The organism is Thermococcus aggregans (genome assembly GCF_024022995.1).
Classification (GTDB): Archaea; Methanobacteriota_B; Thermococci; order Thermococcales; family Thermococcaceae; genus Thermococcus_A; species Thermococcus_A aggregans.
In genome coordinates this window covers 1,293,657-1,405,930 of sequence record NZ_CP099582.1, presented here as the reverse complement: position 1 = coordinate 1,405,930, position 112,274 = coordinate 1,293,657, and the positions used below count along the sequence as shown (strand labels likewise).

At 43.2% G+C, this 112,274-nt stretch carries 124 protein-coding genes and 2 tRNA genes (2 of these 126 cut by a window edge); 76 read left to right on the top strand and 50 right to left on the bottom strand.

Annotated features, from left to right (window positions below):
* Positions 1–1,145 carry the 5' portion of a transglutaminase-like domain-containing protein gene (locus NF865_RS07680; RefSeq protein WP_253304162.1) on the bottom strand. It extends 466 nt beyond the left edge of the window, so 1,145 of the gene's 1,611 nt are visible here — the first part of the coding sequence; its start codon is at positions 1,143–1,145; its stop codon lies off the left edge, out of view.
* A 56-nt stretch (positions 1,146–1,201) separates the two neighbouring features.
* Between NF865_RS07680 and NF865_RS07675 the strand changes: the two genes are divergently transcribed.
* The 13 genes from NF865_RS07675 to NF865_RS07620 all read left to right on the top strand — a co-directional run bounded on the left by NF865_RS07675 (position 1,202) and on the right by NF865_RS07620 (position 12,255).
* Complete coding sequence (locus NF865_RS07675; RefSeq protein WP_253305620.1) at positions 1,202–1,978, top strand: (R)-S-adenosyl-L-methionine hydrolase; 777 nt, start codon at positions 1,202–1,204, stop codon at positions 1,976–1,978.
* 3 nt (positions 1,979–1,981) lie between these two features.
* Positions 1,982–2,542: a nicotinamide-nucleotide adenylyltransferase gene (locus tag NF865_RS07670; RefSeq protein WP_253304161.1), complete on the top strand. Its 561-nt coding sequence runs from the start codon at positions 1,982–1,984 to the stop codon at positions 2,540–2,542.
* Positions 2,543–2,551: 9 nt separating this feature from the next.
* Positions 2,552–3,301, top strand: a complete 750-nt coding sequence (locus NF865_RS07665; protein ID WP_253304160.1) for a nucleotidyltransferase domain-containing protein — start codon at positions 2,552–2,554, stop codon at positions 3,299–3,301.
* A gap of 222 nt (positions 3,302–3,523) precedes the next feature.
* A complete protein-coding gene (locus tag NF865_RS07660) occupies positions 3,524–4,774 on the top strand; it encodes a C1 family peptidase (protein WP_253304159.1) in 1,251 nt (416 codons plus the stop codon).
* Positions 4,775–4,778: 4 nt separating this feature from the next.
* Positions 4,779–5,270: a hypothetical protein gene (locus NF865_RS07655; protein ID WP_253304158.1), complete on the top strand. Its 492-nt coding sequence runs from the start codon at positions 4,779–4,781 to the stop codon at positions 5,268–5,270.
* Positions 5,271–5,286: 16 nt separating this feature from the next.
* Positions 5,287–5,616 carry a hypothetical protein gene (locus NF865_RS07650; protein ID WP_253304157.1) on the top strand — a complete coding sequence of 110 codons (330 nt, stop codon included), beginning with the start codon at positions 5,287–5,289 and terminating at the stop codon, positions 5,614–5,616.
* 86 nt (positions 5,617–5,702) lie between these two features.
* Positions 5,703–7,013, top strand: coding sequence for an RNA-guided endonuclease InsQ/TnpB family protein (locus NF865_RS07645; RefSeq protein ID WP_253304156.1), 1,311 nt, complete (start codon positions 5,703–5,705; stop codon positions 7,011–7,013).
* A gap of 36 nt (positions 7,014–7,049) precedes the next feature.
* On the top strand, positions 7,050–7,181 hold the full coding sequence (locus NF865_RS10410) for a hypothetical protein (RefSeq protein ID WP_301281854.1): 132 nt from the start codon (positions 7,050–7,052) through the stop codon (positions 7,179–7,181).
* 259 nt (positions 7,182–7,440) lie between these two features.
* Entirely contained in the window at positions 7,441–8,163 is a 723-nt protein-coding gene (locus NF865_RS07640) for a hypothetical protein (protein WP_253304155.1), read from the top strand.
* Between the two features lie 7 nt (positions 8,164–8,170).
* Positions 8,171–8,467 carry a hypothetical protein gene (locus NF865_RS07635; protein ID WP_253304154.1) on the top strand — a complete coding sequence of 99 codons (297 nt, stop codon included), beginning with the start codon at positions 8,171–8,173 and terminating at the stop codon, positions 8,465–8,467.
* Positions 8,455–8,646: a hypothetical protein gene (locus NF865_RS07630; protein WP_253304153.1), complete on the top strand. Its 192-nt coding sequence runs from the start codon at positions 8,455–8,457 to the stop codon at positions 8,644–8,646. Before NF865_RS07635 ends, NF865_RS07630 begins: the two co-directional genes overlap by 13 nt.
* 137 nt (positions 8,647–8,783) lie before the next feature.
* Positions 8,784–10,523 (top strand): ABC transporter ATP-binding protein, encoded by a 1,740-nt coding sequence (locus NF865_RS07625; protein WP_253304152.1) that lies wholly within the window; start codon positions 8,784–8,786, stop codon positions 10,521–10,523.
* On the top strand, positions 10,513–12,255 hold the full coding sequence (locus NF865_RS07620) for an ABC transporter ATP-binding protein (protein WP_253304151.1): 1,743 nt from the start codon (positions 10,513–10,515) through the stop codon (positions 12,253–12,255). Before NF865_RS07625 ends, NF865_RS07620 begins: the two co-directional genes overlap by 11 nt.
* Here NF865_RS07620 and NF865_RS07615 read toward each other — a convergent pair.
* A complete protein-coding gene (locus NF865_RS07615; RefSeq protein ID WP_253304150.1) occupies positions 12,237–13,421 on the bottom strand; it encodes an MFS transporter in 1,185 nt (394 codons plus the stop codon). The genes NF865_RS07620 and NF865_RS07615 overlap by 19 nt on opposite strands.
* Positions 13,422–13,739: 318 nt before the next feature.
* On the opposite strand from NF865_RS07615, the gene NF865_RS07610 reads away from it, so the two are divergent.
* The 3 genes from NF865_RS07610 (at position 13,740) to NF865_RS07600 (ending at position 15,200) form a co-directional block, all read left to right on the top strand.
* Positions 13,740–14,051 carry an ArsR/SmtB family transcription factor gene (locus NF865_RS07610; protein WP_253304149.1) on the top strand — a complete coding sequence of 104 codons (312 nt, stop codon included), beginning with the start codon at positions 13,740–13,742 and terminating at the stop codon, positions 14,049–14,051.
* Between the two features lie 41 nt (positions 14,052–14,092).
* The gene (locus NF865_RS07605) at positions 14,093–14,338 is read left to right on the top strand and encodes a hypothetical protein (protein WP_253304148.1); all 246 of its coding nucleotides are present in this window, start codon (positions 14,093–14,095) and stop codon (positions 14,336–14,338) included.
* A gap of 139 nt (positions 14,339–14,477) precedes the next feature.
* Positions 14,478–15,200 (top strand): GNAT family N-acetyltransferase, encoded by a 723-nt coding sequence (locus tag NF865_RS07600; protein ID WP_253304147.1) that lies wholly within the window; start codon positions 14,478–14,480, stop codon positions 15,198–15,200.
* On the opposite strand, the gene NF865_RS07595 is transcribed toward NF865_RS07600, so the two are convergent.
* From NF865_RS07595 to NF865_RS07575, 5 genes are all read right to left on the bottom strand, one after another.
* Positions 15,193–15,819 (bottom strand): GNAT family N-acetyltransferase, encoded by a 627-nt coding sequence (locus NF865_RS07595; RefSeq protein WP_253304146.1) that lies wholly within the window; start codon positions 15,817–15,819, stop codon positions 15,193–15,195. The two genes, NF865_RS07600 and NF865_RS07595, sit on opposite strands and share 8 nt — an antisense overlap.
* Positions 15,820–15,845: 26 nt before the next feature.
* Positions 15,846–17,030 (bottom strand): MFS transporter, encoded by a 1,185-nt coding sequence (locus NF865_RS07590; RefSeq protein ID WP_253304145.1) that lies wholly within the window; start codon positions 17,028–17,030, stop codon positions 15,846–15,848.
* Between the two features lie 84 nt (positions 17,031–17,114).
* Complete coding sequence (locus NF865_RS07585) at positions 17,115–17,936, bottom strand: GNAT family N-acetyltransferase (protein ID WP_253304144.1); 822 nt, start codon at positions 17,934–17,936, stop codon at positions 17,115–17,117.
* A 138-nt stretch (positions 17,937–18,074) separates the two neighbouring features.
* Positions 18,075–18,713, bottom strand: coding sequence for a hypothetical protein (locus NF865_RS07580; RefSeq protein WP_253304143.1), 639 nt, complete (start codon positions 18,711–18,713; stop codon positions 18,075–18,077).
* A 2-nt stretch (positions 18,714–18,715) separates the two neighbouring features.
* The gene (locus NF865_RS07575; protein ID WP_253304142.1) at positions 18,716–19,759 is read right to left on the bottom strand and encodes a hypothetical protein; all 1,044 of its coding nucleotides are present in this window, start codon (positions 19,757–19,759) and stop codon (positions 18,716–18,718) included.
* Positions 19,760–19,868: 109 nt separating this feature from the next.
* Between NF865_RS07575 and NF865_RS07570 the strand changes: the two genes are divergently transcribed.
* From NF865_RS07570 to NF865_RS07535, 8 genes are all read left to right on the top strand, one after another.
* Complete coding sequence (locus NF865_RS07570; protein ID WP_253304141.1) at positions 19,869–20,405, top strand: thioredoxin domain-containing protein; 537 nt, start codon at positions 19,869–19,871, stop codon at positions 20,403–20,405.
* Positions 20,406–20,426: 21 nt separating this feature from the next.
* On the top strand, positions 20,427–21,044 hold the full coding sequence (locus NF865_RS07565) for a class I SAM-dependent methyltransferase (protein WP_253304140.1): 618 nt from the start codon (positions 20,427–20,429) through the stop codon (positions 21,042–21,044).
* A gap of 5 nt (positions 21,045–21,049) precedes the next feature.
* Positions 21,050–21,430 carry a nucleoside 2-deoxyribosyltransferase gene (locus NF865_RS07560; RefSeq protein WP_253304139.1) on the top strand — a complete coding sequence of 127 codons (381 nt, stop codon included), beginning with the start codon at positions 21,050–21,052 and terminating at the stop codon, positions 21,428–21,430.
* Positions 21,431–21,523: 93 nt separating this feature from the next.
* Complete coding sequence (locus tag NF865_RS07555; RefSeq protein WP_253304138.1) at positions 21,524–22,216, top strand: carbon-nitrogen hydrolase family protein; 693 nt, start codon at positions 21,524–21,526, stop codon at positions 22,214–22,216.
* Positions 22,217–22,347: 131 nt separating this feature from the next.
* On the top strand, positions 22,348–22,677 hold the full coding sequence (metG, locus tag NF865_RS07550) for a methionine--tRNA ligase subunit beta (RefSeq protein WP_253305619.1): 330 nt from the start codon (positions 22,348–22,350) through the stop codon (positions 22,675–22,677).
* Entirely contained in the window at positions 22,678–23,511 is an 834-nt protein-coding gene (speB, locus tag NF865_RS07545; RefSeq protein WP_253304137.1) for an agmatinase, read from the top strand.
* A gap of 23 nt (positions 23,512–23,534) precedes the next feature.
* A complete protein-coding gene (gene thrC / locus NF865_RS07540) occupies positions 23,535–24,677 on the top strand; it encodes a threonine synthase (RefSeq protein WP_253304136.1) in 1,143 nt (380 codons plus the stop codon).
* Between the two features lie 5 nt (positions 24,678–24,682).
* Positions 24,683–25,468, top strand: a complete 786-nt coding sequence (locus NF865_RS07535) for a DODA-type extradiol aromatic ring-opening family dioxygenase (protein WP_253304135.1) — start codon at positions 24,683–24,685, stop codon at positions 25,466–25,468.
* A gap of 1 nt (position 25,469) precedes the next feature.
* Here NF865_RS07535 and NF865_RS07530 read toward each other — a convergent pair whose 3' ends face one another.
* The 4 genes from NF865_RS07530 to NF865_RS07515 form a co-directional block, all read right to left on the bottom strand.
* Positions 25,470–26,267: a hypothetical protein gene (locus NF865_RS07530; protein ID WP_253304134.1), complete on the bottom strand. Its 798-nt coding sequence runs from the start codon at positions 26,265–26,267 to the stop codon at positions 25,470–25,472.
* A complete protein-coding gene (locus tag NF865_RS07525; RefSeq protein ID WP_253304133.1) occupies positions 26,264–26,671 on the bottom strand; it encodes a hypothetical protein in 408 nt (135 codons plus the stop codon). The genes NF865_RS07530 and NF865_RS07525 overlap by 4 nt, the downstream gene beginning before the upstream one ends.
* 35 nt (positions 26,672–26,706) lie before the next feature.
* Positions 26,707–27,159, bottom strand: coding sequence for a hypothetical protein (locus NF865_RS07520; RefSeq protein WP_494546323.1), 453 nt, complete (start codon positions 27,157–27,159; stop codon positions 26,707–26,709).
* 107 nt (positions 27,160–27,266) lie between these two features.
* Complete coding sequence (locus tag NF865_RS07515) at positions 27,267–28,853, bottom strand: hypothetical protein (RefSeq protein WP_253304131.1); 1,587 nt, start codon at positions 28,851–28,853, stop codon at positions 27,267–27,269.
* 72 nt (positions 28,854–28,925) lie between these two features.
* Here NF865_RS07515 and NF865_RS07510 point away from each other — a divergent pair, with 72 nt between their 5' ends.
* Positions 28,926–29,384: a protein-tyrosine phosphatase family protein gene (locus NF865_RS07510; protein WP_253304130.1), complete on the top strand. Its 459-nt coding sequence runs from the start codon at positions 28,926–28,928 to the stop codon at positions 29,382–29,384.
* 5 nt (positions 29,385–29,389) lie between these two features.
* Here the strand turns inward: NF865_RS07510 and NF865_RS07505 are convergent, their stop codons facing one another.
* Positions 29,390–29,932: a nitroreductase family protein gene (locus NF865_RS07505; protein WP_253304129.1), complete on the bottom strand. Its 543-nt coding sequence runs from the start codon at positions 29,930–29,932 to the stop codon at positions 29,390–29,392.
* A gap of 43 nt (positions 29,933–29,975) precedes the next feature.
* Complete coding sequence (locus NF865_RS07500) at positions 29,976–30,722, bottom strand: MBL fold metallo-hydrolase (RefSeq protein WP_253305618.1); 747 nt, start codon at positions 30,720–30,722, stop codon at positions 29,976–29,978.
* Between the two features lie 84 nt (positions 30,723–30,806).
* Between NF865_RS07500 and NF865_RS07495 the strand changes: the two genes are divergently transcribed.
* The 3 genes from NF865_RS07495 (at position 30,807) to NF865_RS07485 (ending at position 32,771) form a co-directional block, all read left to right on the top strand.
* Positions 30,807–31,283 (top strand): DUF5615 family PIN-like protein, encoded by a 477-nt coding sequence (locus NF865_RS07495; RefSeq protein ID WP_253304128.1) that lies wholly within the window; start codon positions 30,807–30,809, stop codon positions 31,281–31,283.
* A gap of 73 nt (positions 31,284–31,356) precedes the next feature.
* Positions 31,357–32,049 (top strand): 6-hydroxymethylpterin diphosphokinase MptE-like protein, encoded by a 693-nt coding sequence (locus NF865_RS07490; protein WP_253304127.1) that lies wholly within the window; start codon positions 31,357–31,359, stop codon positions 32,047–32,049.
* A gap of 110 nt (positions 32,050–32,159) precedes the next feature.
* Positions 32,160–32,771 carry a hypothetical protein gene (locus NF865_RS07485; protein WP_253304126.1) on the top strand — a complete coding sequence of 204 codons (612 nt, stop codon included), beginning with the start codon at positions 32,160–32,162 and terminating at the stop codon, positions 32,769–32,771.
* 28 nt (positions 32,772–32,799) lie between these two features.
* Here the strand turns inward: NF865_RS07485 and NF865_RS07480 are convergent, their stop codons facing one another.
* Entirely contained in the window at positions 32,800–34,695 is a 1,896-nt protein-coding gene (locus NF865_RS07480) for a S9 family peptidase (protein WP_253304125.1), read from the bottom strand.
* A 65-nt stretch (positions 34,696–34,760) separates the two neighbouring features.
* Here NF865_RS07480 and NF865_RS07475 point away from each other — a divergent pair, with 65 nt between their 5' ends.
* Positions 34,761–35,072, top strand: a complete 312-nt coding sequence (locus NF865_RS07475) for a hypothetical protein (RefSeq protein WP_253304124.1) — start codon at positions 34,761–34,763, stop codon at positions 35,070–35,072.
* On the opposite strand, the gene NF865_RS07470 is transcribed toward NF865_RS07475, so the two are convergent.
* On the bottom strand, positions 35,055–35,702 hold the full coding sequence (locus tag NF865_RS07470; RefSeq protein ID WP_253304123.1) for a serine/threonine protein kinase: 648 nt from the start codon (positions 35,700–35,702) through the stop codon (positions 35,055–35,057). The two genes, NF865_RS07475 and NF865_RS07470, sit on opposite strands and share 18 nt — an antisense overlap.
* Positions 35,703–35,759: 57 nt before the next feature.
* Here NF865_RS07470 and NF865_RS07465 point away from each other — a divergent pair, with 57 nt between their 5' ends.
* Positions 35,760–36,665 carry an acetamidase/formamidase family protein gene (locus NF865_RS07465; RefSeq protein ID WP_253304122.1) on the top strand — a complete coding sequence of 302 codons (906 nt, stop codon included), beginning with the start codon at positions 35,760–35,762 and terminating at the stop codon, positions 36,663–36,665.
* 72 nt (positions 36,666–36,737) lie between these two features.
* Positions 36,738–36,965: an Lrp/AsnC family transcriptional regulator gene (locus NF865_RS07460; RefSeq protein WP_253304121.1), complete on the top strand. Its 228-nt coding sequence runs from the start codon at positions 36,738–36,740 to the stop codon at positions 36,963–36,965.
* Between the two features lie 48 nt (positions 36,966–37,013).
* Here the strand turns inward: NF865_RS07460 and NF865_RS07455 are convergent, their stop codons facing one another.
* The 3 genes from NF865_RS07455 to NF865_RS07445 form a co-directional block, all read right to left on the bottom strand.
* A complete protein-coding gene (locus tag NF865_RS07455) occupies positions 37,014–37,700 on the bottom strand; it encodes a TIGR00153 family protein (RefSeq protein ID WP_253304120.1) in 687 nt (228 codons plus the stop codon).
* Between the two features lie 6 nt (positions 37,701–37,706).
* Positions 37,707–38,933 carry an inorganic phosphate transporter gene (locus NF865_RS07450; protein ID WP_436317671.1) on the bottom strand — a complete coding sequence of 409 codons (1,227 nt, stop codon included), beginning with the start codon at positions 38,931–38,933 and terminating at the stop codon, positions 37,707–37,709.
* A gap of 111 nt (positions 38,934–39,044) precedes the next feature.
* On the bottom strand, positions 39,045–40,640 hold the full coding sequence (locus NF865_RS07445) for a metallophosphoesterase family protein (protein ID WP_253304119.1): 1,596 nt from the start codon (positions 40,638–40,640) through the stop codon (positions 39,045–39,047).
* A 361-nt stretch (positions 40,641–41,001) separates the two neighbouring features.
* Between NF865_RS07445 and NF865_RS07440 the strand changes: the two genes are divergently transcribed.
* The 3 genes from NF865_RS07440 to NF865_RS07430 all read left to right on the top strand — a co-directional run bounded on the left by NF865_RS07440 (position 41,002) and on the right by NF865_RS07430 (position 42,631).
* The gene (locus NF865_RS07440; RefSeq protein WP_253304118.1) at positions 41,002–42,042 is read left to right on the top strand and encodes an aromatic amino acid transport family protein; all 1,041 of its coding nucleotides are present in this window, start codon (positions 41,002–41,004) and stop codon (positions 42,040–42,042) included.
* A gap of 200 nt (positions 42,043–42,242) precedes the next feature.
* Complete coding sequence (locus NF865_RS07435) at positions 42,243–42,455, top strand: hypothetical protein (protein ID WP_253304117.1); 213 nt, start codon at positions 42,243–42,245, stop codon at positions 42,453–42,455.
* Positions 42,452–42,631: a hypothetical protein gene (locus tag NF865_RS07430; protein WP_253304116.1), complete on the top strand. Its 180-nt coding sequence runs from the start codon at positions 42,452–42,454 to the stop codon at positions 42,629–42,631. Before NF865_RS07435 ends, NF865_RS07430 begins: the two co-directional genes overlap by 4 nt.
* A gap of 26 nt (positions 42,632–42,657) precedes the next feature.
* Here NF865_RS07430 and NF865_RS07425 read toward each other — a convergent pair whose 3' ends face one another.
* The 3 genes from NF865_RS07425 to NF865_RS07415 form a co-directional block, all read right to left on the bottom strand.
* Positions 42,658–43,290 (bottom strand): DUF257 family protein, encoded by a 633-nt coding sequence (locus NF865_RS07425; protein ID WP_253305616.1) that lies wholly within the window; start codon positions 43,288–43,290, stop codon positions 42,658–42,660.
* 434 nt (positions 43,291–43,724) lie between these two features.
* Positions 43,725–44,465, bottom strand: a complete 741-nt coding sequence (locus NF865_RS07420) for an ATPase domain-containing protein (protein ID WP_253304115.1) — start codon at positions 44,463–44,465, stop codon at positions 43,725–43,727.
* A 202-nt stretch (positions 44,466–44,667) separates the two neighbouring features.
* Positions 44,668–45,321, bottom strand: a complete 654-nt coding sequence (locus NF865_RS07415; protein WP_253304114.1) for a DUF835 domain-containing protein — start codon at positions 45,319–45,321, stop codon at positions 44,668–44,670.
* A gap of 237 nt (positions 45,322–45,558) precedes the next feature.
* Between NF865_RS07415 and NF865_RS07410 the strand changes: the two genes are divergently transcribed.
* Together NF865_RS07410 and NF865_RS07405 are read left to right on the top strand one after the other, a co-directional pair.
* Positions 45,559–46,041 (top strand): hypothetical protein, encoded by a 483-nt coding sequence (locus NF865_RS07410; protein WP_253304113.1) that lies wholly within the window; start codon positions 45,559–45,561, stop codon positions 46,039–46,041.
* Positions 45,996–46,220 (top strand): hypothetical protein, encoded by a 225-nt coding sequence (locus tag NF865_RS07405; protein WP_253304112.1) that lies wholly within the window; start codon positions 45,996–45,998, stop codon positions 46,218–46,220. Before NF865_RS07410 ends, NF865_RS07405 begins: the two co-directional genes overlap by 46 nt.
* A gap of 184 nt (positions 46,221–46,404) precedes the next feature.
* Here the strand turns inward: NF865_RS07405 and NF865_RS07400 are convergent.
* Positions 46,405–46,482, bottom strand: a tRNA-Arg gene (locus NF865_RS07400).
* A gap of 124 nt (positions 46,483–46,606) precedes the next feature.
* Between NF865_RS07400 and NF865_RS07395 the strand changes: the two genes are divergently transcribed.
* Entirely contained in the window at positions 46,607–47,695 is a 1,089-nt protein-coding gene (locus NF865_RS07395; RefSeq protein WP_253304111.1) for a DUF835 domain-containing protein, read from the top strand.
* A 75-nt stretch (positions 47,696–47,770) separates the two neighbouring features.
* On the top strand, positions 47,771–48,676 hold the full coding sequence (locus NF865_RS07390) for an MBL fold metallo-hydrolase (protein ID WP_253304110.1): 906 nt from the start codon (positions 47,771–47,773) through the stop codon (positions 48,674–48,676).
* Here the strand turns inward: NF865_RS07390 and NF865_RS07385 are convergent.
* A complete protein-coding gene (locus NF865_RS07385; RefSeq protein WP_253304109.1) occupies positions 48,668–49,498 on the bottom strand; it encodes an SDR family NAD(P)-dependent oxidoreductase in 831 nt (276 codons plus the stop codon). The two genes, NF865_RS07390 and NF865_RS07385, sit on opposite strands and share 9 nt — an antisense overlap.
* A 142-nt stretch (positions 49,499–49,640) precedes the next feature.
* Between NF865_RS07385 and NF865_RS07380 the strand changes: the two genes are divergently transcribed.
* Positions 49,641–49,844: a hypothetical protein gene (locus NF865_RS07380; RefSeq protein ID WP_253304108.1), complete on the top strand. Its 204-nt coding sequence runs from the start codon at positions 49,641–49,643 to the stop codon at positions 49,842–49,844.
* Here NF865_RS07380 and NF865_RS07375 read toward each other — a convergent pair.
* Positions 49,833–50,270, bottom strand: a complete 438-nt coding sequence (locus NF865_RS07375; protein WP_253304107.1) for a flavodoxin domain-containing protein — start codon at positions 50,268–50,270, stop codon at positions 49,833–49,835. The genes NF865_RS07380 and NF865_RS07375 overlap by 12 nt on opposite strands.
* A gap of 88 nt (positions 50,271–50,358) precedes the next feature.
* On the opposite strand from NF865_RS07375, the gene NF865_RS07370 reads away from it, so the two are divergent.
* Positions 50,359–51,633, top strand: a complete 1,275-nt coding sequence (locus NF865_RS07370; RefSeq protein WP_253304106.1) for a tRNA (N(6)-L-threonylcarbamoyladenosine(37)-C(2))-methylthiotransferase — start codon at positions 50,359–50,361, stop codon at positions 51,631–51,633.
* A gap of 50 nt (positions 51,634–51,683) precedes the next feature.
* On the opposite strand, the gene pepQ is transcribed toward NF865_RS07370, so the two are convergent.
* Positions 51,684–52,727, bottom strand: coding sequence for a Xaa-Pro dipeptidase PepQ (gene pepQ, locus NF865_RS07365; RefSeq protein ID WP_253305615.1), 1,044 nt, complete (start codon positions 52,725–52,727; stop codon positions 51,684–51,686).
* Positions 52,728–52,831: 104 nt separating this feature from the next.
* On the opposite strand from pepQ, the gene NF865_RS07360 reads away from it, so the two are divergent.
* On the top strand, positions 52,832–53,239 hold the full coding sequence (locus NF865_RS07360; protein WP_253305614.1) for an RNA-binding domain-containing protein: 408 nt from the start codon (positions 52,832–52,834) through the stop codon (positions 53,237–53,239).
* Here the strand turns inward: NF865_RS07360 and hflX are convergent, their stop codons facing one another.
* The 3 genes from hflX to NF865_RS07345 all read right to left on the bottom strand — a co-directional run bounded on the left by hflX (position 53,240) and on the right by NF865_RS07345 (position 56,714).
* The gene (gene hflX, locus NF865_RS07355) at positions 53,240–54,514 is read right to left on the bottom strand and encodes a GTPase HflX (RefSeq protein ID WP_253304105.1); all 1,275 of its coding nucleotides are present in this window, start codon (positions 54,512–54,514) and stop codon (positions 53,240–53,242) included.
* Positions 54,515–54,686: 172 nt separating this feature from the next.
* Positions 54,687–55,766 (bottom strand): hypothetical protein, encoded by a 1,080-nt coding sequence (locus NF865_RS07350; protein WP_253304104.1) that lies wholly within the window; start codon positions 55,764–55,766, stop codon positions 54,687–54,689.
* 27 nt (positions 55,767–55,793) lie between these two features.
* Positions 55,794–56,714 (bottom strand): hypothetical protein, encoded by a 921-nt coding sequence (locus NF865_RS07345; protein WP_253304103.1) that lies wholly within the window; start codon positions 56,712–56,714, stop codon positions 55,794–55,796.
* Between the two features lie 810 nt (positions 56,715–57,524).
* Here NF865_RS07345 and NF865_RS07340 point away from each other — a divergent pair.
* The 11 genes from NF865_RS07340 (at position 57,525) to ptsP (ending at position 68,976) form a co-directional block, all read left to right on the top strand.
* On the top strand, positions 57,525–59,234 hold the full coding sequence (locus NF865_RS07340) for a PTS system mannose/fructose/sorbose family transporter subunit IID (RefSeq protein WP_253304102.1): 1,710 nt from the start codon (positions 57,525–57,527) through the stop codon (positions 59,232–59,234).
* Between the two features lie 97 nt (positions 59,235–59,331).
* Positions 59,332–59,733: a PTS sugar transporter subunit IIA gene (locus NF865_RS07335; RefSeq protein ID WP_253304101.1), complete on the top strand. Its 402-nt coding sequence runs from the start codon at positions 59,332–59,334 to the stop codon at positions 59,731–59,733.
* A gap of 10 nt (positions 59,734–59,743) precedes the next feature.
* Positions 59,744–60,016: an HPr family phosphocarrier protein gene (locus tag NF865_RS07330; protein WP_253304100.1), complete on the top strand. Its 273-nt coding sequence runs from the start codon at positions 59,744–59,746 to the stop codon at positions 60,014–60,016.
* An 11-nt stretch (positions 60,017–60,027) separates the two neighbouring features.
* Positions 60,028–60,528 (top strand): PTS sugar transporter subunit IIB, encoded by a 501-nt coding sequence (locus NF865_RS07325; protein WP_253304099.1) that lies wholly within the window; start codon positions 60,028–60,030, stop codon positions 60,526–60,528.
* Between the two features lie 131 nt (positions 60,529–60,659).
* A complete protein-coding gene (locus tag NF865_RS07320) occupies positions 60,660–62,264 on the top strand; it encodes an SIS domain-containing protein (RefSeq protein ID WP_253304098.1) in 1,605 nt (534 codons plus the stop codon).
* Between the two features lie 19 nt (positions 62,265–62,283).
* Positions 62,284–63,021, top strand: a complete 738-nt coding sequence (locus NF865_RS07315; RefSeq protein ID WP_253304097.1) for an SIS domain-containing protein — start codon at positions 62,284–62,286, stop codon at positions 63,019–63,021.
* Positions 63,022–63,032: 11 nt separating this feature from the next.
* The gene (gene nagA / locus NF865_RS07310; protein ID WP_253304096.1) at positions 63,033–64,202 is read left to right on the top strand and encodes an N-acetylglucosamine-6-phosphate deacetylase; all 1,170 of its coding nucleotides are present in this window, start codon (positions 63,033–63,035) and stop codon (positions 64,200–64,202) included.
* Between the two features lie 26 nt (positions 64,203–64,228).
* A complete protein-coding gene (locus NF865_RS07305; RefSeq protein WP_253304095.1) occupies positions 64,229–65,461 on the top strand; it encodes a neutral/alkaline non-lysosomal ceramidase N-terminal domain-containing protein in 1,233 nt (410 codons plus the stop codon).
* A 52-nt stretch (positions 65,462–65,513) separates the two neighbouring features.
* The gene (locus NF865_RS07300) at positions 65,514–66,785 is read left to right on the top strand and encodes a Cdc6/Cdc18 family protein (protein WP_253304094.1); all 1,272 of its coding nucleotides are present in this window, start codon (positions 65,514–65,516) and stop codon (positions 66,783–66,785) included.
* 5 nt (positions 66,786–66,790) lie between these two features.
* On the top strand, positions 66,791–67,267 hold the full coding sequence (locus NF865_RS07295; RefSeq protein ID WP_253304093.1) for a PTS sugar transporter subunit IIA: 477 nt from the start codon (positions 66,791–66,793) through the stop codon (positions 67,265–67,267).
* Positions 67,268–67,269: 2 nt separating this feature from the next.
* A complete protein-coding gene (gene ptsP, locus NF865_RS07290; protein WP_253304092.1) occupies positions 67,270–68,976 on the top strand; it encodes a phosphoenolpyruvate--protein phosphotransferase in 1,707 nt (568 codons plus the stop codon).
* A gap of 132 nt (positions 68,977–69,108) precedes the next feature.
* Here the strand turns inward: ptsP and NF865_RS07285 are convergent, their stop codons facing one another.
* The 4 genes from NF865_RS07285 to NF865_RS07270 form a co-directional block, all read right to left on the bottom strand.
* A complete protein-coding gene (locus NF865_RS07285; protein WP_436317670.1) occupies positions 69,109–69,450 on the bottom strand; it encodes a nascent polypeptide-associated complex protein in 342 nt (113 codons plus the stop codon).
* Between the two features lie 63 nt (positions 69,451–69,513).
* Entirely contained in the window at positions 69,514–70,545 is a 1,032-nt protein-coding gene (locus tag NF865_RS07280; RefSeq protein WP_253304091.1) for a tetratricopeptide repeat protein, read from the bottom strand.
* Positions 70,533–71,060 carry a methylated-DNA--protein-cysteine methyltransferase gene (gene otg / locus NF865_RS07275; RefSeq protein ID WP_253304090.1) on the bottom strand — a complete coding sequence of 176 codons (528 nt, stop codon included), beginning with the start codon at positions 71,058–71,060 and terminating at the stop codon, positions 70,533–70,535. The genes NF865_RS07280 and otg overlap by 13 nt, the downstream gene beginning before the upstream one ends.
* A complete protein-coding gene (locus NF865_RS07270; protein WP_253304089.1) occupies positions 71,047–71,787 on the bottom strand; it encodes an RNA methyltransferase in 741 nt (246 codons plus the stop codon). The genes otg and NF865_RS07270 overlap by 14 nt, the downstream gene beginning before the upstream one ends.
* A gap of 64 nt (positions 71,788–71,851) precedes the next feature.
* Between NF865_RS07270 and NF865_RS07265 the strand changes: the two genes are divergently transcribed.
* The 3 genes from NF865_RS07265 to NF865_RS07255 are packed head-to-tail and all read left to right on the top strand — an operon-like array spanning position 71,852 to position 74,352.
* Positions 71,852–72,751 (top strand): 2-dehydropantoate 2-reductase, encoded by a 900-nt coding sequence (locus NF865_RS07265; RefSeq protein WP_253304088.1) that lies wholly within the window; start codon positions 71,852–71,854, stop codon positions 72,749–72,751.
* A 33-nt stretch (positions 72,752–72,784) separates the two neighbouring features.
* Entirely contained in the window at positions 72,785–73,432 is a 648-nt protein-coding gene (locus NF865_RS07260; RefSeq protein WP_253304087.1) for a TIGR00153 family protein, read from the top strand.
* Between the two features lie 2 nt (positions 73,433–73,434).
* Positions 73,435–74,352 carry a D-2-hydroxyacid dehydrogenase gene (locus NF865_RS07255; RefSeq protein WP_253304086.1) on the top strand — a complete coding sequence of 306 codons (918 nt, stop codon included), beginning with the start codon at positions 73,435–73,437 and terminating at the stop codon, positions 74,350–74,352.
* 118 nt (positions 74,353–74,470) lie between these two features.
* On the opposite strand, the gene NF865_RS07250 is transcribed toward NF865_RS07255, so the two are convergent.
* Positions 74,471–75,472 carry a 2-hydroxyacid dehydrogenase gene (locus tag NF865_RS07250; RefSeq protein ID WP_253304085.1) on the bottom strand — a complete coding sequence of 334 codons (1,002 nt, stop codon included), beginning with the start codon at positions 75,470–75,472 and terminating at the stop codon, positions 74,471–74,473.
* Between the two features lie 107 nt (positions 75,473–75,579).
* Between NF865_RS07250 and proS the strand changes: the two genes are divergently transcribed.
* Entirely contained in the window at positions 75,580–77,046 is a 1,467-nt protein-coding gene (gene proS, locus NF865_RS07245) for a proline--tRNA ligase (RefSeq protein ID WP_253304084.1), read from the top strand.
* On the opposite strand, the gene pcp is transcribed toward proS, so the two are convergent.
* Positions 77,043–77,645, bottom strand: a complete 603-nt coding sequence (gene pcp, locus NF865_RS07240; protein ID WP_253304083.1) for a pyroglutamyl-peptidase I — start codon at positions 77,643–77,645, stop codon at positions 77,043–77,045. The genes proS and pcp overlap by 4 nt on opposite strands.
* 64 nt (positions 77,646–77,709) lie before the next feature.
* On the opposite strand from pcp, the gene NF865_RS07235 reads away from it, so the two are divergent.
* Complete coding sequence (locus NF865_RS07235) at positions 77,710–78,825, top strand: geranylgeranyl reductase family protein (protein WP_253305612.1); 1,116 nt, start codon at positions 77,710–77,712, stop codon at positions 78,823–78,825.
* Positions 78,826–78,838: 13 nt separating this feature from the next.
* Positions 78,839–79,180, top strand: a complete 342-nt coding sequence (locus tag NF865_RS07230; RefSeq protein ID WP_253304082.1) for an ASCH domain-containing protein — start codon at positions 78,839–78,841, stop codon at positions 79,178–79,180.
* Here NF865_RS07230 and NF865_RS07225 read toward each other — a convergent pair.
* Positions 79,172–80,674: a carboxypeptidase M32 gene (locus NF865_RS07225; protein WP_253304081.1), complete on the bottom strand. Its 1,503-nt coding sequence runs from the start codon at positions 80,672–80,674 to the stop codon at positions 79,172–79,174. The two genes, NF865_RS07230 and NF865_RS07225, sit on opposite strands and share 9 nt — an antisense overlap.
* Positions 80,675–80,806: 132 nt before the next feature.
* Here NF865_RS07225 and NF865_RS07220 point away from each other — a divergent pair, with 132 nt between their 5' ends.
* From NF865_RS07220 to NF865_RS07180, 9 genes are all read left to right on the top strand, one after another.
* On the top strand, positions 80,807–82,084 hold the full coding sequence (locus NF865_RS07220; RefSeq protein ID WP_253304080.1) for a bifunctional L-myo-inositol-1-phosphate cytidylyltransferase/CDP-L-myo-inositol myo-inositolphosphotransferase: 1,278 nt from the start codon (positions 80,807–80,809) through the stop codon (positions 82,082–82,084).
* A gap of 177 nt (positions 82,085–82,261) precedes the next feature.
* Positions 82,262–84,082, top strand: coding sequence for an aldehyde ferredoxin oxidoreductase family protein (locus NF865_RS07215; RefSeq protein WP_253304079.1), 1,821 nt, complete (start codon positions 82,262–82,264; stop codon positions 84,080–84,082).
* A gap of 33 nt (positions 84,083–84,115) precedes the next feature.
* Positions 84,116–84,364, top strand: a complete 249-nt coding sequence (locus NF865_RS07210; RefSeq protein ID WP_253304078.1) for a ubiquitin-like small modifier protein 1 — start codon at positions 84,116–84,118, stop codon at positions 84,362–84,364.
* Complete coding sequence (locus tag NF865_RS07205; RefSeq protein ID WP_253304077.1) at positions 84,365–85,483, top strand: tungsten cofactor oxidoreductase radical SAM maturase; 1,119 nt, start codon at positions 84,365–84,367, stop codon at positions 85,481–85,483. It abuts the gene before it with no gap.
* 155 nt (positions 85,484–85,638) lie between these two features.
* On the top strand, positions 85,639–87,186 hold the full coding sequence (locus NF865_RS07200) for an alanine/glycine:cation symporter family protein (RefSeq protein WP_253304076.1): 1,548 nt from the start codon (positions 85,639–85,641) through the stop codon (positions 87,184–87,186).
* Between the two features lie 39 nt (positions 87,187–87,225).
* Positions 87,226–88,602, top strand: a complete 1,377-nt coding sequence (locus NF865_RS07195) for an alanine/serine racemase family protein (protein WP_253304075.1) — start codon at positions 87,226–87,228, stop codon at positions 88,600–88,602.
* Between the two features lie 78 nt (positions 88,603–88,680).
* The gene (hypA, locus tag NF865_RS07190; protein ID WP_253304074.1) at positions 88,681–89,097 is read left to right on the top strand and encodes a hydrogenase nickel incorporation protein HypA; all 417 of its coding nucleotides are present in this window, start codon (positions 88,681–88,683) and stop codon (positions 89,095–89,097) included.
* A complete protein-coding gene (locus NF865_RS07185; RefSeq protein WP_253304073.1) occupies positions 89,094–89,819 on the top strand; it encodes an Mrp/NBP35 family ATP-binding protein in 726 nt (241 codons plus the stop codon). The genes hypA and NF865_RS07185 overlap by 4 nt, the downstream gene beginning before the upstream one ends.
* A 29-nt stretch (positions 89,820–89,848) precedes the next feature.
* Entirely contained in the window at positions 89,849–90,322 is a 474-nt protein-coding gene (locus tag NF865_RS07180; protein WP_253304072.1) for a hydrogenase 3 maturation endopeptidase HyCI, read from the top strand.
* Positions 90,323–90,476: 154 nt separating this feature from the next.
* Here the strand turns inward: NF865_RS07180 and NF865_RS07175 are convergent, their stop codons facing one another.
* From NF865_RS07175 to asnS, 6 genes are all read right to left on the bottom strand, one after another.
* The gene (locus NF865_RS07175; protein ID WP_253304071.1) at positions 90,477–91,736 is read right to left on the bottom strand and encodes a hypothetical protein; all 1,260 of its coding nucleotides are present in this window, start codon (positions 91,734–91,736) and stop codon (positions 90,477–90,479) included.
* A 151-nt stretch (positions 91,737–91,887) separates the two neighbouring features.
* On the bottom strand, positions 91,888–92,547 hold the full coding sequence (locus tag NF865_RS07170; protein WP_253304070.1) for a hypothetical protein: 660 nt from the start codon (positions 92,545–92,547) through the stop codon (positions 91,888–91,890).
* A gap of 184 nt (positions 92,548–92,731) precedes the next feature.
* Positions 92,732–93,085 (bottom strand): hypothetical protein, encoded by a 354-nt coding sequence (locus NF865_RS07165; RefSeq protein WP_253304069.1) that lies wholly within the window; start codon positions 93,083–93,085, stop codon positions 92,732–92,734.
* Positions 93,086–93,336: 251 nt separating this feature from the next.
* Complete coding sequence (locus NF865_RS07160) at positions 93,337–94,248, bottom strand: hypothetical protein (protein ID WP_253304068.1); 912 nt, start codon at positions 94,246–94,248, stop codon at positions 93,337–93,339.
* A gap of 176 nt (positions 94,249–94,424) precedes the next feature.
* Positions 94,425–94,501: transfer RNA gene (locus NF865_RS07155), tRNA-Arg, on the bottom strand.
* 72 nt (positions 94,502–94,573) lie between these two features.
* Positions 94,574–95,866: an asparagine--tRNA ligase gene (gene asnS / locus NF865_RS07150; protein WP_253304067.1), complete on the bottom strand. Its 1,293-nt coding sequence runs from the start codon at positions 95,864–95,866 to the stop codon at positions 94,574–94,576.
* A gap of 248 nt (positions 95,867–96,114) precedes the next feature.
* Here asnS and NF865_RS07145 point away from each other — a divergent pair, with 248 nt between their 5' ends.
* Positions 96,115–97,356: an amidohydrolase gene (locus NF865_RS07145; RefSeq protein ID WP_253304066.1), complete on the top strand. Its 1,242-nt coding sequence runs from the start codon at positions 96,115–96,117 to the stop codon at positions 97,354–97,356.
* Here NF865_RS07145 and trmY read toward each other — a convergent pair.
* Entirely contained in the window at positions 97,353–97,955 is a 603-nt protein-coding gene (trmY, locus tag NF865_RS07140) for a tRNA (pseudouridine(54)-N(1))-methyltransferase TrmY (protein ID WP_253304065.1), read from the bottom strand. The two genes, NF865_RS07145 and trmY, sit on opposite strands and share 4 nt — an antisense overlap.
* A gap of 43 nt (positions 97,956–97,998) precedes the next feature.
* A complete protein-coding gene (gene pdo, locus NF865_RS07135) occupies positions 97,999–98,673 on the bottom strand; it encodes a protein disulfide oxidoreductase (RefSeq protein ID WP_253304064.1) in 675 nt (224 codons plus the stop codon).
* Positions 98,674–98,823: 150 nt separating this feature from the next.
* Between pdo and surR the strand changes: the two genes are divergently transcribed.
* From surR to NF865_RS07120, 3 genes are read left to right on the top strand one after another with little or no spacing between them, the layout of a single operon-like run.
* The gene (gene surR / locus NF865_RS07130; protein ID WP_253304063.1) at positions 98,824–99,510 is read left to right on the top strand and encodes a sulfur metabolism transcriptional regulator SurR; all 687 of its coding nucleotides are present in this window, start codon (positions 98,824–98,826) and stop codon (positions 99,508–99,510) included.
* Between the two features lie 16 nt (positions 99,511–99,526).
* Complete coding sequence (locus NF865_RS07125) at positions 99,527–99,730, top strand: DUF362 domain-containing protein (RefSeq protein ID WP_253304062.1); 204 nt, start codon at positions 99,527–99,529, stop codon at positions 99,728–99,730.
* Positions 99,727–100,908 carry a geranylgeranyl reductase family protein gene (locus tag NF865_RS07120; protein WP_253304061.1) on the top strand — a complete coding sequence of 394 codons (1,182 nt, stop codon included), beginning with the start codon at positions 99,727–99,729 and terminating at the stop codon, positions 100,906–100,908. The genes NF865_RS07125 and NF865_RS07120 overlap by 4 nt, the downstream gene beginning before the upstream one ends.
* Before the next feature lie 25 nt (positions 100,909–100,933).
* Here the strand turns inward: NF865_RS07120 and topA are convergent, their stop codons facing one another.
* A complete protein-coding gene (gene topA / locus NF865_RS07115; protein ID WP_253304060.1) occupies positions 100,934–103,117 on the bottom strand; it encodes a DNA topoisomerase I in 2,184 nt (727 codons plus the stop codon).
* A 243-nt stretch (positions 103,118–103,360) separates the two neighbouring features.
* Complete coding sequence (locus NF865_RS07110) at positions 103,361–104,227, bottom strand: DMT family transporter (protein ID WP_253304059.1); 867 nt, start codon at positions 104,225–104,227, stop codon at positions 103,361–103,363.
* 461 nt (positions 104,228–104,688) lie between these two features.
* Between NF865_RS07110 and NF865_RS07105 the strand changes: the two genes are divergently transcribed.
* Positions 104,689–106,152, top strand: a complete 1,464-nt coding sequence (locus NF865_RS07105; RefSeq protein ID WP_253304058.1) for a DHH family phosphoesterase — start codon at positions 104,689–104,691, stop codon at positions 106,150–106,152.
* Here the strand turns inward: NF865_RS07105 and NF865_RS07100 are convergent.
* The 4 genes from NF865_RS07100 to NF865_RS07085 all read right to left on the bottom strand — a co-directional run bounded on the left by NF865_RS07100 (position 106,149) and on the right by NF865_RS07085 (position 108,247).
* Complete coding sequence (locus NF865_RS07100; RefSeq protein ID WP_253305611.1) at positions 106,149–106,358, bottom strand: PRC-barrel domain-containing protein; 210 nt, start codon at positions 106,356–106,358, stop codon at positions 106,149–106,151. The genes NF865_RS07105 and NF865_RS07100 overlap by 4 nt on opposite strands.
* A gap of 96 nt (positions 106,359–106,454) precedes the next feature.
* Positions 106,455–107,090, bottom strand: coding sequence for a DUF120 domain-containing protein (locus tag NF865_RS07095; RefSeq protein WP_253304057.1), 636 nt, complete (start codon positions 107,088–107,090; stop codon positions 106,455–106,457).
* Positions 107,077–107,637 (bottom strand): endonuclease V, encoded by a 561-nt coding sequence (locus NF865_RS07090; RefSeq protein WP_253304056.1) that lies wholly within the window; start codon positions 107,635–107,637, stop codon positions 107,077–107,079. Before NF865_RS07090 ends, NF865_RS07095 begins: the two co-directional genes overlap by 14 nt.
* Complete coding sequence (locus NF865_RS07085) at positions 107,627–108,247, bottom strand: translin family protein (RefSeq protein WP_253305610.1); 621 nt, start codon at positions 108,245–108,247, stop codon at positions 107,627–107,629. The genes NF865_RS07090 and NF865_RS07085 overlap by 11 nt, the downstream gene beginning before the upstream one ends.
* A gap of 341 nt (positions 108,248–108,588) precedes the next feature.
* Between NF865_RS07085 and NF865_RS07080 the strand changes: the two genes are divergently transcribed.
* Complete coding sequence (locus tag NF865_RS07080; RefSeq protein ID WP_253304055.1) at positions 108,589–109,806, top strand: methionine adenosyltransferase; 1,218 nt, start codon at positions 108,589–108,591, stop codon at positions 109,804–109,806.
* Between the two features lies 1 nt (position 109,807).
* Here NF865_RS07080 and NF865_RS10405 read toward each other — a convergent pair whose 3' ends face one another.
* On the bottom strand, positions 109,808–109,936 hold the full coding sequence (locus NF865_RS10405) for a hypothetical protein (protein ID WP_301281852.1): 129 nt from the start codon (positions 109,934–109,936) through the stop codon (positions 109,808–109,810).
* A gap of 135 nt (positions 109,937–110,071) precedes the next feature.
* Between NF865_RS10405 and NF865_RS07075 the strand changes: the two genes are divergently transcribed.
* The 3 genes from NF865_RS07075 to NF865_RS07065 all read left to right on the top strand — a co-directional run.
* Positions 110,072–110,626, top strand: a complete 555-nt coding sequence (locus NF865_RS07075) for an adenylate kinase family protein (RefSeq protein WP_253304054.1) — start codon at positions 110,072–110,074, stop codon at positions 110,624–110,626.
* Complete coding sequence (gene htpX, locus NF865_RS07070; RefSeq protein WP_253304053.1) at positions 110,617–111,495, top strand: zinc metalloprotease HtpX; 879 nt, start codon at positions 110,617–110,619, stop codon at positions 111,493–111,495. The genes NF865_RS07075 and htpX overlap by 10 nt, the downstream gene beginning before the upstream one ends.
* Positions 111,496–111,570: 75 nt before the next feature.
* On the top strand, positions 111,571–112,274 hold the 5' portion of the coding sequence (locus NF865_RS07065; RefSeq protein ID WP_253304052.1) for a hypothetical protein. It continues 301 nt past the right edge of the window; only the first 704 of its 1,005 coding nucleotides appear in the window; it begins with the start codon at positions 111,571–111,573; its stop codon lies beyond the right edge, outside the window.

Sequence of the window (112,274 nt, the reverse complement as noted above, 5' to 3'; positions counted from 1 at the left end):
GCAGAATAAAATTCAGAGATTACATTCTCTGTGCAGTCATTTCCATTATAAAGTGTCACGACCCTAGCTGGAATATTTAAAGACCTCAAAATTCCTGTAAAGAGGAGTGTACCCTCTTCATAGCTTATCTTGTTTTGAGGAAGTATATTGGTTGGATTTGTGGTAGTTGTAATGTCCCCAAAGGAGTACCTGCTTTTAATCATATTGTAAACCGCTTTTGCAGCTTCAACTTCGGAGGTGGCATTTTTCACAAGCGAGATTGATTCATTCCTTAATAGCTCCCTATCTATCCTCGATGTGGAGTTAAATTTCTCTTTCCAAAATCCATCAACAAGATATGGGAGAGCTATCCAGTAATATTCTTCTCCATATGCCAGTCTTAAAGTGCCATCATCATAATTCCACGGTCTCCAGATTACTTTAATGAACTTGTTTTTAAGCTCCCTCTTTTCGTTTCCATTCTCGCTGTAAACCACAGAAATCGTCAAGTAGCCTTCTTCTGGCTTGTAGGGGGCTTTAATAACATAAATCAGCGTGTACTCCCTCTTGGGGAGAACGTTTACTGGAACATCTGGTTCTTTGATAACTTCCATACCATCCAAGAGATTCAATGAGACTTCCCTAACTGTTACAGGAGCATTGCCCGTGTTTTTTAGCGTGATCTTTACTTCAAATTCGTTTCCTCCTTCCACTTCCTCCGGAGCAGCGACGCTTGTACTTAACACTCCAAAGGCAGGTATCTCGCTTTCGTTTTCTACAACATTCATTACTAGCTCTTTGTAAAATCCTCCCCATGTCCTTTGAAGTTCATCCACAACCTCTACGGATGCTTTGACCATATATCTCCCTGGTTTCGATGGGGCTTGGACTATCCATATAAGCTCAGCTACATCGCCGACTTTAAGGGGAGCATCTAAAGAAGGCCTTTGGAGTATTCTGAAGTCTGGGTTGTTGATATACAGGTTAACCCCTATTATTGCGACTTTTCCCGTGTTGTTAACTTTAACTACAACGTGAAAAACATCTCCTACTTTAACGGCGGTCTTATCAATGCTAATATCAACCTTCGCAGGTTCCTTAATTAAACATCCAGAAGATAATACCAAGAAAGCGAGTACAATTGGAATGAGCTTTAAATGCTTCATGCCTTTCCCCAAAGTTCTTTTAAAGGTAGACCTTAATAATTTTTAGGGTGAGTCCAGTGATAACTTTGACTACAGATTTCGGCATCAAGGGGCCTTATGTTGGAGAGATGAAAGGTGCTATTTTGTCAATAAATCCAGAAGCAAAGATTGTGGATGTGAGTCATTCAATAACGAGGCACAGCATTATCGAAGGCTCCTTTGTTATGGAGCAGGTCGTAAAATATTTTCCTCCAAATGCCATTCATATAGGTGTTGTTGACCCCGGAGTGGGGACTGAAAGGAGAGCTATCATAATTGAAGGTACTCAGTTCTTAGTGTTGCCCGATAACGGTTTGGCGACGCTTCCCCTTAAGTGGATAAAGCCGAAAGCCGCATATGAGATAGACCTCAAAAAAATGGAAACAATCATTGGGAGGAAGATCAGCTCGACGTTCCATGGAAGGGACGTCTTCGGCCCTGCTGGGGCATTGCTTAGCCTCGGGTATGAACCATCAAGGCTTGGAAAAGAAATTTACTTAGAAGAGATTATCAAGCTTGATTTGGAACCAAAGAAACTGGAAGATTCTTGGTTGCTGAAAGTTATCTATATCGACGACTTCGGGAATGTTATTTTAAACCTTGAAAACTACGAACGACCAAAATACGTTGAGATTTTGGGAAGAAAGATTCCATATGTGGATACTTATGGTCAGGTAAAACCGGGGGAGCTTTTATCTCTTCCCGGAAGCCACGATTATCTTGAAATAGCAGTTAATCAGGGTTCGGCTGCTGATATATTGGGGTTGAAAGTTGGAGATGAAGTGAAGATAAAATTGCTATATAAGGAGGGGTAAATAATGAGAGGCCTTTTCGTTGGCAGATTCCAGCCCGTTCACAATGGACACATAAAGGCGCTTGAATACGTTTTTGAGCAGGTGGATGAGGTTATAATAGGAATAGGAAGTGCTCAAGTTAGCCATACTTTGAAAAACCCATTTACAGCAAGTGAAAGGATGGAGATGCTCATAAGGGCTCTGGATGAAAAGGGCATTCCGAGAGGAAAATATTTTCTTGTTGCCCTACCAGATATTAACTTCAATTCAATCTGGGCTCCTTACGTTGAAGCCATGGTTCCAAAGTTTGATATAGTTTTCACGGGGAATTCACTGGTTGCACAGCTCTTCAAAGAGAGGGGATACAAGGTTGTAGTTCAACCGATGTTCAGGAAAGACATTCTTTCTGCCACGGAAATAAGAAGAAGGATGATTGAAGGAGAACCGTGGGAAGATTTAGTTCCGAAGAGCGTGGCAGAGTACATAAAGGAAATTAAGGGAGTGGAAAGGATAAGAATGCTGGCAACGAACTTGGAGAAAAATGAAAAGGAACTCCAAGCACCGTTGAGGATTCCAGAGTTCTGAGGTGGCGTTATGGGAGACTGGAAGCAGGCGCTTGAGAAGTTCCTCAGACCTTGGAAAGAGCAAGAGTTCGTCGAAGCTGCCCTGCTGACTGGAAGCTATGCCCTCGGCCTGCAAACTTCTCGCTCGGACGTGGACGTCTACATAATCCTCTCCGACGATGTTGGCTGGAGAGAAAGAGGGAACGTCATTGTGGACGGCGTTTTGATTGAATACTTTGCGAACCCAGTCCGGGCGGTTAGGGAGTACTTCGAGGGGGAGCTCGCCCAGAACAGCAGGAGCACGGCTAGGATAATTCTCACAGGAAAGACCCTCTTTGACAAAACGGGAATAATTGAGGTTCTTAGGGTAGAGGCTAAGGAGTACATGGGAAAGCCGTTTCCAAAGCCGGACGAAACGAGAATCGAGCTGGCCAAGTACTTCCTCTGGGACGTCCTCGATAGTTTGAAGGACGCCGAAAACAGAGGAAACCCAAGCTACGCTTACCTCTATCATCTGGCCCTAAAAATGGCTCTGGAATACTACGCCAGATTCTTGGGGGTTGAAATACCGCCGGCTAGCAAGGTTTACCGGCTCTTTACCGAGGGGGCCTTTAGAAAAGCATACCTCTTCCCGGACTTCCCGGATGAGAGGTTTGTCGAACTTTTCCTCGGGGCCATGCAAGAGGTCAGAACCGAAAACGTCGAGGCGTTAATAAACCACGTCCTTGATAAAATGGGTGGCTTCAGTATAGACGGCTGGAAGTTGAGGACGGAGTTTTGATTTCCTTGTCTTTCCACATGCCGAAAAGTGACCAGACAACGGCATTTCCTCCTGTGTTGATTTTCTTCACTTTCGAAGTATGCTACCAATTGATTCCAACACTTCTTATATACTATCGTAGTATTATTTCAACTGGTGATTCCTTTGAAGGGCTGGAAATATTGTCTGGTTGGGATGGTTTTCGTAACCTTAGTATTGAGTAGTTTCCCGGGGGCCCTAAGTTTGGTTCCCCCAAAGAACTTCGACGGTTCTGTGACGTCAGCTGAGGCCAGGTTTGTTGCCAAGCAGCACCTCCTTTGGGCGTCATCAAACATCCCTGGATTCGAGGACTGGGAGAATGCAAAGCTTTCCCAGCCCGTGGTGTACTACTTCCCCAACGGAACCAAAAGCGCTTATGAGTTCACCGTGCTTGTAAATGGAAAGCCCGAGGGGTTCATCCTCGTGGCGGCTCAGAAGTACATGACTCCAATTCTTGAGTTTGGGAAAGGTGAGGCCCCAAGTAAAAGGCTGGGAAGAATTGGAGCGGCAAGAATCAAAGGCTTCACAGCAAAACAGAACAGGTTGCTTTATTACGGCGGGCTGAGCTACAGCATAGAACTGGGAAACGGAAAAGCTGTGGATATTCACGGCAGACAGGTTCCCGTTCCAAAAACCGTTAAACTCTCATTCTCTCCAAAACGTGTGGTAAATGCCTGGAGAGCCCTTGAGACTTCCTCAGCGAGTGAACCTATGGTCGGAATTCTATCAGATGACATATACACCAAGATTATACCCAACGTTCCAATATGGACAGAAATGGACCCGTATTTTGGGGACCCAAAGAATTTGTCAATGAGTTATCCTAAGAACGTTGGACCGAAGGGAGACCCGTGGGATGCATGGGACGGGTGCACCCCAATTGCCGCCGCTCAAATTATAGCCTATTATGAGCATCCAGAAATCTATGAAAACGGTTATTACACACAGGAATACAAGGAGTACATGACGTCCCTGGTTGACATCCTTCACCACACTATGGGAACGTTTGATAAGGAGAATGATCCCGGACAGACCTATTGGTGTGGGAGCTGGGGACCTGACGCATGTGATGGCATTGAAGCCTTTGCAGACGAATATCAAAAACTGAAGAACGAAGGAATTGTTTCGTGGTCTCTCGTCCACAGTTACGATGCACAGCCTACTTGCACTTTGGGATTATGTTCTTGGTTTGGCTATATACATGCAAGCGATGTTATTAATGAAGTTGACAGCAACCACCCTATCTTACTCCAGCTTTATAACGGTGGAAGCTCAGTATACGGGCAGGGACCCTACGGGAACCATAGCGTTGTTGTAGTTGGGTATGTGGGAAATTCTAACACAGTGGATTACCTAGTCATTCACAGCGGCTGGGACATGAACGAGCATTATCTCGCGTGGGGCAACTGGGGCTCAGATACTCACCTTGTGAAGGTAATTCCCAAGAGGAGGTGACCCAATGAGCCGTAGGGAATTCATGTTCTATGTTCTTTCCATTATTTTTGCAACGGCCTGGGAGCTTATACTCGCTTACAATAGTCGGTTCATCGGTAGGTATTATGTTAAGAGATGTACAATCTTTTTTGAGAACTGGACAGGTGGGGCGGGAAGGCCCTGTGTTTCTTGGAGCAAATACTCTCCCTCGCCGGAGTTTGTTCTTCTCGTTTTACTCCCTGCACTTGTCCTGCTCATCCTATACCTCTGGTTTAGGAAGCCCGCCCTAAAGAAATCGGCTGTCTCAATAAGCTTGCCTATTCTGTCGGTGATTATTGGGTGTTTTAAAACTAAAGGGCCCGGTGTTTTACTGGTTCTGCTCGTTGTCTCTTTGGCGGTTAGTGGGGTAGCCGGAAAAGACAAGTGGGAAAAAGTGCTGCTCAGTATTGCGGGCTTTCTGCCCGGCCTCATAGTAAGTATGATGATAGCGGCCGAACTCACAGCCGTGTCGTGTTAATGGGTGGTGATGAAGGATGAAGCTCCGCTCTCTCCTTTATCTTTTCCTTTTTCCAACATGTGAGTTCCTGCTCATGATTTTACTCCCTTCGGAATACTACGTTGGGGCTTCCTGCTGGTCGAGAAGCCCTCCCGCGTGTAACTTCGTCTTTGATCCATCGCCAGTTTTCTTCTTGGCAGTAGCACTGCCCTTTGTGGTTGTCACCGCTGTTTCCCTCTGGAGAAACCTGAAGGCTGAAGCCGTAATTTTTTCATCGTCCTGTGTGACCGTGTTTGCCGGTGTCGCCCTTTTGAAAATTTCCCCACTCGCTATTTTACATTTTTCTTTTTCAAGCCTCGCCCTTTAGGGCGGGGATGCAATAAACCACCCAACCGGCCTCTAAACAGGAAAGCAAAACTATTTTAAAGCCTAAAATCCATACCATACCTTGAAATGAAGCGCTCAGTAACAGTAAAACTCCAGCCCTCAAAAGAACAAGCAAAAATCCTCCACCAGTTAGCCGATGCAGGAGCCAAAGCCTGGAACCGAGTAAACTACTTGAGGAGACGACAATACTTCCAAGAGCAAATCGTGGACTTTAACAAAACCGAGAAAACCGTTTATGAGGAGTTTAAACGGGAAATCGGTTCTGCCACGGTTCAGCAGATAGCGAGAAAAAACGCTGAAGCTTGGAGAAGCTTTTTCTCACTCCTGAGGAAGAAGAGGAATGGAGAACTCCCCTCTTGGCTCAAACCAAAACCTCCACTCTACCTCAAAGAAGACGGGAGGAGGAAACCCTTAATCGTCCTGAGAAATGACCAGTACAAGGTTGAAGGGAACAAACTAATCTTCAAAGGCCTTGGGAAGTTTAAACGCCTCGAAGTCCAGTTTAAGGGCAGAATTCACCTGAAGGGCAAGCAGGGGCGGTTAGAGATAACCTACGACCCCGTTAAGCGGAAATGGTATGCTCACGTTAGCCTTACTGTCGAGGAAAAACTTGAGGGTGAGGAATGGGTAAGCGTTCCAAGAACGCCAAAAGGAAGCCTCTCGGCGGGAATTGACTTAGGAGTGAACAACTTGATGGCAGTTTACGTTGAGAATGGAGAAAGCTTTCTGGTCAATGGAAGACCGCTTAAAAGCATTGACTTCTACTGGCGAAGAAAAATCGCCGAGTATCAGTCAAAACTCAACAAGAGTGGAGCTAAGACGAGTAGAAAGCTCAAAAGAATGCACGAGAAGGCTAAGCTTCAAGCCAAGCACTACATTAACACGGCAGTTAGACAAACCGTGAGAAGGCTTTATGAGTTAGGTGTTTCCAAAATTGTCGTTGGCTATCCAAAGGGAATAGCGAGGAACTCTGATAAGGGCAAGAAGCAAAACTTTATTCTCTCTCACGTCTGGCGATTTAATTATGTCATTAAACGTTTAACTGAGGTTGCCGAAGAGTATGGTATTCGAGTTTTGGTTGTGAATGAGGCTTTCACTTCTAAGGTTTGCCCCGTTTGCGGGAAGCCCCACGATGGGGCTCGGTTCGTTCGTGGTTTGTTTAAGTGTCCCGCAACGGGGCTTATCTTTAATGCAGACTTGGTTGGAGCGTTTAATATTTTAAAAAAGGTTATGAGAACCATAACCCCGAATCTGAGCGGGCTTTATGCTCAGAGGAGGGGTAACCGGGGGAAGACCCTCCTGGAGGGGCTAAAAAGCCCACCTTTATTGGGCTTTAATGAAGCCCCTCAAACTTCCCTGCCGTTGGCGAGGGGTTAAGCCGAACCCTCGCCCTTCAAGGCGGGGAGGGGGTCAGTGTCCTTCACTCCTGCACTCCTTCCAGGAGAAAAGGGGAAGAAACTGGGGAGACTGTCAGCTTTAGTCTCTTTTATGAGCCTCTTAGCGGTTTACCTTGCGATAAGGATGTCCATGGCCCGGGCGATATAAGATTTCATGCAACTTCGCTTCTATTTCATACTTCCCCAGTTTTCGTTCCTTAACAACTCTCTAAAAACGTTCCGCTCGCAAACGCTCCGGGATTTCTGTGCTTCCTTTGAAGGGCTTGCAAGAATTCTGGGCATTTAAACACCCACGCTTAACGAAAACCTTATTAAAGTTTCTACCACAAACCGTAGTGGGTTAACCGCATGGCCATAGCTTCCCCCCATTCCAACATCAGCACTATACACACCCTGGGGTGGCTCGTGTGAAGAAATACCTCATCATAGCGCTCCTCATTCTCCTCTCCGGGATAAGTGTGTTTCTCTACGTGCAGAATGCGAACGTGGGAGACACCACTCTCTGCTTTTCGAGGATAAGCGTAAACGTCAGCGATGTTAAGCCTCCAATAGTAGTGGGTCCAGGCTTTCCTCCCCAGGCGGGATTTAAGGGCATAACTCTCGATGAAGTTGTAGCCGGAAGCCCAAGGCACGTGCTCGTCGGCTTCTTTAACTTTCAGCCCTCGAACTGGACAGGCGAAAGGCCGCGGTGCTACTTTAAGGCGCTCGAGGGTTACTCTGAGAACTGGATGGATCTCATCATGCCTGGAGTGTCCTTCTCAAACGTAACTCTTTCAGGAAGGGTTTATCTCGCAGTTTATGTGTACCCACTGGAAGAAACGGCAATAATAGCCAAGGTGAATTACGGGGAAACGCCTGAGGGGTCAGAGATAGCCGAAGCATTTCGGCTCAAGTACAGCGAACCTCCGGGCGAGATTATAGATGCTTACGTTTCAGAGCTTAAGCGCTCGGGCTACACCACAGTTAGGGAGCTCTCAGGTAATCTTTTCGAGGGCTGGGTGTTCAGGAAGGGGAGCGACCACCTGCTAGTGCTGAAGCTCAGGGACGAGGGCAACCTCTACCTGCTCCTCGCCAGAGGGGAAGAGGCTGATATCAAAAAACTCGCGGATGCGATTTCCTCACGGGGGTGACGTGACCGTGAAAATCCCGTGGAATGCTCTTCACCTTTTTGCCCTTGCCTTTGCAACTGCCTGGGAGCTCGTGCTCCTCTACGGCCTTCCAGAGAGGTATTATATTGACAGTGGCATAACACACCTCGAAAACTGGAGTGGCAAAGGGAGGCCCTACGTTTGCTGGCACAATTACTCCCCTTCGCTGGAGTTCATCATTCTTGCCCTCGTTCCTGCATTCGTTCTGCTCGTCTTGTATTTAATATTCAAAAACCGGAGTTCAGGACGTCGGGCCTTTCGATTGGCATCCCCGTGCTCTTCGTAGTGCTTGCGTTCGCGGCAACCGAAGACCTCTGGCTCCCCTCCATGCTCATCGTCTCGGCCGTGGTCGGCGCGGTTCTGGGGGAAGATTGGCTGGGGAAGGCCCTGCTCGCGGTCGAGGGCTTCGTCCCTGGTACCATGCTCTTCAGTGTTATATATTCAGCGCTCCACGCCAAGTGCTGAGTGCTTGGAGGATGTCAGGTTGAACTCGCAAAGCTCAGCTCACTCCTTATTCCCTTATTTTATGCGGTTCAGTGGATCACTCAGACGGACATCTTAACCGACAAATATTTATAGTAGCGTGCCCAAGTTTTGCCGCTATGGCGGACTCAATGGGGCAGTTAAAGCGGTTGCTGAGTTATCTACGGGAACACAAACTCCACTTCATAGCAGGCCTAATCATAGTTCTCCTTATGTCATACACGAACGGGGTAATCCCCGTCCTAATAAGGGAGGCGATAGACGGGGGCATAGTAACCGGAAAATACCGCGTGGCAGTCCGCTACGCCCTCCTCGTCCTTCTGGTGGGGATTCTAAACGGGGCCTTCAGCTTCAGCGGTAGGTATCTGCTCGTCAAAGCGGCTCAGCACGCAGTTTACCACCTCAGAATGGACGCATTCAGGGCGATCCAGAGGCATAGAATGGAGTTCTTCGATAAGACTTACTCCGGTCAGCTCATAAGCAGGATAACAAACGACACCGAAAGGATAACGCGCTTTCTCTCCTTCCGCGTGAGGATGTTCGTCTATTCCGTCTTCCTCATCATCGTCTCGCTCTACTACATGGCCAGGATGAACGTTGCCCTCACGGGCGTGGCCCTCGTGACCATAGCGGTCGTTGTGGCCCTCAACACGACCTACGCGAGGAAGGTAAGGCCAATCTACGATAAAATAAGGCACCAGACGGGCGTTGTTGCGTCCGTCTCAACGGGCAGCATAGCCGGGGTAAAGACGATTAAAGCCCTCTCCGTGGAGGAGCACATCCAGGAGAAGTTCGAGAAAGAGAACGAAGAGCTCTACTCCCTCAACGTCGAGGCGACCAAAATCACGGCCCTATACGGCAACGCGCCCTTCCTCGTGATGGGAATCGCCATGAGCGCGATGCTCTACTACGGCGGGAGGGCGATAATGGCCGGGACGCTGACCGTTGGCGAGCTGACTGCCTTTCTCACCTACATGCTCACGATGACCTGGCCGCTTAGGGCGCTGGGCTTCACCATCGGCGACATCCAGAGGAGTTTAGCGGCCGCCTCTAGGCTCTTTGAGGTCATAGATTCTGCTCCTCCTGACGTTGACCCTCCCGATGCCGTGGAGCTTGAGAACCCGCGCGGAGAAATCGAGTTCTACAATGTTTATCTGACATACCACACCGGACAGACCGTGCTAAAGGGCCTGAACCTCAAAATAAGGCCCGGCGAGAAGGTTTTAATAACAGGGCCACCCGGCTCCGGAAAGAGCACCCTCCTCAAGCTGATAGCGCGCTTTTACGAGCCGGACAAAGGCCAGGTTCTGATCGACGGCGTTGACGTGAGGAAGATAAAAACTTCATGCCTCAGGAAAATCGTCGCCTACGTCCCGCAGGAGCCGTTCATCTTTAACCGGAGTTTGAGGGAGAACATAGCCCTGGCGAAGCCCGACGCGAGCATGGAAGAAATCGAGAGAGCTGCTAAGATAGCGAAAATCCACGACTTCATAGCATCCCTACCGGAGGGCTACGACACCGTTGTGGGGGAGAAAGGAGTGACCCTCTCCGGCGGGCAGAGACAGCGCATAGCCCTGGCGAGGGCCCTCCTCCTTGAGCCAAAGATACTGCTCCTCGACGACCCCGTATCAAACTTAGATGCGGAGACCGAAAAGAGGCTAATTGAAGACCTCAGAGGAATCCTTGAGGGCAAGACCGCGGTGATAGTATCCCAGAGGCTCTCGATGGCCAAACTGGCCGACAGGGTCATCGTTATGAAGGACGGTCAGATCGTGGAGGACGGCAAGCCTGAGGAGCTCGCAAAGAAGGGAGGACTCTTCAGCGAGATGCTCGGCAGGGGTGGTTGGAATGGAGAGTAGCACCAAGTCCTCGCTCTCGCTCCTCAGGAGATTCATTGGCGAGGCCCTCTCCCACAGGCGGACGCTCGCGGTGGTCCTCTTCAGCATAATCGGCTCCGCCCTGGCAACACTTGCCCCGCCCTATCTCCTCAGTGTGGCGATAGACCGCTACATCCTCCCCGGCAACTACGGGCGCTTCTGGGTCATTGCGCTCCTCTATCTGCTTGCCCTCGTTGCGGGGTGGTTCTTCGCGACGCTCCAGACATTCTACATCGAAGTATTCGGCCAGAAAGTCCTCCGTGACCTCCGGGCGAGGCTCCATGAGAAAGTCCTCCGTTCGAGCCTCGACTTCTTCAAGGACAAGTCCACGGGCGACCTCGTGTCGAGGATAGTGAACGACACCGGAATCGTCAACGACGTCCTTGTTTCCGGCCTCCTCGGGAGCCTTGGAAGCCTTCTCAGCCTCGTCGGCATAATAGCCGCTATGTTCCTACTGGACGTCAAGCTTACCTTCGTTACCCTCGCAAGCGTCCCGCTGATGGTGCTCGTTGCCTACTACTTCGGCGGGAAGATGAGGAGGGCCTACAGGGAGACGAGGCAGAAGATAGCAAAGATATCGAGCGTTGTTGAGGAGAGCGTTGCGGGGATCGAGACGATAAGGGCCTTCGGCAGGGAGAAGGCCGTTGAGGGAGAGTTCTCAAAGGTCTCGCGCGAGACGATAAAAGCCTACCTCCGCGTTGCCGTTTACATGGGCCTCTTCTGGCCCCTCATGAACATCACGAGCCTCCTCTCCGTGATAATCGTCATAGCCTACGGCGGCTATCTGGCGTATCAGGGGGCCGTGAGCGTTGGTGTCGTGGTTGCGTTCATCCAGTACGCCCAGCGCTTCCGCGGGCCGATAAACGATGTCATAGGCCTCTACGACAGCCTTCAGTCCGCATTAGCGGCCCTAGAGAGGATATATGAGGTTCTTGATGATGAAAACATCGAGGACTACGAGGGGGTTCACGTCGAGAGGCTCAACGGTGAGATTGAGTTCGAGGACGTATGGTTTGAGTACGAGCGGGGAAGGCCCGTCCTCAAGGGGATAAACCTTCAAATCCCACCGGCATCAAAGATAGCAATAGTCGGGAGGACAGGGGCCGGAAAGACCACTATAGCCAACCTGATAATGCGTTTCTACGACCCCACGGAGGGGAGAGTTCTCTATGACGGCATAGACGGCCGGAGAATAAGTAGGAAGAGCCTTAGGAGAAGGATTGGCTACGTCCCACAGGAGATCTACCTCTTCCCAGGCACGATAATGGAGAACATCCTCATGGCGAACCCTGATGCAAGCGAGGAGGACGTCATCAGGGTCTGCAAGGAGCTTGGCGTCCATGAGTTCATAATGCGCCTGCCCAGGGGCTACGAGACCTCTGCTGGTGAAGCTGGAAAGCTCCTTTCAGTAGGCGAGAGGCAGCTGATTTCCCTGGCGAGGGCTCTGCTCAAAGACCCTGACATCGTGATCCTCGACGAGGCCCTTTCGAGCGTTGACCCGAAGACGGAGAGGCAGGTTCAGGACGCTATGCTCAAGCTCATGGAGGGCAGGACGAGCATAATAATCGCCCACAGGCTCGGAATCACGCGCTTCGCCGACAAAATTGTCGTCGTCGAGGACGGCAGGATAATCGAGGAGGGCTCACCAGAGGAGCTACTCAAAAAGAAGGGCCACTTCTACAAGTTATACGCATCTCAGATGGGGGAGGCGTGAGGTTTCTCGCCTCTCTGTGCCAGCACCCAGAACATCACTCCCGCCATCAAAAATAGCACCAAACTAGCCGCGTATGGTAGCGTCGCGTGGACGCTCGCCAGAGCGCCAGCCACGAACGGCGTAATGAGGCCAATAAGTCTGTTATAGCTCGATATCGCCGCGTGGAACTCGCTGGCGCGCTCCTTTGGAACCAGCGAGAACTGCCATGAGCGGTAGAAGGGGAACCAGAAGGTGTCGCCAAAGGACTCAATAACATAAGCTACCAGTGCCAGCCAGAACGGAGGTGATAGTGTCATTATTAAGGCATAGAGAGCACTCAAGAACATTCCAACTCCTATCGCCTGGAAGCTCTTCCCCTTTGGAACCCTTTCGCTGGCATATGTGCCGATTATTGAGGCTATGCTGCTCGCGCAGGCTATTAATGTTACCTCGAAGATGGTATTTTTGAGCACAAAAACAACATAGTTTATGAGAACTATCTCGGGGGCGAGGGCCCAGGCTAGTGTGAGCAAAGCCTCAAAAGTGAGGAGGAGTTTGAATTCGCCGGCCTTGAAGGTGAAGTCCTTTGGTGTTATCCTCTCTTCTTTCCCTACAGATGGTAGAAACAGCCAGATATATGTCATAGTGGCTATTGAGAGCAACCCGAAGAAGATGAACGCTAAACGGTAGTGCTCCGGCTTTGGGAAGACATAGCCGAAGAGGTAACCAAGGATTGGGAACGTTACCAGTCGCGCTATCTCCGGCAGACGAAGGTGCCAGGCGAATATCTCCTTATACTTGTCTTCAGGATAAATTATCTGTTCATAAGCTCGATAAAGGGGGTAAAGCACTGTGGAGAGCTTCTCTACCGTCCTTCCCGCAAAGAGCATGATAGGTGCTATGGTTCCTTTAGCAAAGCCATAAAGGACATAGGCTATCCCATCAAGAGCGTCAATTACCATAAGCCCTTTCTTTATATCCCATTTGTTAAAGGCCCTTCCAAGGAGATAAGTTAACGGAATCGCGATGATATTGACGGCTGTGAAGAACGCCCCGACTTCAAGGACGGAGTAGCCAGAGTACATCATGTAGAGCGGAAGGAGAGTCCACACTATGAGCTGTGGAGCTATGATTGTATGGTAGAGCATGTAGGCTTTGGCATCTCTAGGGATTTCGCTCCACTTCATCAAAAGCACCTTTTTGGAATTTATAGTGGAATTTAAATACTTTTGGCAGGACTCTATGAGAATATTTGGCCTTCTTTCTGCCTTGAAGAATGAAGCTTGAAAAATAAAAAAGCTTCAAAGAATCCTGTTCCTAAAATCCACTGCATCCTTAACTGCCCATTCTTTCACTATTCTTGGATCATCTCGGCTCACTTTTTTCCAAAATTTCAAACACTTATACTCAAACATTGTCCTCACCAATCGGTAGTAGTGTGGTCAAAATAGAACTAATTAGTGCTCACTGATGAGCGAAAAATTTTTAAGTAATTAAATGATTACATGTTATTAAGTGATAACATGAATGCTGAAGAACTTGCCAAGATGCTAGATGGACTTGGACATCCGCTCAGACTTAAGATAGTTGCACTGCTTGCAAGAGAAAATAGGGCGATGTACCTTAATGAGATAGCAAACAGTCTTGGAATAAACAGGGCATTAGCTAAAGTTCACCTCAAAAAGCTTGAGGCAGCAGGAATCGTCAAGAGTAAAGTGGTGCTTGATGAGGAAAGGGGAAAAGCTCTGAGATTTTATGAGCTTGTACCATTTAATATTCATCTCTCGCCTGATGTCTTGAAGGAGGTGGTGGAATGAGAACCCGAGACGTTGTTATTTTGGCAAGCTGAATAACTGCAGTGGTTATCTCAACCGTCATAATCCTGAAAGGCGGGGCGACATACGCAAACATAGGGATAGCCCTGTTTCTGTTCTTTATGGCAAGTGGCATATCTTTTGCTGTGGGTTACTCATTACATGATACCGAGGAGCTAAAGCTGTCTAAAGAGCTCTCATCACTAACCTCGAAGCTTGAGGAAATTGAGAAAAAGGTTAACAGCATAGAGGAGAAGGTTGAAAAGGTGGAGAAGTTTTTGGAAGAGTAATTCTTGGCGAGTTTTTGCTTATTTTCAATTTATTGGTCTGGTTTCCAATTACTCGAAGCCTTATTTCTCAGAACAGGGGATTAGAATTCATTTCCTCTTGCTAACAAAGTATTTTTAGGGCTTTGACTTTATTTTTTTGATGATAAGGAGAACAAAAATTGAGGATAGGAATATTTTAGAAGAAATACATGCTGGAAAACCTCCATGGGAAAACTTTGAAGTTTACCTAAAAGCCATTAGAAACTCTGGTGGAGACATATTTCTTTACGAAGATAAGGGGGAGATTGAGCTTTTACCGTTTAATGGAAAAGCCCACATTCACATTCTTTGGGTGCGGGAAGAATGTAGAGGCAGAGGAATAGGTTCAGGGCTTTTGGCATTTGCCGAGAAGTGGGCAAAGGAACGAGGTCTAAGAGGGCTAAGTGTAATTCCAGAAGATGGAAATGCTATGAGGTTTTATGTGAAAAATGGATTTGAAGTTAGAAATTGGCAGGTGAAGGGCGTAAAAGATGTGGTAGATTGTGACGTGAGAATAGAGACATACTATGGGGATCCTCCAAAGTTTTCGAACCTTTCAGCCGTTTATACTTCCGGTCTTTTTCTTTGGAGTCTCCACAAAAAAGCCCCTCGATTTAGATTTGGGCACTTTGCGATACTTCTTGTTGATGAAGGATGCTGTGCAAATGTTGTTATCTATGGGAAGAGACTTAACAAAAAAATTGTGAAAATTGCGGAGTGTCTTGCTGGAAAAATCGGAAAAAGAATGTTCCTTCAGGTTTGGATGAAAGACTGGGAGATTTTAGAGGAAGAAGGTTTTAAGAAAATCGGTGAAGTTAAGTGGATGGAAAAGGTTTTCACTTAAGCCACTCCTTTAATGCCTTGTTCACGATTCTTAAAAATTCTTCTTTGGTTCCTCCCCTTTTGTAAAATCCATCCAACAGCTCTAAAAACTCTTTCTCCTTCTCAGTGAGCTTCTCATATTTCCAGCGGAAGATTCTGAACTTCTCTCCAAGAAACTCAATCGTGTGAAAGCCTTCGTCCCTTGGTGTGGGTTTCAAGTTCTTCACCAGCTCAATCGTGTTTATTACGTCGTAGCCAAGCTTCTTCCAGAAGGCTATTGCGTCCTTATCCTGCGGCAGGACGAAGAGGTAGAGGGTATCGTCGTGCTTTCTTACCTCTTCCTCAGCCCTCTCAACGAGCGCCCTTCCTATTCCCCTCCCTCTGAACTCCGGCCTTACGAAAAGCTCCTCTATCCAGAAGCAACCTTCCCTTGAGGAGACCCTTATAAAGCCGGTAGATTTGCCTTCTTCTACGGCAAGGAAGACCATATCGCCGCGCTTAAAGTAATTTTCTGCTTCCTTTTTGTATACCTCTTCCTCGTCTGGACTCCAGCCTTGCTTTCCCCTAAGCTCGCGGAAGAATTCTATGTAGAGGGTGATAAACTCGTTGAGATGTTCCTCAGTCAGGGGAAGAATCTGCATAAACCACACCTTTAAAGAAGAACAAACTAAATCTTAAATCCTTTGCGGTTATTTTTGGTGCCGTATATTAACGCGGAAAAAATCATCGCGCTCAAGACACTAAATCCAGACACTACAACAGCCAGCATTGAAACACCAATACCATGCTCAATCAACCATGCAAAAGTCAGCTGTGATAATGGAATTATAAGGGTAGCCAATGCATCAAAAATTCCTCTGTAAGTGCCGAGCTTTTCAAGCGGGATTACCCTCTGAAACAGACTGTCAAAGGAAATGTTTAGAACCTGTCTTCCAAAGTTCAAGATTAAAATTCCGGCAAAAAGTAGGACTAACGAAGGCAAGCCCAAAAGCAGAACCGCAAAGCTTTGAAGGATCATTCCTATGAAGAGGGGCTTTGAAATCCCGATTTTACACTTATGAGCAAAAAGAGTTATTCCAATTGCACCAGTTAAGCTCCCTAAAGTTCCAACTGAGTTCAGCAGACCGTAAATAACCTCTCCTCTGGTCAAATTTTTGAGGGCACCAAAGACAAAAATCCTTGCTGGGGCTATTGCAAAGTTGAAGAGCAAAACTAATGCAATTCCTGCAAAAACAATTCTGCGGGAAACTTCAAGGTGGGTAGATTTGCTTTCGTATTCAATCCTTTCTTCCCGTCTCACTGGAATGTTAATATATGGAATGAGAAGCAGGGCTCCAATTAAAAGAAAAACTGCATCCAAGAGCATAAGCCGGACTCCAAAGAGGTAAGCAAGATATCCTACGATGGGAAACACAAGAAGAGAAGTTACATCTCCAACGGTTTGTACTTTTGCATTGAGCTTTTGAAGCTCAGACTCCTCAAGGGTCATGGAAGCTATGAGCGTAAAGCCGAAGTATCTATGAAGAACATCAAGAGCTGAGATCAGTGAAATTAAAGCATAGAATGCCCAAATATTTGAAGCAAATTTTATTATTGTCAGGGCAAAGAAGGACTGAATGAACAATGCGATAAAAGCTAGCCTAACTTTTTTCTCAGTCCTATCAAGAAAGTGGCCCATTAAAGGCGGTGCTATAACCCAAGGAAGCATGGAGGCTAAAGAATAGCCTGCCACGCTGAGGAGTGATGCGGTTTCATCTAGGAGGTGCCACGGCAGAGCTATGTTCTCTATAGCGTCGCCTATTATTCTCATTACAGTCGTGAGAATGAAAAGGTAGTAAAGCCTTGATTTCATTTTCTCACCTACTGTTTGCACTCAAGCAGGACATATACACTTGGCGTAAATCAGCGCCGATTCGTCTCCATTTGTTCTCCCTTACTAACTCAGCACCTTCCTGAACACCAACGCATTTGGCTCCTTGCAGTTGTCCCATACCTCGAAGCCGAGTTCTCTGAGGGGTTCAAGTGCTTCCTCATTCTCTTCAGGCACCATAATTTCAATGTATTTTTGGTTTTGGCTTAAAGCTTCATGAGCCATACACGGGAGGGCTTTGCTCACGTAGTCCTTTGAAATGCGAAACGGGACAAAGGCACTCTCGGAGTCTTTGGGTACCATAAACTTAGTCCCATTACACTCTTTGACGACTGCCTTTTTCTTAAGCCATTCCAAAGCTTCCGGCACTTTATGAACGAACTTCCACCCCACTGGAATATAATCTGTGTATTCGAGCTCCTCAAGAGAGCTTATTGTGCTGTTAGATGGTTTCGAAGGTTTAACTTCTTTTACAGGTTTTCCCAAGGCATAGTAGCGTTTTACTACCTTAAACCCATCTTTCTTTGCCATTGCAATGCTCTCTTTGTTAAGGAAGTAGGTCGCGAACTCTAAAGCATTAATAACGCCTTTTTCTGCAAGTTCTTTTCCCCTGTGAAGCATAAAGTTTTGGATTAGCCTTCCAAAACCCCGTTTTCGGTAACTGGGGTGAACTCTAAGCCCCTCAAGCCAGCCGACTTTATCAGGTAAAATTGTGAGCTTTGCTGTTCCAATAGCTTTTCCTTCCAGCTCAAGAACATAGAAGTTTCCATCTTTCACCCAGCTATCAAAAACTCTTGCTAAATAATCCTCACCTTCCCAAGTTAACTTTGCAATTTCCTCGATGAACGGTCTATCTTCCGGCCTTGCCTCGCGGATAATGGGTTTCATGATATCACCAAGAATATATTCCGACTTTCTGGCATTTATACCTTTGCTTTCTTGGAGTACTTTCCGGATGAACCAGACGTAGTAACATCCAAAGACCCAATGATGAGTATTCGAACTTAGGTATCGCTCTAGATGTTATTATACCTGGATGAGGATTGGACATTCTCCTTCTCTTCCTATTGTTTGTACTCTGCCTTCCCATTCTTTGCTTCCATCAATGTAGACGATTTTTATCCATTCCTCCTTAAGCCCCTCTTGGTATTCTGCTATGATGTCTGATTTAACCACTTCAACTCCTCCATCATCCCCAGGAGATATGAAAATGGTTAGTGTGTTGTTCTCAAAGTTTAGCTCTTTGAAAACGTATCCTTCTGGAATCCTGACTTCCGCAATGCTGGTTAAGTTATACGGACTAGCTATGTAGTGTACCCCCTCTCCATTCCCCTCACTATCAAAGCTCATCACGTAATCCCTGCAGGTTGGATATAGGGGAGTCCCATCAACATTAACAACAACCTTCGCTTTCTCGAGGTCGAGGTCACAGAAGAAGCATCGAACTTTGAACTTTTCGAAATGCTTTTTGAGGTCCCCCGAACTAGTAAGGAAGTGAAACTTAAGGACTATTTGATTATTTTCCAAAGAATATCCTTCAGCTTCAAGCTCTCCAGGATAATAGACGGTTACATAAATCTCAGCCGTTTTTATTGCCTTAAAAAGTATAAAGGTTCCCAAAAACAAAAGGAAAATGAAAATTGTCAATGCTAAACGTTTGGTCATACTTAACCCTCCAATAACCTTCTTGCTTCTTTTGGTTTATTATTCATTTTATTTTTTCTCCTAAAATGTCTCCAAACTAATGGCAGGATTATTAAGAGAAGCAAAGTGCCAATGCCACATATTCTACCCCCTGTGCTTTCTGTTTGACTTGTTTCATTTAAACTCAGGTTCTGTTGAGAGTGCTCCCTACATTCGGGAACATCTTGCATCTCAGTGCTCATCTCAAGATGTCTTAGATTTCCTCCACCATAGTAGAACACAAGAGGTAACTCCGAAAGAAAACTGCCCATCCTTCGCTTAACCTCTCCGGGATAATATATAAGGAGTCCCTTACCAAGAGGCAGTGCACGCATAGCAGAGATTGTTTCGAGCGTTCTATCATTAGAAAATTTGAAGTATTTCTCGAACTCAGCTACTGGAATATTATAGCTCGAATTTGCAAATGTGAGAAAACCATTACGAAGCTCTCCTTTAATCCCTGACAAGTTTCTTGGGAAGCTTTTAGTGAAGAAGTATGTTAAGATATTGCCTTCACATGGGGATATTATTGTGCCGTTCTGGAGTTCAACTTTTGTACAGTTCCACACGAGGCTAGCACATCCATCAAAACGATAAACTTTTAGCTCGACTCTCTTAGCTGTAATCGTCAAGTTCCTAGCTTCACCATTGATAACAAGTGTTACATTCCTGTAGGGGACAACCTCCTCACTCTTTTGCAAAATGTAGATGGTTCCATTAATATCGGTCACTATCAGGGGTTCACCGAGTAGGGGATTGCTTTTCCCTAAGAAAAGCAAGTTACTTCCGTTAAAAAGATAGTAGAGATTGTATTCTCCATCCGGCATATTGCGTCTGAGTGTTTGCTCCCCTGCAATCGTCTCGCATATCCACTCAGAATGATGAACTACAATAAACGCCCAACCACTACCGGGCAAGACTGAGGTAATTGAATAAGTCTCATAGGGCTCGCAGATTTCACTTAAGGCCAATGGTAAAAGAAGGAGAGACAATAAACTTAGAATTAGGATTTTGAAATGCTTATACATACTCCATACCCCTAAATTTCTTAACTCATGCTATCATCTTAGTTTGGCAAGCTAATATTCTCCGAAATATTTTAATGTCTATTGGTGAATTAAAATTGGGTGGACTTATGTGAAAAGAGTTATTTTCTTTTTCATTGTTGTACTTTTGCTTACTTCAGGTTTTTCAATCTACTCATGGAAACAATGCGAAGACGAGAATAAAGAGATGTTAGAAGACGTCTATACAGAATTCGAAACAAATAGATGGGAACTTGAAAACATTGGACAAACGTTTGAGTACTTACTCCAGAATAATGCCTCTGATGAAGTTATTCTCCTTTACACTATAGCTTACAGAGATCACGTATTTGTTGTTAAGAACGTCTTTGACATTCTGTGTGCCCACTCCAAGGAAGGAAAAGAGAAGTTCTTGAAACTCAGCAATGCAATGACAAATTTACATGTTTTCTTAAATTCCGCCGCTGTTAGACCCCATGAAAGACGCAGAATGATGCTGAGTGAAAACCTCGAAACGCTGAAACAGTTCGATGTTTTGTTTGAGGAGCTCAATAAGTATAGAAGTCCTTATGGCATCCCAGATACTCTACCAGAGCGTTTTCTTAAGGTTTCAAATGATTTGCATATTGTTGAGCAAGGCGGGAGTTGATAGAAAGCTTAAGGTGATCCTATGGATTTCCTAAAGCTCTATTACGATGAAGCCCTCAAGGTGTTTCATGACTCTGGAGGAAGCAAGGAGGATCTGTACTGGCTTGTTAGCAGCATCTTGGTTAGATTTCCAGAACACAGAGACGAGCTTGAAGTTAGAAAGCGTCTAATGGACTCAATAGTTCAAGAAGTTAAGGGAAAAGTCCTGGACGTTGGTTGCGGCCTTGGAATCCTAACGTTCAGAATGGCCTCTAAAGATGAAGTCAAAAAAGCAGTAGGTATTGATAGCAGCTGTGAACTGATCGACTTCTGCAATCGTTTGAGAAGCAGGATCACGGAGAAAGCAGAATTCTTATGCACCGATTTCCTGAGTGTGGAGATTAATGGGAAGTTTGACTGCATCGTCTTTCTTTACACACTTCATGACTACGAGCCAGAGCTATTTTTGGAAAAAGCTCTCAAACTATTAAAACACGAAGGGAGAATAATAATCGGCGATTTTGACGTCAAGGGGCTTAGAGAGAAAGTTAAGGCATTTGCACACGAAAATGAGCTGGAAATCGTTAGAGACACCACCCTCGGAAGGGCAAAGACGCACGGAGATTTTTATGAGGCGTTTTTAATCACTGCCAAGAGGTGAAAGGTATGAGAGTCTTCATATCATCCTCTCTAAAGAATAAGGAGCTTAACAAAAGGATAGCTGAGGCTCTTGAAGAGCACAGATTTGAGGTTTATCTTCCTCAGAGAGATACCCCGCAATCTAACGATATAGAGACTGTCTTTAGGGCAAATGTTGAGGGTATTAAAAGAGCAGATGTTGTAGTTGCCGTCCTAATAAATTATGGACGTGACCTCGGATTTGAAGTTGGCTTTGCTTATGGGCTTGGGAAGCCAATAATTGGCCTAATAACTGATGAAAGTTATAAAGAGGACAAGATGATTGCGGGGGCACTTACAGATACAGCAAAAGGCTTGGATGAATTATTTTATAAAATAAAAAGCTTGGCAGGAGGTAAGAGCTGGTAGCGAAACCGCCACACTTATATCTCAATTCCGTCAAATTAAAGATATAAAACATTATTTGTCGTTCTTTCGACAAATCATTTAGAGGTAAGAGTTATGAAGGTCACTCTAATTCCGATGAGAGTTAAGGTTAACGACTTTGAAACAAACTGGCAGGAGTTTAAACAAAGATTTAAAGAAGCTTTGGAATACAGACCTGATATTCTAGTTTTCCCCGAGTACTGCTTTACTGGCTTTAAAGAGTGGGACTTTAGTGGAGCGAAGCTTTATGGTGAAATCGTCAATAGAGTCAGCAAACTTGCAAAGGAGAACTTGGTTTATGTGATCTTCGGCCTCCTTGAGCCCTACAAGAACTGCGTCTACAATTCGGCCCTGCTCATCGGCCGGGACGGAGAAGTCCTGCTGAAGCACCGCAAGTTCCAGGAGCCGATGAAGTTCTGCACCGGCAACACTGTGAGAACGGCGAGGACGGAGTTCGGGAAGGCCGCGATAATCATCTGCGGCGACCTCTACAACAAGCGCATAGCCAAGTGGGTAAGAAAGAAAAAGCCTGATTATCTCTTCGTGCCTATGGAGTACTCACCAGAAACTGGAAAGATCATCGAGGAAGACATCAAAATGATGTCCGAGAGAGCTAAACTCCTTGAAGTTAAGACCTTTATAGTGAATACCTACCTGCCAGGTGGAGCATGGGTATTTGACAAAAATGGAGAGCTTTTAGCTCAGAGTGTCGGGGATAATATCGTAACTTTTGACTCTATCATAGTCCCGAAGCAGGATGTCTTTTAGAATGTTCTGATAATGAGCTTTCGAAAGTAGTTACATCTCTGCTTGATGTGTTTATGGGAAAGGTTGTAAAGGCAGTTGAGTTAGGGAAAAACTCTAAATATTCCCCATCATACTAGTTTTTGGTGTTAGTTATGGAGCTCTACGATGTCAATGAATTCTGGAAGTTTGACCTTAGGGTTGGCCTTGTTAAGAAAGCTGAAAAGCTGAAGAGGACTAAAAAACTCATAAAACTCGAAGTGGACTTTGGAAATGAACAGAGAACAATAATAACTGGCTTGGCGGATCAGTATTCTCCAGAAGACCTTGAAGGGAAGAAGTTTATTTTCGTCCTAAATCTAAAGCCCAAGAAGCTATCCGGCGTGGAAAGCCAGGGAATGCTTATTGTAGCTGAAAGTGAGGACGGCAAGGTTTACCTTTTGCCCGTCCCAGATGAAGTGCCCGTAGGGACGAAGGTGTGGTAAATGCTTTTCGGAATTCCTCCCTCTGAGAAGCCAAACCTTTACATCCTTGGAATCCCTTGGGATGAATCATCCTCCTATAGGCGAGGCTGTGCCGAGGGCCCAGAAGTTATAAGAGAAGCAACGTCTGAGAAGCTCTACAACAGCTTCAACGAGAGTCTTGTGGATCTTGCTGAGCACTGGCGCTACAAGGACTTGGGAGATGTAAAAGCAGAGAGCTTTGAAGAGCTTGTTGAAAGAATTGACGACCTCGTTAAAAGCCATTACTCCGGAGAACTCTTCCTTTTCCTTGGAGGTGATCATTCCATAACCTATGCGACCTTCCGGGCTTTGAGAGAAGCGTCTAAAGAGGAATTCGGCCTCATATACTTTGATGCCCACCCAGACCTTTACTCCGAGTACGATGGGAACAAGTATTCCCATGCATGTACCGTGAGAAGGCTTGTGGAGGAAGGCTTCGTAAAAGGAAGAGACGTAGTCCAAATAGGGATTAGAGCCCCTACAAAAGAGCAAATTGACTTTGCAGAAGAGCACGGGATAAAAATAATTTCGGCCTCTGAGGTATATCGTTGCCAAGAAGTAGATGTACCTTTTGAGAAAGCTTATCTTTCCTTCGATATGGACGTTCTTGATCCGGCTTTTGCTCCAGGGGTTGGCAACCCTGAGCCTGGAGGACTAACCACGAGGGAGCTCGTTGAGGTTATAAAGAGCCTAAAAACAGAAGTTGTTGCCTTTGATGTTGTCGAACTCAACCCGGATTATGATTACAAAGGCATAACTGCCTTTGCTGCCGCAAAGGTAATTAGGGAAGTTTTAGGAAAAGCTGTGAAAATTTAGCTTTGCTGTTAGGAGGTTGGGCTATGCTAAGGTGTACATCATGTGGAAGGGAATATTCTTTGAGAAAACCCTACCAGAGGTGTGAATGCGGCGAACCCTTAGAGTTAGAGCTCTTTAAGGGTGTTCCGGGAATAGGAAAGAGAGTTTGGGAAAGGTTTTCGCAATTTTATCCCTTCGCGCTTGACTTGGAGTACAGCCTCGGGGAAGGAGACACTCCCCTAACAAAAGCGAAGCGTCTTTCAAAAGAACTTGGAGTTAAGCTTTACCTTAAAAACGAAACCACGAACCCAACGTGGAGCTTTAAGGATAGGGGAACGTTTATAGGTATTCACAGGGCTTTGGAGCTTGGCTTTAATAAAATTGGAACTGTCTCGACAGGCAACATGGCAGCGAGTGTTGCCGCCTATGGGGCGCGCTTTGGACTCGACACCTACATCCTTGTTTCGTCAAGCATAGCGGAAGAAAAACTTAAGGCTTTGGAGGCTTATGGGGCGAATATAATTAAAGTGCACGGGGATTACGGAGAGCTCTACTACAAAAGCCTTGAAATCGGGCGGAGAAAGGGCATATACTTCATAAACTCCGACGACCCGTTCAGAGTTGAGGGATACAAGAGCATAAGCTTTGAAATTGCTGAGGAAGTAACGCCCGATTACGTCGTAATCCCCACAAGCTCGGGCGGACTTTTCAGGGGCATTGTAAAGGGATTTTTAGAGCTCAAAGAGAGCGGGTTAATAGACAAACTCCCGACTTTTGTTGCCGTCCAAGCAGAGGGGTGCTCTCCAATATGCAGGGCCTTTAGTGAAGGCAGGCAAAAAATCGAGCGCTTTGAAAATCCCCACACTATAGCCCATGCCATAGAGAACCCCTACCCACCGAGCGGGAACGCAGTTTTGAGACTTTTGAATGAACTCAAAGGGCTCTGTGTTGCTGTTAGCGACGAGGAGATTTTAGAGGCTCAACAAGACCTCGGGAGAGAAGGCATCTTTGTCCAACCAGCCTCTGCAACGGGAATAGCTGCAATAAGAAAGTTTAGAGGTAAAATAGAAGAGAACGCAAAGGTTGTAAGCATTCTAACGGGTTCTGGGCTGAAAACTCTTAGCCACGTGAAAGCGGGCAAAATTATGGAGTGCACTTTGGAAAAACTTGAAGAATGCATGAGGTGAAAGCGATGTTGATCGGAGCCGCGATGATGCCCCACGGAAATCCTGTTCTCAAACCTGAAGATGAAGGGACGAGAAAGCTCGCAGAGGCTCTTAAGGAAATTGGCGAGGAATTCTCGAAGGCCGAGGCATATGTCATTATAAGCCCTCACAACATCCGCATGAGTGAAGCCCTCGGGGTTATAATGGCCGAAAATCTAATTTCGTGGCTTGGCTTTGGTGAAGTGCAACTTCCGGGAGAATACAAAACTGAGAAAGAGCTTGCCAGAGAGATATATCAGAGAGCAAAGGCTAACGGCCTACCTGTAGTTGATATAAACTTCGCATCACTAAGCGGGGAGTACTCCCGATTTCCCTTAACTTGGGGAGAACTTATACCCCTCCACTTTTTAGAAAAGAGACCTGTGGTGCTCTTAACGCCTGCAAGAAAAGTCTCAAGAGCAACTCTCGTCGAATTTGGTGAAGTGGTTGGAGAAGTCCTTGAAGAATATGACAAAAAGGTCGCTTTCATCGCGAGTGCTGACCACGCACATGCCCATGGAAACGGTCCCTACGGCTATGCGCCGGAAGCTAAAGAATACGATGAGCTCGTTATGAGGATAATCCAAGAGAACAGGCTTGAAAAGCTCCTTGAGATACCGGATGAGCTGATAAGCAAAGCTTTGCCCGATAGTTACTGGCAGCTGCTCGTCCTTTATGGCGTTCTAAAAAAGGTGCCTATGAAGGTTAAACTCGCGGAGTATGCATGCCCCTCATATTTTGGCATGGGGGCGGCTTTGTTCGTGAGGGAATAAGCTAGCTCAAAATTGAAGCCAACTCAGCAACTTCTTCTTTTTTTCCATAGAGGATTATCAACCTTCCATAGGCCATTACATCCGAGCATTCTAAGTATACGGCTTTGTTGCCCTGCTGAAGCATTGTGGCATTAATAAGCCTCCCGATGAAATTTCTCTTTTCTAGAGCCTCAGGAGGGACTTCCGTTCTTTGCCACCCTTTATTTTTGAGTTTCTCCTCCAAGTCTCGGAGGGCGTTCTCACATTTGGGACTCTCGTGGGAGTTAGGATAGACAAAAATCCCCATGTAAACGCCCGTTATGTTCTGGAATACAAATCCACTGCTTCCGTTGACTATTCCCTCTTCTCTCTTTAGGTATCCCCTAGGCCTAAGCCCATATTCTTTTGTCCAGTCCTTTTCCTCAAATGGAAGGGAGATTTCTCCAAAATATGGATTAACGTAGACTTCGTTTTCGTAGAGGGTGTAGTAGATAACTTTCTGCGGCGACGGCCCAATACGGGGGATGTTGATGGTGTATACAGAGATAAAAAGGGCGATAAGAAAGACTGCCAAAAAGGCTACCTTTGCAGGTTTTTCTTCTTTATAAATCTTCAACGCCGCAATTTTAGCCAAAAACCCCACAATAAGCGCAGAGAGAACAATCCCAATTCCAGTTATTATCGAAGAGGAAACACTATATGGAAAAAGTTTGGAAATATCGCTTATATCGAGCAATATCATTACAGCAATGCATATGGGGATTAAGAGAAGCAAAAGCACTGTAGATACCAAAATCATTGCGAGGGTTTGGCGCTTCATTGTGCTCCCTCCTTTAAGCGCGCTATAGAATAGTAGAATACCGCTCCCAAGAGGAAAGAAAGCACGGGGAATACATAAAAGACTAAGAGAATAAAGAACCCGGGGTCGTCGCTGTAGTGTGGATTAGAGCGAACGTCTTGGATTATTATCATTGCAAAAAGCGCTATTGAGGCTACAAGAGGAGAAATGCTGGCCAATATTCCAAATTCTGAGAGAGAAATTTGCATCTTCCATAGAAATAGGGCGGTTGTTAAAGCAACTGCAAGGGTTGGATAGACGAAATAGAGGATTTCAGGAGAAATTTTGCCGTATATGCTTTCAAGCTCTTCCAAAGCCATAGCTATTAAGGCCCACAGCGGAGTTGCAAAGATGAGAAAGAGGAAAGCTTTGGTAGTTTTTTCCATTTAGATCCCCCGAGTTAATATGTTGCTACGGATATTTATTTTTTTGCCAAGACCATCCACAAATCTTTCCCCTCTGTGTGGATGAAAACAAAAGTAATCTCTCCCTCAGGAAGTTCCTTAGTGTAGATTGAGACACAATATGAGTCAAGCTGAAACGGAATATACCAGTACGTAAATGAATCAATGATTGAGTTTCCCCTTTGGATTCTAAAGTCGATTCTCTGCCCTCCTGTGGTTGTGAGATTTTTTAGAGTGCCCCATGTTATCTGATAGCCTCTGAATGATGTCTCCCCAGCGAAGCTAAGGTTGCCAACACCTAAGACGGCATATTCATATAATTCTCCCTTTAGTCTAAGGGTTGTTTCATTTAGTATGGTCATGTTTAGGTATGCTGGGTCGCTTTGAGGGTTTAAAGGAGACTTTAGGGTAGTGTTGCATTTATTGAGGTTTTCTTTGGCTTCATTTAAAAAAGAGACAACCTCCGACATTAGACTTGGGGGAGAAGAAGGTTTAGAAGGGGATTGGTTTACACATAGAGAAGTTAAAACAACCAAAGAGAGAAGAAAAACAAAAAGAAACCTCTCCATGGGCATCACTATCCTTTCTCAATTTCTACAAGTCGTCCTTCACTTATTTTCACGGTCACGTTGTCTCCCTCTTTTAGGCTGAGCACTTTAAGGATGAGTTCGTCGCTCAGTTGATCTGTGCTTAAATAGAGAGTTTCGTTGTCAATTATCAGTATCCAGTGGGTGTTTCCGTTTTTAATATAGGAATAAATTCCTTCAATAACTCCGCTGACCTCTTTAACTTTGGCCCCTACTTGGCCATACAAAAGAAATGTCCTAACTTCATCCTCATCTTCAAAAATCTGCACTTCTTTGGTTTCTGCATTTACAAAGGCTATCTTCGCGATACCAGAGCCGCTTCTGGGAATTATCGCGACCCTCCACCAGAGCTCGCCGTTTAAGAAAATCGGTATTGGCTCAACGGCCATAAATTGGCTCCAATCGAACATTGGTAAGGCTTTCTTTACGTAATCTATGGCTTTTACTGGCCCCGTAAGCGGAGTTTCAAACTTTACCTGGCTCATTTCGCCGTTTTGAGCGTTAATTAAGTATATCGCCGCCAGCCCATGAGCTCTCCCGTATGGCTCTACCGCGACCATCCAGTATTCTTTCCCATCGTTGGCTATGACAAGGAAGGGTTGCCTGTTCCCTTGCTCGCTCACATCAATTAGCTCTATCTGGTTTTCGTGGTGCAGCCAGAGGTTCTTTATGTTCGAGAATACGCTTTCCTTCCAGTAATTTTGAGCATGAACGATCTTCCTCGTTAAGAGCTCCGGGAAAATCGGAAAGTCTTTCAAGCGTTCATCATTAATTGCCTCTTGAGGAGTTAAATCCTCTATGTTGCCTTCCTCATCAACGATTAAAACCCCTCCCCATTTGGGCACGGTGTAAAACACGCGGAAGCTGTACGAGGTATAGGGAACAACTATGTAAATTTTGCCCTCGTAGTAAAGTGCTCTTGGAACATCGAGATCTATTAGATAGTGCTTTTTGTAGAGGTTCCACTCAAGGTTGTCAAAAATCTGCATTCCGGGTCCAACTTGGAGCTCGTTTTCAATTCTTTCCATCCTTGCTTCAGTTGTGTTCATGTCAACAAAGAGAACCCCTTTATCTTTGAGCCTTATTGCGTTCCATGCTCCGTCTGGGACTATAAAGAAGCCCCAAACTGGTGTTCCATCCCTAATAGTTAAGTGCGACCACCCTAAGGTGTATCTGGCGTATTCTATAGTGTCAACGGCATAACGGTAAGCGGTTAGCTTGGGGAGAATCCTTATCTTACTGCTTGAAAGGTCAAGCTCACTTGAGACTTGGGTAGGGTGATACTCCTTGTAAAGGGCTGTATTCGAAAGAGCTCCAGTAAATATTGAGATAACAATTAGCGAGAGAATTACGACGGTAAAGAGAACTCCCAGCCAAGCGTTCCGTTTTGTATAATTCCCAGCGAGTTTTCTCTTCGAGCTGTAAATCAACACACCGGCTAATGCAATGAAAAGGTATATTATAGTTGGATTCCTGTAAAAGCCCATGATGATCCCATGAAACCACGGCCTAAAAAACCACAGAATTCCTCCAAAAACTAAAACTGACAGAAAGAGCATGAGCTTTTCTTTTCTCATTTTTCTCACCTTAACTAAAAATCAGCGTAAGAGTTTATAATGTTATCCGGCAAACTTTAATGGGATGTTAAAATGGTGTACCCAAAGTTCGTTGATAAGCACGTGGCCTTCTCTCCAATGCCATATCCCGAGGAGATTCCAGAGCTTGTGGGGAAGTTTGATGCTGTAGTTGTTCTTACCTACGAGTACGAGCTGTATTACGACTTGGAAGAGCTTACCAAAAGAGGAATCGAGGTGCTTTATGCTCCCATTGAGGACTTTACGGCACCCTCTCTAGAAGAACTGCTTGAAATCGTTAAGTGGATTTATAAGAGGGTCAAAGAAGGTAAAAAAGTTTTGATTCATTGCCTAGGTGGAAGCGGTAGAAGCGGGACTGTGGCAACTGCGTATTTAATGTATGCCTACGGGCTCTCTTTAAAGGAAGCCCTTGCAAGAGTGCGCTCTCTTAAACCCTCTGCCGTCGAAACGGAAGAACAAATGAAAGTGTTAGAGGAGCTTGAAGAGTACCTAAAACAAGGTAAGAAGAAATAGATAAGCTAGTCCCCATTATTTTCAAATTTTTCAAAGACAATAACATCTTCCAGGGATTTTCTCTCGTATTTTGGCTTTTCATCGTTGGGGTAACCCACCGGAAGTATTGTTTGCAGTTTGTAGTGCTTGGGAGCATTTACAAGTTCTTCAATTTCTTTGGGGGTGGGAGGAGTATAAGTTACCGTGCTAAGGCCTTCTTCCTCAAGAGCAAGTAGAAGGTATCCAACCGCGAGCCAAGTAGATTGAACTGCAAAAGGCGCCCTAACATCAGCAAACACAAGAACCAGATAAGGTGCTTCACTCAAAAAGGGCTTTTCCCATGTAAAACCTTTCTCCTGCAACCATTCTCCGAGTTTTCCTTTCATTTTCTCGTAGAATCTTTTCTCGCCTTCTTCACAAACCTCTCTAATCTTTCCTTTCATTTTGTCGCTCTCAACGATGAGAAAATGCCACGGCTGAGCATTCATTCCAGAGGGAGCTTCTTTAGCGGCTTCTATAGCTCTTAAGAGCTTCTCTATAGGGAAACGTTCTTTTTTGAATTTCCCCACGGTTTTCCTTTTTTTTGGCAAGTTCGAGTATCATCTTCTCACCTCACACATAAAAGAGCATCCCATCGTAGGCAACAAGGACTTTCCCTCTATATTTTTTCCTTATGTACTCATCGAGCATTAGAAACGGAAGGTTTTTGTGGGATATGTGGCTTAAGAGCGTTCTTTCTGCCAGTTTAAGACCTATCTCTGCACCCTCATCGACGTTGTTGTGGTATGGATCCTCTATGCCCGGTGAATACGTGGCATCCACTATAGCCAGCCGGAGGTTCTTCTCTTTCAATAATTCAAACGTTTCCTCGGGGAGCCCTTTGGTATCGTAAAGGACTGCAACGCTCTTATCGTCTTCCTCTATCAGGTAGCCGAGAGTCTCTATCTGGTGGTTAAGCTTTAAGGCAGTAATTCTAAGGGAGTCGATCTCCAAAACATCGCCCGCTTTGATAAACTTTACATCGATGTTCTTGGGGTCGTTGATCATAAGCCAGTCTGCATCTCCCTTTGGCGCATATAGAGTTGTTTTCTTCGCAATCCACCGGAGCTTATACAGACCATAGATGTGATCGTGGTGCCAGTGAGTTAAGAGAATCCCCTCCACTGGAACATGCAGTAAATCTCTAATGTCAGTTCCAACGTCTATAAGGACTGCTTTTTTGTTTTTGGTGATTATAGCTAGGGTTGATGGTTTCCTTTGGGCAAAGCCGAACTTTCTGGCCTCTTCACATGTTTGGCATGTGCATAGATGAGCAGGGATTCCTTCACTGCCCCCGGTGCCAATGAAATATACTATCATTTGAGCCACCCGAGTTAAAAATGATGAAGGGATTATAAGCTTTCTTCCAAAAGAGATTTATTGTATCACTCCAAACTAGCGTTGATGAGAAGGAAAAACCCAAAGTTTATTGCCGATATGATGCTCGGAAGGCTGGCAAGATGGCTGAGGTTATATGGTTACGATACACTCTATGGGATAAAGGATGACGAGGAAATTCTGAAGATAGCTAGAGAAGAAGGAAGGATTATCTTAACGAGGGACGAAGACCTTGCAAGAAGGTTTGAGAACTCCATTTTGATAAAATCCAACAAGTTCGAAGAGCAGGTAAAGCAGCTTATGGAACTGGGCTTCGAGTTCAATGAGCTGTTTCCAGAAAACGCGAGATGCCCAAAGTGCAATGGACTGATAAGAAGAGTGGAAAAAGAAGAAATCAAAGGAAAAATTCCAGAAGGTGTTTATGAGGACTACGACGAATTCTACATCTGTACTCAGTGTGGTCAAATCTATTGGCCCGGAAGGCAGTGGAGAGAAATGGTAAAAATCGACAGAAGGCTGAGAAACCTAAAGAAAGACACGTAGCTCGGATGGGAGTTTTGCGCTGTGCAGCCTTCACAGCAAAATCCCTATAAGGCGAAATGTTGTAGATGGCAACATGAACTGGCAGCAGTGGGAACCATTTTACCTCCAAATCGTCAGTAAGATGGGGTACGATATAGAGGAAGACAGAAAAGCCGCGCTTTTATTGAGGAAACTCTTGCTGGAGAATGAGAACTACATTTTGGCTGAAACTATTAAGGAGAGAATTAAAGAAAAGGTCTATGTCTTCGGAGCTGGCCCAAGCTTGGAAAAAGGGCTTAGCGAAGGAAAATTTAGCGGAACTTTAATAGCCTCTGATGGCTCCACTTCTGCTCTTCTCGAATATGGGATTGTACCAGATGTCATCGTTACGGATTTGGATGGACGTTTTGATGACATAAAGAGGGCAAATGATCTCGGCGCTTACGTCGTTGTTCATTCACATGGAGACAACATGGATAAGCTCAAAGCCTATGTCCCAAAGCTCAAGAACATTCTGGGGACGTGTCAAACGGAGCCTTTGGATATTGTTTACAATTTTGGCGGCTTTACTGATGGAGACAGGGCGGTTTTTCTCGCGGAAGAGCTTGGAGCGAAGGAGATATTTCTAGTCGGATTTGATTTTGGAGAAATTGTTGGAAAATGGAGCAAGCCGTATCTGAAGGAGCACAGCCCGATATGGGAAAGCAAGAGGAAAAAGTTCAAAATAGCACAAACCCTTCTGGAGTGGCTCGAAAAGAATGGAAGGGCAAAGATAACAAAACTTTAAGCTCAGACACTCCCGTAGTCATCACAATTCAGATGGTCAAAGTCTCATCATTGCCCTTTTGTCTTAAAAGAGTAGCAAAATTCTTAAACTTTGTGGAGTATCTATACAAAGTGGTAGGCATGAAAAAAGCTGTTCCTTTTGCCTTAGGCATCTCTGCAGTGCTTGTTTTAGTGAGTCTTTATTATGCTACTCACAGCGAAAAATACGCCTTCTGGCAGACGATAGATACTGTGGAGTTCTATCTTAAAGATAACAACACAGGTTCAATATTTGCAGGGACTCTTTTTGCCCAAACTAATGGAGAGCTCAAGAGGGTTGTTTTGATTGGATGGGTTAATATCACGGAGTCAGACTTTGGAGGAGCACTTGTTGGCATACCTCACGGCTGGAGACTGATAAGTGCAGAAACAGATTATAGGGACAAGAATCTCACAAATATTTCCGATTGGATGGATGTTCTCGTTACAAATGATCCTGCCTCTTCAGCGAGGTATCGCATATTCATAGGGCCTGCTGCTCATGGGATGCCAATTCAGCATCCTTGTGGTGGAGGAACGGGGAACATTTTTGTCGAGTTAGTCCCGGAAGAGGACTCCAAGAACTTAACGGTGAAACTGGGCGTGGGAAGTGATTTTAAAGTTCTTGAGGATGGAAGAAAAGTTTTAGTGCTTGCAACGACCTCCAAGAATGTAACAATCGAATTTGATGAGCAGCAAAAATAATAAAGTGGCTTAAAAATTAGGGGAAAGGTTATTTTGCATTTTCACTTTTTAGAATCTTCTCTACATCAAAGCCTTTCTTGTACTTCTTGAGTTTTCTCTCAAAGAACTCCATGAAGAGCTTGTACCTTTTTGCCCTATGCCTTGGAGAACTCCTTAAACTGTGCCCATGGGCACCGCGCTTAAAGATTGCAATGTACGCTTCCTTGCCCAAATCCTTAAGCACGTGGTAGAACATCACACTCTGGTCGAGTGGACAGCGGTAGTCCTCAAGCGAGTGAATGAGCAACAAGGGTGCCTTGACATTCTTGGCATAAAAGAGCGGGCTCAGCTTCTTGTAGTTTTCGTTTTCAAGCGGATTGTCGCCTATAACCTCCTTATCAAACCACAGCCCTATGTCTGAAAACGCATAGCTTGTAAGCCAGTAGCTTATGCCGTTTTCACTTATTCCCGCTTTAAACAGGTCGCTTTGCGTCACCGCCCAGTTCGTCATGAATCCACCATAGCTTATGCCAGTTATCCCAACTCTTTCCCTATCCGCTTGAGGTTCAAGCTCGAAGAACTTCTCCACTCCGTTGAGGATGTCCTGGAAGTCCTCCAAGCCAGTCCTCTCAAGAACTCTCAAAGCAAAGTCTTCATCGTAACCGTTGCTTCCTCTTGGGTTGACGAAGACTATATAATAGCCTTTATCGGCCATTAGCTGCATCTCGTACTTGAAGTAGTAGCCGTACATTCCCTTGGGTCCGCCGTGGACGAATACTATTACTGGGGCTTTTTCTCCCTCTTTGATGTCGGGCTTTATGTACCATCCATCGAGCTCCAAATCAAGGCTCTTGAAGCGGAAGTGGTTTATCGGCCTTGTTTTGAGCTTTGCAAAGATTGGGCCGTTGTAATCGGTTACTTGCTTTAGTTCTCCGTCCCAGAGGTAGAGTTCCCTTAATCTCGTGTCGGTCTCCTTGAGGAGTGCTACCTTTCCGTCTCCGCTTACGTCAAACCCCATGACCCAAGAGTTGTCCTCCACTATGGGAACTAATGCCTCTCCTTCAAGCTTGTAGAGGCTTATCTTACCTTCTTTTGCCATGGTGAAGTAAACGTTTCCTTTCTCATCAAGCTTTCCCTGATCGTTGTTGTAGATGAAGCGCTCTGTTAAAGGCTTGAGCTCCCCTCCATCCCAGAGATAAAGGAAGTTGTGCTCACTCCTCTTCTCTTTCTTTGGTTTCCCGTGTAGAAGAACGGCCTTTCCGTTGGAATCAACGGCCGCATATGAGACCCCTTCAAAGATTTTTTCGCTCTTTCCGTCCTTGTAGGTGTAGATGTCGTAGAACTTGAAAAATTGGAGCTTTCCGTCCATTCTATGGGGGACGTTGTATATAACCTCATCTCCGTGCCATATTGCGGAGGAGAACCTTTCTGCCTCGAACTCCTCAAGAACTTCCTCACTTTCGGTGTCCACTATCCAGAATGTTGTCTTTTCACCATCAAAGAAACCCTTTGCATCGAACCATACAGGAACATCTTCCTCAAAGAAAAAGTCCTCGTCATCTCTCCTCTTGAAGCCGGTTATCAAAATCCTCCTATCGTCTTCGTTCCAGCTCACGTCAAGGATATTCTTTGCTTCAAGGACTTTCTTTCCGCTCATTGAGCTCAGGTCATAAAGCCAGACTTCTGTAGTTTTCTTTTCTTCATTTGGTCTTATGAATGTTATTTTCTTCCCACTTGGGGAGAATCTGGGCATAGAAGCATTTTCGATAAACTTTTTCCCGCCGGTTTCGATTTCCTCAACCACTATGGTGTTTTCATACTTGTTGTCCTTCAGATTTGCCTTTGTTAGGACGTATGCAACTTTCTTTCCATCTCTTGATATTCTTGGGTCGCTTAGGTAGGCAAACTTAGAAAATGTCTTTTCATTCCATTCGATCTTATTCATAACGCTATCACCAACATGTAAGTAAAGCCCCAAATTATTTAAAGTTAATTGACGAGCTATACCTCATGAAAAGTGAATACGCTGTGTTGGGAATACTTTTAATTGGCCTTGTCGTTTCAGTAGTGTTTAAAACCTATATTGGCGTGGCAATAGCTGCCCTGGGGATTCCCCTGTATCTCGCTTATATATCCAGGGAGATGAACATTCTTGCGAAGTCCAGAATCTTTGACCGAGATTTGTTTGTAATGATAGGGATAACGATTTTCGTAATTCTTCTCTTTGAGTACCTCATTGATCCAAGAATAGGGCTCATTATTGCAGCGGTTTTAATTCCCTTATCAATATTGGTATGGGACAGGCTAAAGAGTAGAGAGTAGCTCCCTAAGCTTTTCAATGTTTTTTGTCTTCTTGTATTCTCTCAGTGCATCTCTCAAGGAAGTCAGGAAATTTTGATCCAGGTGGAACTTCTCCCGAACTCTTTTTGCAATAACATTGTTGCTGAGAAATATCATCGCCATTGCGGCGGTTACGTTCTTTGGTTTTCGGAAGCCTGCTTTTTCAAAGTCGATTATCCAAACGTTGTCTCCAATTATGATGTGCTTTCCTCCCTGTATTTGCCCATGATCAATGCCCAAAACATCGAGCTGGTACGTTTTTTCGAGTATCTGGAGGAGATGCTTTTTTTGAGGAGTTGAGTAAAGCAGAGGTTCGCCCTCGGCAAATTCTCTCACCAAGAATTCTTTCCCTTCAAAAACCCCATAATCAACTAAGTGTGGGGTTATTCCCTTTCCTTCAAGGATCTTCAGGATTTTTGCTTCTTTTTTGAAATTTTTTCTCGGCGAGTCTGGCCTTTCAAGCTTTATAATGACTTTTTTGCCCTTTTTATTTCCAATAAAGACTAAGCTAGTCGTCCCCTTGGAGTAGAACTCTTCCAGCTTAATCCCCCTTTCTCTAAGAAAATCCTTGAACCTATCGAGCTCTTCCTGACTTATTATATATCCAAGCATTTTTCTCCCCGATAATTTAATTAGGGTTGCCGAGATATTTTAAACTTGGTGGTGTACGTGATCTTCATAGACAAATCTAAGCATATTTTTGCGTTTGGGCCAAACCTTAAGCCCATTGCAGAAGCAGAAAACGGAGAAATAGTAGTTTTTGAGACCTTAGATGCCCTCTCCAACCAGATAACATCCGAAGAACAAACTCTAGAGGCTGTTGACTTCTCGAAGGTCAATCCCGCAACGGGCCCGCTTTATGTGAAAGGTGCCAAGCCTGGAGATGCGCTAAAAGTCGACATTTTGGACATAGAGGTCGCAAATAGGGGAGTAGTCGTTACTGCGCCCCATGCTGGAGTGCTCGGAGATGAAGTCAAAAAGCCAAAAACAAAGGTCTGCGAGATCAAAGACGGTTATGTTTACTTTGGAGATATTAGGATACCCGCAAGGCCCATGATAGGAGTCATCGGCGTTGCCTCTCTGGAAGAGATTCCATGTGGTGAACCGGGCAGGCATGGAGGAAACATGGACACCAAACTCATACGGAAGGGCACGACCCTTTACCTACCAGTGTTTGTTGAAGGGGGACTGCTAGCCATTGGAGACCTTCACGCCGTGATGGGAGACGGAGAGGTCTGTGTCTCAGCGTGTGAAGTCCCGGGAAAAGTAACGACAAGGGTCAGCGTCTTAGAAGACATGGCTCCTCCTTATCCAGTGCTTGAGACGGAGGATTCGTTGTATTTACTCGTCTCCGAGGAAAATCTATGGGATGCTATTAAGCGGGCGACTGAGCTTGGTGTTAAAGTTCTTCAAAAAGCCCTCAACTTAAGCTGGGATGAAGCGTATATGCTTGGGAGCCTTATATTAGATATCGAGATAAGCCAGCTGGTGGATCCGAAGAAGACCGTAAGGGTAAGGATTCCAAAGGAGTACGTGTCAGCAAAGGACGCTCTAAGGGCTTTGTCTTTGGAGTAGTTTGTCATTTTTTCCTTATTGATGACGATAACCTTAAATACTCAAAAAACCAAATACTATTGGTGGTAAGCTATGGTGACGGCGTTTATTTTGATGGTGACAGCCGCTGGAAAGGAAAGGGAAGTTATGGAGAAACTTCTTACATATCCGGAAGTAAAGGAAGCATATGTGGTTTATGGAGAATACGACCTTGTAGTTAAGGTTGAAACAGATACCCTCAAAGACTTGGACCACTTCATAACAGAAAAAATAAGGAAGATGCCCGAGATACAGATGACTTCAACAATGATAGCTATCTGAAATCTTTTTCCAACTTTTCTTGGGAAATAAAAATTAGCAAAAGGAGCTTCACTTATTCATCATCAATCTTATTCTCTCTGCCGCGTCTTTTGCCTTATCTGATATGTTGCTCAATGTTTTTGCAATGTTGAGGAGATACATTCCAACTCCCCACTCCAACCTGCTGGAGTTCTTGAAGATTATCTCCATGAACTTGGTGTCGAGTTCGTCTATTTTGTGTTCGACGCTTTCTATCTCCTTGATTATCTCATATTCTCTCTCAATTTCTTTTTCTCCAAAGCCGCTCTCTATGACCCTATCCATTTGGACTATTGCTTCATAAACAAGTTTCGCCGCCTTAATGCTTTCTTGGCTCATCTTCATTATCAAACTTTTTACCTCTTCTTTGATGTCTTCGGGGATATCGTTTGGGTCTCTAACAAGAAGCCACTTAGCTGTGTTTTCGGCAGCGTCAGCTATCTTGTCTTGCATTTGCAGATATCTCAAAATGTCGCCTCTATTAACAGGCATAAACAACTTTGAACTTAAACTGTCCCTTATTTCTTGCTTGATTTTGTCAGCAAAATCTTCAAGGTCATCAACTTTTCGAGCGTAATTTCTCATTGTTTCACAATCGCCCATCTCCCACGCTTTAAGGGCTTTTTCTAAGACCTCTACCGTCTCCAAAACAACTTCAGCGTGCTTTATTAAAGGTTTAAACGGACTTTTGGCAAATAACTTTGTCCAAACCTGCATTATTTTTCACCCCGCAATCATTAGTATCTTAAATATAATCCCCGAAACTATGGCCGCTACAGGCACAGTAACGAACCATGATATAACTATATCTTTAACGACTTCTTTGTTTATTGCTTTTACTCCTCTCGCAAGACCGACACCTATAACAGCTCCCACAACTGTGTGTGTAGTGGAAATTGGCAACCCCAACGCCGAAGCTATTAATACTACACTTGCGGCTGAAAAGTTTATACTAAACCCTCTTGTATTAGTCAGTTCTGTGATCTTCTTTCCTACTGTCTCCATAACCTTATATCCATAAGTTGCAACACCAACGGCTATTCCTAAACCACCCATAGCTAGAATCCATTTTGGCACGGGTACTTCCATTCCAGCCAAACCCATTGTCGCTACCGTATAGACTGCTGCAACAGGTCCTATGGCATTTGCGACATCATTTGCACCGTGAGAAAGTGCTAAATAGGCAGAGATCGGCACTTGTACCTTTTTAAATATGGATTCGGCACCCAAATAAGGATCATCTGTCTTAAAGTTTCTCCGTAAAAGTACAAAACTTATTAAAAATGCCCCAGTGCCAATTGGAATTCCATACTTTGTTACTGCAATTAACATCGAGTCTTCGTGCATAACTTTTATGTAAAACATCGAACCTATGATTACAAAAGTGATTCCTATCCAGAATGGCACCCATTTTTTAGCGCTCTCTATTGGGTCCTTTTGCTGGAGTATTGTTCTAGAGATAAGTTTTATGACGACAAACGCTACCACTGCACCAAATACTGGCGAGAGTATCCAGCTTGCAACAACTTGGGCCAATCTGCCCCAGTTTACTATTGAAGTTCCGGCATACACTATACCATAGCCGACGATACCACCTACGATTGAATGGGTAGTTGATACAGGTAATCCAAACTTTGATGCAAACAACAACCACAGAGAGGCTGCAAAAAGAGCGGCAACGGAACCATAAACAATAACATTGGGATCATTTATTTGAGACACATCGATTATTCCCTTTCTTACAGTTTCGGTAACGCTTTTTCCAAAAAGATAGGCACCGGTAAATTCAAGCACACCAGCGATTAAAACTGCCTGTCTTGGGGTTATTGCTCCAGCACCGACAGCGGTACTCATGGAGTTTGCGGCATCGTTTGCGCCTATCGCCCAAGCCATGAAAAAACCAACGGCAATTGTAATGAGGAGCCACGGATCGCTAAGCAGCTCAATCATTCTCATCACCGATGCAAGCTAAATAGCATGTTATAAATACTTTGCCGCAATAGAATATAGTTCAATACTGTGAACTATATAGAATATATAGGAATAGGAAAAAGAAAAGCCCTATTCAACTTTTATAGGCTCTACAGAGAGAGTGTCTCCAGCAACTATCTTTACGTAATGGTAGAAACCTCCTTCATCGGGCTTTGCATACAGTGGAGCTCCTCCACCGCCGGTTATTACCATCTCCACCCCTTCTTTCTCTCCGTACCAGTATATGTGGATGTGTCCAAAGATTCCAAAGGCGTTGTATTCTTTCATGAGCTCTAAGAGTTTTTTGCCATCCGTTGGGTTCATGGCGTGGTCTCCTTCGGGTCTAGGGTCTATTGGAGGAGTGTGCATGACTATAACTGGTCTTTTGCCAAGTGCTTTGGCTTTTTTAAGCTCTTCCTCGAGCCAGGCCCATTGAGATGAGGTAAGCCTGTAGTCGTTTTCAACGTTGTTGGCAAAGATGAAATAATACCTCCCAAGAGCAAATGAGTAATCCGTTGGCCCAAAGAACTTGTGGTAGATGTTTTTACCCTCTCCGCGGTACTCGTGGTTTCCCGGAATAACGAATACGGGCTTATTAAACTTCCATTCCTTTAACAGCTCTGCCCACTCTTCGACTTTTCCCGAATAAACCAAATCCCCAGTGTCAATTATAAACGCCCCCTCATCACCGTTCATAAGATCCCTTATCTTGAAGAAAACATCTGGCTGCTTTGTTCCACTTCCAGGTCTGTGGTCTCCAAATGCCAAGAAGCTAAAGCTTTCAACTTCTTTTGGAGTTATCGAGAAGTCATCGTTTGTGGTAAGTTCTATCCATGTATCCCCTACTTTAGCATTATCCGGATATTCCACAAACTGGGGGTTTATGTTTTCAACTACGTAGGTTATTTGGGCATCTTTTGAGCCTTTAACTTCAACGCTTACATTAAAGCTCAGAGCCCTTATATACACCTTTGAGCCGTTTACAAGCCTTATGAAGCCTCCGCTTACGGTTATGTTCTCTCCCTTAACAACCCTCCAATTGTAGATAAAGGGCTCTTCTACGTATACTTCCTTTAGAAGCCAGTATTCATCGCTGTCTTTTACTCCATCCCAGTCGTTATCCCCTATTACCTTAACGACTATTCCCTCAAAGTCTCCTCTTCTCAATACAAAAGATGAGTTCAGTTTTCTGCCATCTTTTAACTCTTTTGCAAACTCCAAGGCTGCGCCTATTCCCGATTTTCCGTTTCCCGTGAAAATAAGCCTATCTTTGCCGTTTTCTTTGTATGCCACTATCGCTCCCATCTCAGCACCCACGAATTTAATCCCGGACTTGTAAATTACGTACCCAAAATACTCCCTCGGAGTTGTGAGGATGGGCTTTCCTCTAAGAAGCTCCCTTGCATCTTCTGGAGATAGTATCGCTATGCCGCTTTCAAACTTATCTTTGGGCTTTATCAGGGCATTTGGAAAATAATGTTTCGCGAGCTCTTCATAGCCTTCGCTTACATATATGGTTTCGGTGTTGAATATTTCCGCCCATTTTTGGATTATTTCCCCTCTGTTGTAGGATCTGAAATCAATTCCTTCTTGAGTGGTTGTAGTGGTAGTTGTGGTAGAAGTTTGGGTGCACCCAGCCGCGAAAACCAATAGTCCTATAAATAATATGGGCAGTATCTTTCTCATTTCAGCCACCACTTATAGTTCATTTCTTCTCTTAAATTTCTTTTGAAGAGCTGCAGTTTTCTTTCACTAAGGCTGAGCAAGAAAAGTGTTTGATTAAATATCTCTCCTAACCACAAGAACCTCAGCCGACAAAAGGGGATTTAACGCCACCACATCTTCCACGTGCCTATGTATTTACCTATGTATTCATTCGGTCAATTGGGTTATTTTTTGAAAATTTTTTCATACTCTTCTGCCTCTTGCTGTCCAGTTCTCCCCACTGTCGTCCATTTTGGCACCCTATAGAGCTTTCAAGCCAGTTTTTTTCGCAGGAAAAGGGTTATTAGCTCCGAAAAGCTTTCATAGTGCTGGAGGTGATCGTATGAAAAGGAGTGAAGCCCTCGCAGTTTTAATCGGAACTCAAATAGGTGCCGGTGTTCTCGGATTACCCTACGCAGCCAAGGAAGTCGGTCTAATCCTATCGATTCTTGTACTCATTGGAATAATGCTCCTTATGCTCTTCACAGCTAGGATAGTTCTTTACTTCTCTGCAAAAATGGGCGGTGCTCAGCTGAGCACAGTGGCAAGAAAAATGCTCGGACGCGGTGGCGGTTTAGTGATGCTCTTTAGCCTAGTCTTCATGAGCTTTGGAGCGCTCCTCGCGTATATAGCGGGAATGGGAGACGTGTTCGCGTCTCTCTTTGGAGTGAGCCCCAAGGTCGGTGCCCTTGTCTTCTGGGCCTTCGCGTCCCTCGTGATATACCTGGGTCTCGAAGTTAGCGGAAAAAGCGAACTCGCCATGAGCCTTGCAATGCTCGTCCTTTTTATGGCCGTTGGAGTAATGCTCCTTCCAAAGGGCAAACTTGAGAATGCCATGTACTCAAGCATTTCCTCCCTCTGGAAGATTGTGGGAGTTTCCATATTTGCCCTCGGCTGCCACTCAGTTATTCCTGACGTGTACAAGGGTCTTGGTAGTTATGAAGAGACCAAGAAGCTCCTCACATGGGCTTTCATTATACCAACCGCTATCTACGCCCTGTTCATGGCATCATTTCTGCTCGTCTTTGGAAAGGAGACACCCCAGATAGCCACACAGGCCCTCGAAAGCCTCTTCGGGAGGAGGGGTTTCCTTATCGGTAACCTCATCCCTCTCTTTGCAATAACCACAAGCTACATTGGACTGGGCCTTGCACAGTTGAGCAACATGGAGGAATACCTTGGCATGGACAGAAAGCTAGCGTGGGTAATAACGGTAGTCCCGCCCTTGGTAGTTTATCTCTTAGGAGTTGGAGACTTCGTGAGCGTTCTTGGTCTTGCTGGAGACACTGGCGACCTAATGGCGTTCATAGTGCTGCCCATCGTCCTCTACATAACTCACAAACTTGGATTTGCAAGAGTCGAGGGAGAAGCCGAGGCAGGATGAGCTTTTTTCAATTTTCTTTATTTGGGAGTCTGCCCATACTGAGAAATAAAAGGGCTTCCGCATGTGCAAACATTTATAAAGCAAAGAAGATTAGAACGAATGCGAAGAAAACTCCAATTAGAGCGCGGAACTGAATACCCCAATAATACGCTGTTCTGTTCTCTAATGGAGATAAATTTAAGGAGATACAAAGATGAGTTTTGAAAAATGTTGAAACTGTATATATGACCAAAGAAATAAATAAAAAATCAAAAGAGTTCATAACAATTCCAAGAAAAGCTTTTATTGGTATTGTTTCTACGTTCCCGGTAATTGGAATATTGCTATCCAGAGGAGATGTTGGCCCATTAATATTATCTCTTATGGGTATTGTGGTAGGAGTATTAATTGGAAAGGGGTTTTTTGAAGAATGAAAATTCAAGACAATACATCAAGAACCGGTTTCGATACATTGGGAGCTGGTCTGGTTGTAGTGGGAATTGCTCTCTTAAATAGTAATAAACTTGTTGGCATGCTATTTATTGGATTTGGATTGGGTTATAATGTATACCCTTTAATGCAAAAAGCTCTTTTAAGAAAAAAGAAATGAAAAAGAAGCCCGTTGAGGCTTGGAAGTTAAATCTCCACTTCTACTCCGTCAATCTCATTGTTCACAGACTTCACAACATTAAAGAAAGTCTTTCTTTCTCTCTTGTGCATTCTAATCACAGTAGTCGCAATCTCTTCAAGCAATGGTAAAGCCCCGCTAGTGGTCTCCTTAATCAAATTAACATTAACGAAGTAGAGTGCTGTCCTAGCAGATTCACTGAAAGACAAAATAGTATTTGTCATACTTAAAACTTCTTCTTTGGATTCAGACATGAACAGCAACTTTTCAAACCCCAAAATCGGGTTAATTATTGTTTCAGCTGACAGGGAGTCAACGATCTTTTTGTACTCACTGCTCTGAACTGTAGGCTCTTTAATACCAATACGTCCGATAACTTGGCCAACACTGAGCCTGCCACCAATTTTGATAACTGTAATATTGCCCAGAATGCTTGTATCGAGGCCAGCCAACTCTAAATGCCTCTTGTACAAGTAAAAACTGTCCAGAATGTCGTCCACTACGATCTCGTGTCCTTTTTCTCTCGCCCAGTTTATCAAGGAATAAAACAGCAAAGCTGGACTCGTCACTGAATCATATTCTATCAATACCGTCTCTCCCCACTTCAATGAGTCCCAAATTCTATGAGAATTATCTTTCATATGACTCACCACCCAGTTTTTTGTCATTTTTCCTTAAATACTTTACGAATATTTAAACTCTATGTTGGAGAATGTACAATTTTCACGGGTAGGTGTTATAGAATATTCAAAAAATGATATAATTTTTGAAAATTCATAGAATTACTAAAGTTAAGACTTTGCTATATCTTGTTAGATGTACCCCCTTCAGAGGGCGTATTCCCTACAATCACAATCATAGTGGAGAAGAATGGAAATAGTGAAAGTTGTTAGCGGCTGAGCTTTACTTTCTTTTTACTCGAAATGATATTAAGGTTTCGGCGCTCAAAAGCACAGAATACGATGGACGAAAAAAACTAATCGAAGGCGTTACAGTTGAGATTAAGAAACTTTGCATCATCAATGACTTATTCTTGTATTCTCTTTAATTTTGGCATCCTGAAGAAAAAGAAGCATTAAAAGAGTTTAATAAAGTGCTCTTTTGATACTCTTATTTTGTAATGACGTGGCATAAACTCTGGAATCACAGACTTAGGCACTAAAATAGTCTCTTCTAAACCTGAGGGGCTTATATGAGAAACAAATTCTATAACTTGATCGCTCAGAGTGAAGAGCCAAGCAGTAATATGCTCTGGAACAGCACTCATGTTCACGAGTGAAACTGTAATAAATCTGAAAGCATTTAAAGGCTCTTTTTCCAAGGCTGCAATTGATACTCTAATTAGCTTGTGCATCATATCCTCTCCAAACTCATAGTAAGTTCCCTCAATGGTAGCTAAAAGAGCCACAACTAACACGTCCTTAGGAATTTTAGAGCTTAACTCATTATACAAATCGATCAATTTCGCAATGGCTGTTTCATCACTCCACTCTGGTATTTGAAGGATGTACGGTTTTTTAGAGGGAACCTCGTACTTAGAGCCAAAAAGGTCAACCACATAAAGTTTCCCTTCCTCTCCAAGCTTATGAAGATCAAGGCCCGCACACCTTGTCCTTAATTCAAGCTTGGAGACTGGCATTGCTGTGTTGAGAATAACTCCAATCGCACCCTTTTCCATCAGAGTTTTAAGTATCTTCAAGCCTAGTATCCAGCCTAACGACCTCTTGTCATACGCTATTAACAAACTTCCTCTCTCAATAATCCCACCACCCAAAGCCTCATCTATATCCTCCCATCCAGTCTTTACAACTTTCATAATCAACCCACCAAATAGAATTTTTGTCCTTAAAGTTAAAAAAGTTTTATTATTGCACGTTAACCATACTAATGGGAAAATACTAAATAAAAGGAAACGATTACAGGAAAAATGGAAAATTGGGCCTCTGCCCCATTTTTAAAGCCACCACTCAAAGAGCCCGAGCCCAATCATTTTCAAAAATTAAATGTTATGCCAAAACTCATGATCTTATATCCCATGAGGCACTGGCATGAGTTTCTCCCTCTACTGCCCGCGCAACTATTTTTTGGGAAATTTCCCTGAGGAGCTCTTCCTCTTCTTTCTCCTCGAACTCTCTCAAGAGCATACTTTCTTGAACCCTGTCTAAAACATTCAACGGGAAGTACAAAATAAGCAATGACTCATTAAAAGTCACGTGATCTTTTAGCGAGAACAAAAACTTTGCAACCGAGGGAAAATCATTGTAAAGGATGAGGTATTCAGCACCCTCAAAATATACAACTGCCTTCCCGCCATTCTCCTTCAAAAACCTGATAATTTTATCTTGAAGCACGTGGAGTTTTGTAGGGTCTACGGCATCTTTTTCCTCCACTCTGCTTAGCCATATGAATTCATCTGGCTCTAAGTGGTATTTCTCCATCCAAAACTCTTTTCTCATTCTGCTCACCACAAGCAGTCCGCTTGAAATCTCTGACAGAAATGCTAATGTCTTGGGGCTTGCTGGCTTTTTAAACGCGTATGCTCCAGTTACTGGTAAAGTTGGAGTTTTTTCATGGCGTTGTCTTGGTCTCGCTTCTTGAGAACTCAAAGCTCTGAGGTAAACTCCAACTGAAGAGACCAAAAGCAGGTAAGAGAGAGGGTAGAAAACCCCCATGATAAACCATAAAGGAGCTTTGGTTAGAGAGTCTATTACAGTCCCGATTGAGCCCGCGGTAAAAAGGGAAACGGAAATTAGAAAGTTTTTAGCTAGTCTTTTTCCCTGACCCTCGAGTGTTTTTGTAGTGATCAAATGCCCTCCTAATGAGGGACAACCCAAGTATCGTGAGGACACTCCCGATCAGAATTCTAGGGAGGTCTAGATACATTATCTCACCACTAGATAATATCTTCAATGGATGTTGGATGTTTAAATATATCTTCATACTCTAAAAATGAGGGGTGGAACAATTCCTCAGGATGCTCTCATGGAGAAGTTGTGAATGTTGTAGTGAATGCACTTATAAACTGGGGATATATTGTTAAAACGGAAGCTTGGATTAGTAAAACACTAAATAGCATCGAAAAGTTCAAATTTAATATGGCAAATGCTTTTCTCGGAAAAGAGAGCCCATGGATAAGTTTACACAACCCCGAGTTTCAAACGAGGCTGGATGTAGTGGGCATATATTATACTGATTGTATGGGAATGCCTCTGCATACATTCTTTGTTAGAAAAAGTGCAGAAGAAATAGCTTTTAGGACGATACTAATAGAAGTTGAGCATAGGCACTCTCTCGAGGAAGCAGTAGAGAGAATAAAGGACTTTTCAGCAGGAAAGAAGATTATAGTTTGGACAAGAGGGAGAGTAGGGGATTCCTCGAAAATATTCCCATAATAGTTGCAAGAGATGAAAGTTTTGGTTGCTATGTCCCTGAACTCCCAAAAATCCTGCAAGAGCATATAGAAAGTATCAGAAAACATATAGAAAATACCAAAGAATCCACCAAGCCTGATAAAAAACAGTCAAAAGAAAAGGAAAGGTCTTGGGAAGACTTACACAATCTATTTTATTGAGAATTTCCCATCTGTTATCCGGGATATCCGGATTCATACAGAACTTTCTTAGACATTTCTAAAGTTCTAACTGCTTCCTTCCTTCTCTTCCATTTTTACCACCATTCTTATAACAAAACCGTTTTGCCTGCAAAAAATAAGTTTAGGGCCTTTAAAAAGCAAACACAATAAGAAAAGTTCGAAATGGCGGGCCCGGCGGGATTTGAACCCGCGACCTTCGCCTCCGGAGGGCGACGCTCTATCCAGGCTAAGCTACGGGCCCTCGATAATATCGATAATATCCATGAAAAAGGGGATTAAAAATCTTTTTCCTCTCTACTATGAGAACTTTAAATTTATTTGCGTTATACTTAAATACTAGAGGAGTGTGATGTAGGTGTGGTTGCATGAACGAGGAGTATTTGACATTGTTCATATATCTTTTTAGTTTATTCGTAGCTACCGGAACTTTTGGGGTACTTGTTTACACTTACCTAAAGTACAAGATAAAAGCCCTCTTTTTCTGGTCAGCTGCTTGGATGTTTTTCATACTAATGCAGGTAGCGTTTTATACAGGGAATAAGGAAAGGGTCGCAATTTTTTACTCTTTCTTCTCAGGAACTCTGATATACGGAGCTTTGGTATACTTCAAGGAGCACGGAGACTTCAGAACGTCAATAAAACCGGAGCTGATAGGAGTTATTCCTCCCCTGTTTGCCCTCTACAGTATGCTCCTAGTTCGTTTAGACCTTCCGTATAGTTTTTCCTCAGTTGAAGTCCCCTCTGTTATTCTTTCTGGAATCTTCTTTCTATTTTCTGGCTTTGTTTTATTGGCGATGGGCAAAAAACAAAGAAATAGCTTTTACCTCGGCATCTTGACAATTGCATTTGGTATCTTCGTTCTTCTCTATCTAGTAAGAATGAGTTTTTCACACTGTCCTTTTGTGTGGATACTTCGCCTTCACTTCGCATGGATACTCATTGGTACTGTACTCTCTGTAGGCATGGCGTTTTTCATGATAAAGCTTGTAACTTCCAGAGAGTTCTTGTTCTTTGAGGAACCAGTTGAAGTAAAAGTCGTTTTAGAGCCTGGTGCCAAGGTTATAACTCCGGAAGAGTATGAGCAGGTAAAGAAGGAATTCAAGGATTACCCCGCGCTGGCGTTTGTTAGAAGTTTAAATGTGCCAGAAAAATGGAGGGTTTACTATTTGAGCACTGAAGAGCGAGAAGGCCGGATTTCCCCAACAAACCTCGCATACATAACTCATCTTGTAAACGAGTATTTTAAAGAGGCAAAAGAAAAGGGCGTTAGGGGTGTCGTGGTAATAGACTGTCCAGAGTATTTGGTGATGTACAACGGTTTTGAGTCTATTGCGAAATTTTTGGCATCATTGAAGGATTTTGCAGTGGTAAATATGGGAGTGCTCCTTGTAGTCATTGACGAAGAAGCTTGGGACAAACGCCAGCTTGCAATTCTAAGAAGACTTTTCAGTTAGAAGTTAGAACTTTTAAGTTATAACTTCCAAAGTTAAGTTTAAGAGGCTCGGAAGCCTAAAACTTAAGGTGGCTCTATGAAGCTCGTCCCGCTTGCATCGGAAAGCTTAGGCGTTAGGAGCCTTGCAACGTTTTTGCAGATTGGAAAGATAGGAATTCTTATCGATCCAGGGGTAGCGTTGGGTCCAAAGCGCTATTCCCTACCCCCTGCCAAGGCAGAGCTTGAAGCCCTGCAAAAAGCAAGAGAAAAAATACAGCAGTATTCAAAAAAAGCCCAGATAATAACGATTTCCCATTACCATTACGATCACCACACTCCGTTCTTTGAGGGTATTTACGAAAGCTCTTCTTCTGAAAAAGCGAAGGAACTTTACAGCGGGAAAATCCTTCTTATAAAGCACCCCACAGAAAACATAAACTTTAGCCAGAGAAAAAGAGCACAGGCGTTCCTTAAAGAGGCAGAAAAAATAGCGAAGAAAATTGAATATGCCGACGGAAAGTTCTTTGACTTTGGAGACTTCATAATTGAGTTCTCTCCGGCTGTCCCCCATGGAAGCGAAGGCTCGAAACTCGGCTTTGTTGTGATGGTCATGGTTGATGATGGAAGAAAAAGAGTAATCCATGCAAGCGACATTCAGCTTTTAAACAAAGCCTCAAAGGATTGGATAATCAAGCAGATGCCTGATGTATTAATCACCGGCGGCCCTCCGACGTACCTCGAAGGCTATAGAGTCAAGGAAGCCTGGAAAACGGGTCTCAAAAATCTCAATGAGATAATAAAAGAAACAAACGCCGAGATTATCTTGGATCATCACCTAATTAGGGACAAGAGATACCCCGAATTTTTTGCCCAGCTCGAAAAAGAACCCTTAACATTTGCCCGCTTCTTAAAAAAGGAAGACAGACCGTTGGAAGCCTATAGAAAAGAACTGCACAAAATTGAGAAAGGAGAAAAGGTAGAAGTTCCATTTAGCCTAAGTTGAGAGAAAGCCACCATCTACCGGAATTATAGCACCGTTAACGTAGCTCGCTAGGTCGCTCGCAAGGAAGAGCATAACTTTTGCAACTTCATCAGCGTCTCCAAAGCGGCCCATTGGAAGGCGGGCATTGAAGTGAAAAGATAGACCTATTTTCCCTGCGTCTAGGCCCATTATTGCCTCTTTTTTGAGCTTTTTCACTCCTTCCGTTTCTATTCCTCCAGGCACTATAACATTGGCTCTTATCTTCTTTCCGTACTCTCTTGCTATTGCCCTCGTTAGGGCTACGACGCCGAGTTTTGCAACATCGTAATGCACAAGCCCTTTTGCAAATGGAAGGAATGCTTCTATCGAGCTTACGTTTATGATAATGCCTCCTCTATCCTTCCTAGCCTTTACGAAGTGCTGACACATCCAGAAGACTGCATGTAGATTTATTGCCATCGTTTTTTCATAAAATGTCTCGTCTATGTCCGTGAAGTCCTTAAACCAGTAAACTCCAGCGTTGTTAACAAGTATATCTGGGTCTCTCCCCTCTAAGGTTTTCCACAGGGTGTCTATTTCAACCTTTTTGGATAAGTCTACTTGGTATGTTTCTACATCAACACCAAATTTTCCCACAAGACTCTTTGTTTTTTCAAGCTCCGGCTCATTGATATCAATAAGAATCAAATCAGAACCAGCTTCTGCAAAGCGAATGGCTGTGGCTCTCCCTATTCCTGAGGCGGCACCAGTTATGAGGCTCCTTTTACCTTTAAGAGAGATAAGTTCTGAAATGGATTTTTGATTTTTTGCCTTTCCTCTGGATAACTCATCCATAATATTCATGTGATCACCTAGTAATCTTTAAGACTTTTCATCTGTATAAGCATTTTTGGAAAAATTTTAAATCAAAAAATGAGAAGAAAATGTATATACACTTGCCCTCTCGTAAAGGGAGAAGCTTCCAGCCCGCAAAGGAGGTGAGGAAATGAGAGCTCTTAGAAGAATCTTAGAAGAATTTGGAACTCTCTTTCTAATCCTGGGCTTTGTCATTGCGGGGATCTTTTTGATAATCCTTACGAGAATTCTCATAGTGTATACTAACCTCTTGGTAACAATGCTCGGAATCATCGCGTTTATTGGCGTGATAGGGTTTATCTTATGGCTCCTAGACAGAAGATCAAAAATCTAGAAGCTTTATAGCCCATCTCTTTGCTTTCTCTATTTCGCCTTCGCTTACACTTCCAATCCCACCTTTAAGCACGAGGGTACCAATGATTTCTCCGGGAATTTTCTCAACTAGGGGTTTTATGTAATGATTTTGAATGTGCCATCTAACAAGACTTCCAAATGCAACTGCAAAGCAAACGATGAAAACTGCCGTCTTTTTGTCTTCAAGCTCAGCAGAGTGCTTCTCCAGAAACTCAAGGACGCTTTTTAGAGGTCTCTCGTAGTAAATTGGGGTTCCGATAATAATGAGCTCGCAGTCTTTAAGGGTTTCTACATTGCTTGCCCTTTTGACTTCTACGCTGGCGTACTTCTCAATGGCTTCTCTTATTGCCTCCGCCACCTTTTCCGTTGTCCCGTGCTTGGAGTCATAGACTATGCATACTTTCATGCTGCATCACTTCATGTTCTTCTTCGGTGTTTAAATACTTCTCCTTGCTACCATATCTTTTTAAAGGCTTCGAGATATTTTGAGTGCGATGAGGGTCCACATAGAAACCTATGGATGTACAAGGAACAAGGCAGACGCTGAGATAATGGAAGCCCTGCTCCTTAAGGCGGGGTATGAGATAACTGACTTGGATAGCGCAGACTATATCATCGTGAATACCTGCGCCGTTAAAGACCCAACGGAAAAGCACATGACGAGAAGGATTAAAGAGCTCTTGGACAGCGGAAAAAAGGTAATAGTTACCGGCTGCTTGCCCCACGTGAATCTTAAAGCAATAGATGAGAGAGTCTCTGCTGTTCTCGGTGTCAAAAGCATAGATAGAATTGCCGAAGCGATTGAACTCGCCGAAAGAGGAGAAAAGCTAATCAGCGTTGAAGGGTGGAAAGAGAGAAGCATTGACAAGCTTGAGCTTCCGAGGGTGTGGAAAGGAGGGGTTGTTTTCGTAGTTCCCATAAGCGAGGGCTGTCTGAACGCGTGCACTTACTGTGCCACAAAATTAGCAAGGGGAGTTTTGAAGAGCTACAAGCCTGAGCTTGTTGTGAAGTGGGTGAAGGAAGCCGTAGCCAGGGGATACAAGGAGATCCAGCTCTCAAGCGAAGACACTGGCTGTTATGGGTTTGACATAGGTACTAACTTAGCAAGGCTTTTGGATGAGCTCACGTCCATAGAGGGCGAGTTTAGGATAAGAGTCGGCATGATGAACCCCAACAATGCTATCAAAATACTCGACGAGCTGATAGATGCCTACAAGGATGAAAAAATCTACAAGTTCCTGCATCTGCCGGTGCAGAGCGGAGATAACGAGATCCTGAGGAGAATGGGGAGAACCTACACGGTTGAGGAGTTTGAAGAGATAGTTAGAGAGTTTAGAAGGCATATCAAAGACCTTAACCTCAACACCGACATAATCGTTGGCTTTCCTGGAGAAAGCGAGGAGGCATTTCAAAACACGGTGGAGCTCATAAGGAGGATTAAGCCGGATAAGATAAACGTTTCACGCTTCTCACCGAGACCTGGAACGGTAGCGGCAAGGATGAAAGACCAGATAGTAGGATGGAAGGTAAAGGAACGCTCCCGCTATTTACACAGGCTCAGGCTTTCAATAAGCTATGAGATAAACCAGAGATATGTGGGCAGAGAGGTAGAAGTGTTGACACACGGCGAGGGGAAGAAAGGAGGAATAGAAGGCAGAACTATGAACTATAAGGATATAATCTTACCAGAAGCCCCAGTTGGAGAGTTCATGAAGGTAAAAGTCACGAAAGCAACTTCAACGTACTTTCTGGGCGAAGTAGTGGATTGAGTTTATTTGAAATTCAAGAGAGAAGAAAAGAATTTAAAGCGGTAGAAAAGTCAAATAAGCTCTCTATCGGTCTTTGTTAACCTTTTCGCACCATTCTTTGTGATAACTATGGTATCTTCAATTCTGACGCCGCCGAACTTTGGAATGTAGATGCCCGGCTCTATGGTTACTACCATACCCTCTTTTAACACCGTCTCATCGTACTGAGAGACCCTTGGCCACTCGTGAACCTGAAGCCCTACTCCGTGTCCGAGTGAGTGGATGAACTTGTCGCCATAGCCGTACTCCTCTATTATCTTTCTTGCAACGCTATCGAGCTCTTTTGCAGTCATTCCAGGCCTTGCAGCTTCAACGGCCTTTTTCTGTGCCTCAAGGACTATTTCGTAAATTTCCTTCTGCTTCTCGTTTGGGCTTCCCACTACTATTGTCCTCGTTATGTCAGAGTTGTAGTGCCTGTAAAGGGCTCCTAAATCCATGACCACGAGGTCGCCTTTTTCTATTCTCTTGTCGCTCGCAACTCCGTGCGGCAGGGCAGAGCGATAGCCGCTTGCGATTATAGTGTCAAAGGCTGGCTTTTCAGCGCCTTCCATTTTCATTACGTATTCAACCTTGGTTGCAACTTCTCTCTCCCGCTTTCCTTCGCTTATCTCTTCTATGGCCGTCATTACGCCTATATCTGCTAATCTGCATGCATCTTCGATTATCTTTATTTCCTCTTCGCTTTTTACCATTCTGAGCTCCTTTATTACATCATCTAAGAGCTTAAACTCCTTGATGCCTGCTTTCTCCTTTAGGGTGTTGTTGAAGGATAAGCTCATTGTGCCTTCAACTGCGAGTGATTTAAAGCGCTTAAGGTACTCGTATAGCTCGTCCATCTTTTTGAACTTCTCAACGCTAACGCTGGCTTCTTCTTTTGCCTGCTCATACTCAAGCTCTGGGACAAGTAGGGTTTCTTCTTCTGGGGTTACCACGAGGTATCCACCCACGAGCGGTGCGGTGTTTGTGAAATAGAAGAGATTTGGGGCGCTTGTTATTAAAGCGGCATCGACCTCGTTCTCCTCCAGATATTTCTTTATGCTTTCAATTCTTCCCATGTATTTCACCAAAGTTAAATGGCTTTCATTATAGATAAAATGGTTTCGGTGAATAGGGTGGAAAACTTCAAAAACCCCACACTTAAGTATCACAGGTGATGAGGATGTTTGAGGAAGTTGAAGTTGAAGCTTACGTTTACCCCACTGAGGACATAGAGAAGGTTAAGAGGGCTATGCTTAACTTAGTCTCACCTCTCGAGTTCGAGGCATTTGACAAAGGAGAGTACATCATTTTAGTCGGAAGGACAAGGGACAAGAGAGCACTTCAAAGACTATATGAGCTCTTTAGAGGGCAGCAGATTCTCGATACAGCGAGGGCAATGCTGGAGGAAGGGTACTTCGGAGAAGAGATAATAATCAAGGTGCACAAGCAGGTCGCATACGTTGGCAAGGTCAACTTTAACGAAGAGTCCCCTCTCGGCCCAATAACGATAACAATAAGGACAAAAGACCCGCAAAGGCTTATGAAGTGGCTAGCTCCGAGAACAAAAGATGGAGTGCCAATAGAGTAATCAGCTCGGATGCCTCAGCTCTATCCCCATTTTTGTCAGGCTTTTTATCATTCCAACCTGAATGTAAGCTGAGATCCTCGTTGTCTCGCCGTATTTTACGTCAATTACCTCGCCAATGGAGTTTATTAGTGCCATCACTTTGGGCACTTTCTCTTTTTCCCTAACAAGGATTTCAAAGAGCTTGTATTTTGGAAGCGTGAACATCAAGTTCTCAAGAGCGCTGTAGAGCTCCTCCAAATCTCTTTCTTTTGCAGACACGGAAACTATCCCGCTTATGGTTATTCCCTTCCTGTTGACTAGCTCCTCAATTGCTCTCTTTTTGTCTGAGATGTCTTCCTCGCTCGTGAGGTCTTTCTTGTTTAGGACAACCAAAATGGGCTTGTCGAGGGCTTTAAGCTCCTTTAAGACCTCTATAGATGCTAGGAACTTCCTCTTTATCTCTTTCCAGGGTTCGCTCGAATCCAAAACGAGAAGGACAATGTCAGCTCTCACTATCTCTTCTAATGTAGAGTGGAACGCTTCAACTATAAACGGAGGGAGGTCATCTATAAATCCAACGGTATCCGTCACTAGCGCTCTTTTTCCGTTTATTGTAAACCTCCTTGTGGTCGTGTCGAGGGTGGTGAACATCTGCGTCTTTGCTTCTATGTTTTCATCTGCGAGGGCATTTAAGAGGGTGGACTTTCCGGCGTTGGTGTAGCCAGCCAAGGCAACAAGAATAAAACCCACTTCTTCCCTTCTCTTCCTTTTTACCTCTCTGTCTGCCTTAACCTTTTCCAGCTCTTTCCTTATTTTGCCCATTCTATAACGAATGTGCTTCAGATACTGCTGCGTCTGGTATTCACCCATACCTTTAAAACCTGCCCTATCTCCGAGCTTGATTCTCCTAATTGCTTCCTTTACGAGGGGCAGCTCGTATTGGAGGTTTGCAAGCTCGACCTGGAGCTTGGCCTCCTTTGAGTGTGCTCTCTTCTCGAATATCTCAAGAACGAGCTGCCATTTGTCAATTACATCAATTCTAAGCTCTTTAGTTATGTTGAATGACTGGGAAGGTGTCAGAGGATTTGCAAATATTACCCTATCCGGATTGAGCTCTTTTATCAGCTCCTTTACCTCTTGGAGCTTTCCAGGACCGATGTTGTATTTTGGATGCTCCTCTCTAACCTGTTCAACTATTGCGAGAATCTCGTAGCCGGCACTCCTCAAAAGCTCTTCAAACTCCTCTCTATTGACCCTTTTATTCGGGGAGTGCCTTATTATTCCAATAGCCTTCATCGGAATGAGCTAAAGGTTTGGGGTTTATATTCTTTTGGCTTCATGATCAATACCTCGTGAAAAAATAAAAAGCGAATATCAGCAATGGCAAAAATCCGGGAGGCTTTAACTTCATTAGCCAATGCTCACTCTCCATACGTAAATTCCTTTAGTTCCTTCTCCAATTACCCATTTATCCCAGACCAATATCTTTACCAACCGTTTTTTTTGTTTTCCAGCACTTAAACCCCTTGAAATCGCAGACACAGATGCCTTTGGCTTCCCGAAACAAGCCGGATCTCTTTATGTCAGTATAGGCAAAGGCCATTAAATCGTTTTTTGCAGCCTTAACTCCTTTTATTAAAGATGGGGTCTTCAGCCCCATGGAGACTGGCGAAGCTGTAATCCTCTTGAGCGTTCCATTAAAATCAATAACATAGACTCTGCCGGTGTAGCCTATAGCGTATAAATCATCACGAGCCTTCATTCCGGCGACAGCCCAATCATAGAACTTTCCATCATACCTGCCGAGGTCAATGTGCCACTTAAGGGGACCGTTGAGAGAAAACGCATAAATATCGCCGCCGGCGATGGTGGTTCCTCCGGGCTCTGTGCCTCCGGTTGAAAAGAACAGGGTATCATTGGAATATTCAAAGTCGCTGATTGCATAATTTGTGGTCAAATTCCACATAAAACTCCCATTTTTGTCGAGAACCACTGCAGAGCCCTTGGCAAAGACCTCATTAGTTTCAAATGTTAAAATGTATCCCTTCGGGAATGTATAAACCATCGGATAAGAGCCCGGAGGTGTTCTAAAGGAATAAACCGAGCAGTTCTGGGTGCAGACATGATATTCAATAACATCAAAAATATACTTCCCTCTGACGGGATGAATAGTGGAATAGAGTGAGAAATTTCCAAAGCTGACACCGAACACCAGCTCAGCCGAATCAATCCCTTCGGGAATATTAAGCTCAGCAGTTGTAAAGTCCTCTAAGTTAATGTTTAAGAGCCTAAAGCTGCTTACCGCTGAGATCGTATTCCCTACGAGAAATGCTTTGCTTGTATTGGGAAATTCTTTAAGAACTTGGCCATTTGTTACGTTGAGGATTAACAAGGTGTTGTCCTTAAGAACTGCAACCTTCCCATTCCAGACGCCGATCAGAGAAGCATTCTCGTAACTCCAGCTGTAGCTTCGATATTCATGCGAAATAAAAAGTGCCAAAATTAGAAGTAAAGAAACAGCAACCAAAAGCGTCTTTGAGGGCTTCACTTCTTTTCACCTCTCGACTTTTACTCCTTAAGGTGCTATGATTTTGTAAGTCTTAACGGTGCCATCCCTGAATTTTACATAGATCGTTCTACCTTCAATTCTTACGTTTCTGGGAGTTTTATCGAGCTTTTTACAGGCCATCTTGATTAAATGGCCACTCGTAAAGACACACAGTCCATTCTTCCAGTCCCCCACTTCATTCGCAAGGAAGTAAGCAACAGCGACATATTTGTCATTGGCATCAACCCAGAAGCCCGCACCTAGAGCACTGCTATCGATGCTCGCAACGCGGGCTTTTCTGGCTTCATAACCCCTAACAAGGTACAAATCTCCGTTGGTCTTAACCCACAACATTCTGGCATCAACCCAAGTTGCCACGAAATAGTACCTATCTCCAAGGATTTTAATATCCGAGATTCTAGAGCCCCTTGAGATGTCAGGACAGAATTTATACGTCAAATTCCCGGTGGCGGTGTTTATCTTATATATGCACGACTTTATGCTTAGTTCAAAACTTCCGCGCTTTACGAGAAGTAAAGAATTGTCCTCATAATGTTTGGGTAGAACAAGACCCTCAAACTTTTTTCTCCACTTTTCACTTAAATTGTAATCCAAGAACACCATCGGGGTATCACTAAGGTCATCGCCCGGAGAGTATGCATACAGCAGAATCCCATCCGGAAGACAGAGGTATGAGCCTTTAACGCCTTTGAGCGTGTAATTAACCAATACAGTGTTGTCTTTAAGGAGGTGGAACGTAACGTTATTCAATCCGGACTCGACAAACAGGGATTTAGTCTTGATTGTGAAGGGGCAGTACTTTGGAAGAGATTTGTCTTCATCAAAGCTAACACCGGTAGGTTCGTCTGTCTCAATAATTACCCCCTTGGGAAGAAAATAAAAGGCCAAGAGTAAAATAACAATAAAGATAGCTTTTCGTCTGTTCATTCGCTATCCCTCATCCAAATTCTATTATCCAATATTCTTTATCCCTAGCAACAAATGCAAAGTTTTGCGATGCTCAATTGTTATTCAACTCTACATTTGCCCCAAGTAGAGATGCTCACCATACAATATGCAAACGTAATATAAAAACCTTTTGCACAAATAACTCATACTGCGAAGACAAGTAGTGAGAACAGTTACTTGAATAATGGAAGCAACTGAAAGGTTCTTCTGACCAAATTATAAAGTAATGCTAAGACTCAGGGTATTTAATTCAATGTATGTAAAGGCCGGTGCTTTATCTCCTTAAAAATTCTTTGTCAGATTATGCTGAAATATCTTAGAGCCAATTGGCAGACTGTGGGGGCTAAAAAAGGTTAATCGGGTAGTCTTTTCTGTGTATCTCAAGGTCACCAACTCTTTCTGATTTACTGATTCTTAAACATGTTGAAATTATTGATGCTGATGAAAACTATGAAAATACTCATAACCTAGAGGGACTAGGTTATCATATGTATTCGATTTGGAGAACCAGTTATGTTGAATGAAGAAGGCGTTGTGTTTAATAATTCTTATACCCTATCGTATTTGTTTGTTCAATGTTCATTATTGAAGCGCATTAGTTACTAATGATAACCATGTCTCATATTTTATGAAAATCCCCGATAATGCCTCAAAATTTGCTATAGTGCTATCCAAAATCTTAAAACCGAAAAATATTTAAAGAAAGCGCCATAATTATTTCTTGCAAGCCTCTACTCGGCTGACTACTGTTTGATATGTCTTGGTTAAAAACTACTAGAGGGGGTAATTATGAAACGAGAAAACGGTAAAGAAAGGGCAATTTTGATAGGACTGATAGTGTTTTTTGCCCTCTTAATGTCTCCAGCGGTGAAAGCGGCAGGTGGAGGAAGTGCTACTATCACATTTGGCCAGGTACTTGCAACAACAATTCTTGTTATGATAGCAGTCTTTGAGTTCTTAGGTTTCAGGCCAATTGGAATAGGAGAGCCTCTTGTCATTGGTGCACTTACAGGAATAATTGTTGGAATTCCAAAAACAGCTCTAGTTTTATCAGCTTTGCTTCAACTAGTATATTTGGGTATGTACCCAATAGGGGGTGCAGCTGCCCCAGACGCTACTGTTGCTACAGTTGTTGCAGTATTTTTCGCAAAGATTCTTGGTTATACCTCAGTAGATCCATCTCAGCTTTCATCTCTTATAGCATTTGCAGTTCCAATCGGTATCCTTTCGATGTATTTAGAAGTCTTGCTAGCAAGAACAGGATGTACCCCGTATGCCCACTTAGCGGATAAGGTAATAGAACAAGGAAATGTAGATCGACTTCAACTTATAGTAACACTTGGAACATTTCAGTGGGCTCTTTCAAAAGCAATTCCTATCTTATTGTTTGGAATTTTGGGAGCTTCGGAAGGAGCAGTTGAAACAATAAGATCTTTTGTGCAAAATGCTACAGTTGCAAAGGTAATGGACGCACTTGGCGTTGCTGGAGCAATGATGCCAGCTATTGGTCTTGCATACCTAATGAAACTTATGTTCGACAGGTCAATGATACCTTGGTTTATCTTTGGTTACATTCTAGCTGCATATCTAAATATGCCAATTCTTGGAATTGCACTAATGATTATCGCACTAGCTCTCGCACTTAAGGCCGATGCTGTTAAATCCGTATTTGAATCTGTAGGTGAAGAAAATGTAGATACCAGTAAGTCTATTCTTTCCAAGAAGGATCTTTTGAAAACATACTTAAAAATTGCCTTCATGAGCCAGTGGGCATGGAACTACGAAAGAATGCAGGGACAAGCTTATGCTAATATTATGAAAGGTATAGAAAAGAAACTGAGAAAAACAAAGGAAGAACTTGTTGAATGGATGAAAATGCACAATGAATTCTTCAATACTAATCCAGCGATGATACCATTCGTTGTTGGACTTGATGCTTCTCTTGAAGAAAAGGGAGCAGATATAGACACAATAAGATCTATTAAAACAATGCTGATGGGACCATTAGCTGGTCTTGGAGATGGATTATTCTGGTTTACATGGAGACCGATAGCATTTGGTTTAGGAGCATCCTTGGCACTCAACGGAAGCTCACTTGGACCAATTCTTGCAGTAATTCTCTGGTTTGGACTGATAGTCCCAGTTACGTGGAAGCTTCTTAACATGGGATACAAGTATGGTGAAAGAGTAGTTGGAATTCTTCAAAGTGGTCAGTTTGAAGTCATAAGAGAGATTGGAGCAATGCTTGCAATAGGCATAATCGGAGCGCTTGGAGTCACTTATATAAACATTCATACTCCCGTTACCATAACATTCCAAAGCGGAGAAGCATTTAAGTTGCAAGAAGCAATTGACATGATACTTCCAAGGCTTCTACCACTTGCGACATTACTTGGAACTTATCAACTTTACAGAAAGGGTGTTACTCCAGGAAAAGCTTTAGTAATAATCTTCGTTGTTGGTTTCGTACTTGGTCTCGTAGGCTTTTTGAGTGTGTAGTCTTTTTAAGTCTCTTTATCTTTTATAATTCTCTTTGATATTGGGTTAGTCTGAAAATAAGAAAAGAAAAAATAAGAAAAACAAGAGAGGTGAAAATATGAACAAGAGGATAATAATAATGGGACATGGGCCTTTCCCCTCAGCACTTAAGGAAAGTGCAAAAATGCTTTTGGGAAAAGTTGCAGAAAATATAGTTGCAATAGAGCTCTATCCCCAAGATACTGCAGAGAAAATAAAACAAAAACTAGAAGACACACTACAAGCAACCGAAGAAGCACTTATTTTTGCAGATATCCTTGGGGGTACTCCTTCAAGGGTTATTGCTGAAGTTGTTTTAGCTTCTAATAAGAAGTACGAGGTTGTTTCAGGTGTAAATTTACCAATGGTCCTTCAAGCATTGATTGATCTTAATGAAAAGGACGTTAAAACTCTTGCTAGAGAGATTGCAGTTCAAGGAAAGGGCTCAATTGTAGTGCTTTCAGAAAGGTTTTCTGAGTGAGGGATGAACTATGCTTGAAGCTAAACTTAAAATAAAAAATAAAACTGGATTGCATGCGAGACCAGCAGCAATGTTTGTCGAAACTGCTAGAAAATTTAAGTCGGAGATTACCATACTTAAAGGGAACAACTCAGCCAATGCAAAAAACATTCTTCAAGTTTTGGCGTTGGGTATTGAATATGGAGACGAAATTATATTAAGAGTAAGTGGGGAAGATGAAAGTGATGCACTAAAAGAACTTGTACATCTTGTGGAGGAGGTATTACCACAAGAGGATAATTAGGGGGGATATGAATGCCTATAAAACTAATAAGAATAGACGATAGGTATATTCATGGACAAGTAACGGTTGGTTGGGTAAGTGCTTATGGAATACAAGAGATCTGGTTAGTAGATGACAAATTGGCAACAAATGAATTTTTGAAAAAAATTCAACTCGCAATGGCCCCACCAGGAAAGAAAGTAGAGATTATTACAATTCAAGAGGCAATAGAAAAACTCAAAAACAAAAACTATGATGCTTCGAAGAACATAATGATAATCTTTGCCACGCCAGAGTCATGTAGAAAAGTTCTCGAAAATGTACGTATAAATGATGTAGACTGGATTAACGTCGGACAATCAGGGTGGAAAGAGGGAAAAATAGTTGTTACAAAGAACTTTTCAGTTGACGAGAAAGACGTTGAAGAATTTAAAAAGCTTGTGGACCTAGGATATCGGTTAGTTTACCAAATGCTTCCAGACGAAAAACCTCAGGATTTCTATGAGCTCCTAAAGAGGAAAGGTCTAACATAATTATTACTCTCTTTCATTACACTCCCTTATATTAATTATCTGGAGGAATTGAAATGCTGGGAGCAATTGTTCTATGCATAGATTGCTCGGAACAACAAAGAAATATACTTGAACAACACGTCCTTAGATTAATGCCGAAGTTTGATCTTATCACTTGGAACAAAAATAACTACATCTCTATTGGATCCACTAATCTCAAAGAAATGCCTCCTGGAACGAATTTTTTACTGAATACAAACAAATATGAAACTGGGATAAATTCAAGTTTTATTATCAGAAAAGAAGAAAGTACTGCAATAACTGCTATTGAAGGACTTCCAAAGACGCCCCTTAAAGAACTCTCAGAAAAACTCTGGCAGATTTTCCAAAGTACGGGTTCTGAAAATGACTTTGCCAAAAGGTTAAAAGATGCTTTAAGTCGTGAAACTGGCGCATTCTCAATTGTCGGTTACTTTAAAGAAAGGGAAGAAGAATTTTTAATAGCCTTTTCGACATATAGAGACATATTTATTGATCAAAATGGAGAAAGTGTTTTTTTAACTACGATTAACGAGCTAGCTCCAGAAGAAGTTTATAGGCTCCCGCCGAATTCTTTAGCATTTTGGTCGTCACAAAAGCGAACGTTTGTAGGAACCAAGAAAAAAACGAGAATAAGTCGACAATTTAAACACCGTATGATAAGGGAAATTTATGAGACCCCGTACGTTTTAAAGAGAACATACTTCCTTAAAGATTACCCGTCTATACAGCTGGCAACGGAAATGATTAGAAATACTGAAAGAATATGGGTAGTTGGGAGTGGTTCTTCTCTAAACGGAGGGCTTGAACTCCAGTATTTCCTCCCAGAACTTGATATAATTGCGATTCCTGCATTTGAATTTAAACTACACAAGCTTTCATCCCTTGATAAAGACGACACAGTAGTAGCAATAACACAATCTGGTAACACGTGGGGAGTTCTAGAAGTTGTAAAGGAATCCAAAAAAGGAGGGGCAAATGTAATATCGATTACAAATAATCCGTCCTTGGGTAAGGTAACAAAGTATTCAGATGTTATCATTCCAATATTGGCTGGATATGAAGCAGCAATTCCTGCTACAAAAAGCTTTACAGGGACTTTAGGAGTTCTCTATCTGCTAGCTCTAACTTCCAGGAAAAAGCTTGGCTTGATTAATGACAATGAAATGGAAAAGCGATTACAGAACTTTTCAGATTTCACGAACAAATTACCTGATATACTTCCCCAGTATGAAACCTCAGCAAAAACAATTGCAAAATACCTCTCTAACTTGAGAGGCGGGTACATAATATCTGCTGGAATGACATATCCCATAGCTGTCGAAGGTGCTCTCAAGCTAAAAGAAGCAGCGTACTCCCATGCTGAACCCATTGAGCTTGAAGAGTACCTTCACGGCCCCAGCGCAGCCCTTTCTGAGGATATGTATAATATAGTAATACAACCATGCGAAGAATTTGCAAAGAAACGATTCCTTCAGAAGTTTGAAAAATTCCATGAAAATCTAGGCCATTTTGTTGTAATTGGGGCAACTCAAGAGGTTCAGAAAAAGGCCAAAAACACTGAAAACATTTCTCTTGTAAATATTGATTATTCCGACACAATGCTATATCCCTTCCACGCCGTACTGTTTGTTCAACTCCTCTCTTACTGGCTTGGGGTGTATAACAACACCCCAATAGATTTCCCCCGAGGTTTGGTAAAAATGGTTGAGAAATAACTAACAGGAGGTATGAAAAATGGAACTTTTGGATGAAGCCTATTCGGTTGTTAACTCCCTATTGGAAAGGGTGAAAGAGGAAGAGAAAGAAAATATTGAAAACGCAGCCAAAATACTAGCAAAGTCTCTAGAAAAGGGCGGGATATTGCATGTAATTGGGGCTGGCCACTCGGCAATAATTGGTGAAGAGCTCTCCTATAGAGCTGGAGGACTAGTTCCTGTAAACCCAATAATGGATACTGACATAAACGTTTACCACGGAGCCTTTAAGTCAACAGAAATGGAACATGTAGAAGGATATGCAGAAATAGTGTTGAAAGCGATGGGTGTCCAAAAAGATGATACAGTACTGGTAGTATCTACTTCTGGGGTTAACGTGTTTCCCGTAGAGACCGCTATAAAAGCAAAATCTATTGGATGCCCAGTTATTGCAATAACATCTGTGGAATATTCTAGAAGCTTAGCTCCTAGAAACAAGTATAACAAACGACTCTTTGAAGTAGCTGATGTTGTTATAGACAATAAAGTTCCAAGAGGAGACGCCATATTACAGATCCCGGGATTCAAGATGAAAATTTTCCCGGTATCCACTATTACTGGGGCATTTATAGCCCAATCAATCGTCGCTTTAGCAATTAAAGAACTAGTTGAGAAAGGAATTGAGCCTCCTGTATTCCTAAGTGCACACCTACCTGGCGCCAAAGAGCACAATTCTAAAGTAATTGAGAGATATAGGGCTCGTTTAAAATATCTATAGGGGGTGAGAATATGTCGAAAGTAATTTTAACCAATGCAAGAGTAATAACTCCCTTTGAAGAAATTTATCCCGGAACTGTAGAGATTGAAAACGGAATAATAAAAAAGGTTTACGAAGGGAGGACTTCTGGCGGAGAGAACTTAGAGGGTAAGATAGTTGCTCCCGGATTCATTGACGTGCATACTCATGGGATAGGGGGATTTGATGTCACATACAGTGCTATGGGAGGATCGGAGCAAGAAGTTGAAGAAACTCTAATCAAAATGAGCGAGAAGTATTTAACGCACGGGGTGGTATACTTTCTTCCCACTACTGTGACAGCTTCTCATGAAGTCCTTTTGACGGCGGCTAAGGGAGTTAAAAATGCAGTCAGTTATCAAAAGGATCAACTAACAGGAGCAAAGATTGGGGGATTACATTTAGAAGGACCTTATATAAATAAGGAAAAGAAAGGAGCCCAAAATCCAGAGTTTATTCGTCTTCCCAACATCCAAGAGCTTAAAGAATACTGGAAGGCTTCTGAAGGCAACATAAAAACTATAACAATTGCTCCAGAATTGGAAGGAGCACTAGAGTTCATCCAGTACGCAAGAAGGCTAGGAGTCTCTGTGTCTTTAGGGCATACAAATGCTACGTATGAAGAGGCAAAAGCCGCAATATATGCGGGGGCAAACAGAGCGAGTCATTTATATAATGCCATGAGACCCATAAATCACAGGGATCCTGGAGTAATTGCGGCGGCACTAGAAAGCCCGCAGGTGTATGTGGAATTAATAACAGACTTAATCCACCTCTCCCCAGAGATTATCAAATTTACTGTAAACCACACAGGAATTGAAAGGGTTGTCGTAATTACTGATTCGATTATTGCAACCGATTTACCTGATGGAGAGTATTCTCTAGGAGGGTTGAAAGTAATAGTCAAAGATGGAATTTGTCGCTTAGAGGATGGCACACTCGCGGGGAGTACCCTAACTATGGACAAAGCCTTGAGAAACTTGATTCAAACAGGATTTTCTCTAAAAGACGCCATTAGAGCTATGACATATAATCCGGCAAGAGCTATAGAACTTCACAAAAGTGGAGCGATATTACCAGGGTATTCAGCTGATCTAGTTATTTTGGACGAGGATCTGAATGTGGACTCAGTATACATAAATGGAAAAAATATGTTGAGTTGAACAAGAAGCATACCTGGTGAGAAATAATGAAGATTGGTTGGGCAAAAGTTGATATAACGCCTGAAAACCCAATGCCTCTAGCAGGGTATGCACTTAGAACTGGAAGAAGTAGTGACATCTTAGATAGGATCTACGGGAGGATATTATATATTGATTCTGTAGTTATAATTGCTCTAGATCTACTTATTGTCGATGAAAAACTTCGAGAAGAGATAGCACTGAAAGTAAGCAAAGAACTTGGGATTCCAGAAAGCAACGTGATAGTAACTGCAACGCACACTCATTCAGCTCCGGAGTCATCTTTAAGTTTTTTAACAAATTTGTGGGGAATAGAGGACGAAAGAGAAATAATAAAAAATTACCAAGAATTTATAATTACACGTCTAGCTGAGGCATTAAAGAAAATAAACTTTGACAACACATCGCTTTTTGCGGGAAAAGCAATAATTGAAGGGGTCTCATCAAACAGGATTGATCCAAATGGAATAGTTGACAAAGAGTCTGTATTCTTATTTGATTCAAAAAAGAAAACCATAGCTTTGAACTTCTCTTGCCATCCAACAGTTCTTCCTTACTCAAACAATAAGATTTCTGGTGATTTAGCTGGTGCAATTTCAAGACTTTTTGAAAAAGAGTTCAATGTAGCGCTCTTTCTCAATGGAGCTGCTGGAAACGTAAGTACAAGATTTACTAGAAAATCCCAGAAATATGAAGAAGTGAATAGACTAGCGAAGCTTTTCTTTTCTCAAGTGAAAAACAAGCTCAATAGTTGTGAGAAACTTACGGGTGATGTGGATTTAACGTGGAAAAAACTTAAAGTTAAACCCAAACAACCACCAAGCAGGACAAAAATCGAAGATTTTGAAGCAGAGCTCCTTGCAAAGCTAAATCAAAGTAACATTTCCTCCCAAGAGCGCAGGATAATTGAAAACAACCTCTTAGGAGTTCAGATTTTAAAAAAGATTTCAGAGTATCTCAAAAAAATCAATGTGATAAACTTCAATATTGCAAAGCTTACTATAGGAGAAAATTTTGTTGCATTATTTACACCAGCGGAAATGTTCGTTGAATACCAGATCACAGCTAAGCGAATTTCCCCCTACAAGTATACGATGTTTGTTGGATATGCAAATGGGTACACTGCTTATATACCCTTTGAACCTCTCAAGGAGGACACCTATGAAGTAGCCGTTTCAATCGTAGATCCCTCAGAATACCAAAGAATAAAAGGAACTATAGAGAAGCTCTTGACAAAGTGATGTTTGCGATATGGATAAATCTTAAATACTTATGATAACCAAGTATATATGGGTGGTTAATACGAAAATAAATCTCAAAGAGATAATTCGTAAAGAGTTCCAAAGCAACAACATACTAAAAAATCCCAGTGTTCTTACCGAGAGCTATGTTCCAGAATATCTCCTTTTTAGAGAGAATGAAGTAACTGAAATAGCGAGACATTTTGGTAGATATGCAAGAGGAATCCATCCAGGCCACCTATTAATTCATGGGCCTCCGAGTACTGGAAAAACTCATGCAATAAAGCTTGTCATAAAGACGTATACAGAATTTGTAAAAGAAAACGATATCAATTCAAAGATACTATACATAAATTGCAAAGATAGAACATATTATCAAACATTGATAACACTTTTGCATAATTTGGGTATAAATTTCCCGGAACGGGGATTGGGGATCGGAGAAGCCATTGACGCTCTTGTTACTTATTTAAAAAATAGTGAAGAAAGACCTATTTTTGTTTTTGATGAAATAGACAAGCTCAAAAAGACATATAAAGATAAGGAAGACCCCATGAATGCTTTAATCTATAGGATGTCGAGATTAGATGAGGTTATAGACAAAGAAGGGCCTTTGATTGTGATGATATCCAATAAGGCCAACATACTGGAAAGAATTGAACATGCCACGATAGCAAAATTTATACCTCGGACTTTGTATTTCAGAGAATATAACAGTGAAGAATTGTTTGAGATACTTAGAGATAGGGCAGAAAAAGCACTCCTACCCGGGAGTTTTGATGACGAATCTATCAGGTATTTGGTCGAATTGATAAAGCAAAATGAGAAAGACCTGAGATGGGGATTTAAAATCCTAACGGAAGCTGCTCTGAGAACCTCTGAAAAACTTACGAAGGAGATTATTAATGAAGCCATGAAAAGCGTAGAACGTAACATATTGCACACTACAATAAATTCTTTGACTAATCACCAGTTGGTCATTCTATGGTCTATTGCCTTTTTGGAGGAAAATAAGATTCTTCCTGTAACTGGAGAAGTTTACCAAACATACAAACTAGTGTGTGAAGAACTAGGATGGAGACCCCGCAGTATGAGACATGTAATGCATTATATAACTCCCAAAATAGAGAGTATTGGACTAATAACATCAAGGGAGAAAGGTCTAGGGCGCGGGAAAGGACGTACTCTTGTATTCCACTTAACAGAGAACTCCCACATAATACTAAAAACTGTCGAAATGGTGCTTTCTGAGAGGCTTCATAGGAAATTCGACCCTAAAGAAATTCCGGAGATACTTCAAATAACTATTCAACAGAGAAGGTGATCTTAATGGAGATACTTCCAAATATTGTCAGAAAAATGGATACTACCTGTGTTTTAACAAATGTGGAGGTCAATAACTGGAAAGAAGCTGTGAGGATCAGTGGTTCCCTATTGTACAAGGCAAGAAAAGTTTCAAAAAAATACATTGAGGGAATGATTAAAACAACAAATCGATTAGGCCCTTATGCTGTTATTGCTCCTGGAATAGCGTTGCCCCACTCTAGACCCGAAGATGGGGCTTTTGATTTTGGGTTGTCTGTAGTCATTCTTCGTGTTCCAGTTGATTTTGATTCTCCTAACGACCCCGTGAAAATTATAATTGGCTTCTCAGCACCAACTAATTCGGCCCATATTCAGCTTTTAAAAGAGCTTGGAATGTTGCTTCAAAACAAAGAATTCCAAAAACGGCTTAAACATGCAAAAACGCCTCAACAGGTTGTTTCAATCTTCAAAGAGTTTGTTATACAGGAGGAGGGGGATTAAATATGAAAGAACCTCTTCGATTAAAAGGTGTAGGTGCTTCATGGGGAATTGCATTTGGGAAAGCCACAGTTATAGTCCCAAAGGCTAATGAAATAGAAAATATTCAAGAGAAAGACCCTAAAAAAGTTCTTCAACTTGCGAAGGAGAAAACAATCCAACTATTGGATACCCTCATAGGGGAAGATAACTCACAGAAAGAGATTGCAGGTATTGTTAATGCTCACAAACTCATGGTTGAAGGGATCGTGGATGAGGCTTTCGAACTTGTCAAACAGGGGGAAAGTGTAGTTAATGCAATAAGCTTAGCTACTAAAAAATACGTGGAGCTTTTAAAATCCTCAGAATCAGCTTTAATACAGAGTAGAGCTGAAGATTTAGAAGATATAAAAAACATACTCCTAATGAGCTTATCCGGATATGAACCTAAAAAAATTGGAAACAATGCTAATGCTATAGTAATACTTCCTGACCTTTATCCATCTCAGGTCTTGATCTATGCAAAAATGGGTGTACGTGGAATTGTGGCAGAAAAAGGAAGTTACACATCTCATGCTGCAATAATTGCACGAGCCCTCGAAATTCCTACAGTTTTGGGAGTTCCGGGCATAACACAAACTGTTAGGGATGGGGATAAGATTATAGTTGATGGATTCTTGGGGGAAGTAATCGTTAATCCGGATGAAAAGACTATTGGGGAATATCTGAAGAAAAAAGAGTCCTTTGAGGTTCTTAAGGAGAAGTTTAAGGGCATAGGAGATGAGGTGGTGTCTACTAAAGATGGCAGAAAAATATTAGTTACCGCAAATGTTGGAAGTGAAGATGATCTAAATGTTGCAGTAAAAAACGGCTGTGATGGAGTTGGTCTTTTTAGATTGGAATTTTACTACATAAACCGAGCAACACCTCCATCTATGGAAGAGCTTGCTAGCCTCTTTACGAAATTTGTGAAAAAGCTTGGAAACAAGCCCCTGACTATTAGACTTCTCGATGTGGGTGGAGATAAGGAAGTGCCCTATTTGCAGTTTCCCAAGGAGGATAATCCATTCCTCGGAGTTAGAGGGATAAGGTATCTACTTAAACATCCAGAGATCTTAGAGGAACAAGTAAAAGCAATTCTAATGGCTTCCAAAGAGACTGGTGGCAATATAAGGATCATGGCTCCAATGATAAGCAGATTGGAAGAGATAACTAAGCTGAAAGAGATACTCAAAGAGCTTTCTGAAGACAATTCAGCAAATATAAAACTCGGTATCATGGCAGAGGTGCCTTCTGTAGTTTTTATGATCGAGAAAATTGTAAAGGAAGTTGACTTCATCAGCATTGGGACAAATGACTTAACCCAATACATTTTTGCTACAGATAGGACAAATGAAAATGTCTCTTATTTATACGATGATATGCATCCAGCAGTGTTAAGAGCAATTTCAGAAATTTCTAATAAGGCTCAAAAAGCAGGTGTGGAAGTTGACGTTTGCGGGGAACTGGCAAGTAATCCCCTTGCAGTCCCAATCCTAGTTGGGCTTGGGATAAATGAACTTAGTGTTAGTCCAACAAGAATCCCATTGGTAAAGTGGATAGTAAAAAGTATTTCATATGAGGAAGCTTTCCAATTAGCTAAGGAGGCATTAAATTCAGATAATGGTGAAGAAGTAAGAGAAAAAGCAAGAGCCTTTTTTAGAAAAAAGCTAGGCGTTGAGTTGCCTTTTTAGTTCACTTTCTGTTTCCTTTTAATATTGAGATGCCTTCTTCTGGAGTTTTTGCAGACATTAGTTTTTCTCGGATCTCTTCATTGGCTAAAAGTTGAGAATCCCCTGAGAAAAGGTACATAAGAAAAGGCAAGGCTAAGACTCCTGGAGCTTTAGAATTGCCTCCGCTAAATCACCTTTCGTTTCTTCTAGTGCCTTCTTTGCAGTTTCATAGTCAACGCCGGTCTGCTCCATAACGAGCTTTATGTCCTCTTCTGGGATGTTGAGGACTTCCCTAACCTCCTCCTTGCCCACTATTTGGTAGCTCTTTTCGCCCATCGCAGTTATTACTGTCACTGCGGCGTCTTTGATTATAATTTCTTTGTTTTCGAGCTTTATTACGACCTCTTTAACGCCCTCAAGCTCTTCCATCTTAATTCCAAGTTGCTTCATGAGCTTCTGCATCTGCTTGGGATTCATACCCTTCATTGGCATCATAATTATCACCAGAAAGGAATCAAGAAAAGAATATATAACGGTTTCCCAAAAATGAAAATGTTGTCAAGATTCCTCCGTTTCTTCTGGGAAGTTTGAAGTTTCTTCGTTGCTCTTCATTATTTTCTGCCTGTATTCTTCGTATTTCTTTCTGGCCTCTTCGGCTTTTTCCTTTTCTCCAAGATATTCGTAAGCCTCTGCAACGTGCTTCCACCACATGGGGTCTTCTTCGGCCTCTTTTAGACAATACTCAAGGAACTTTTGATAAGCCTCTCTCGCGAGCTCTTCATTTCCGAGCTTTCTTGCGATATTGCCGACATCTTCCCAGAAGACCCCTTCTTCTTGGGCTTCACTCTTGTAGTATTCCAAGGCTTTTTCCCAGGCTTCTCTGGCTTTTTCTTCATTGCCTAGCTCTTCATAAAGCTTCGCTACATCTTCCCAGAACCACGGTTCTTCTTCGGCATACCTCTCCAATGCCTTTGCAGCCCTCTCCATGTTACCAGCTTTCTTCCAGTATTCATGAGCTTCTTTGAGGTAATAGGTATCCTTTTCCTTCTCGTAAAGTTGCTCATAGATCTCTGCAGCTTTTTCGTATTTTCCGGCCTTCTCGTATGCCCAAGCTGCACTCTCCATCCAGCCGAGCTTCTCATACATTTCCGCAGCTTTTAGGTAGTTCCCTTTCTTCTCGTATTTTCTTGCGGCGGCCTTGTATTTGCCAGCTCTCTCAAGGCTTTCGGCACTTCTAAAACGGTCGGTCAAGCTTAGATCGGGCTCACTTATGTACCATATGCCAAACGCAAGCCCGAGAGCAAAGAGAAGTATTATCCCGCCAACTACCTTGAGCTTCTGCCACGTAATGCTCAGATACGTCGCATAAGCACTCAAAGCCGTTGGAATTACCAAAAGCCCAGCATACTTCCAGCTTTCTGCATAAAGAGTCAATGCCAGGAAAAATCCGAGCATTAAGGTTAGTCCTAAAAATCCTAAGCTCAGCACGACCCTAACCAGCATCCAGAAGCCCCATTTGTATATTATGCCAGCTGCTATCGCAATAATAGCCACGAGGAATCCTATGATGTAAAGTTTCAGCCTATCCACTTTCTCACCCCCTCCAGCGCAAGTAAAAACTTCTTGTACTCCACTTTTGGAGTGTAATTGCCTAACCCCTCTGATGCAACAACCCTGTGACAGGGAACGACTATTGGATAGGGGTTCCTTTTCATCGCTCCACCGGCGGCTCTTGGTGAGCTGTTGAGCATTTTGGCAAGCTCACTGTAAGTTATGACTTCCCCTCTTTTAACCTTTTTTGTAAGAGTCTCGTAAACTTTCTTCTCAAAGGGAGTAGTCCCTTCAAAGCTGAGATACTTTAATGCTTCCTCATTTTCGATTTCTCCTGTGAGGGTTTTATAAACCAGACAAGGAAAATCGCTCTTTCTTTCTTTAAGATCAACTTCCACGCCTCGCTTTTGTAAATGCTTGACTAAAGCATCAATTCGTTCTCGAAGAAAAGCTTCTCCGTCAAGAGAAAACGTTATGCCGTGGATTTTCTCGTTGTGTATTACGGCTATCTGGATTTGCCGCCCGTTTATTTTGAAGGAGTCAATAGCTATCATTTTTGCACCTCTCCAACATTTCAATGGCTTTTCTTAAAGGTCCGTACATGGAGTGTACTTCCTTCGCGTATATAAACCCTCTTCCCAAAAAGCGCTGAAACATCAGCACGGAGAGCTTTCTCCTTTCCAAGTCTTTTGGGTAGTCCAGTGTGTTTAGAAGCTTTTCCCAGAGCTCAACTAACCGGGCTTTCTCTTCTCTCGTTGACTTTCTGAGCTTTTCTTTGACTTCAGTTTCTTCGCTCCTTATCCTTTGCTTGTAAATCTCGTACAATATCACTGCAACTGCGTGGCTCAAGTTCATTACCGGGTATTCATCGCTAGTGGGAATCGTAACTGTGAAGTCAAGCTTCTTAAGCTCTTCATTGTCCAGCCCTCTACTTTCTCTCCCGAATACTATTCCGATTTTTCCTTCATAAAGAAATATCCTTTTTGCAAACTCCTCTGGGGTTATAGGCGTTCTCTCTGGAATATAGTCTTCCCCGGCTACCCCGCTCGTCCCTACGGCTAAGTCCACCATTTCGAGGGCTTCATCGAGAGTTTTAACAATTTTTGCGTTTTCTAATATGTCCACAGCATGGACGGCAAATTTTCTGGCAGTTTTATCATCAGGACTAACCTTGGGATTAACCAGAATAAGCTCCTTCACGCCAAAGTTCTTCATTACCCTTGCAATTGAACCCAGGTTTATTGGGTATTCTACCTCTACGAGTATTACCGCAAGCTCCATGACTGCAAGATATTTAAAGAAGCGTATTAAAATGGTTACGGTGTGTGTCGGAAGGTGAGCGAAAATGAAAATTTACATTCTTGGTGCGGGTTCCATAGGTTCTCTCTTTGGAGCGCTTTTATCCAAAATAGGGGAAGACGTAACGCTAATAGGCCGTGAAAAACACGTAAATGCAATAAACAATAATGGGCTTAGAGTTGTTGGCGTTGAAGAGTTCACTGTTTACCCCAAGGCTGTTACTGAAGTCCCTCCCGAGCCGCCGGACTTGATAATTTTGGCGACAAAATCCTATTCCACAGCCTACGCTTTGGAGTGTGCAAAGGAAAGCATAGGAGAGGACACTTGGATATTGAGCATTCAAAACGGGCTTGGAAACGAGGACGAGGCGTTAAAATACACCAAAAATGTCCTTGGCGGGATAACTACCAATGGAGCCGCCCTTGAAAGGTGGGGAGTTGTTAGATGGGCTGGGAAGGGAATAACGATAATCGGGAACTACCCACTGGGGAAAGGAGAATTTGCCGAAAGGGTTGCTGTCCTCTTTAAGAAAGCTGGATTGGAGGCAAAAGTCAGCGAGAATATAGTCGGATGGAAGTGGGCGAAAGCCATAGTTAACTCGGCGATAAATCCAATTGGTGCCATTATGGAAGCCAAAAACGGATATATACTGGAAAATGAACATCTCCTAGCTTTGGCCATGGAAGTCGTGAAGGAAGGGTGCCAGATTGCGACTCAAAGAGGCATCGAGTTTGAAGTGCACCCTATGAATCTTCTCCTCGAAACCCTTGAGAGGACAAGGGACAACTATAACTCCATGCTTCAAGACATAAAAAGAGGCAAAAGGACGGAAATTGACTTCATAAATGGCAAAATCATTGAATACGGTAAGGACATGGGATTAAAAACGCCTCTTAACTTTGCACTCTGGAGCTTGGTGAAAGCTAAGGAATCACAAACTAAATAAAGGACCCTGTGGGATATATAATGGGGAGTGAACATGCCCATATTCGGAGGAAAGGAAAACAATGTTTTTGTAACAATTGACAAGCATCTTGAAGCCGTGGAATTAACAATAATAAAGCTCAGAGAACTTGTGGAAGCTTACGTAAATGGAGAAATTGAGAGAGCAGAGATGTTAATGGGTGAAGTTGAAGAACTTGAGAGAAAGGCGGACAGCTTAAGGAGAGAAATAGAGACAATGCTTTATCAGGGAGCGTTTTTACCGGTTAACAGAGGTGATTACGCTCGTTTGTCTGAGCTCATTGATGGCGTCGCAGATGCCGCGGAAAGCGCTGCCCATTCTCTAATTTTGGCAAAACCAAAAGTGCCCGCAGACCTAAAGCAAGAGATCTTGGAGCTGCTTGATTACTCTTTAAAAACTTATCAGCTACTTGAGGAGGCTGTTAAAGCGCTCAATAAGAATGTTGATGAGGCAATTGAGTATGCAAAAAAGACCGAGGTGGCCGAGGAAGATGCCGATAAAATTGAGTATTCTCTCTTGAGAAAAGTTTTTGAAAGTGAAAAAATAACAACATTTGCAAAAATCGTATGGGATAAAGTCATAACAAAGATCGGGGATATAGCCGATAGGGCTGAAGACGCCTCCGATCAGGTCCTGCTTATGGCATTAAAAAGGAGGGGTTGAAAATGAAAGTGTTGGTTGCCGCACCTCTGCATGAAAAGGCGATTGAGATTTTGAAGAACGCTGGATTAGAAGTAGTCTACGAGGAATATCCAGACCAAGAAAGACTTAAGGAACTTGTTAAAGATGTTAGCGCCATAATAGTCAGGAGCAAGCCCAAAGTAACAAAAGAAATTATAGATGTCGCACCAAACCTTAAGGTTATAGCAAGAGCTGGTGTTGGTTTGGACAACATAGACGTTGAATACGCAAAGAGCAAAGGAATAGAAATCGTTAACGCTCCTGCCGCATCAAGCAGAAGCGTTGCTGAGTTGGCCATCGCATTGATGTTTAACGTTGCCAGAAAGGTTGCTTTTGCTGACAGGAAGATGAGAGAGGGGGTATGGGCTAAGAAACAGTGCATGGGCTTCGAATTGGAAGGAAAAACTCTCGGTGTTGTTGGGTTTGGAAGGATAGGCTACATCGTAGCGAAGATAGCAAATGCCATTGGAATGAACGTCCTCATTTACGATGTTAACAAAAACGAGGAGAGGGCAAAGGAAGTTGGTGGAAAGTTAGTGGAGCTTGACGAGCTTTTAAAGAACAGCGATATCGTTACTCTACACGTTCCCCTCACTAAAGAGACATACCACATGATAGGAGAAAGAGAGCTCAAGCTTATGAAGCCCAATGCAATTCTCATTAACACCTCAAGAGGAGCCGTTGTTGATACAAACGCTTTAGTAAACGCGCTTCAAGAAGGCTGGATTGCTGGGGCCGGATTGGATGTCTTTGAAGAAGAGCCTCTTCCAAAAGACCACCCATTGACAAAACTCGACAACGTGGTTTTAACTCCTCACATTGGAGCATCGACGGTTGAAGCCCAAGAAAGGGCTGGTATGGAAGTTGCCGAGAAAGTCGTTAAGGTTCTGAAGGGCGAGTGATTTAGTTTTTTTCATTTTCTTACTCTCCTCTTTGTTTGTTTAAAAACTCACAAAGAACTTCAAGAACGCTTGAGCTGTTAAGTTATAACTTACAAGTTAAAAGGTAGAAAGTAGAAACTTAAAGCCTCTTCACTTCCTCAATGGGTCTTATTTTAAGAACCTCCTTGTTCACAAGGTTCTCTGGAACTTTTCCCTTGAATATTGATAGCAAGTTGTTCACCGCTTGAAAGCCCATGTCTTCCATAGCCTCCTTTGCCAATCCAGCGTGGTGGGGTGTAAGCACGGTCTCCCACTCCATTTCAAAGAGCTCGCTCTCCTGAAGCGGCTCTTTTTCGTAAACGTCTGTGGCGAATCCCTTGAGCTTTCCTTCCTTTAAAGCTTTGATGAGTGCTTTTTCGTCAACTAAGCTTCCTCTGCCTATGTTTACCAAATATTTCCCTTCCAAGAGCTTAAGCCTATCCTCATTTATTATATGGTAGGTTTCAGGTGTTGCGGGTAAAGAGAGGATAACTATGTCGCTCTGCTTCAATACTTCTTCGAGCGGGAGCCATTTTGCATTTACTTCCTTTTCTATGTCCTCTTTTCTGCTTCTGCTCCAGTAGTAAATTTCCGTTCCGAGGGCTTTCATTCTTCTTGCTATAGCCTTGCCTATTGAACCCATACCCAAGATTCCAACCTTTTTGCCGTACACCGTTTCCACTCTCTTATACCATCCCCACACTGTCCTGTGTGAGTCCCAAAGGCCTCTTCTTATGAACTTATCCGAGTAGGCTATTTTTCTCAAGAGGGCAATTGTTAATCCAACTGCAAACTCTGCAACGGCTTCACTTAAAATTCCGCTAACCTTTGTTACGTATATTCCCTTTTCGGTTGCCGCTTCGACGTCTATATGATCATAGCCAGCGGACTGGGTGCTTATAACTTTAAGGTTCTTCCCTTTTTCAATTATTTCCCTGTCCACTCTGTTTAAAGGAGAAACTATCAGCCCATCGTATTTCTCAATTACGTTCGATATTTTTTCTCTCTCCGGATAAACTAGGACATCAACATCGCAGTACTGCTTTAAGAGTTTTAGAGGTTCGCTTTTCATGTTAAAAAGGACTAAAACTTTTGGCTTCATTTTATTCACCGCTAAGACACTCATCAAAACATGTTAATAAAACTTTTTGAGAAATCTGCGAAAGATTAAAAAACGTTGGTCATTTTTAAGGGATAGGTGATGAGTTTATGAGTAACAGTAACAATAGACCAAAAGTGAAGAGAGAAAAGTGGTCGAACGAGTTCAGCGAATGGTACAATGAAATGATAGAACTCGCTGGAATACAGGATAAGAGATATCCAGTAAAGGGAATGAACGTCTGGTTGCCCTACGGTCTTAAAATCATGAGGAATATCGAGAATTTCATACATGAAGAGATGAGAAGAACTGGGCATGATGAAGTGCTCTTCCCCGCTCTAATCCCCGAGACGGAGTTTGAGAAAGAGGCTGAACATATAGCGGGATTCCATGGAGAGGTTTTGTGGGTTACTCATGCTGGTGAGAGGCCTCTGGATGTAAGACTTATTTTGAGACCAACTAGCGAGACTGCAATGTATCCCATGTTTAACCTCTGGATAAGATCTCATGCAAACCTTCCCTTCAAGGTTTATCAGATAGTTAACGTTTACAGATACGAGACAAAGCACACAAGACCTTTAATTAGAGTAAGGGAGATAAGCAGGTTCTTTGAGGCCCACACAGCCCATGAAAGCTTTGAAGACGCTGAGAGGCAAATAAAAGAAGACCTCGAAATATTCGACAACCTTGCCAAAAAACTCGCCTTGCCCTACATAATCTCAAAAAGGCCTGACTGGGACAAATTCCCGGGAGCATTCTATTCCCTTGGTGCAGAGGTAATAATGCCCGACGGAAGGACTTTGCAGATTGGAACGATGCACAACTACAAGCAGAACTTTGCAAAGGCTTACGAGATAACCTTTGAAAAGGAAGATGGGACTCACGATTATGTCCACCAGACTACCTTTGGAATGAGCGAGAGGCTACTGGCGGCAGTTATGGCCATACACGGAGACGACAACGGTCTTGTACTGCCCCCAACGATAGCACCAATTCAGGTAGTGATAGTCCCCATCCCGAAGAAAGACTCTCCCTACGATGTCAGTGCTTATGCCAAGGAGCTTGCTGAGGAGCTCAAGACGGCAGGCATTAGAGTTCACGTAGATGACAGAGAGGACATAAGACCCGGAAGAAAGTTCTACGACTGGGAGATTAAGGGTGTCCCACTGAGAATTGAAGTAGGGCCAAGGGATGTTGAAGAAAACAAGGCAGTGCTGGCAAGAAGGGACACCTTCGAAAAGTTCAGCGTCGAAAGGGAGAAAATCGTTGAGGAGGTCAGAAAGACCCTTGACACAATAATGGAGAACCTCTACGCTAGGGCAAAGGAATTCATGGAGAGCCACATAAAGAGAGTAGACACAATAGAAGAAGCGAAGCAGCTCTTTGAAGACAGAAGAGGCGTAGTCGAGCTTCCATGGTGTGGCGAAGAGAGCTGTGGTGTTGAAATGGAGGAAATCCTTGATGCCAGCATGCTCGGAATACCGTACCCAGAAGAGATGGCAAAGGTTGAAGGAAAGAAGTGCGCCCACTGTGGAAAAGAAGCAAAATATATAGCAAGGTTTGCAAGGACTTACTAGTCTTTTAGGCTTTCTTTTATTGCTATCTCTATTGCCTTTCTAATCATTTCAAGGCTCATCGAGGGCTGTGGCTTTTCTAAGACCTGCTCTGGGATGTAGGGAACGTGTATAAAGCCAGCTTTTGCCTTTAGTCCGTTTGAGGAAATATGGTGCAGAGCCGTATACATGGCGGTGTTGCATACATAAGTTCCGGCAGTGTTGGACACCATAGCGGGGATTCTGTTTTCTCTCAAGGCTTTTACAATCCTCTTTATAGGTATCGTGGCAAAATATGCTGCTGGAGCGTTTTCGAAGATTGGCTCGTCCTCTGGCTTATAGCCTTCGTTGTCTTCCATCCTTGCGTCCATTACATTTATCGCGACCCTTTCAACGGTTATGTTTGCCCTTCCACCAGCCTGGCCCGTGAGAATTACGACATCTGGCTTAACATCGTCTATAAGTGCGGGCAGCATTTCTCTGACTTTCTTAAAGCTCACTGGAAGTTCGTGTTTTACGATCTCTGCACCTTCAATTTCTTCGGGGAGCTCTTTAACGGCTTCCCAAGAGGGGTTTATTTTCTCCCCTCCAAATGGCTCAAAACCTGTGACCAAAACTCTCATTTAAATCACCAAAAAGGCTAAAGTTTAATTAGGATTTAAAGGTTACACCCTCTTGGTGAAGTTCATGAAGTATGATGTTGCGATAATAGGTGGAGGCCCGGTGGGAAATTATCTTGCAGATCTTCTCGCGGGCGAGTTTAATATTGCATTAATTGAAGCAAAGACCTCTTTTGGGGGTAAGGCGTGTACCGGAATAATTGGAGCAGAAAGCTATGAAAAGCTCAATCTTCCCAGAGAGGCCATTCTTAACGAGTTCACCGGGGCAGTATTTTATTCCCGAATCCAGAGCTTTGAGATAAAAAGAAAAACACCGCAAGCTTATATTGTTGATAGAAAAGTCCTCGAAAAATCCCTCGCAGAGAGGGCAATTAAAAAAGGTGCCGAATACTACATGGGGACTAAGTTTCTGGGGTTTAAAAACGGGAAAGCCCTTGTGCAGAGGTTTAACGAGAGATTTGAGATAGAAGCAGATTTCTACGTAGGGGCTGATGGGGTGTCAAGCAAAGTTGCCCAAGAAATTGGGGCAAAAACGGAAGCGGAGTTTCTAAGCGGTTATGAAGTTGAAGTGGTGGGAGAGTTCCCGAGAAAAGACTTCGTTGAAGTGTGGGTAAATAAAGACATCAACGATGAGTTCTTTATGTGGGTTGCTCCGGTGAATGAATCCCTCGCAAGGATAGGGACTTTTGGGAGCTACGATGTTCTCATGAGGTTTCTGAGATTGAAGCTTCTCAATGAAACGAAGATAATTGAGATAAAAGCTGGAAACGTAGGTCTTGGGTTTAGAAAGCCGTGGGTAAAGGGAAACGTTGCACTCCTCGGAGATGCCGCTTTGCAAATAAAGCCCTTAACAGCCGGTGGTATCGTCTATGGAATGCTCTGTGCTCATGCACTTAGGCACGCTATAAGAAAGAACGACCTGAGCATTTACGAAAAACTCTGTGGAGATATAAAGAAGCAGATAGCCTTTGGGCTGAGGGTTAGAAGGCTCTTCAAAGCCCTTGACCAGGAAAAGATAGAGAAACTTTTTGAGATACTCTCAAGCAAGGAAGCAATAGACGTGATAGAGAATTACGCTGATTTCGACGACCATAGAAAAACGATAACTGCTCTTGTGAAGCAACCACGACTGCTTGCGAAAGCCTTGAGAATTACTCCAATGCTGTTAAGGTACTTGGTGTGAAAAGGTGATGCAAATGGAGTGGGAAATGGGGCTCCAAGAGGAATACCTGAAGCTGATAAAAGAGGGCAAGAAGAAGATTGAAGGGAGACTATACGACGAAAAGCGAAGGCAGATAAAGCCGGGAGACATAATAAACTTTGAGGGACGTTTAAAGGTGAGGGTAAAGGCTTTGAGGGTTTATTCTTCATTCAGAGAAATGCTCGAAAAAGAAGGGCTGGAAAGGGTTCTCCCAAACGTAAAGAGCATAGAGGAAGGAGTCCAAGTCTACAGGAAGTTTTACAGTGAAGAAGAAGAAAAGAAATATGGAGTCGTTGCAATCGAAGTTGAGCCAATAGCTGACGAGGACTCAGCCTAGATATTTTTCCTTTATGTAGCTTATGAAGTACTCTGGGTTTATACCCTCTCCGAAGCTCCTCTCCAATAGCTCCTTTGGTGGATACACGCTTCCGTACTTGTGCACTTTCTCCCTTAACCACTCCCTTATTGGAGCGAATTCTCCGTTTGCAACTTTTTCGTAGAAGTCCGGGATGTCCTTAAGGATGTAGCTTCTAATTTGTGTCGCTAAGAGTGTCCCGAGGCTGTAAGTGGGGAAGTAACCGACTGTTCCATGAGCCCAGTGGATGTCTTGGAGGATTCCCTCTTTGTAGTTCTTTGGTCTTATGCCCAAAAGCCTCTCCATCTCGTCGTTCCAGAGCTCTGGGAGTTCACTGGCTTTGACATCTTCGTTTACCATGAGCTTCTCAAGTTTGTATCTCAAGATAATGTGCATGTTGTAGGTTACTTCATCGGCCTCTACCCTTATGAAATCTGGCCTAACTATGTTGAAGTAGCTGTAAAGGTCTTCCTCTGTATATTTTGACATAAATGGAAGGTTTTCCTTGAGGATCGGATAAATTAGTCTCGCGAATTCTCTGGTTCTTCCGATGATGTTCTCCCAGAATCTGCTCTGGCTTTCGTGGATTCCAAGGGAAACGCCGCCAGCTATTGGGGAGAACATGAACCTCTCATCTACCTGGAGCTCATACAGTGCGTGACCGAATTCGTGAACTACTGCTAAGAGAGTTCTTCTGAAGTCAAAGCCCTCGTAGCGCGTTGTAATTCTCACATCGTGTATTCCGAACCCTGTAGTGAACGGGTGCGGTGAAACATCCAAGCGTCCTCTTGTTCTCAAGGGGTATCCCAGAAGCTCAAGGACCTTCAAGTTGACCTTTTTCATGGCTTCAATGTCGTATTCTTCTTTCTCTAAGGGGTGTTCTCTAGGAACATTGCCTTCTTCGAGTATTTTATCAAGAATTGGTTTCAGCTCTTTCTCCAGCTTTCCAAATATTGGCTCTAAGTCCCTTGTTCTTAGGCCCTCTTCATAGAGATCGAGAAGGGCATCGTATGGGTATTCGTCGTATCCGAGGTACTCTGCTGCCTTCTTTGAGAGCTCTATTATTCTATCTAACCAAGGTTCAAACTTCTTGAAATCGTCCTTTTCTTTTGCTTCAGCCCACGCCATGGTTGCCTTGCTCCTGACCTCGCTTAGCTCCCTAACGAACTCCGGTGGGAACGCCTTTGCTATTTTTATTTCCCTTTGTAGTACTCTGACGACTCCTCTCTCGTAATCGTTCAGCTCTTCTCCTGCTGCCTTCTCTACCAGCTCAACGAACTTTGGTTCCAGCATAAAGTTGTGGGATAAAACTGAAAGTTCTCCTTGGGCGGTGCTTCTTTCTGTTATCCCCATTTTGGGCATATTTACTTCCATATCCCACCCAAGAACACTCTGAGCATGTCCAATTGCCCATATCTTCCTATAGTGGCCCAAAATTTGTTTTATGGTATCGTTTTGAAATATTTCCTCAGCCATTGTTGTTCACCTGTAGATATTAAACCTATGTGATGCTTTTAATTCTTTCGATGTACATCTTAACGCAAAAACCTGCTTGAAAAATACCAAAAACTTTTAGAAAACAAAAAATAACGACACTAAGGATGCAAGATGAAGGCGGTAATTTTAGCGGCCGGGTTAGGAACTCGGATGGGGAAACTCAGCAGTAAAACCCCGAAAGGACTAATAAAGGTTGCAGGGCGGGAAATACTTTACAGAACTATGAAAACTCTTGAGAACGAAGGAATTGAGGAGTTTGTGATCGTTACTAATCCGCTATACAAAGATAAGTTTGAAGAGTTTCTAAAGAAAAACAACTTCAGATATCAGCTTGTGATCAACAATTCCCCTGAGAAGGGAAATGGTTACAGCCTCTATCTTGCTCGTCCGTATGTTTCGGAGAAGTTCGTTTTAGTAATGAGCGACCATATCTATGAAGAGGCGTTTATCAGAGAGGCCCTGAAAGGTAAGGGGCTCATTGTTGATAGGGAAGGGAAGTTCACAGATAAAGAAGAAGCCACAAAAGTAAAAATAGAAAACGGAAGGGTAAAGGACATTGGAAAGAACCTAAAAGAATATGACGCCTTGGACACTGGATTCTTTGTCCTCGAAGCGGAAATATTTAATGTCATCGAAAAACTACTTCAAGAAAAAGATAGTTTGGAATTGTCTGAAATCGTTAAAGAAGCACAATTGGAAGTAAGTGAGGTAAGCGGTCTCTTCTGGATGGATATTGACACGCCGGAAGACATCAAAAAAGCCAAGAAATTCTTGATAAAAAATGCCGTAAAAGGTAGTGGGGATGGAATTGTATCGAGGTATTTAAACAGGAAGATATCCACAAAGATTAGTGAAATTCTCGTTGATTATGTTGAACCGATTCACATGACGATACTCTCCTTTGTCGTGGGTATAGTTGCGGCTGTTGTCGCTTTCTTTAGCCCTTCTCTCGGTGGAGTGTTGTATCAGCTGAATTCAATTCTCGACGGAGTCGATGGAGAGATAGCGAGGGCTGCGATGAAAACAAGCAAGTTTGGAGGATATTTCGATTCTATTTTAGACCGCTACATCGACTTTTTCGTGCTGTTGGCACTTGCCCTCCATTTAAATCCGGACATATGGGAGTGGGCAATAGTATCCCTGGCTCTCTTCGGATCCGCCATGGTAAGCTACTCAACAGAGCGTTACAAAGGTGAATATTCTGTTGACATATATAAAGCGGTTCCCCAAATGAAATATCTTTTCGGAAAGAGGGATGAAAGGACATTCATAACGATGGTTCTTTGTCTGATAGGAAAAATAGAATGGATTTTTATCATACTGGCAGTGGTAACCCACGTTAGAGTTTTCGCTACAGTACATTTGGTGCGAAAAAGTAGAAACTCATAGCTAGTGAACACATATTCATTGGCAAAGGTTCATGATAAAAGTTTATTCAATATTTACATCCTCCGTGTGAATATTATTGTTTAACATTCTCCTCTTTTGAAAATTGTTTTGTTTTCGTCAAGTTTTATAATCAAAAAAGTGCAATTATATATTGACATTTGTTTGAGGTGTTGCTTTATGTTTGGGTACATGGGAAAAATATTGAGAGTGAACTTAACAACAGGAGAAATAAAGGTGGAAGAACTTAAGGAAGAAGATGCAAAGAACTTTATCGGTGGCAGAGGTCTTGCATCAAAGATTCTTTTGGAAGAAATAGACCCAAAAGTTGACCCATTCAGTCCGGACAACAAATTAATCTTCGCTACCGGACCTTTGACCGGAACAACTGCCCCAACAGGCGGCAGATACATGGTAATCACAAAGTCTCCACTAACAGGATTTATAGCCTCAAGCAACTCAGGCGGCTTCTTTGGGCCAGAACTTAAGTATGCGGGCTATGATATGCTCATTATCGAAGGAAAAGCAGACCACCCAGTATACATAAGCATAAAAGACGAAGACGTAGAAATTAAGGACGCTTCTCACTTATGGGGTAAGAGAGTTGGAGAAACTACCGACAAGCTTCTCGAGGAGTTTGGTGACAAGAATGCAAGAGTTGCCTGTATAGGTCCTGCGGGAGAAAAATTGGTTAGATTCGCCAACATAATGAACGACAAGCACAGAGCAGCTGGAAGAAGTGGAGTAGGTGCAGTGATGGGAAGCAAGAACTTGAAGGCTGTCGTAGTTAAGGGAACAAAAAGACAAGTTGAACTTGCCGACAAAGAAAAGTTCATGAGCGTAGTTAAGGAGAAGATAAAGAAGATAAAGGAGAATCCAATTACTGGTGGAGGACTTCCACAGTATGGAACCGCAGTTCTGGTTAACATAATCAACGAAAACGGCCTTTACCCAACGTACAACTTCCAAACTGGAGTATTCAAATATGCCCACGAGCAGAGCGGTGAGGCTCTGGCTGCAAAGTACTTGGTAAGAAACCAACCATGCTTTGCCTGTCCAATCGGCTGTGGAAGAGTCACATACCACCCAGCCGTAGGAATTACCGAGGGGCCCGAATATGAAAGCATATGGGCGCTCGGTGCAGACTGTGGCATAAACGACCTGGCAAGCATAGTAATTGCAAATCACCTCTGTGACGACTTCGGTCTTGACACGATCTCAACCGGCGCAACAATCGCCGCAGCTATGGAGCTCTATGAGAAGGGCATCATAAAACAGGAGGAGCTTGGAGATGCGCCACCATTGAGGTTTGGTAACAGTGAAGTTCTTCACTATTACATTGAGAAGATTGCGAAGAGAGAAGGCTTTGGTGACAAGCTTGCAGAAGGAAGCTACCGCTTGGCTGAGAGCTATGGACACCCAGAGTACTCAATGAGCGTTAAGAAGCAGGAGCTTCCAGCATATGATCCCAGAGGTGCAGAGGGGCATGCAGTTACCTATGCGACATCAAACAGAGGTGGATGTCACGTTAGGGGTTACATGATCAGCCCAGAAATCCTCGGCGTTCCAGTGAAACTTGACCCCCACGATGTAAGCGAGGAGAAGGCCAAGTGGGTTAAGATATTCCAAGACTTAACTGCAGTCATAGACTCCTCTGGACTGTGCCTCTTTACAAGCTTTGCACTTGGAGCTGAGGACTATGCAGAGATGTTAAACGCAGCAACAGGCTTTGAGCTTACGACTGATGAGTGGCTTAAGGCAGGAGAAAGAGTATGGAACCTTGAGAGAATCTTCAACCTCAAAGCTGGCTTAGTTCCAGAAAAGGACGACACACTACCCAAGCGCTTATTAGAAGAGCCAATGCCAGAAGGACCAAACAAAGGACACGTCGTAAGGCTTCACGAAATACTTCCAAAGTACTACAAGCTTAGAGGTTGGGACGAGAAAGGATATCCAACCGAGGAGAAGCTTAAGGAGCTCGGCTTGGACAAGTATTATTGACTCTTCTCCCATTTTATTTTTGGGTGAGTAAAAATGGTGAAAGTGAAAGTTTTTGCTACTTTAAAGAATATTATAGGAAAGAACGAGCTGGAAGTTCAGGCCAGCACTGTTGGAGAGCTACTAGAAAAGTTATACAGCAAATATCCTGAAATGAAAAAAGAACTTGAAAAAGGAGCCATTATCCTCGTTAATGGGAAGAATATTGAACATCTAGAGAAGCTTAACACCAAACTCAAAGACGACGACGTTGTGAGCATATTCCCGCCTGTTGGGGGCGGTTAAATGCACAAATTCCACTGGGACAATGCCAAGATTCTCATACCCAAGGCTCCCGATATGAAATACCTTTACCTTGAAATAACGAACCGCTGTAATCTTAGATGTGAAATGTGTTTTAAACAGTACTGGGAAGATGAAGAAGGGGACATGGACTACGACCTCTTCTTGAAAATTTTGGATGATGCGAAGGAGTTTCCCAACTTAAAGATGGTGTATTTTGGGGGTATTGGCGAGCCTCTCGTCCATCCCCGTTTTATGGATATGGTAAAAGAGGTAAAAAGGAGAGGATATGCCGTAGGCATTTCAACAAACGGGTTTCTTCTTACCGATGAGCTAATTGAGGAGCTTGTAAAGCTTAGGGTTGATTTGATATATATTTCCCTAGATGCCATTCCAACACAGCCAATGAGATTGGGACATATAATGCCAAGCGTTACCATTGAACGGCTCAAAAAATTTGCCGAAATAAAGAGAAGAGAAAAGACAGAGATTCCACACATCGGGGTTGAGGTAGTTTTGACAAAGGAGAACTACACTCAAATGGCAGAGCTTGTAAAGTATCTTTCTCAGTTCAACATAGATGTCCTGCTTTTCTCGAATCTAATGCCAATTACACCAGAGCATGCAGAGAGCATAATCTACGACGGAAGCGTTGACATAAGCGAGATCCTCTTGAAGGTTTATCCCCAAATATACCGCGGATTTCTTGTTAAAATGCCAGAATTTAAACTTAGAACCGAAAGACACTGCGATTTTGTTGAAAACAACGTTGCGGTAGTTAGATGGGACGGGGAAGTTGTCCCGTGTTACCGATTCCTTCACACGTATCCAGAATACATCTTTGGAAGGCAGAAGAGAGTCGAGGCTTATTCTTTCGGCAATGTAAAAGAAAAATCCTTGAAAGAAATATGGACTAGCAGGGGATATACATGGTTTAGATTCAGTGTTAGAAACTCTCTCTACCCATCGTGCACTGATTGTCCAGTAGTTGACGCTTGTGACTATGCCAAGGGTTCAAAAATGGACTGCTGGGGAAACGTACCAAGCTGTGGAGATTGTTTGTGGGCAAGAAGGATAGTTCTGTGTCCAATTCCCAGAGAAGAACACGGGAAATTCTGGTAATCTTTCATTTAGTTTTATAAAACCTTTGAAAATACGTTCACTTGTAGCACTCTTTTCTTTAATTTCATTTCATCGAAGTTCATAAATGTACTCAAAAGTCTTAAATAATTCTTTGCCGTTAATTTTAATGCTATAATGCATCCGGAGGTGCTAGAATGAGTGCCATTATGGACTTTATAAACTGGCTTGATGGCATGGTCTGGGGCCCCCCAATAATGATTTTGCTTGTAGGTACAGGGCTGTTGCTAACATTATATCTTAGGGGCATACAGTTCCGCAGACTTGGCTGGGCTATAAAGTTCACACTTTTTGAGGGAAGAAAAAAGCAAGGTGAAGGTGACATTACCCCTTTCCAAGCTTTAACGGCAACTATTGCCGGAACCGTTGGTATAGGAAACATTGCAGGTGTTGCAACTGCTATAGCCTCTGGTGGGCCTGGCGCCCTATTTTGGATGTGGGTTACAGCGTTAGTGGGAATGGCAACAAGGTATTCAGAAGCTCTTTTGGGTGTGGCATTTAGAAGCAAACTGCCGGACGGCACAATGATTGGTGGAACTTTCAACTTCCTTGAAAGAGGCCTCTCTGAAGAGGAAATCTCACCCACTTGGAGAACCATAGCCGGAATATTTGTAATGCTGTTTGCTCTGTTTATTGGATATGAGGCCACCAAACTAAGCGGAAGTCTAATGATATTAGCTATTATAATTGCAGTTCTCTTCCTCATACTGGCACTTTACCTATTAGCCGGTCGCTCACTTCCGACTCTTGGCAAAACCCTTGCAATATTGTTCGCCCTATTTGCGGCAATATCAGCTTTTGGAATTGGAAACATGACACAAGCAAACTCCCTAGCATTGGGAATGAAGCAAGCCTTTAATGTACCGTACTGGGTAACTGGAGCGTTCTTTGCGTTCATAACCTTCATAGTTATTGTGGGTGGAATTAAGAGAATTGGTGAATTCACAGAGGGATTAGTTCCATTCATGGCAATAATCTACTTCGTTTTCGCAGTTGGCGTATGGATAAAATACGCGGGGCAGTTGCCAAGTGCAATTGCCCTTGTCTTTGAGGATGCATTCACAGGAAAGGCAGTTGCCGGCGGTGCGATTGGTACAGTCATAAGATGGGGCGTAGCCAGAGGTCTCTTTTCCAACGAAGCTGGTCTTGGAACTGCTACACTTGCACACGCTGCAGCAAGGACAGATCACCCATCAAGACAGGCTCACGTAGGAATGCTTGGTCCACTCATTGACACGCTTATTATTTGTACCCTCACAGGTATCTCAATTGTAGCAACCGGAGCTTGGCAATCCGGAAAGACAAGCACCCCTCTAACACAGGAAGCCTTCGCTAGGGCGTTTGGACACATAGGTGAAGTTATGGTGGTCATAGGCGTTATATTCTTCGCTTACTCTACAGTGCTCGCGTGGTCATTCTATGGCAGACAGAACATCATGTACCTTGCAAAATGGATCGAGGGCGACCCAGAGAAGTTCGCAAGGTTGTATCCAAAGCTTCACTTAGTGTACAACCTGCTCTTCGTTGTCTTCATATTCATAGGTGCCACAACAGCCCTTGAAAACGTATGGACGTTCTCAGACATGATGAACGGACTTATGGCAATACCAAACCTCATCGGACTCTTGCTATTGGCTCCAGTTATCAAACGGTACACAGATGATTTTGTTTCCAAGAATCCATGACTTTTCTTTAACTTTTTATCGTTTGTGGAGGTGATCTGAATGGAGTATCCAAAGCTTGTTGTTACTCCGCCTGGACCAAAAGCCAAGGAACTGGTAGATAGGGAGAAAAAGGTAGTTTCTCAAGGTTTAGGGGTTAAGCTCTTTCCCGTTGTGCCGGAGAGGGGTTATGGAGCTTTGATAGAGGACGTGGATGGCAATGTTTTTATAGACTTTTTAGCTGGAGCCGCTGCAGCTTCAACGGGCTATGCTCACCCCAAGTTGGTCAAAGAAGTGCAGGAGCAGGTCTCAAAAATACAGCACTCGATGATTGGCTACACTTACAGCAAAAGAGCGATAGAAGTTGCGGAAATTTTGGCTGAGAAGTCTCCAATAGAGAACCCAAAAATACTCTTTGGGTTAAGCGGAAGTGATTCAATTGACTTGCTTATGAAAGTTGCCCGCTTTGCAACAAGAAGACCATGGATTATAGCGTTTATTGGAGCATATCATGGGCAAACTTACGGAGCAACCTCTGTCGCCGCTTTTCAGAGCTCACAAAAAAGAGGCTTCCACCCATTAGTTCCAAACGTAGTCTGGGTTCCATATCCAAACCCCTATAGGAACCCATGGAGGATAGATGGATACGAAGAGCCTGATGAGCTGATAAATGCCTTCTTGGATTACCTTGAGAACTATATTTTCGCACATGTTGTGCCCCCTGATGAAGTGGGCATGCTCTTAGCTGAGCCTATTCAAGGAGATGCTGGAATAGTAGTTCCACCCGATAACTTCTTCAAAGAGCTCAAGAAAGTGCTTGATGATCATGGAATCCTCTTGGCAATGGATGAAGTGCAGACGGGGATTGGAAGAACTGGAAAGTGGTTTGCAAGCGAGTGGTTTGAAGTAGAACCCGATTTTATAACCTTCGGAAAAGGAGTGGCCAGTGGAATGGGGCTTAGTGGAGTAATCGGAAAAGCCCATCTTATGGATATGACAAGCGGTTCTGCACTATTAACACCAGCCGCTAACCCAGTTATTTCAGCAGCCGCATACGCAACTCTTAGGATAATAGAAGAGGAAAACCTCCTTGAGAACGCTCTGAAGGTTGGAGAGTTCATAAAGAAGCGTCTGCTTGAGATGAAGGAGAGCTACGATGTCATTGGAGATGTTAGGGGCAAAGGGCTAATGATTGGTGCGGAGATAGTGAAGCCCAACACTAACGTTCCTGACCCAGAATTGACTGGAAAAATCTGCTGGAGAGCATTTGAGCTTGGCTTAATTTTGCCGAGCTACGGCATGTTCGGAAACGTCATAAGAATAACGCCACCGCTTGTAATAACGAAAGAAATTGCAGAAAAGGGATTGGATATTATGGAGCAGGCACTAAAAGATGCCCTTGCTGGGAAGGTCAAGCACAAAACCGTTACGTGGCACTAATCCTTTTCTTTTTAACACCTTTTGTTCAAAACGCCACCATTTATAAACTCCATCGTTTAGACTTTTCTGGTGAGAGGTATGCACGAATGGGCGCTCGCTGACGGTATAGTTAGGACTGCAATTGAATTTGCAAGACAGCATGGAAAAGAAAAAGTTTTGGGCATGAGGATTGTTCTCGGAGAGCTGCAGGATGTTAATCCGGAGATTCTTGAGTTTGCTATCAACGAAATAAAGAAAGGAACGATTGCAGAGGATGCAGAGGTTGAGTTCGTGATTGAGGAAGCAGAATTCAAGTGCAGAAACTGTGGACATGAGTGGAAGCTCAAAGACGTCAAGGAGGGGTTTGACGAGAGAATAAAGGAGGACATACACTTCATACCCGAAGTAGTTCACGCCTTCCTTGCCTGCCCAAAGTGCGGGAGCAGGGATTTCGAGGTCACGAAGGGAAGGGGCGTTTACCTAGCTGCAATAAAAGTTGAAGGTGATGGAGAATGATCGACCCGAGGATAAAGGCAGTCGAGGCCAGGCTCGAGAAGGTTAAGAGAATCATCCCTGTAGTGAGCGGCAAAGGAGGAGTAGGAAAATCAATGGTTTCTACAACTCTGGCACTCCTTCTTGCAAAGAAGGGATATAAAGTCGGCCTTTTAGACCTTGACTTCCACGGGGCAAGTGACCATGTTATACTTGGCTTTGAGCCCAAGGAATTTCCGGAAGAGGATAAAGGTGTTATTCCCCCAGAAGTTCATGGGATTAAGCTCATGAGCATCGTTTATTACTCCGAGGATAAGCCCACCCCATTGAGAGGGATGGAAATAAGCGACGCTTTAATAGAGCTTTTGGCCATAACAAGGTGGGACGAGCTTGATTTCCTTGTAATTGATATGCCTCCTGGAATGGGAGACCAATTTTTGGACGTTTTGAGGTTCCTCAAGAGAGGTGAGTTCCTCGTTGTGGCAACACCTTCAAAGCTTGCCGTTAACGTGGTCAAAAAGCTCTTGGAGCTTCTAAAGGAGCAGAATCTTAAAATACTCGGCATAGTGGAGAACATGAAGCTTGACGAAGAGAAGGACATAGAAAACCTCGCCAAGGAATTCAACGTCCCGTACCTAGTCGGCATTCCTCTCTATAAAGATCTCGAGGAGAGAATAGGGAACGTGGAGGAACTCTTAAACAGCGAATTTGCAAAGAAAATTGAAAAAATTGCCGATTCTCTTTAACTTTAAAATTTCAATTTTTGGTGATAGGAATGGAGCTTGAGGATTTCTTTAAAGGAGCAAAAAAGGTTGTAGTGTGCGGCATTGGAAACGACGTTAGAGGGGACGATGCTTTTGGGGTTTATGTCGTTGAGACGTTAAAAGAAAGGGTCTCGAACCCCAAGGTTGTGTTTTTAAACTGCGGCGAAATGCCTGAGAGCTATACCGGCAAGATAATGAGGGAAAACCCATCCCATGTGGTCTTTATAGATGCGGTACACTTTGAGGGAAAGCCGGGTGAGATAGTTTTGGCCGATCCAGAAGGAACTCTTGGGGAGGCGTTTTCAACCCACAAGATGCCCCTAAAGCTTCTGGTTGGCTATCTAAGGCAGAACATAAATGCCAAGTTCCTTCTAATCGGGGCTCAGCCAAAGCAAACCGGGCTTTTTGTTGAGATGAGCAAAGAGCTTAAAGAGAGCGCAGAAAGGCTCATCAGCCTCTTAGAAAAAATTTTGGCGGAGATTTGAGGCTTGGTGTAGTGGAATTTTTAACTTTACTTCTGCTTTAGTGAGTAGGCTATTCAAGATAGGGGCTCAGTAACGGGCCCAGCTCATCATGTTCAGCCGGGGAGACCTTGAGATCATCATTGCCTGTTCAAGTTATCCATTTTCCCTTAATAATTTATACTTTCTTTTTGGAGGAATGTTGAGATTTAGCTTTGAAAATGTTCAAATAAGCTCTACAAAGTTCTTTGACAAGGTTTTTAATATCTGCAATTTCCTTCTTGAACACTTTGACCTCCATGACGGAGGAAAACGGAAGCACTACCCATGAATCAATATAGGAATGTACAAAGGTGCTATACTCCTCATACTTCTTATTTAACTTGGTAATATCACCCCATTTTTCAACAAGCATCAGAACCAAATCATTAGCAGGGTACGGGGGCACGATAAAGGCCGATTTGCTAGTTTTATTGACCTCCATAACTGTTTTTACCACGCCTTCTCCAAACGCTTCAGGATTAGGCAGGCCGAGACTCTCTCCAATGTTCTCAAAATCTTTGAGTGCATATTGTACTATTTCCTCGGAAAGGGGATACCGTGGAACCTCCATTGGAAGAGTTTCACCGTTTACCTCCTCACCAAAGAGAAAAATGAACGATGGAAATGTTATTTCTGACATAAAAGTACTCCAGAACTTGTCCTTTCCAGGAAGACTTGAATAAGTTTGCTTGAGTTTTTTATGAAGATTGTCTATTTTCTTTCGTGCAGTTGTGGTATTAAGGATTAATTCATTGTTATTCTTTCGTATCCACTCGTACCACCCTTTCGAAGCTATAAAAGCATAGTTGTGATAAAGAAGGCCATGTCTCTTATAAGCCTTAGTTAGGAGATAATCTCCAAAAAATGCCCAACTGAAGTTTTCTAAAAACTTACGGAGCTCCCTATAACAACTTGGGAAAAGGCCTTCTTTTGCTATCTGACGGATAGTTTCAATAACAACCCTCGCCTCAAGGAGGTAAGCCAACATTGCAAGGGGAAGTTCTTCCTTCTTCGAAATTCGCCAAAGCTTCTTTTGCATTGCATTAAGCATAGTTCTGATTTCGCTTAATTTATTCTCAATAACCTCTATGTCCTGACTACATAGCATTCTGACTCTATTTTGCGCTCTTTTGAAGTATTCATACTGTTCTTCTCCCCGTGGAAGCATTTTTACCAAGACTGGAAGACGACTCGAAGAGATATACTGGTATTTCTCCCAAACTTGAATACTCGGGTCGCTAGAGAAACTTTCTACAAATTCTATGAATTTATCCCACTTTACCAGAATTTTCAAGCCATAGGACTTTTTCTTCATAAATTTACTAGACTGAAGTGAAAATCTCAGCCAGGAAATACCTAATTCGTCTAGTCTTTTATTTACTTCGGTTAGGAACATTTTCGCCTTGTCATAAAATTCCTTATTTGTTCGAGAGGTTTCACTGGCATGTTTTATCCCTGTAATTACATACTCAATAATAATCCCATTTGGAAAGTCAACGTAAAGAGTGGAAGATTGACCTCGAAATAGCTTGAAATAAGGATTGTTCTTAACAACTATGTTCCCAAAGAAAGGCCATACTCTTCCATAGCACTCCCATAAGATCTGTCTTAATACGTTTAAGATCTATATTTTCGAGACGTTCATCTTTGAAGCCCATTCTTCTAAGAATTCTAGAAACCTCTTTAGCTTCAAGTTCGCGAATCTTTTTAATGATGGTATGCGGGTCTTGCTCTTCAGGATACATCTCCTTAACTCTTCTAATTCTCTCAGAGGGGTTGGTTAGCAAGAATCCCCTACTACTCACACCAAAATGTTCCCAAGACGAGCCCTCTTCAAGTATAATCTCATACACTTCATCAGGATATGAAATTTCTCGGAGTATATCCTCTACTGTGAGTTTATCTTTTTTACGAGTCCAAGCCCTCCATAGTGCCCACGCAACCATACGACGGGGTGAATCCTTAGTACAACCTCTTAGCACCCCATAAACTTCCTCAAATTCTTCCTTAGCATACCCTCCCTGCTTATGGGGGATTACGAGCTTTTCTTCCACAAGAAGAGCTAGCACATCATCCAAGATTACCTCTAAGGCTTTTGGTGGAAGACCTGAAAGGGACAGTAACTCTTCAAGAAGTTTAAGCCTCCACTCTTCTTGTTTGAAAAGATCCATTCGAATTGCAAGAAAAACATTCCAGTAACCATCCAAAACAAAACGGGGAGGCAATTTTTCAAAAATGTCTAACAACCCCAAGGTTTGCATTTACCTCACCCAAAATACATTTTGGAAAATTTATCATTTAAATAATTTTACGTACGTAATTATTACCCTTAACAGGTTTCCCATTATATAATAGTCAAGCTCACGCAACAAATATGCTTACTAGGTGCACTTATGTATGTTTTGAAATTACTGAGATCAAGTAACCAGCTATAGTTCCCATGAGGAAAGCAAAAGTGTCTCCACTAATACGACCTTGATAGGTTAAATAACCTGAAGCGAGAATTACAAGCCCCATTATTCCATAAACTGGCCATACTAACTTGGGCATCTTTTTCAGATAGTATTCCTCAAGTTTGTTTACTCCAAAAGTTACAATGTCATTTAAAGACTTGAGTTTCTGCTTCTCAACATCAATTCTCTGCTTTTCAATATCAACCCACATCTTCTGAACTTCTGCCCAAGTTTTTGGATCGAGATTGGGGAATATTGTATATGACCACAGGAGAGTTCCTCTCTCCTTCAACCATCGTAATCACCCCCAAGCAATTACACTATAAGAGGGTAAAAGTGGTTAGTCATCCAATTTCCCCTAATTCCTCGAACTGCAATAAATGGCTTTAAATTTGCTCTATGTAGAACTTTGAAGATGTTAATAACCAAGTCTTTGTCTCTCCGGCTATGAGAAACAAACACTTTCATAGGATCTCACCACTTAAGACTATGAATTTGTTGTTTAAATAATTTTACGTATGTAATTACTATTTAGATCGAGAATTAAATGCCAAATGATAAAACTTTTGCATTTGTTATATTGTTTGGAGTTTTCATGTATAATATGACAGCCTTACTTCCTTGCTCAATGATTCTAGAAGCCACTTTAAGTGCTTCTCTAATTCCCATAGAAGTTTTGCCAAAAAACTTCTCTACCACTAATGGAATCCCCACAAAGTGACTTGTAACATCAAGGATTATAATATCTCCTTGCTTGGCCTCTTTTTTGATTTTTCTTTTGAGATTTTTACCATAAAATGCAGAAATTTCTACAGGAATACTCCCCTCAAGATACAAATCAGGGCTTTCCCTAGATTTATTGACTTCAATACTATACCCACTTTTTGCAATATCTGTAATCACTTTAAATTCCACGCTATATGAGGCTAGCTTTCTTTCAAAGTCTTGAAGTATTTTTGCCTTCCCATCTTCAATAGCCTTAGGTATCTTATCCAGCAACCTTTTGCCCACCTGATTATTGAATTCTTCAATCTTACTTTCGCAGTTATGAACATTTTGAGAAGTATGGAGCCCATAGGAATATCCTGAAATGCTTAAAGGAGCAATTACACGAGGGACTGCTGCTATGAATCCAGTAGCTGCATACCTTTGAAGTTCGAGAATTGTCTGATACTTAGTAATCTCAGAGATTCTTATATCAAAAGACTCTTCAAGCATCTTCCAGCCGTTTAGAATAGCTTTAGGGGAGATACCATAAATTCCGGATCTCCCGAACTCAGCGTGTAAAATCTCAACAGTCTCATTACCAACTACTCGCGGCACTATTTCTTCAGGAAGCATGACTTTTAGAACTCTTTCCTTGTTGATATTAACGGCTCTCCCAATCCTTCTAAGGTTCACACCAGCGAGCATCTTTCCATTCACTAAAATTTTAAGTCCATTTACTGGACTCATACTATTTATTTTCTTAGCTTGTCCAAAAATAAATATTTTGTTGAGAGTCTTGGTGTGGATAATTTCCTTTTTTGGCGAGTTTAGAGAAAAGGGATTTAACATCCCAGCCCTCGCTAATAAGCTTCTTAAAGAACATTTGGAGAAGGTGAGGTTCATGGAGATAATTATTTCAAAGATGGCGGGCCCGCCGGGATTCGAACCCGGGACCTCCGGCTTAGAAGGCCGGCGCCCTATCCTGCTAGGCTACGGGCCCTCGGACTTTATTGGGCGTAATTGCATTTATAAATCTTACGGTTTTTGAAAATTTAAAAGTGGGGGAGGGCGTTTATGGGTAGATTCTTGAGGGTGTTCTTGGGAATAATGTAGCCCACTTGATGTGGTCGAGCTTGAGCACCCATGCGACTAACCTCTCAAGCCCAAGCCCAAATCCGCTGTGCGGAACGCTTCCGTACTTTCTGAGGTCAAGGTACCACTCATAGTTCTTTGGATCCATGCCCTCTTCAAGTATGCGCTGCAAGAGCTTCTCATAGTTGTCTTCTCTCTGGCTTCCGCCAATAATCTCACCATATCCCTCAGGAGCAAGCATGTCTGCTGCTAAAACTTTTCTTGGGTCTTCGGCGTCTTCTTTCATGTAAAATGCCTTGATGTGCTTGGGGTAACCATAGACAAAGAACGGCCTGTCAAATTCCTCTGTTAGGACTCTTTCTTCGTCAGCACCCATGTCCTCGCCCCACTCAATCTTGACGCCCTTGTTTTGAAGGATATCTATTGCCTCGTCGTAGCTTATCCTTGGGAATGGCGGCTCTGTGTTTTTGAGCGGTGTTAAGTCTTCCCTGAATCTTTCAATTTCTTTTCTTCTGAGTTCAAGAGTTCGCTGTACCATATAGCTTACTAGCTCTTCCTCAACCTTCATTATGTCCCACAAGTCCATCCATGCCGCCTCGAGCTCAAGGTGCCAGTATTCGGTAAGGTGCCTTCTTGTCCTGCTCTTTTCTGCTCTGAAGCTTGGCGTTAAGCTCCAGACTTTTTCTAAGCCGAAGATTGCGGCTTCGAGATAAAGCTGGGCTGACTGGCTGAGGTAAGCTTCTCTGTCGAAGTATTTGAGCTTAAATAGTGTGGATCCTCCTTCCACTGCACCGGTGACTAGGATTGGCGGGAATACCTCATACCATCCATCTTGGAGGAGCCATTCCCTCGCTGCCTGCATTAGTGTGGCTTTAACTTTCATGATGTCAGCGACTTTTGGTGAGTGGAGGTGGAGGTGTCTAACATCTAGTAGGAATTCTTCGCTTGCGTCTTTCGTTATCGGGAAGAACTCAACGTTCTGGATGATCTCTATCTTATCCGCCTGAACTTCTACTCCGGTTGGGGCTCTTGGGTCCACTTTAACTGTTCCTTCGATAATAACGCTTGATTCTATTCCAACTTGCTTTGCTTTTGTGTAGGCTTCTTCGTTGAGCTCTTTTGTGAAGACAGTTTGTATTATACCGCTCGAGTCCCTAAGGACTATGAAGACTTTTTTACCAACTTCTCTTTTTCTATAAACCCATCCGGCAAGTCTTACCCGTTCTCCTTCCATTTTAGGTTTTACATCTGCACAGTAAACCTTCTCAATCATCATAAAACACCTCCAATCTTGCTTGAGTTTTTAACCTTGGCTTTATTAACCTATCCCAGAACAGTCAATTATTCCAGAGAAACTTTGCAAGGAACCTTCTTCCCTTGACTTCAAATATCAAAGGCATGGCTATCACATCCCTAAACTGCAGATGAATATTTAAATCCTTCGGCTATTTGTCCGTCATTTTGCCATAGAGTTTAAATAGCTCAAGCATCATAAAGTTAACTCCCATGGAGGTGGGAGCTGTGAAAGCAATTATAGCCGATTATGCCCTCGATGCAGAGGGGCTTAAGAGGGACGTTGTTGTTCTTATAGAAAATGATAGGATAACTGGAGTAATTCCCCGCGAAAGTCTGAAGGAATTCGATGTAGATGAAACCTTTGGAGGAAAAGGCTATCTCCTCATACCGGGGCTTATCAATGCTCACACTCACGTCGCGATGAACAAATTTAGGGGATTTGGAGATGACATGCCCCTAGACAGATGGCTTAACGAAGTGATATGGCCAATGGAGAAAGAATGGAACGAGGAAGAAATCTACAAGTGGGCTCTAATAGGAATCGCCGAGGCAGTATCAAATGGCTCGACGATAATAAACGACCACTACTTCTTTGCATGGAAAATAGCAGAAGCAGCAGAAAAGTTGGGTGTTAGGGCCTTTATTGGGCAGACAATGATGGACCTCGTTGAAATGCCCATAGCAGAGCCTGAGATGGGGTTTAGATTCTTCAAAAAATGGAAAAAGAATTCCCTTGTAAAGCCTACTTTGGCTCCGCACGCAACTGATACGGTTTCAAGTGATCTGCTAATGGAAGTCAAGGAAATCGCAGAGAAGGAGAATGCATTGGTCCATATGCACGTCTCCCAGAGCAAAGAGGAAGTCCTCCGAGTCAAAAAGAGAGAAAAGAAGCTGCCGGTTGAATACCTAAATGACTTAGGAATGTTAAAGGAATACTTCATAGGGGTTCACGGAGTGTATCTCTCAAAAGACGAGGTCAAGATCTGGGCAGAGAGCGATGCAACCCTTGTTCACTGTCCCACAAGTTTGGCAAAGCTCGAAGGAGAGGTAGCTCCAATAATAGACCTCTGGGAGCTTGGCGGAAGAATAGCCCTTGGAAATGACTGTGCAGTTTCCAATAATTCCCTCGACATGATCCTCGAAATGAAGTTTGCGGCGATACTCAACAAGGTAAAGCAAAGAGACCCCACAAAGCCAACAGCAAAGGAGGTATTTTACTGGGCAACAGTTGGGGGAGCTAAGGCATTGGGAATAAAAGCCGGCCTTATAAAAGAAGGCTACCTAGCGGATCTTGTCCTCATAAACACAAAGAAGCTCCATTTCATGCCTCACGAAAACATGCTCTCGCACATTGTCTATTCAGCAAGGGGAAGCGATGTGGAAAAGGTCTTCGTTGGGGGAGAGCTAATCTACGACAGCGGGAGGTTTCTAAAAACCGACGAGATTGAGAAGCTGCTTAATGATTAGAGGTGCTTGTCCAGAAAGATGTTGACGTAAGCTATCACATGGGATGTTAGATAGCTCTTTTTTCCCACACTAACTTTTTCTGCTATCCCTTCGAGGAGCTTCTCGTCTTCTTCGGTTAACCCCTCGTGGTCTCCCAGAATAAAGGCTACGTTGCCTTTGAAGTTTATTTTTTCGATCGGCTTTCCCTCTTCGTGAAGGTAGTAAAGGGTAGAGTTTTTGAGTGTCCTCCTTACAACGTCTTCAAATCTTAAGTTGCTCACATAAACGCCCGGAAGAAGGGGGTGCTCTTTTGCGGGATCTTTTATGCTTTCTCCAGCTCTTAGGGCTTTTACTATTATTTTAACTAAGCTCATTTCGTCTGGATTTATTGTCTTTGGCTTTATTTCGCTCCCTTCGAACCTAATGGTCTTTGGCGGGTCGGGAGGCCCGTTAAGGTTAAGCCATACTCTAACGTTCTTCCTAAACCCATGAGAAAGGAGAAACGCTGAGTTCAGGGATCTGCACAATAGGTCAATCCTTCCGCTTGTTCCGGGAAGGTCTTTAAGACTGAAATCTGCCCTTGTGTGAGCTTTATTGGCTTTTATTATGAACGTTCTCACAAGAGACACCTAAATACAAGAAGAAAAGAAGGGCTAAAAAGTTTCACTCTAGGGCTTGGAGAAGCTTCTCAAGGAACAGCTTCTCTGGGTAAGCTCCCTCGAATGAAACCTTGTCTTCACCATCAACTCTTATAACGACTTTTGGAACCGCCATAACGCTGTACTGGTCTGCCCACTCGGGGAATTCTATTGCTTCAATCATGTCTCCGAGAATCTTGCCCTTTCCGGCTAATGCATTCTCAATTGCAAATTTGTGCGCCATTCTAACGGCTGCTGGGCAGTAGGGGCATGTTGGGGTAACGAAGACATATATTTCGACGTCCTTTTCAATGTTCCTCACTGCTTCTTTAGTGTCTTCTTCAAGATCGGTCTCGCCTCTTGAGATGTCTACGATGTCCTCTAAAAATGATCCAAATTCGTGCCCTGCTGGAAGGCCAAAGTACCTGACTCCAAGGTCTTTTCCGTCTTGTGTTATTATGGTGGCTGGAGCTCTGTCAATTCTGTATTTTTCAGCTAGCTCCTTCTCGCTGTCAAAGTCGTGTATCTCGTAGCTTATAAGGTCGCTTAGCTCACTAATCTCCTCAACAAGCTGCTTCAGCTGGTCACAGTACTGGCAGTGTTCCTTCCCCGTGAAGACGATAATCTTGACCGGGTTAACTAGCTTTGAAAAGAACTCTTCCTTAATTATCTTCTTGTCCCCATCGCTAATAAGTGCCATTTCCACACACCTCCAATCAGTTTCAAACTAAAGCTTTTTAACCTTTGGATTCAACATATCTACGGAGCCTTTGTAAATTTAGAGTTTTCAACCAAAGGTTAAGATGACGGTATATAAACTTTACGATACAGATTTGGGTAGGTGAGCGACATGTCTGAACCGGATATATTCTACATCCTAGGGAACAAGGTAAGGAGAGATCTGCTCAGCCACTTGACATGTACCGAATGCTACTTTAGCCTGCTCAGCAACAAGGTTAACGTTTCCTCAACTGCCGTTTCAAAGCACCTAAAGATAATGGAAAGGGAGGGAGTTTTGAAATCCTACGAAAAAGGAGAAGGGCTTATTGGGCCTGCACGAAAATACTACTCCATAGCCGTTTCAAAAACGTTTCTCGTAACCATTACACCCAACATATTTTGGTATACAAGTTTTGACTTAAATTCTCCGGAAAGGTTTGAGAAGTTTGAAATCGGGCTTGATGAACTTAACAAGTCCCCAGATAGCCTGCATTCTATGGTAGAGGCTTTCATAGATGCAAATAAAAAGCTTGATCAGGTGATAGAAGCCTTAAAAACTATTGAGAGCTACAGAAACAAACTCATGAAAAACATTAAGGAGAGGTATTTGAAGGAAATCGGTGATATAACCCAGCTTGCAATACTGCATTACCTCCTTCTCTATAGAAAAGCGACAGTAGAAGAACTAAGCGACGTTCTAAACCTTAAAGAAAGAGAAATCAAAGAAAAGGCTAAGGAACTATCAAAGGTAATACCGTTAAGCATAAAAGAAAATCTCATAGAGATTAATGAAGAAGAACTCAGAAAAAAGGAATAGAAGTGAGGGGATTAACATGGCGGAGAAAATCAGAGTCATCGTAGATGAAGATAAGTGCTACCTCTGTGGGGGCTGTGCAGGTGTTTGCCCCGCTCTTGCAATAAGGGTATCAGCTTCAAAATGGGAGTTCTTTCAAGATAAATGTATCTCCTGCAGGACATGTGTAAATGCGTGCCCAGTAGGAGCGTTAAGTGCTGAACCTTTGGAGGGAGAACCATGAAATACGACGTTGTTGTTGTCGGAGCTGGGATTGCGGGTCCAATAGTTGCTAGAAACGTTGCTAGAGAAGGATACTCTGTTCTTCTCATAGATAAAAAGCCCGCTATAGGCGCTCCAAAGCAGTGTGCTGAAGGAATTACCATAAACGTCTTTAAGAATTACGACATCCCCTATGACAAACGCTTCATAAACCGTGAAATCTATGGTGCAAAGCTGTATTCTCCCAGCGGTTACGAGCTTGAAATGAGGTACAAAGACGTAAGTGGTGTTATTTTAGAAAGGAAAGTGTTCGATAAAATGCTGGCTTTTTATGCCGCAAGGGCTGGGGCAGATGTCCTCGTTAGGACTGAAGCTCTCGACGTTATCAGAGAAAATGGTCGCATAAAGGGCATAAAAGCAAAGCACGAAGGAAAACCCATAGAGATTTACGCAGAGGTTATTGTAGCTGCGGATGGTGTTGAGAGCACCATAGCGAGGAAGGCCGGCATAAACACCTATACACCTCCCCATGAGTTCGACTCAGCGTATGAGTATGAAATGCTTATTGAGGGCTTTGATCCTGACTTGATTCACCTCTGGTTTGGCAATGAGATAGCACCAAGAGGATACGTATGGGTCTTCCCGAAAGATGAAGATAGAGCTAACGTCGGTATAGGCATAAATTCTGATAATCCAAAAACCGCTAAGTACTACCTCGACAAGTGGCTTAAAGAGAACAACATTCCAGCAAAGAAGCTTCTTGAAATAAATGTGGGTCTTGTTCCAGTAGGGGGCTTTGTCAAAGAGCTCGCCAAAGACAACGTGGTCGTTGTAGGAGATGCTGCCAGACAAGTGAACCCCATGCACGGCGGTGGAATGGCAGAGGCAATGAAAGCGGGAACAATAGCGAGCAAGTGGATAGTAAAAGCACTCGAAGAAGAGAACCTCGAGCTCCTAAAGAACTACACAAAAGAATGGTGGGAAAAAGATGGCAAAAGACTTGAAAGGGTTCTTAAAGTCAGAAAAGCCGTAGAGAAGCTGACCGACGAGGATCTGGATGTCTTCATCCAAGTCTTAAGCGGGGCAGACGCGGAGAAAATTGCAGGCGGCGATTATACAGAAGTTATAAAAGCCCTCCTCAAGAATCCGAAAGTGCTCATGAGTAAAAGAAGGATTGCCCTTCTCAAAGAGCTCCTGTAGAGTTCTAACTTTTAAGTTATAACTTCTAATAGCTTTTTCTTCTCTTTCGGTTCTTGTAGCAGTTCATATCGAGGCATATCTCGTATTCTCTGTTGCGCTCTTTGATTTTCACTATTGGGGCATTTCCACATTCAGGGCACGTTTTACCCGTTGGGATTATTTCACCCCGTTGGAGAAGTGGATAGGTAACGTCACAATTCGGCCAATTAGAGCAGCCCACAAACCTTTTGCCTGTCTTTCTGTTGTACTTCACCACAAGGTCACTACCGCATTTAGGGCACTTTCCAACTATTATAGTATCTGCGGACTTTTTCTCTTCAAGCGACTTTTTGATGCTCTCTTCTTCCTCCGCAGTTAGCTCTTTTGCAACCTTACTCTCTTTACTCTCTTTCTTTTTCTTTTTGCTGTTTTTATTTCCTTGGCTCTCAATAAATGCTTCGAGGAGCTTCTTCCCAATTTCGCCCTCTTTCTGTTTGAACTCTTTTAAGATTTTTAACAGGGTTTCTTTGGACTCCTCAATGACTTTTTCCTTGCTTATCTTTTTCTGCATTATCTGCTCCATTTTTTCTTCAAACTCTCTTGTCAGTTCAACGCTTATTATGTCAGGAACGCTGTTTTCCAGCGCTTCTACTACCTTCATACCGAGGGGAGTCACCTTTATCTTCTTCTTGCCCTCTATGTAGCCCCTCGAGTATAGGGTCTCCAAAATCTGAGCTCTCGTAGCCTTGGTTCCAATACCGAGGTCTTCCATTTTTTTGATAATGCTTGCCGGAGAATATCTTGTGGGAGGTTTGGTTTTCTTTTTCTCCCGCTTAATTTGAATAACTTTTATCGGCTCTTCTTCTTTAAATTTTGGAAGCAGAACTTCATCAAAACTAACGTATTTCCCATAAATCTTCAACCAGCCCTCTTTAATTGTTCTTGAACCGCTGAGAATAAAGCGGTGGTTGTTTGAGTTTATGATAACCTTTACGCTCTCTCTGATTGCAGGATCCGCAAAAAGGGCTAAAAACCTTCTAACTATCAGGTCATAAAGGTTCTGCTCTTCTTTGCTTAGCTCTCCGGGTTTAGGTAGCTCTCCAGTTGGATATATAGCTGGATGCGCAGGGTCTTCCTTTTTTCCCTCTACAGGTTTGAGTTCCCCTTTCCCCAAAAGCTCGTGTGCAAAGGGTTTGTAATCCGAAATCTTGGCGAGGTTTTGAATTATAGAGCGGAAGTTTAGGTTCTTGGGGAGCTTTTGAGACGAGGTTCTCGGGTAAGAGCACAAAGACATCTCATAAAGTCTCTGTGCTATGTCTAAAGTCTTCTTTGGGCTGTAGCCAAAAGCGGAGTATGCTTCCCTTTGAAGCGTTCCAAGGTCAAAGGGGTGAGGAGGATTTCTCTGCTGCTGTTTTACCTCAACTTTCTCGACGAAGGCAGGTCCTTTCTTAGCTTCCTGGACGATTCTCTTGGCCTCTTCCTCGTCTAATATTCTGTCCTTCTCGTAGGTTGCAGTGTACTGCTGGTTGTTCTTTTCGAGAACCATTTTTATGACCCAGTAGGGCGTGGGAACGAAGTTCTCTATTTCCTTCTCTCTCTCAACCAGGAACTTCAAGGTTGGCCCTTGAACTCTACCGGTGGAAAGAATTATCCACTTACCGCTGGCCTTTCTCACGGCCGAGCTCAATGCCCTCGAAAGGTTGACTCCCCAGTACCAGTCCAAAACATGGCGCGCTATCCCAGCATCCGCCATCCCAAAGTTAATAGTCGGCTCTAAGTTGTACCAAGCTCTTAGCAGGTCTTTTTTTGTAAGGGCGGAGAACTTCATTCTCTTAGCTTTTGCAGGGTCAACTCCACAAGCATACTTTAAGGCTGTATATCCTATAACCTCTCCTTCGGTGTCGTAGTCACATGCAACGACAAACTCATCTGCTCTCTTTGCAAGCTCTCTCAGGGCTTTTATATACTCCTTTGCGTAGCTTTTTCCTTTTTCGGCAACATAAACGGGAACCCACTCTATATCAAAAACCGGGTAGCCATAGGTTTTTTCTTTGGGTGCGAGGGAGAATAGATGCCCAACAGCTGGAGCCACTATTATTTTCTTCCCATCTCTTGTTAGCTCATAGTATGGAACTTTACCAATAGTTTTCCTTATTGGTTTGCCCTCTGCGAGAGCATAGGCTATTTTCCTGGCTACGTTGGGCTTCTCTGCAATTATGAGCGTAGTCATGATATCCCTCTTGGTTGCTTTAGAAGAGAGGTATAAGAATTTTTTGGAAATTGTGGGCCGGCAACAGAGGCCCGCGTTCATTTTTCACGCGGGTGGATGCACCGGCCCTGTGGGCTTGGCGTGAGCACGCTCCGCTCATAGAGCCCGATATCTCGCGGAGGCGGGTTCGACCAAGCCCATGCGAGGAGACTGATTGTCCCCTCGCTGTCGGCATTCTAAAGTAGGGTTCAATGGTTAAATCCTTTACGCCGTTGTTATTAAGACCACACCTGCAACGGCAAGTATAAGACCCAGAATTATCTTGGTGTTCGGCGGCTCCTTTAAGAGCGTAACTGCCAGAAGAGAAGATATTATTGGATTTATGGCGCTGATAGGTGTTGAGATATGGGAACCGACAAGACTAACCGATTTTACAAAAGCGTATTGCCCAATTATTAATCCAAGCAGCGCAACTCCTAAAAGAACCTTTATTTCATTTTTAGTAACTCTTTTGAGTTCCTTTGAATACTTTGGTAAGAAGATACTAATTCCTAGTGCAGCACATATCATTCTAAACCCTGCAAGCGAAAGGGGGCTGATATATAAAGACAAGAGATCGAGCAAAACTATCGCAATGCTCCAAGAAATTGGGGCTAAAATAGCATATACAAAGCCCTTAGGGTCAAGACGTTCATCTAATCCGCCCTTTCTAACAATAACAATTGCCAGAAATATGAGAAGTGCTCCAAGGAGAGTTTGCACAGTAATCTTCTTTCCAAAGAACATCCAAGCCCAAAGCATCGTCCAGAGTGGGTATGACGAAGTAATTGGGACTGTCCTGGACACTCCCATAAGCTTAAGCGCGTTAAAATAAAAGTAATCTCCTATAACAAAACCGAAGAGACCTGAAATAAATGTTACCAAAATTATTTCGGGGGAAAGGGACAATATCTCTTTGTATCTGTCAGTGATTAGGAAGAGCAAGGTATAGAATATTGCTGTGAGGTATAGCCGGATTATATTAACAGTAACAGCACTTTTTTCTCTCATTCCAATCTTCACTAGAACTGAAGCTGTTCCCCACCCAAATGCCGAAATCAATGCGAGCAGTGCTCCAAGTAACGTGCTCATGATGATAAGAAGGGTCGCTCAGCTTAAAAGCTTAACGTTTCGAAAGTTATCTTACCCCGTGCTCACCAGAGAGCTTAAAAACTTCGCTATTAAAAGATAAGTGGTGATGACCTCGGCAGATCTGAGCGCTGCTATGATGACGATCTTGAGTGCTGACCTTACATGAGCTAATCCCTGCGCTTCTAAGTTTTACGGGATGTTCTGTTGATACCTCTTTTGTGAATATCTTTAAAAAGAGCTTAACACATTCTTGGTTGGAAAGGGCTTTGTAAATTAATTTCAGGCAATCACTCTTTGCTGACCTATATACTGTTTGGCTTTGGAAGTGCGACGTTTGAGAGCTACATCTCCACCACCATTAGATATATATAATCAAAGGCTGAATGAAGATTCAGCGAACCACTAGAGTTAAAGTTTATCATGAGCATACATTTAGGCATTGTATTTACAAGGTGGGCACTATGAGAGTGTTGATACTTGGTGGAGGAACCATAGGGAGAAGTATTGCCCAGATGCTTAAAGGGGAGTTCGAGGTTGTTATTATAGAGCAAGATGATATTAGAGCACAGTCCCTCAGCGAAAGTGGATTTCGTGTTATTCACGGTGATTTCTCATATACGGCATCTTTGTTGAAAGCTGGCATTGACAAAGCGGATTTAACCATAATAACAACAAGGGACGTAAATAAGATAAAGAGAACAATACGGACAATTAAAAACAATACTCCAGAAGTTCCTGTTTTAGTTATACTTCCAGACGACATGACCGTTGAAGAACTAACTTCTCAGCTAAAGGAGGAATTTGAAACCGACATTAAAATAGACTACGCTATCTCTCCAAGGGATGCTCTTATCAAAGCAATCGTTGAAATGGTGGAGGATATAGGAGAGAGGAAAAACGCAGTTTTACTTACCAAAAAGCTCTCGGAAATAAAACAAAAGACGGATTCACTCTTAATAGTCATGCACGATAATCCCGATCCAGATGCCATGGCCAGTGCTGCTGCACTTCAAGCCATAGCTCAAAACATGGGGCTAAAGACTACGATTGTTTATGGGGGCGAAATAACGCACCATGAAAACAGAGCTTTTGTGAATCTTCTCGGGCTGGATATGAGAAAAGTTTCTCCAGGTTCCTATGAAATTAAAAGGCATTCTGCTATAGCTTTGGTAGACTGTCAGCCCAACGGGAATTTGAGCATTTTAGACGATGAAGACCTTAAGAAGATAGAAATACTGATAGATCACCATCAGCTCCTTCAAAATTTGGAAGAAAAGCTTCCTAAAAATGCATTTTTTGACATTAGGCCAGAGGTCAACGCAACTTCTTCAATAATGGTGGAATACCTGAAGCACCTCAATATTGAGGTCGACGAACTGCTTGGCACCAGCCTCTTCTATGGCATCTACGTAGATACGAAGAAATTCTCAAAGCTTAACCATACCGATCTTAAAGCACTAGCATTTTTAGCAGGAAAAGTGGATTATGACCTTCTGGAAAAGATTGAGTCTCCAGACATTTCAACCGAAACCGCTGAAATCTTAGCTAGGGCAATCCTAAACAGAAAGATGTACAAAAACATCGTCATATCAAACGTGGGCTTTATAACCAACAGGGATGCAATTGCAGAGTCTGCAGACTTTTTGCTTAGGCTGGAGGGAGTTACCACTGTCTTAGTTTTTGGAATAGTTGACGACAGAATTGAGATTTCCGCAAGAACGAGGGACGTTAGGATAAACATAGGCAAGGTCTTGAAGGAGGCTTTTGGAGAGATTGGCAGTGGCGGAGGGCATCCGCAATCAGGAGGAGCAAGGATACCATTAGGAATCTTCAAACTCGCTAAAGACAAAGATTCACTCCTAAAATTAGTAGAAGAGGCAATAACAGAGAAATTCTTAGAGGCATTAAATGCCAAAGAGGCTTAGTCCTTCTTTGCCTCTATCAACACTATATCTCCAATTGCAGTTACCCTTTCATAGGGGATTCCGACTTTTTCTCCCGGGAGCCCAAGTGCCAGTATTCTTCCGTATCCTTTGTCGATCTCTATCAGAACCTCATCAACGTAACCGATGTAATATCCCTTGGTGTTGTATATCTGTTTTCCATAAAGTTTTGACAACCTCATTACCATATTACTCACCGTTTGAAATTGGGGAGTTTTCCTTTTAAATTTTCTTACTCATCTCGGCAGTGTTCTCAAGGGATAATTCGAGGTTTCGGGTTCTATTTATTTCACAACCTCAACTTTAACCCTTGAACCGTCCTTTAGATTAAGCTTTTCTCTAAGACATACGGGCGCTATTATTTCTGCAATTCTTGGAGGATGTATTGTTCTAGAGGGTATAACTATAGCTCCCTCAATTCCGTCTATCCTAACTTTGTAAGCCTTTACGTCTCCAAAAGTCCTGCCTCCTTTAGTGAAGCCAGGGATTATTATGGGCTCTACGTTGTAGAGGGCATCATAAATCGTCTTGGGGAAGATTATTAAAATGTTTAGAGTTCCCGGATAGGGAGTAAAGCCGAGGTACTCCTTTATTCTGTCTTTATACTGCTCCACATAATACTTCCCTTCTCCAATTCCAGAAACGACTTCACCTAGGATATAGTTACCGTACAGAATTTTTCCAATTTCGTCAAATATATCCTCAAGAAGTTTTAATCCCTCGGGGGTTATCTCTACGAAAGTTTTCTTTCCAGAAACCTCGCGCTTTATATAACCCATTTTTTCCATGGCATCGAGCTTTCTCAGCACTGTTTGGGGAGAAACCCCTATTTCCTTGGAAAGCTCTCTAAGAGTTATCTTGACTTTATCCCCGATGGCACCTTTCTTGGCAAGGGAAATTAGCAGTTTAATATCCTCCATTTTCAGCACCCTTGGAAAGTTTGTCTGCAATTCTCAAAGGCTTTGGGTAACCATTTTCGTTAATGGCCTCAACAATCTTCTTCGCAGAGTCAAGATCAATTAAATTGCCAACACTTACATAAGCTTTTCCCACCTTCACGAAATCTTTGGTTCCACGTAAAGGCTTTTTGGCGACCCCTATTGTGGGCTTGTTGATCAGCAAACCTATATGCGATGCTAAGCCATATCCCCTTGGATGCGCCTTTCCGTGCCCCTCCACAAGGAGAACATCAAACTCCTCGCCCTTTAACAGCAGTAATATTGGCCTTGTTTCCCTCAAAAAGAAGTACGTGGGGATGTAGGGGAAGCTGACTTCTGTTTCAATGACTTTTGTTTTTAAAACTTCACAGGAGGGAAAGGAGCACAAAACAAAAGCACCTCTTGCTCGGTCTCCTTTGTAAGACACATCAACCGCGGCAATAGTTTTGACCTTTGAGATGTCTAAGGGCTTTTCCACTATTTTTTTGCTCAGCTTTCTTTGAACATCTGCAAGCTTCTTAAATTTCATTCTTCAACTCCTCGAGCTTTTTTTCCAGATCTTTGTTAATTTTTGCCCTTGTTAAATCCTCCAGAGTTCTCTCTAAAATATACCTTGCTTGGTCTTGCTTTTGTCTGACATTTACAAGACCCTTTGGATACTCAAGGGTAACAAGCTCGTCGTAAACTTTCTCCATAAACGCATAAACTTCTTGAGCCCTCTCTATTTCTCCCTTCAGTAAGAGCGTCAGAAAATACCTTCTTAGCTCCCCTATGAAGTCCCCAATTCCCAGAGCATAATCGGCCTCGGGGATTCCAATTTCTTTAGGAGACGGAAACTCTTCCCCAAGAAGGTAGCGGTAAAATAGCAGTGCTTCTACATATTCCTGATGAGCACTCTGAACATAGCCTGTAAAGTATAGGTCTTCATGGCCTTTGAGCTCTTCTTTTAGCTGTTTAACAAGCTCTTCGGCTTTTTTCAGCCTCTCCTCCGCAGTCTTGAACTCTCCCCTGTGCAGGGCTTTTATTGAGTCTCCACTTAGCCTCACGATTTCCCGAGTAAGCTTGAGGGCCTCTTCTCTTAATTCGTCCTTCTTATCAAGAACTTCTCTTATCTCCGCTATTACCTCAGAAATGTTCACCTTTACCACCAAGGAAACGTTTGCTCCTGAGGATAAAAACCTTCCCATGTGGGCTTGGCGTATCCTACCGCCTTCATCGTTAGCCCTTTCGGCAACCTCGAGCGGCCCCGGAGGCCAAGCCCTGTATGCCCGGTATCGTCCCCCAGATTCATAGCTGCCCAAACGCTCCTCCGGTCGGGCTACCGGGCACGTCGGATGCCACTAAGATATTCCACAGATACAGATTTTAACTTTTCTCCCCGGAATAACTAGCAGTTATATCTTAGCCATGATATCATGCCGAAAAGTATATAAAGGAACCCTCAGACTATGCACGTAAGAATTCATTCGGGGTGATGATCATGGTTGAAAAGAAGAGAAATATCGTTGTTGAGGAGCTCGTAAGAACTCCGGTAGAGATGCAGAGAGTAGAACTCGTAGAGAGAAAGGGTATCGGTCATCCAGATAGCATAGCCGATGGAATAGCTGAGGCCGTCAGCAGGGCACTTTCAAGGGAGTACATAAAGCGCTATGGTATTATTCTGCACCACAACACTGACCAGGTTGAAGTCGTGGGAGGAAGGGCTTACCCAAGATTCGGTGGCGGTGAAGTGATAAAGCCAATATACATTCTTCTCTCAGGTAGAGCAGTTGAGTTTGTTGATAAGGAGATGTTTCCAGTTCATGAAGTTGCCATCAAAGCTGCCAAAGAATACCTAAGAAAGGCCGTTAGACACTTGGACGTAAACGAGCATGTCATAATTGACTCAAGAATAGGACAGGGAAGCGTTGACCTTGTTGGAGTTTTCAATAAGATCAAGGAGAACCCAATACCTCTGGCAAACGACACCTCCTTCGGTGTTGGTTACGCACCATTGAGCGAGACCGAAAGAATAGTCCTTGAAACTGAGAGGCTCCTTAACAGCGAGAAGTTCAAGAAAGAGTGGCCAGCTGTTGGTGAAGACATCAAGGTAATGGGTCTTAGGAAAGACGATGAAATAGACTTAACAATCGCTGCTGCCATAGTTGACAGCGAAGTTCAAAACCCCCGGGAATACATGGAAGTTAAAGAGGGAATATACAACGCGGTTAAAGAACTTGTTTCTCAGTACACAGACAGAAAAGTCAACATTTACGTAAACACCGCAGATGACCCAGAAAGGGACATATACTACATAACAGTCACTGGAACTTCAGCAGAGGCTGGAGACGACGGTAGCGTTGGAAGAGGAAACAGAGTAAACGGTCTAATCACACCAAACAGGCACATGAGTATGGAAGCATCTGCCGGTAAGAACCCCGTCAGCCACGTAGGTAAGATCTACAACATCCTTGCTAACTTAATAGCAAACGACATCGCCGAGCAGGTAGAGGGAGTACAGGAAGTTTACGTGAGAATCCTAAGCCAGATCGGAAAGCCAATTGATGAGCCCCTCGTAGCAAGCATTCAGGTGATTCCAAAGTCCGGCTATAAAGTAGAGCAGTTCGAGAGACAGGCCTATGAGATAGCGGACGAGTGGCTTGCGAACATAACAAAAATCCAAAAAATGATATTAGAGGACAAGATCAACGTATTCTGATTTAGCTGGCGCTTTTTTTCATCTTTTCTTGCATAAGAATCCTCAAAATTCTGGCTTCCTCAAGCAATAGTTTTTCCTTTTGCTTCTTAATGATTTCAAGCTTCTTTTGCAAAAGCTTATCATCCGCCACAGGAAATCACCAAAAAGTATACGCATTCCTTCCTTAAAAACTTTCCGATTAATGTCTAAGTTTGTATCGGCAATAGACGGAAAAAACTATATCTTTAAAAACCTCGGGTTAATAAATTTAATGAGGTGAGAGAAAATGATAATCGCTGTGAGTGGGACACCCGGAGTTGGAAAAACAACTGTGGCAAAGCTTCTAGCGAAAAAATTGGGTTACGCTTACGTGGATTTAAGGGAGTTTGCCTTAAAGCACGGTGTAGGCGAGATGAAGGGGGATGAGCTTGAGGTCGAGGTTGACGAACTCGCGTACTACGTTGAGAAGAAGCTCAAAGACAAAAACGTAGTGCTTGATGGTCACCTAAGCCACCTCATGCCAGCCGACCAAGTTATAATCCTCCGCGCCCATCCAAAGCTGATAGGTGAACGTTTAAAAGAAAGAGGCTACAGTGAAGAAAAGATAGCCGAAAACGTCGAAGCAGAGCTTGTGGATGTGTGCCTCTTGGAGGCAATAGAAGAAAACGAAAACATTATAGAGGTTGACACCACAGATAAATCCCCAGAGGAAGTTGTAAACGAAATCTTGGACATTCTTAACAAGGGAATAAAAAGAAGAATCGGAATAGTTGACTGGACAAAATTTTACGACGAGATAGTACCATATCTAAAGCTCGGAGGTGATGAGGAGTGGGTCTAGGCCTGTGGATTAGGACAGGAGTTTTAATGGCTTTCCTCACCGGTCTGCTAATGGCAATAGGCTACGTTCTGGGCAATGAGACCGGAATGCTCTTTGCATTCATCTTTGCCCTAATGATGAACTTCTTCAGCTACTGGTACAGCGATAAAATCGTCCTAACGTGGTATAGGGCAAGAATCCTAGAGGAGGATGAAGCCCCAGAGCTTTATGAGATAGTGAGGAGCCTTGCCCAAGAAGCCGGAATCCCCACGCCAAAGGTGGCACTAGTGCCAACTGAGACACCAAATGCCTTTGCAACTGGTAGAAACCCAAGGCACGCTGTAGTTGCCGTTACACAGGGACTTTTGAGGCTACTAAACAGGGATGAGCTTGAAGGCGTAATTGCCCACGAGATAAGCCACATAAAGAACAGGGACATACTCATTCAAACCTTAGCTGCTGTGTTGGCGGGAGCAATAATCATGGTGGCAAGATGGGCAGGATGGATGCTCTGGCTTGGAGGATTTGGAGGAAGGGACAGGGATAGAGATGCGAGCAGTGCTCTGGGTGCCATACTCCTGATAGTCTTAGCCCCAATAGCTGCGATGCTCATCCAGATGGCAATAAGCAGAGCCAGAGAGTACTTGGCAGATGAAACCGGTGCAAAGTTAAGCGGAAAGCCATGGGCTCTAGCAAGGGCATTAGAAAAGATTGAATACGCCGTCTCAATGAGACCCCTTAAAGAGGGCAATCCCGCAACGGCACACATGTTTATAGTAAACCCATTCAGGGGAATCAGCTTTGCAGAGCTGTTCTCAACACACCCACCAACTCAAAAGAGAATCGAGAGGCTCAGGAAGATCGCAGAGGAAATGGGGATTGCTTTCTGATTTCATTTCTAATTTTCTTGAAGCCATCGAAACCCCTTTATATTTGGGGGGAGATTTTTCTATTGAGGAATAACAATGAACCGATTGGTGTTAGTAGTCATTTTAGCGTTGCTCATTCTCCCAGCATATTATGCAATTAGGGAGTCTTCCAATACTGATAACTCTCAGCCATGGGACGAGAACGATCTTGCTCTCTGGAGGGTGAAGATTGAACGTTTAGCAGCGAATTCGAGCTATGGAATCGGCGCTATATGGCTTGGGAAGGATAGCCTTGCAAGGGACAATTACATTCATATTGCGATAAGTCCATATGGAGACAAAAAAGCTTTAATGAAAGCCATTGAAGAGCTGGGCATTCCTCCAGAGGCCGTTAAAATAGAAGTCCGGGGAGAATACGACGAGGACTTCACAGCCCCCGAACCTGCTTGCCCTATTAATTATACCCACACTCGGGCCGGGGCTATTAATGGAGAGGTTATAATACACACAAGCTTTGGAACAAGCGGGATGTACTATCTCAAGCTGCTGGCGTGTGAAGAAGAAGGAAGCGAGCTAAAGCTCACCTTTAAGCTGTGGAAGTGCAATCCTGCATCCGTTATGTGTACCGATGATCTTACGTTCCCAAAATTTGAAATCAAGTTTTTGAAGGACTACCAAAGAGTTAAGGTAACCGTTCTGGCAGATAGCTGGAAAGGAAAAAGAACAGGTGTATACACTTTTGACCTCTCCTACAAGCCTCTCTGGGTTCTTTATGAAGACTCTGAGAAAAGAGAGGAGAT

Coding starts and splice junctions, on each gene's coding strand:
- NF865_RS07360 (WP_253305614.1), top strand. CDS start 52,832: ATGTTTGAGGAAGTTGAAGTTGAAGCTTACGTTTACCCCACTGAGGAC.
- NF865_RS07595 (WP_253304146.1), bottom strand. CDS start 15,819: ATGCAGATTCTTCCCCTGACTGAGGAACATCTCAACGAGTTTATCACC.
- NF865_RS07160 (WP_253304068.1), bottom strand. CDS start 94,248: ATGAGTCCAGTAAATGGACTTAAAATTTTAGTGAATGGAAAGATGCTC.
- NF865_RS07430 (WP_253304116.1), top strand. CDS start 42,452: ATGAAAATTCAAGACAATACATCAAGAACCGGTTTCGATACATTGGGA.
- NF865_RS07105 (WP_253304058.1), top strand. CDS start 104,689: ATGAGAGTGTTGATACTTGGTGGAGGAACCATAGGGAGAAGTATTGCC.
- NF865_RS07120 (WP_253304061.1), top strand. CDS start 99,727: ATGAAATACGACGTTGTTGTTGTCGGAGCTGGGATTGCGGGTCCAATA.
- nagA (WP_253304096.1), top strand. CDS start 63,033: ATGTCGAAAGTAATTTTAACCAATGCAAGAGTAATAACTCCCTTTGAA.
- NF865_RS07335 (WP_253304101.1), top strand. CDS start 59,332: ATGAACAAGAGGATAATAATAATGGGACATGGGCCTTTCCCCTCAGCA.
- NF865_RS07295 (WP_253304093.1), top strand. CDS start 66,791: ATGGAGATACTTCCAAATATTGTCAGAAAAATGGATACTACCTGTGTT.
- NF865_RS07460 (WP_253304121.1), top strand. CDS start 36,738: ATGGTGACGGCGTTTATTTTGATGGTGACAGCCGCTGGAAAGGAAAGG.
- NF865_RS07455 (WP_253304120.1), bottom strand. CDS start 37,700: ATGCAGGTTTGGACAAAGTTATTTGCCAAAAGTCCGTTTAAACCTTTA.
- NF865_RS07180 (WP_253304072.1), top strand. CDS start 89,849: ATGGAGCTTGAGGATTTCTTTAAAGGAGCAAAAAAGGTTGTAGTGTGC.
- NF865_RS07340 (WP_253304102.1), top strand. CDS start 57,525: ATGAAACGAGAAAACGGTAAAGAAAGGGCAATTTTGATAGGACTGATA.
- NF865_RS07625 (WP_253304152.1), top strand. CDS start 8,784: ATGGCGGACTCAATGGGGCAGTTAAAGCGGTTGCTGAGTTATCTACGG.
- NF865_RS07590 (WP_253304145.1), bottom strand. CDS start 17,030: ATGAAATCAAGGCTTTACTACCTTTTCATTCTCACGACTGTAATGAGA.
- NF865_RS07580 (WP_253304143.1), bottom strand. CDS start 18,713: ATGACCAAACGTTTAGCATTGACAATTTTCATTTTCCTTTTGTTTTTG.
- NF865_RS07530 (WP_253304134.1), bottom strand. CDS start 26,267: ATGAAGCGCCAAACCCTCGCAATGATTTTGGTATCTACAGTGCTTTTG.
- NF865_RS07090 (WP_253304056.1), bottom strand. CDS start 107,637: ATGAAATTTAAGAAGCTTGCAGATGTTCAAAGAAAGCTGAGCAAAAAA.
- topA (WP_253304060.1), bottom strand. CDS start 103,117: ATGACTACGCTCATAATTGCAGAGAAGCCCAACGTAGCCAGGAAAATA.
- NF865_RS07380 (WP_253304108.1), top strand. CDS start 49,641: ATGAGAGCTCTTAGAAGAATCTTAGAAGAATTTGGAACTCTCTTTCTA.
- pepQ (WP_253305615.1), bottom strand. CDS start 52,727: ATGGGAAGAATTGAAAGCATAAAGAAATATCTGGAGGAGAACGAGGTC.
- hypA (WP_253304074.1), top strand. CDS start 88,681: ATGCACGAATGGGCGCTCGCTGACGGTATAGTTAGGACTGCAATTGAA.
- NF865_RS07195 (WP_253304075.1), top strand. CDS start 87,226: ATGGAGTATCCAAAGCTTGTTGTTACTCCGCCTGGACCAAAAGCCAAG.
- NF865_RS07445 (WP_253304119.1), bottom strand. CDS start 40,640: ATGAGAAAGATACTGCCCATATTATTTATAGGACTATTGGTTTTCGCG.
- NF865_RS07555 (WP_253304138.1), top strand. CDS start 21,524: ATGAAGGTCACTCTAATTCCGATGAGAGTTAAGGTTAACGACTTTGAA.
- NF865_RS07500 (WP_253305618.1), bottom strand. CDS start 30,722: ATGATAGTATATTTCATTGGCACCGGGGGCAGTGAAGGAATCCCTGCT.
- NF865_RS07645 (WP_253304156.1), top strand. CDS start 5,703: ATGAAGCGCTCAGTAACAGTAAAACTCCAGCCCTCAAAAGAACAAGCA.
- NF865_RS07345 (WP_253304103.1), bottom strand. CDS start 56,714: ATGAACAGACGAAAAGCTATCTTTATTGTTATTTTACTCTTGGCCTTT.
- NF865_RS07215 (WP_253304079.1), top strand. CDS start 82,262: ATGTTTGGGTACATGGGAAAAATATTGAGAGTGAACTTAACAACAGGA.
- NF865_RS07415 (WP_253304114.1), bottom strand. CDS start 45,321: ATGGGGGTTTTCTACCCTCTCTCTTACCTGCTTTTGGTCTCTTCAGTT.
- NF865_RS07495 (WP_253304128.1), top strand. CDS start 30,807: ATGAGAAGGAAAAACCCAAAGTTTATTGCCGATATGATGCTCGGAAGG.
- NF865_RS07370 (WP_253304106.1), top strand. CDS start 50,359: ATGAGGGTCCACATAGAAACCTATGGATGTACAAGGAACAAGGCAGAC.
- NF865_RS07100 (WP_253305611.1), bottom strand. CDS start 106,358: ATGGTAATGAGGTTGTCAAAACTTTATGGAAAACAGATATACAACACC.
- NF865_RS07325 (WP_253304099.1), top strand. CDS start 60,028: ATGCCTATAAAACTAATAAGAATAGACGATAGGTATATTCATGGACAA.
- NF865_RS07490 (WP_253304127.1), top strand. CDS start 31,357: ATGAACTGGCAGCAGTGGGAACCATTTTACCTCCAAATCGTCAGTAAG.
- NF865_RS07670 (WP_253304161.1), top strand. CDS start 1,982: ATGAGAGGCCTTTTCGTTGGCAGATTCCAGCCCGTTCACAATGGACAC.
- NF865_RS07265 (WP_253304088.1), top strand. CDS start 71,852: ATGAAAATTTACATTCTTGGTGCGGGTTCCATAGGTTCTCTCTTTGGA.
- NF865_RS07110 (WP_253304059.1), bottom strand. CDS start 104,227: ATGAGCACGTTACTTGGAGCACTGCTCGCATTGATTTCGGCATTTGGG.
- asnS (WP_253304067.1), bottom strand. CDS start 95,866: ATGATTGAGAAGGTTTACTGTGCAGATGTAAAACCTAAAATGGAAGGA.
- NF865_RS07250 (WP_253304085.1), bottom strand. CDS start 75,472: ATGAAGCCAAAAGTTTTAGTCCTTTTTAACATGAAAAGCGAACCTCTA.
- NF865_RS07665 (WP_253304160.1), top strand. CDS start 2,552: ATGGGAGACTGGAAGCAGGCGCTTGAGAAGTTCCTCAGACCTTGGAAA.
- NF865_RS07410 (WP_253304113.1), top strand. CDS start 45,559: ATGGATGTTGGATGTTTAAATATATCTTCATACTCTAAAAATGAGGGG.
- NF865_RS07620 (WP_253304151.1), top strand. CDS start 10,513: ATGGAGAGTAGCACCAAGTCCTCGCTCTCGCTCCTCAGGAGATTCATT.
- NF865_RS07385 (WP_253304109.1), bottom strand. CDS start 49,498: ATGAATATTATGGATGAGTTATCCAGAGGAAAGGCAAAAAATCAAAAA.
- NF865_RS07600 (WP_253304147.1), top strand. CDS start 14,478: ATGATAAGGAGAACAAAAATTGAGGATAGGAATATTTTAGAAGAAATA.
- NF865_RS07515 (WP_253304131.1), bottom strand. CDS start 28,853: ATGAGAAAAGAAAAGCTCATGCTCTTTCTGTCAGTTTTAGTTTTTGGA.
- thrC (WP_253304136.1), top strand. CDS start 23,535: ATGCTAAGGTGTACATCATGTGGAAGGGAATATTCTTTGAGAAAACCC.
- NF865_RS07610 (WP_253304149.1), top strand. CDS start 13,740: ATGTTATTAAGTGATAACATGAATGCTGAAGAACTTGCCAAGATGCTA.
- hflX (WP_253304105.1), bottom strand. CDS start 54,514: ATGAAGGCTATTGGAATAATAAGGCACTCCCCGAATAAAAGGGTCAAT.
- NF865_RS07375 (WP_253304107.1), bottom strand. CDS start 50,270: ATGAAAGTATGCATAGTCTATGACTCCAAGCACGGGACAACGGAAAAG.
- NF865_RS07390 (WP_253304110.1), top strand. CDS start 47,771: ATGAAGCTCGTCCCGCTTGCATCGGAAAGCTTAGGCGTTAGGAGCCTT.
- NF865_RS07425 (WP_253305616.1), bottom strand. CDS start 43,290: ATGAAAGATAATTCTCATAGAATTTGGGACTCATTGAAGTGGGGAGAG.
- NF865_RS07255 (WP_253304086.1), top strand. CDS start 73,435: ATGAAAGTGTTGGTTGCCGCACCTCTGCATGAAAAGGCGATTGAGATT.
- NF865_RS07200 (WP_253304076.1), top strand. CDS start 85,639: ATGAGTGCCATTATGGACTTTATAAACTGGCTTGATGGCATGGTCTGG.
- NF865_RS07205 (WP_253304077.1), top strand. CDS start 84,365: ATGCACAAATTCCACTGGGACAATGCCAAGATTCTCATACCCAAGGCT.
- NF865_RS07075 (WP_253304054.1), top strand. CDS start 110,072: ATGATAATCGCTGTGAGTGGGACACCCGGAGTTGGAAAAACAACTGTG.
- NF865_RS07125 (WP_253304062.1), top strand. CDS start 99,527: ATGGCGGAGAAAATCAGAGTCATCGTAGATGAAGATAAGTGCTACCTC.
- NF865_RS07525 (WP_253304133.1), bottom strand. CDS start 26,671: ATGGAAAAAACTACCAAAGCTTTCCTCTTTCTCATCTTTGCAACTCCG.
- NF865_RS07175 (WP_253304071.1), bottom strand. CDS start 91,736: ATGTTCCTAACCGAAGTAAATAAAAGACTAGACGAATTAGGTATTTCC.
- NF865_RS07210 (WP_253304078.1), top strand. CDS start 84,116: ATGGTGAAAGTGAAAGTTTTTGCTACTTTAAAGAATATTATAGGAAAG.
- pdo (WP_253304064.1), bottom strand. CDS start 98,673: ATGGCACTTATTAGCGATGGGGACAAGAAGATAATTAAGGAAGAGTTC.
- NF865_RS07475 (WP_253304124.1), top strand. CDS start 34,761: ATGAAAAGTGAATACGCTGTGTTGGGAATACTTTTAATTGGCCTTGTC.
- NF865_RS07315 (WP_253304097.1), top strand. CDS start 62,284: ATGGAACTTTTGGATGAAGCCTATTCGGTTGTTAACTCCCTATTGGAA.
- NF865_RS07565 (WP_253304140.1), top strand. CDS start 20,427: ATGGATTTCCTAAAGCTCTATTACGATGAAGCCCTCAAGGTGTTTCAT.
- NF865_RS07450 (WP_436317671.1), bottom strand. CDS start 38,933: ATGATTGAGCTGCTTAGCGATCCGTGGCTCCTCATTACAATTGCCGTT.
- NF865_RS07520 (WP_494546323.1), bottom strand. CDS start 27,159: ATGTCGGAGGTTGTCTCTTTTTTAAATGAAGCCAAAGAAAACCTCAAT.
- NF865_RS07585 (WP_253304144.1), bottom strand. CDS start 17,936: ATGAAACCCATTATCCGCGAGGCAAGGCCGGAAGATAGACCGTTCATC.
- NF865_RS07270 (WP_253304089.1), bottom strand. CDS start 71,787: ATGGAGCTTGCGGTAATACTCGTAGAGGTAGAATACCCAATAAACCTG.
- NF865_RS07440 (WP_253304118.1), top strand. CDS start 41,002: ATGAAAAGGAGTGAAGCCCTCGCAGTTTTAATCGGAACTCAAATAGGT.
- NF865_RS07470 (WP_253304123.1), bottom strand. CDS start 35,702: ATGCTTGGATATATAATAAGTCAGGAAGAGCTCGATAGGTTCAAGGAT.
- NF865_RS07260 (WP_253304087.1), top strand. CDS start 72,785: ATGCCCATATTCGGAGGAAAGGAAAACAATGTTTTTGTAACAATTGAC.
- NF865_RS07650 (WP_253304157.1), top strand. CDS start 5,287: ATGAAGCTCCGCTCTCTCCTTTATCTTTTCCTTTTTCCAACATGTGAG.
- NF865_RS07080 (WP_253304055.1), top strand. CDS start 108,589: ATGGTTGAAAAGAAGAGAAATATCGTTGTTGAGGAGCTCGTAAGAACT.
- NF865_RS07480 (WP_253304125.1), bottom strand. CDS start 34,695: ATGAATAAGATCGAATGGAATGAAAAGACATTTTCTAAGTTTGCCTAC.
- NF865_RS07185 (WP_253304073.1), top strand. CDS start 89,094: ATGATCGACCCGAGGATAAAGGCAGTCGAGGCCAGGCTCGAGAAGGTT.
- NF865_RS07305 (WP_253304095.1), top strand. CDS start 64,229: ATGAAGATTGGTTGGGCAAAAGTTGATATAACGCCTGAAAACCCAATG.
- NF865_RS07510 (WP_253304130.1), top strand. CDS start 28,926: ATGGTGTACCCAAAGTTCGTTGATAAGCACGTGGCCTTCTCTCCAATG.
- NF865_RS07535 (WP_253304135.1), top strand. CDS start 24,683: ATGTTGATCGGAGCCGCGATGATGCCCCACGGAAATCCTGTTCTCAAA.
- NF865_RS07220 (WP_253304080.1), top strand. CDS start 80,807: ATGAAGGCGGTAATTTTAGCGGCCGGGTTAGGAACTCGGATGGGGAAA.
- NF865_RS07655 (WP_253304158.1), top strand. CDS start 4,779: ATGAGCCGTAGGGAATTCATGTTCTATGTTCTTTCCATTATTTTTGCA.
- NF865_RS07095 (WP_253304057.1), bottom strand. CDS start 107,090: ATGGAGGATATTAAACTGCTAATTTCCCTTGCCAAGAAAGGTGCCATC.
- NF865_RS07395 (WP_253304111.1), top strand. CDS start 46,607: ATGAACGAGGAGTATTTGACATTGTTCATATATCTTTTTAGTTTATTC.
- NF865_RS07225 (WP_253304081.1), bottom strand. CDS start 80,674: ATGGCTGAGGAAATATTTCAAAACGATACCATAAAACAAATTTTGGGC.
- ptsP (WP_253304092.1), top strand. CDS start 67,270: ATGAAAGAACCTCTTCGATTAAAAGGTGTAGGTGCTTCATGGGGAATT.
- NF865_RS07285 (WP_436317670.1), bottom strand. CDS start 69,450: ATGATGCCAATGAAGGGTATGAATCCCAAGCAGATGCAGAAGCTCATG.
- surR (WP_253304063.1), top strand. CDS start 98,824: ATGTCTGAACCGGATATATTCTACATCCTAGGGAACAAGGTAAGGAGA.
- otg (WP_253304090.1), bottom strand. CDS start 71,060: ATGATAGCTATTGACTCCTTCAAAATAAACGGGCGGCAAATCCAGATA.
- NF865_RS07575 (WP_253304142.1), bottom strand. CDS start 19,759: ATGTATAAGCATTTCAAAATCCTAATTCTAAGTTTATTGTCTCTCCTT.
- NF865_RS07420 (WP_253304115.1), bottom strand. CDS start 44,465: ATGAAAGTTGTAAAGACTGGATGGGAGGATATAGATGAGGCTTTGGGT.
- NF865_RS07560 (WP_253304139.1), top strand. CDS start 21,050: ATGAGAGTCTTCATATCATCCTCTCTAAAGAATAAGGAGCTTAACAAA.
- NF865_RS07330 (WP_253304100.1), top strand. CDS start 59,744: ATGCTTGAAGCTAAACTTAAAATAAAAAATAAAACTGGATTGCATGCG.
- pcp (WP_253304083.1), bottom strand. CDS start 77,645: ATGAGAGTTTTGGTCACAGGTTTTGAGCCATTTGGAGGGGAGAAAATA.
- NF865_RS07615 (WP_253304150.1), bottom strand. CDS start 13,421: ATGAAGTGGAGCGAAATCCCTAGAGATGCCAAAGCCTACATGCTCTAC.
- proS (WP_253304084.1), top strand. CDS start 75,580: ATGAGTAACAGTAACAATAGACCAAAAGTGAAGAGAGAAAAGTGGTCG.
- metG (WP_253305619.1), top strand. CDS start 22,348: ATGGAGCTCTACGATGTCAATGAATTCTGGAAGTTTGACCTTAGGGTT.
- speB (WP_253304137.1), top strand. CDS start 22,678: ATGCTTTTCGGAATTCCTCCCTCTGAGAAGCCAAACCTTTACATCCTT.
- NF865_RS07230 (WP_253304082.1), top strand. CDS start 78,839: ATGGAGTGGGAAATGGGGCTCCAAGAGGAATACCTGAAGCTGATAAAA.
- NF865_RS07235 (WP_253305612.1), top strand. CDS start 77,710: ATGAAGTATGATGTTGCGATAATAGGTGGAGGCCCGGTGGGAAATTAT.
- NF865_RS07320 (WP_253304098.1), top strand. CDS start 60,660: ATGCCGAAGTTTGATCTTATCACTTGGAACAAAAATAACTACATCTCT.